The following is a 111,779-nucleotide window of genomic DNA, read 5'->3' as shown; positions in this document are numbered from 1 at the left end:
GCCTTCGGCCGGGCACAGGTGCGCTGGACCCGTCTCGGCTACGGGCGCACGTCGCGCACCAGTGCCCAGCAGCAGACCCCGCGCAACCTCTTCGGCTTCAAGGACGGCACCGCCAACATCCTCTCCGACGACGCAGAGGCGCTCGATCGGTGGGTGTGGGCCGACGACGGCTGGATGGCGGGCGGCAGCTACCTCGTGGCGCGCACGATCCAGATGACGATCGAGAGCTGGGACCGGACCCGCCTGGAGGAGCAGGAGCTCGTGGTCGGACGCTCGAAGGGCGAGGGCGCTCCCCTCTCGGGCGGCACCGAGATGACCGAGCCCGACTTCGAGATGCAGTCCTCGACCGGCGACTTCGCCCTGCCCGCGACGTCGCACGTCCGGCTGGCCCACCCCGACCAGAACGACGGCGTGCAGCTCCTGCGGCGCGGGTACAACTACGTCGACGGCAACAACGACCTGGGCCAGATCACGGCCGGACTGTTCTTCCTGTCCTTCCAGCGTGATCCGGCCCAGTTCGTGCAGGTGCAGAGCTCGCTCAAGACCGATGCGCTCAACGAGTACATCCGTCACGTCGGGTCGGCCCTCTACGCGGTGCCACCCGGGGTCCGTCCCGGTGAGCACATCGCCCAGGGCCTGTTCGACGCGTGAGCGCCCTCAGACGAGGGTGATGTCGACCGGCACGGCCGAGCGCAGCGTGTGGCCGACGGGTGAGGAGTCGAGCACCCGAGCGTGCAGCTGCTCGACCTGCTCGCGCGGGGCGGACGACTCGAGGGTGACCTTGGCGCGGATCGTGTCGAACCCGGCGTGCCCCTCCTTCAGCCCGAGGAAGACGTGCAGGTCCAGGTCGCCCTGGAGGTCGATCGAGAGCGCGTCGATCGGCACGCCGGCGACGCTCGCGTTCGCCGCGTAGCCCACCGCGAGGCAGTTGCCGAGCGCGCCGAGCAGCTGCTCGACCGGGTTGGGGGCCGTGTCGCCTCCACCGAGGGCGGGCGGCTCGTCGGAGCGGATGCCGTCGAACTGGCGGACGCGGGCGTGCGACGCAAAGCCGCCGTCCCAGGTGACGTGCGCGGCCCACGTGGTCGCCGCCTTCGCGGGATCGCCCTGGATGCCCTCGACGAGGGAGCCGACGGCCGCGAGGTCGACGTCGTTGAGCTGGGTGGTGGTCTGCTGGGTCATGGCGGGTCCTCCGGGATCGTGGGTGATGCCCTCGAGCGTCCTCCGTCGCGGGCCGTGATCGGCCGCCTCTTGCGATGCAAGACGTCCGGGAGGAGGGAGGGAATCGTGGTACCGGCGGAGGGGCAGCCGTCCGCCACGCCGGGTCGTCCGTGCAACTGTCAGTGGCCCGTCGCAGACTGGCTGCATGGCTGAGTTCACCCATGACGACGTGACCTTCTGGTTCGACGAGCACGGCTCCGGCCCGTCGATGGTCTACCTCCACGGCGGCTTCAGTGACGCGAACGAGGTCGATCCGGTGCTGGAGCGGTACGCCGCAGTCCGCCACGTGTACCGCCCGGAGCGCCGGGGCCACGGCCGCACGGCCGACACCTCCGGCCCACTCGGCTTCGAGCAGAACGCGAGCGACACCATCGCGTTCCTCGAGCAGGTCGTCGGCGGCCCGGCCGATCTCGTCGGCTACAGCGACGGCGCCACGACCGCTCTGATCGTCGCGCTCCGCCGGCCCGACCTCGTCGATCGCCTCGTGCTGATGAGTGGCCAGTTCCACCACGACGGCCTGCTGCCCGACATGTTCGGCGACGACCCCGCCGCTGCCGCCGCCGGCATGGTGCAGTCGCCGCTCGCCGGGCGGTACGCCGAGGTCTCGCCCGACCCGGCCGACCACTTCGTCGTGGTCGTCGAGAAGGTCCTGCGCATGGCCATGACCCAGCCCACGCTCACGACCGACGACCTCGCCGCCGTGCGGTCACGCACGCTCGTGCTCGCCGGCGACGACGACGTCGTCGCTCCGGAGCACTCGCTCGACCTCTACCGCTCCGTCCCGGACGCCGAGCTGGCGATCGTGCCCGGCACGTCACACGTGCACATCATGGACAAGCCCGAGCTCGTCGCCGACCTCGTGCTCGCGTTCCTCACGCAGGACCCGGTCGCGACCCGAGCGCCGATCCGGCGAGCCGGGTGACTCAGGCCGAGCCGTAGCGGCGGTTGCGGCTCGCGTACTCCTCGACCGCGGTGAACAGTGCTCGGCGGTCGACGTCGGGCCAGGCGATGTCGCTGAACACCATCTCGGCGTAGGCCGACTGCCAGAGCAGGAAGTTGCTGGTGCGCTGCTCGCCCGAGGTGCGCCAGAAGAGGTCGACGTCGGGCATCCACGGCTCGTCCAGGTAGCGGGCGAAGGTGCGTTCGTCGATGCGATCGGGATTGACCGTGCCGGCCGCCACGTCGCGCGCCAGGGCCGTGGCCGCGTCGACGATCTCGGCCCGACCGCCGTAGTTGACGCACATCGTCAGGGTGCAGACCGTGTTGTGACGCGTCAGCTCCTCGGCCGCCTCGAGCTCCTTGATGACGCTGCGCCAGAGCCGCGGGCGGCGACCGGCCCACCGGACGCGCACGCCCATCTCGTGCATCTCGTCGCGGCGACGACGGATGACGTCGCGGTTGAAGCCCATGAGGAAGCGCACCTCCTCCGGCGACCGCTTCCAGTTCTCGGTCGAGAACGCGTACGCGGAGACGGCCTCGATGCCGAGCTCGACCGCGCCCTCGACGACGTCGAACAGCGCCGCCTCGCCCATCTCGTGGCCCGCCGTGCGGGGCAGCCCGCGCCCCTTGGCCCAGCGGCCGTTGCCGTCCATCACGATCCCGACGTGCCGCGGCACGAGCTCGGGGGGCAGGTCGGGTGCACGCACCCCGGACGGATGCGGCCGCGGCGGGCGGGGCTCTCTGCGACGAGGGGGCGGCGGGACGGACGGGCTCATCGCGACGAACCTACCGATCGACGTGCGCGAGCGATCGCAGGGAGCGCTCCAGGTGCCAGGCGACGTAGGCGTTGACGATGCCGGTGGCCTCGCGCCGCGACCGGTCGTCGGAGGTGGTGACCGCCTCCCAGTCCCCCGCGAGCAGAGCGCCCAGCAGGCTCACGGTGGGCGCGCTGGGCGCGGCCGATCCCGGCACACGGCAGGTGTCGCACAGGATGCCGCCCGAGGCGGCGTTGAAGTTGCGGTGCGGACCAGGAGCACCGCACCGGGCACACCGACCGAAGCTCGGCGCGTAGCCCGCGATCGACAGCGCCCGCAGCTGGTAGGAGTCGAGCAGCTGCCCGGGGGGCTGACGCTGCTCGGTCAGGGCTCGCAGCGCTCCGACGAGCAGCTGGTACTGCGGGAGGGAGGCCTCGGAGTCCTCCGGCACGACGCGCTCGGCGGTCTCCAGCATCACGGTGCCGGCCGTGTAGGCGCGGTAGTCGCCGCCGAGCCGGCGCGAGAACGGGTCGATCGTCTGGGCCTGCGTCACGATGTCGAGCGTGCGGCCCACCGCGAACTGCAGGTCGACGTGCATGAACGGCTCGAGGCGCCCACCGAGCCGGCTGGAGGTCTTGCGCACGCCCTTCGCGACGGCGCGAACCTGGCCGTGGTGGCGGGTCAGCATCGTGATGATGCGGTCGGCCTCGCCGAGCTTGTGGGTGCGCAGCACGACCGCGGTGTCGCGGTACAGAGTCATGCCGCACCTCCCTGCTCGTCGTGTCGACCATTGTGCCGCCTGATCCGTAGGCTGGCCGCATGACTCGCGCGATCGTGATCCGAGCCCATGGCGGACCCGAGGAGATGCGTCTGGAGGAGATCGTGGTGCCGGATCCCGGCCCCGACGAGCTCCTGGTCGAGGTCGCCGCCGCCGGCGTCAACTACATCGACACCTACCAGCGTTCCGGCCAGTACTCGACTCCCCTGCCCTTCACGCTCGGCAAGGAGGCCTCCGGTCGGGTGCTCGCCGTCGGCGCGGGCGTCACGGGCTTCGCCGAGGGCGACACCGTGGCGTGGGGACACGGTGAGGCCGCCTACGCGGAGCACGCCATCGTCCCGACCTCCCAGGCCGTCATCGTGCCCGACGGCGTGGAGCCGCAGGTCGCCGCTGCGCTGATGCTGCAGGGCATGACGGCGCACTACCTCGTGAACTCGATCGTGCCGTTCGCCGAGGGCGACACGGTGCTGGTGCACGCCGGCGCCGGGGGCGTGGGGCTGCTGCTCACGCAGCTGCTCAAGCGCCACGGCGTCCGCGTGCTGACCACGGCCGGATCGCCCGAGAAGGCCGAGCTGTCGCGCGGTGCCGGTGCCGACGAGGTGCTGGAGTACGACGGCTTCGGATCCGCTGTGCGCGACCTCACCGAAGGACGCGGCGTGCGCGCCGTGCTCGACGGCGTGGGGGCGACGACCTTCGACGAGGGTCTCGACGCCCTGCAGCCGCGGGGCACCTTCGTGCTGTTCGGCGCCGCCAGCGGCAACGTGCCCCCGGTCGATCCGCGCGCCCTGAACACCAAGGGCTCGCTGGTGCTGACCCGGCCGTCGCTGGCGCACTTCATCGCCGATCGCGCCGAGCTCGAGTGGCGTGCGGCCGACGTGTTCGCGGCCGTGGCCGACGGCGGGCTCGACGTGCGGATCGGGGGGACGTACCCGCTCGCCGACGCCGTCACCGCGCACGAGGACCTCGAGGGACGTCGCACGACCGGCAAGCTCCTGCTGCTGCCCTGACCGGGGCGGGCTCAGTCGAGGCAGAACTCGTTGCCCTCGGGGTCGGCCATCGTGATGAACCCGTGCTCCATGCGCCCGTCGGGCTCGACCCGGTAGAGGCGCGTGGCGCCCAGCGCGGTGAGGCGGTCGCTCTCGGCCTCGAGCGCGGACATGCGCTCGTCGCCCGTGAGCCCGGGCGCGACGCGGATGTCGAGGTGCAGGCGGTTCTTGCCGGCCTTGGCCTCCGGCACCTGCTGGATGAACAGGCGGGGGCCCGTGCCCTCCGGGTCGACGACCGCCGACCTCGAGTTGTGCAGCTCCGGTGGCACGCCGAAGGCCGTGAGCGCCTCGGGCCAGCTGTCGAAGCCCGGCGGCGGGGCCTGCACCTCGTAGCCGAGGGCCGCGGCCCAGAAGTCGGCCACCGCGGCGGGGTCGGCGGCGTCGAACGTGATCTGCACGGTGCGTCCCATGGCCTCAGGCTGCCACCGTGCACCGACAGAAGCACTCCCACCCGGCTGGGCGGTGAGATTGGGACGTGTCCCCCGCGTCAGCGGTGAGTCGGGGACGTGTCGAACCCTCGGACAGGTCCCTAACTCACCGCCCGCTGCGGGGACAGGTCTCTAGCTCACCGCCCGGTGGCCTGCACGGCGTCCAGGCGGTCGAGGAGCTCACCGATCACTCCCGAGTCGTAGCGTCCGGCCGAGCGCAGGTCGAGCAGCGCCTCGCGCTGGTCCTCGATCACGCGCAGGTGCAGCTCGCGGAAGTCCTGCAGGAGCTGGTCGCGCTCGGGACCCTCGGCACCGGCCCAGTCCCAGTCCGCCGCCGGCGTCGACCGACGGCGCACGTGCTGCACGACCATCGGGTCGACCGGACGGCCGTCGAGCCCCTCGGCCTGCGCCTCGTCGCACCGCGCCTGGGAGACGTCGGCCAGAGCAGTGACGAGCAGACCGAGCTGCTCGCGCCGCGCGCCGTCCCGGTCGTCGAGCACCCCGAGCCGGCGGACGACCCACCCGAGAGTCCCGCCCTGGACCAGCAGGGAGGTGCCCGCGACGATGAAGGCCACCAGCACCAGCAGGTCACGCTGCGCCAGCTCGGGCGGGATGGTCTGGGCCGCGGCGACCGTGATGCAGCCGCGCATCCCGGCCCACGTGAGGACGAGGCCGTCCCGCGCACCGAGTCGCTGCTCGCCGTAGAACGTGATGTCGTGCTCGCGCCGCTCGATCGCGCGAAGGGCCCGTTCGCGGCGCGCCTCGGAGTGGCGCTGGGCCTCGGGCGAGGCGAGGTAGTCCCGCAGCGCAGCCATGCGCGGCCGGGCCGCCTCGTGCTGCTGGCGGTCTCCGCGCAGGCCCAGGAGCAGGCCGGCGGTGAACAGCACGCGCGCGACCATCACCACGCCCAGCACGATCGCCGCGACGGCGACCACCAGACCGACGGACTGGTCCGTCGCGCGGAAGTCGTCCCACAGGGGCCGCAGCTGCAGACCCATCACGAGGAACACCGCACCCTCCAGCAGGAACGCGATCGTGCGCCAGTTGACGCGCTCGGCCACGCGGTCCTCGGGGCGCAGCTCGACGTAGCCGCGCGACCCGATGCCCAGACCCGCCACGACCACCGCGACGAGGCCGGAGCCGCCGAGGTGCTCGGCGGGCGCGTAGGCCACGAACGGCACGACGAAGGAGATCGCGGTCGCGACCGTCGCGTCCTTGACCAGGGAGCGGACCAGCAGGCTGACGGCGGCCACCACCACGCCGATCAGGCAGGCGACGACGACGGCCCGCAGGAGGTGCAGACCCACGTCGAGGACCGACACCGTCACGCCCGTCGCCGCGATCGCGCTGCGCAGCAGCACCAGGGCCGTCGCGTCGTTCAGCATGCTCTCGCCGTCCAGCACCGTCAGCAGCCGCGGCGGCGCACCGGTCCGGCGGGCGATCGACGTGGCGACGGCGTCGGTCGGGCTCACGATGGCACCCAGCGCGAACGCCTCGGCGAAGCCGATCCCCGGCACCAGGACCGGCAGCACCAGGCCGATCACGGCGGACGTCACGACGACCAGCACGACCGAGAGACCGCTGATCGCCTTGAGGTCACGGCGGAAGTCGGTGATGGGCATCGTCACCGCCGACGCGTAGAGCAACGGCGGCAGGACGCCGGCGAGGATGATCTCGGGATCCAGCTCGGCGTCGGGCACGCCCGGCACGAACGACAGGCCCACCCCGACCGCCACGAGCGACAGCGGGGCCGCGACCCCCAGCTTCGGCGACACGACGCACACGGCCACGACCACGATGACGCCGAGCACGGCGAGCTCCATCGGTTCCATGCCCTCGATGGTGGCACCCCGCAACCACTGGAGCGGTGCAGGACTCAGCGCGGAGCGGCGGCCCGCTCGGCGTCGTACAGCGCGTAGGGGTCGTGGAGCTCCCGCCCGAGGGCCGCCTGCAGCCACGTGGCGTCGCGAGCCGCGGCGCGCTGGGTCGCGTCGGCGCGACCGTCGCTCGTCAGGTTCGACGCGAAGATGCCGGCTGCCGACCTCGGCAGGAAGTCCTCGTAGACGATCGGCCGCAGCGCGCCGTCCGCGTCCTCGACGTAGTACGCCAGGTCGAGCTCGTGCAGCTCCGCGTCGGTCCTCGGGAACGCCTCCAGACCCTGCTCGTCGTACAGCGCACGCCCGTGCGGCGTCAGGGCGACGGCCCGCGCCTCGACCTCGCCGAACCGGACGCTCAGCTCGCCGGTGACGACCGTGCCGTCGGCCTCGCGGAACCGGCGCGGCTCGGCGAGGGCTCGGAACGACGTCTGACGCAGCAGCACGTCGGGACGTCCGGTGTCGCCGGGCGGACCCTGGATGCGGTCGATCATCGCGATGCCCTGGGCCTCCATGCGCCGGTAGAGCTCGTCGATGTCGAGCACGCGGGGCGTGAGGTGGTTGATGTGCGTGGAGGCGACGCCGCCGATGTCGGCCGCGACGCTGCTGATCGACTCCAGGTGGTCGTACCAGGCGCGGTCGACGGGCTCCGGCGACAGCGCGAACGACGCGGTGGCGAGCTCGAGGAACCGAGCCGCATCGGGCTCGTCGAGACCACCGGCCGCCTCGGCGGTGTCGGCGAGCGTCAGCAGCTCGTCGGGGAACAGGCTCCTCCGCGCGAGGAAGTCCTCGAGCCGTGCCTGCGTCTCCGCGTCGAAGAACCGGCGGTCGTCGACCACCAGCATCGAGGTGAAGACGCGGAACGGGTTGGCCGCGAGCTCGGTGCGGTCGATCGGGCGGAACGCCGTCGACACGACCGGGATCGGCGGGGTGGCCTCGCGCAGGTCGTAGAAGCCGACCGGGTGCATGCCGCACGCGCCGAAGATGCGCGCCACCTGGGCGATCTCGACCGCCGTGCCGACCCGGATCGCCCCGTGCCGTTCCGCGGTGACCCGTCCGATCGAGCCGAATCGCTCCGCCTCGGGTCCGAGGCGCTCGAGCACCTCGGCATTGATCTCCTCGCAGGTGCGCACGAGGGTCGTGTAGGCGGGCACCTCCGTGCCGTAGAGGTCAGAGAGCGCACGGGCGAACCGTGCTCGCAGCTCGGTGGAGGAGACCGCCCTGCTGTCGGACCCGAGGGTCACAGGAACTCGACCCCCTGCGCCAGCGGCAGCTCGGTCGAGTAGTTCACGGTGTTGGTCGTGCGCCGCATGTAGGCGCGCCAGGCGTCGGAGCCCGACTCGCGACCGCCGCCGGTGTCCTTCTCGCCACCGAACGCACCGCCGATCTCGGCGCCGGAGGGTCCGATGTTGACGTTGGCGATCCCGCAGTCCGACCCCACCGCCGAGACGAACAGCTCGGCCTCGCGCACGTCGAGCGTGAAGATCGACGAGCTGAGCCCCTGGCTCACCGCGTTGTGCAGCGCGATCGCCTCGTCGAGCTCGTCGTACGTCAGCACGTACAGGATGGGCGCGAAGGTCTCGGTCTCGACGATCGCCGTCTGCCCCGGCATGTCGATGATCGTGGGCCGCACGTAGGTGCCACCCGCGACGCCCTCGTCGCGCGAGCCGCCGACCACGACCTCGCCGCCCTCGACCTGGGCCTGCGCGACGGCGGCGTCGAAGCCCTCGCCCGCCGCCGCGTCGATGAGGGGCCCGACCAGGGTGGACGACTCCAGCGGCGACCCGATCGGCAACGAGGCGTACGCGGTCGACAGACGCCGCACGAGCTCGTCCTTGACCGAGCGGTGGGCGATGACGCGGCGCAGCGACGTGCACCGCTGGCCGGCCGTGCCTGCCGCGGAGAACACGAGGCCGCGCACCGTGAGGTCCAGGTCGGCCGAGGGGGCGACGATCGCGGCGTTGTTGCCGCCCAGCTCCAGCAGCGTGCGCCCGAGGCGAGCAGCGACGCGCGGCGCGACGGCCCGGCCCATGCGGGTCGAGCCGGTGGCCGAGACGAGCGGCACGCGCGGGTCGTCGACCAGCGCCTCGCCCACGTCCGCGGCACCGACGACGACCTGGCTCAGGTGCTCGGGCGCTCCGGTGCGGCGCGCTGCCTCGGCGGCGAGCGACTGGCACGCGAGCGCGGTCAGCACCGTCTTCTCCGACGGCTTCCACACCACGGCGTCACCGCACACGAACGCCAGGGCCGCGTTCCACGACCACACCGCGACCGGGAAGTTGAACGCGCTGATGACGCCCACCACCCCGAGGGGGTGCCACTGCTCCATCATCCGGTGGCCCGGCCGCTCGGTGGCGATCGTCAGCCCGTGGAGCTGGCGGGAGAGACCGACCGCGAGGTCGCAGATGTCGATCATCTCCTGCACCTCGCCGAGGCCCTCGCTGAGGATCTTGCCGGCCTCGATGCTGACGAGTCGGCCAAGGTCGTCCTTGTGCTCCCGCAGCAGCTCGCCGAGCTCGCGGACGAACGCACCCCGCACGGGGGCCGGCACCGTGCGCCACTGGAGGAAGGCCTCGTGCGCCCGCGCCACGGCGTCACTGACGTCGCCCGGCGTGTGGGCCGCGACGCGGACGATCTCGGCGCCGTCGATCGGCGAGCGCGTCGCGAGGTCGCCCTCGCCGCTCAGCTCGACGCCGAGTCGGGCCAGCACCTCGCGGGCATCGCTGCCGACGGACGACGGATCGGTCGGGGTGGTGGTCATCGGGGTTCTCCTGCCTCGGCGAACAGTCGGCCGGCGTTGGTGCTCTTGAGGTCGGTCAGGGCGATGTCCTCCTGGCGGACGAAGCCCGTACCGGGAAGTCTGCCCTCCGCCACCAGCTCGACCACGGCGACCGCCGAGGCCGCGGTGGTCCAGGAGATCGCCCGCCAGCGCCGCCCGCCGACGTCGGTCGGCAGGTAACCGCGCACGTAGTTCTCGCGGAACGCCAGGCCCTCCTTGACGCCCTCGACCGCCGCGTGGAGGTAGACGATGTCGTCGCTGACCGGCGGCTTGGCGTCCTGCAGCACCCGCCCGACCAGCTCCCGCTCGTCGCGCAGGCCGAGCTCGTCGAACAAGAAGTGCATCTGCTTGAAGTGACCGGGATACCGCAAGGTCTTGTAGTCGAGCCGGTTCACGCGGCCCTCGTAGGTCTGGCACATCGTGCCCAGGCCGCCGGAGGTCAGCGCCGCCTCGAGCTCGATGCCGCCGATCACGACGCGTTCCTTCTCGGTCATCGCGGGCACCATCTGACGGTGTCCCGAGCGCAGCACCTCGCAGTCGTTGAGGTACTCGTTCACGACCCCCTCGGCCGACCAGTTGAAGGCGTACCCGAGCAGCCCGGTCGGGTTCTGCGGCAGGGCTCCCACCTTGAGCTCGATCGACTTGATCGAGTCGAAGGTCACCGCGATGGAGGCGCCGACGATGCCGATCAGACCCGGCGCGAGCCCGCACTGCGGCACGAAGGCCGAGTCGCCGTCGAGCTGCGAGAGCTCCATGACGCGCTGCGTGGTCGGGACGTCCTCGGTCAGGTCGAAGTAGTGCGTGCCGGTCGCGTGCGCGGCCTCGGCCACCGCGATGTTGGCGTGGTACGGCAGGCACGACACGACGGCGTCGACCTGGTCCAGCGCCTGCCGGATGCCGGCCGTGTCACTGACGTCGAGCTGGAAACGGTCGAAGCCTGCGCGGGCGCCGACCGGGTCTTGGCGCGCTGCGGCGTCGTAGCCCTTCACCGTGAAGCCGGACTCCACCAGCATCAGGGCGACCAGCTCGCCCACCTTGCCCAACCCGAAGACCGCGACGGTCTCGATCATGCGTCCCATGCCTGTGGCTCCCCTCGTCGGTGCGTCGATCGTAGGAGCGCCGGAGCGCGCTGGCTATACCGTCCGGACGGTTCAGCGGTTGCGATTCGGTTACCGCCCTCCCCGAGACGCACGACGGCGCCGGCGCTCCCGCGAGGGAGCACCGGCGCCGTGGTGACGGACCTACTTGTTGAGGCGGTACGCGTACACGTCGACGAATCGCGCGTCGCGCTGCGCCTGCTGCTCGCGACGCTCACGCGCCTGGTTCAGCAGGACCTCGCGATCCGCTTCCGACAGCTCGTCCCAGGCGCGCTTGACGCGGGCCTGGCGACCGAATCGGGCCATGTCCGACACCTCCTCCCCCGTGAGTCGACCGGCATTCCGGCCGGGGGTGGTCGGATGGGTGTGTGCGGGCATGGGATCGGTCGTGCGTGATGGATTGATGGTCATGGCGCGCCTCCTTTCGAGATGAGTGGACAAAGAAAAACCGCCCCGGATCGACGATCCGGAGCGGCAGATGGACGTGCCGTGATGGTGACTACGGCAGGTGCATGACTCCGGAGGGCGAACCGTCGAGGAACCGGTCGGCGACGACGCGGAACGCGTCGGTCGACTTCATGGGGTTCGTCATGGGGTTCACCTCTTCCTTCGTCGTGCGGGTGACAGCAGGCTAGCGCGAGCGGTGTCCGCCTGTCGAGACCGACACGCAGGTTCTTCGCGATCGGGTCAGTCGAAGGCGAGCAGGTCGCCCAGCTGGTCGCGCGAGACGCCACTGGCCGAGAGCAGGTCGGCGGCGAGCGATCGCACCTGCGCCCCGATCGCGGCGGCGTTGATCGTCATCTCGCCCGAGAGGCACGTGATGGCGATGCGGGCCGCGGCGACGAGCTCGTCGCGGGCCTCGGCGAAGCTGTCGTGGGTCGCCAGGTCGTCGGCGTAGATCCGCACGGCGCGGCCCATCCGCTCGATCGCGTCCTGCATGTCCGCCGGCGCCGTCTCGCCGTGACGCAGCATCGCCGAGACGCGTCGGGCCAGCACGCGGACGTCGCGCAGCGCGTTGTCGAGGTCGCGGACCGAGCCGACGAAGCGCTGCAGCTCGTCGCGCTGGCGCCAGCGCACGGGTGACATGCGGGCGATCTCCGCGACGTTGACCCCGGTCGAGGACACCGAGTCCATGAGCGCCTGCGCGGAGCGAGCCTGCCCGAGCGCGATGTCGGCCAGGGCGGCGTCGCCCGTGCGCAACGACTGGGCGACGCGGTCGAGCACCTCGGCGATGTCCTCCAGCAGGCGTTGGACCTGCTGGTTCATGTCACGCACGGGGTTGCGCGGCAGGAGCAGCACCATCGCGAGACCGCACGCGCCACCGACCAGGGAGTCGAGGAACCGCGTGACGGCCGGGTTGCCCGCACCGGTCGCCGGAAGCACCGCGGCGAGCAGCACGGCCGAGTTGGCGGCCTGCGTCAGCGCCAGGCCCTTGATGCCCACGAGGGTCGCCACGACGACCGTCAGCGCGACCACGAGGGCGATCTGCCAGGCTCCGCGGCCGATCGTGAGGATCAGCAGCTCGCCCACGAAGACGCCGATCGCGACTCCGACGACCAGCTCGATCGTCGTGCGCCCGCGCTGGCCGGCACCGGCGATGATGACGATGACGGCGGCGATGGGGGCGAAGAACGCCTGTTGGTGACCCAGCAGGTGGGTCGCGATGCCGAAGGCCGCCGCGGTCGAGACGCTGAGTCGCAGGATCAGCCGCCAGCGGCGACGCAGGGTCGCCCACCGGTCGGCGAACGACTCCCGGGGCCGCGGCACCCGTCGCAGCGCCAGGAGCGGGTGCGGTCTCATGCCCCCATCATCGCCGGGTCGTCAGCGGGTCAGGCGACGGACCACGATCGCAGCGGCGACGACCCCGGCCACGCCGGCGACCACGGGGACGATCGTCTCGAACCGGGGCGAGCCGTTGGCGTCGATGAACTTCGCCTTCACCGAGGCGACGGTGCGGCGGGCGATGGACTTGGGGCTCGTGCGGTCGATCAGGGTGTCGATCGTGGTGGCGAGGTGATCACGCACCTCGTCGATCTCGGCCACCAGCTGGTCGGTCTCTCGCGCCACGTCTCGCTCCTGTCCCCTCGGCCGAGCCTGTTGCTCGACTGGGCCAGGATAGGCCTCATGACGACGCGACTGCAGCCCGGTGACACCGCACCCGACTTCACCCTCCCGAGCGACACCGGCGAGACCGTGACGCTGTCCGACCTGCGCGGCACCTCGGTGATCGTGTACTTCTACCCCGCGGCGATGACGCCCGGCTGCACGAAGCAGGCCTGCGACTTCAGCGACTCCCTCGACCGCCTGCAGTCCGAGGGCTACACGGTCGTCGGCATCTCCCCCGACAAGCCGGAGAAGCTGGCGACGTTCCGCGAGAACGACGGCCTGTCCATCACCCTGCTCTCCGACCCCGAGAAGGAGGTCCTGACCGCATGGGGCGCCTTCGGCGAGAAGAAGCTCTACGGCAAGGTCGTGCAGGGCGTGATCCGCTCGACGTTCGTGGTCGACCCCGAGGGCGCGATCACGTACGCGGCCTACAACGTCAAGGCCACGGGCCACGTCGCCAAGCTCCGCCGCGACCTCGCCCTCGACTGAGTCGGCCCACAAGATGTGCGCCGGCCGGTGCCGGTGACAGGACTCGAACCTGCACGCCCCGAAGGGCTCCAGGACCTAAACCTGGCGCGTCTACCCAGTTTCGCCACACCGGCGGGTGTGGTCCAAGGCTAGGACGTCAGGGCGTCAGCTTGGGGAGGCCCTTGCTGATCGCGGCCGTCAGGATCTTGCCGACCACGGCGGCGAGGCCGGGCACGGGCGCGTCGAAGCCGATCGTGTAGTCCAGGCGCGTGCCGCCGTCGGCGGTCGGGGTCAGGGACTGGCGGCCCCAGTGGCCCTTGAGCGGCGAGCCCTTCGTGATCTTGTACTCGATCAGCGTGGGGCGGTCGGCGACCGTCGTGGTCTCCTCGAAACCGGGGAGCGGCCCGATCTTGAGCGACCGCGTCGAGCCGACCCCGTTGCGCTCGGTGTCGCCGTCCTTGACCCGGCGCACCTTCGCGCCGAGGACCGGGCCGAGGTTCTCGTGCTCGGCGAGCTTGTCGAAGACGACTTCGGGGCTCGAGGTGAAGACGTGGGAGATGCGCACGCGCGTGGGGGCTGCCATGAGCGATGAGTGTAGGGGCGCGGAGCCCCGAGCGGGACCCGTAGGCTGCAGCGCGTGTTCCAGATCTGCTTCGTCGAGCCGCGCATCGCCGGCAACACGGGGAGCGCGATCCGTCTCGCGGCCGCCACGGGGGCCCACCTCCACCTCGTCGACCCCTTGTTCGACCTCGAGGACAGCAAGCTCCGACGGGCGGGGCTCGACTACCACGACCTCGCCGTCGTGACGGTGCACGACGACCTGGAGAGCGCGTACGCGGCCTTCGACGGCGCCCGCGTCTTCGCCTTCACGACGTCGGCCACCCGCCGGTACACCGACGTCGCGTACGAGGCCGGCGACGTGCTGATGTTCGGCGCGGAACCCACTGGCCTGCCCGAGGACGTGCAGCACGATCCCCGCGTCAGCGACCGGCTCCGCCTGCCGATGCAGCCGTCGCGCCGCTCGATGAACCTCGCGAGCTGCGCGTCCATCGCGGTGTACGAGGCCTGGCGGCAGCAAGGCTTCCCCGGCGCCGTCTGACCGTCCTACGCTGCGGACATGGCCGACGACGCGAAGACCCGCCCCACCGAGGTCGAGGTGGACGACTTCGTCGCGTCGCTCGGTGACCCGGCGACCCGCGACGACTGCGCGGCCCTGGTCGAGCTCATGTCGCGGGCCAGCGGCGCGCCACCCGTCATGTGGGGGCCGAGCATCATCGGCTTCGACCGCTACCACTACCGGTACGCGAGCGGCCGTGAGGGCGACGCCGCCCTGGTCGGCTTCTCGCCCCGCGTCGGCAAGCTCTCGATCTACCTGAACGACGGCACCGACCAGCACACCGAGGCGCTGTCGCGTCTCGGCCGGCACTCGGTCACGAAGGCGTGCCTGCACGTGAAGCGGCTCGGGGACGTCGACCTCGCCGTGCTCGAGGAGATCGTGCGGGCCTCGGCCACCCGCACCCGGGCCGCCCACGCCTGAGGGGCCGGCCGCACGACCGGCCCCGCGGGGTCAGGAGGACGAGTCGGTGTCGGGCGCCCGGTCCGCGCCGGGACCACCGCCGGGCATCTGTCCCTCCTGTCCGGACGGCGGCTGGCCGGGCTGGAGCTGGCCCGGCTGGGGCTGGCCCGGCTGGAACTGGCCGGAGGCGGCGCCGTCACCGTCGAGCGCGAAGCCCAGGCCGGTACCGGCACCGACGCCGGCCAGGAGCGTGCCGGCGGCCACGGCCGCTGCCACGCGGACGGAGATGCGCCGTCGCTCCGCCGTGGCGGGCTCCTTCACGGGCTGGGCCTCGGGCGGCGGGACGGGGGTGTCGAGAGTGCTGGTGTCAGTCATGCCACCACCGTGCGAGCCGAGCCTGTCGTGGACCTGTGGCCGACCGAGGCATCCGCTGGGACAGCAGGCGCAGGGGCCGGACAGGGCCGACCCACCGCACCATCGCGCCATACTCACAGGTCCAGCACAGTCTTCTGCCAGGCAAAGTGGAGGACGCAGGAGGAGACTCCCCTTCATGACCACGGCCCTCTCCCGCCCGGACGGCTCCCCCGTCCGGGTCCTCGTCGTCGACGACGAGCCCAACATCGCCGAGCTGCTCCAGATGGCCCTGCGCTACGAGGGGTGGGACATCACGACCGCCGCCACGGGACGCGCCGCCGTGCAGGCCGCGCGTGACGTGGGGCCCGACGCGATCGTGCTCGACATGATGCTGCCCGACTTCGACGGACTCGAGGTCCTGCGTCGCATCCGCGCCTTCGCCCCCGACGTCCCCGTCGTCTTCCTCACGGCGCGCGACGCGGTGGAGGACCGCGTGCACGGTCTCACGGCCGGCGGCGACGACTACGTCACCAAGCCGTTCAGCCTTGAGGAGGTCGTCGCACGGCTGCGCGGCCACCTGCGCCGCTCGGGTGCGCTCGAGCACCGCGAGAGCCACGTGCTCACGGTCGGCGACCTCACGCTCGACGAGGACAGCCACGACGTCAGCCGGGCCGGCGAGGAGATCGCCCTGACCGCGACCGAGTTCGAGCTGCTGCGCTACCTCATGCGCAATCCCAAGCGCGTGCTGAGCAAGGCCCAGATCCTCGACCGCGTCTGGAACTACGACTTCGGCGGTCAGGCCAACGTGGTCGAGCTCTACATCTCGTACCTGCGCAAGAAGATCGACGCCGGCCACCCGCCGATGATCCACACCAAGCGCGGAGCCGGGTACGTGCTCAAGCCCGCCCCGTGACCCGACTCCTGCCGGCGACCCTCACCGGGCGCCTGATCGTCACGATCGTCGCCCTCGTCGCGCTCGTGGGCGTCGGTGCCTCGGCCCTCACGGCGATGACGATGCAGTCGCACCTGACCGACCGCCTCGACTCCCAGCTGCACGACAGCCTCGACCGGTCGACGCGCGAGTTCGACCTGCTGCCCGACGGCCCCCGGCCGCCGTCCGGCGAGCCGCTGCCCGTCGCGGTCGGCCAGGGCGAGGGCACGCTGACGGCCGTGTTCCTCGGCTCCACCCGCCGCGGCGACGTGATCGGCGACGGCGAGCAGACGACGCTCCCGAGCGCCGTGCTCGACACGCTCGCCGACGTCCCGACCGACGACACCGTCCGCACCGTCGACCTGGGCCGGCTCGGCAGCTACCGCGTCCTCGCGGTGCAGAACGCCGACGGCTTGATCGTCGTCGGCGGACTGCCGACCGACGAGGTCGACGAGACCATCCAGAACCTCCTGATCTGGGAGGTCGTGCTCACCCTCGCGGGTGTCGTCGTCGCAGCCGCCACGGGACGCGTCCTCGTCCGGCGTCAGCTCCGCCCGCTGCGCGACGTGGCGGCGACGGCCCACGAGGTCGCCTCGATGCCCCTGTCGAGCGGGGCCGTCGAGCACACTCCTCGGGTGCCCGTCGAGCTGACCGACCGGGCCACCGAGGTCGGCCGCGTCGGCGACGCCCTCAACGTCATGCTCGACCACGTCGAGAGCTCGCTCGAGGCGCGGCACGAGAGCGAGCAGCAGGTCCGCCAGTTCGTGGCCGACGCCTCGCACGAGCTCCGCACCCCGCTGTCGACCATCGCGGGGTACACCGAGCTGGTCCACCGCTCCGGCGAGGACCCCGAGGTCGTGCGGCAGGCCCTGGCCAAGATCGAGACGGAGTCGTCGCGCATGTCGGCCCTCGTCAACGACCTCCTGCTGCTGGCGCGGCTCGACTCCGGCCGGCCGCTCGAGAAGTCGACGGTCGACCTGACGCAGATCCTGCTCGAGGCCGTGTCCGACCGGCAGGTCGTCGATCCCGAGCGACGCTGGAACCTCCAGCTGCCCGACGACGCCGTCGAGATCCCCGGTGACGCCGGCCGTCTGCACCAGGCCGTCACGAACCTCCTCACGAACGCCTCGCGCCACACCCCCGAGGGCACGACCGTCTCGGCCTCGCTGCGGACCACCGCGGTCGGCGCGACCGTCACGGTGCGCGACGACGGACCCGGGCTCGAGCCGGAGCTCGTCCCGCACGTCTTCGACCGGTTCACCCGCGGCGACTCCTCCCGCACGCGGGCCTCCGGTGGGGCCGGGCTCGGCACGTCGCTCGTCAAGGCCATCGTGGAGGCCCACGGGGGTCAGGTCGCCGTGCGCAGCCGTCCCGGCGACACCGCGTTCACCCTGTCGTTCCCGGCTTGAACCACCCGTGCGGGTCACTCGGAATAGCCCGTCGGGACTAGGCCACGAGGGGCCCGAGGGCCTCTTTCGGACAGGGTCCTCACAACCTTGTCATTCCGGTCACACGGAGGCCTGATCCGTGGTCCGATGCGGGAGACCACCCCGGCCGCTCGCGGCCGGATCCTCCTCCCTCACGAGGTTCACACCATGAAGAGAACAGCCCTCCGGCTGGGCATCGCGGCAGCAGTCGCCGCGATCGCCCTGGCACCGGCGGCCGCGAACGCGGACGTCGTCATCGGCAACGGCAGCGACCAGACCATCGACGGCAGCGGAGGTCCCGACCTCCTGACCGGCGACCCCGCCTTCACCGGCGCGGGCAGCGACGACACCATCAACGGCAACGGTGGCAACGACACGATCTACGGCGACGGTGCCTTGACCAACAACGGCGGCGACGACGTCATCGACGGCGGCAACGGCGGCGACACGATCCACGGCGACGGCCCCGTGACCAACAACGGCGGCGACGACGTCATCGACGGCGGCAACGGTGCCGACACGGTCTACGGCGACGGCGCCGTCACCAACAACGGCGGCGACGACGCGATCAGCGGTGGCAACGGCGCTGACGACCTGTTCGGCGACGGCAACATCGTCGTCGGCATCGGCGGCAGCGACTTCATCGACGGCGGCAACGGCGCCGACACGATCTACGGCGACGGCAACACCGTCATCGGGATCGGCGGCAACGACACGATCCTCGGCGGCGAAGGCGCCGACACGATCTTCGGCGACGGGGTCAACTTCGGTCCGGGCGCGGTCGGCGGCGACGACTTCGTCGACGGCGGTGACGGAGCCGACTCGATCTTCGGCAACGGCGGCAACGACCTCCTGTACGGCGGCAACGGCGCGGACACCATCGACGGCGGAACCGGCAACGACGAGCTCTGCGGCGAGGCGGGCAACGACACCCTCCTCGGCGGCGCCGACCTGGACCTCGCGTGCACGGTCGCCGACCTGGCGTCGGGCGTCTCCGGCGTCCCGATCACGATCAACGTGGCCGCCAACGACGAGCAGCTCGACGACGAGACCGCCGCCGAGGGTCTGGGCACGCCCGGATCGCTGCGTCAGTACTTCATCGACACGGCACTGACCGACCCGGCGAACTTCACCAACATCTCGTTCAACAGCATCACCGGTGAGCTCACCTTCACGGCACTCGCGTCGGGCAGCATCTACTACTACCTGGCCCTGTGCGCGATCCCCGGTGACGCCACGAGCTGTGTCATCTCGGGCCAGTCCACCGAGATCGTCGTGACCGTGGCCCCGGCCCCGGTCGTCCCGACGACCCCGCCGCCGGCCACGGTGGCTCCGGTCGTCCCGACCGCCGCTCCCGCGGCGGCCGTCACGCGGGCGGGCGTCCTGCCGTCGACGGGCCTCGAGGCCACCGCCGGCATGCTCGGCGTGGGCGTCCTCGTGACCCTGCTCGGTGGCGCGGTCCTGATGGGTGCGCGCACCGCGCGTCGCCAGCAGGCCTGACCTCCGCAGCGAGCCAGGGCCCGCACTCGACCTCGCGGTTGAGTGCGGGCCCTTCGTGCGCTTGGATCGAGGCACACACCCGCTCTCGGACGAAGGACCCACCATGGCCCAGAAGCAGTCCATCCTCGGTCGCATCAGCCAGCTGACCCGCGCGAACATCAACTCGCTGCTGGACAAGGCCGAGGACCCGCAGAAGATGCTCGACCAGCTCGTCCGCGACTACACGAGCTCGATCGCCGAGGCCGAGGACGCGGTGGCGCAGACGATCGGCAACCTGCGCCTGGCCGAGGCCGACCACGCCGAGGACGTCGCCGCCGCCAAGGAGTGGGGCGGCAAGGCGCTGGCCGCGTCGCAGCGCGCCGACGTGCTCCGCTCGAGCGGGCAGACCGGCGAGGCCGACCGCTTCGACCAGCTGGCCAAGCTCGCGCTCACCAAGCAGATCTCCTTCGAGGGCGAGGCCAAGCAGGCCGCCCCGATGATCGCCTCGCAGGGCGAGACGGTCGAGAAGCTCAAGGTCGGCCTGGTGCAGATGCGGGTCAAGCTCGACGAGCTCAAGGTCAAGCGCGACCAGCTCGTCGCGCGGGCCAAGACCGCCGAGGCGCAGGCCAAGGTCGCCGACGCGGTCAAGTCGATCGACGTGCTCGACCCCACGAGCGAGCTGTCGCGCTTCGAGGAGAAGGTCCGCCGCGACGAGGCCCTGGTTGCCGGGCACGCCGAGCTGGCCTCCGCGAGCCTCGACTCGCAGTTCGCCGAGCTCGAGGCCGACGGTGACACCCTCGAGGTCGAGGCGCGCCTGGCCGAGCTCAAGGCCCTCCAGACGGGCGCCCAGCAAGCCGTCGAGGGCGAGGGCAGCGCCCGCTGAGCAGAGCGCTGACAACGGGGGAAACGCCTGACAGGATGACCCCATGAAGCTCTCCGAGACATTCACCTACAGCGCCACCGTCGACGAGGTGTACGGCCTCATCACGTCCGAGGAGTTCCGCACCGAGACGTGCGAGGACCAGGGTGCGATCGAGTACGACGTCGCGGTCGACGACGGCGTCGTCACGATCGTGCGCTCGATGCCGGCCGAGCTGCCCGACTTCGTCAAGAAGCTCACCGGCCCCACGGTCAAGGTCAAGCAGACCGAGAAGTGGAGCCAGAAGAGCGACGGCTCGCGGGTCGCCGACGTGAAGGTCTCGATCGTCGGTCAGCCGGCCGAGATGCTGGGCACGGCTGCGCTCGAGGACGACGGCAAGGGCGGCACCGTGTTCACCGTCAAGGGCGACGTGAAGGTCTCGATCCCCCTCATCGGTCGCAAGATCGAGCCCGAGATCCACAAGCAGATCGTCCGGTCGATCAACGCCGAGGTCGAGCTGGGCAAGACCCGCATCTGACTCAGCCGAGGAGCGCGCGCACCTCGTCGAGCTCGTCGGCGCCGAACCACTGCAGGTGACCGCTGTCGTCGAGCGCGAGGTGGAACGCGGCGACGTGCCGCAGCAGCACCGGGTCGTCGGCGGCCCCGACCTCGGCGGCCACGGCGACCGGACCGGTCTCGGCCGCCTCCTCGAGCGCGGCGAGCTCGTCCTCCTCGTCCTCCGAGGCGGGCAGCAGCTGTTCGTTCTCGAGCGCCTCGCCCGCCGCGAGACGCGCGAGGTCGTCGGCGTCGGCCGCGAGGTAGACCCTCACGCGTCGCTCCGCGTCGGCCGCTGCCGACCCCGGGGCGCGCGGCGGCCCGACGACGTCGCGGTCTCGACCAGCTCGTCCATCGACTCCGAGATGCACTGCCCCAGCACGTCGAGGTCCGGCACGGCGTCGCGATCGCCCACCAGGCCGAAGAACACGTGGCCGTTGTACGACGTGACGGCGATCGAGACGGCCCGGCTGCCGTGCAGCGGGATCGCCGAGTACACCTCGCGGACCTGCTGCCCGGCGAGGTAGACCGGGTCGAACGAGCCGGGCACGTTGGTGATCGTGATGTGGTGGTCGCGGCGTGCCTCCGCCATCGCGACGCGGGCGCCGACGGCGTGGAAGGTCGAGGTCGCGAAACCGGGGAGGTTGGCGAGCTCGTTCGCGGCCACGGCCAGGCCGGTCTCGCGGTGGTCCTTCAGCGCGTAGGAGACCTGGTGGAGCCGCACGACCGGGTTGGACTCCCCCACCGGCAGCGACAGCAGGTGACCGCGGACGCGCGAGCCGAGCGAGGTCGGCAGGCCCTCGGAGACGACCGACATCGGCACGAGGGCGCGGAAGCTGGTCTTCGGCGTGACCGGCTCCGCACGGGTCAGCATCCAGCCGCGCAGGCCACCGGCGATCGAGGCCAGGACGGCGTCGTTGACGGTGCCGCCGTGCAGCTCTCGGACGCGACGGAGGTCGTCGAACGAGACGGCGACGCTGGCGAACCGGCGATGCCGCGACAGGGTCGTGTGCAGGACGCCGCTGGCCGGCGGGGTGGGCGTCCCGAAGCCCGGCAGGTGGCGCACGAAGCGGCCCGCGACGCGCTCGACGGTGTGCAGCGCCTCCGCCGGATGGGTCACCGTGCGGTTGATCGCGGACGCGGCGAGGTTGACGGCACCAGGATCCGGCCGCGGCGTCCACTCCTCGTGCGGGATGTCGCGCGCGTGTGCGACCTCCTCGAGCAGCACCTGGGCCAGGTCGACGGTCTCGGAGCCGTCGACGAGTGCCTGGTGGGACTTGAACAGCAGGGCGACGGCGCCGTCCTCCAGGCCCTCGACGAGGTAGAGCTCCCACAGCGGGCGCTCCAGGTCGAGCCGGCGGGCGATCAGGCGACCGACGAGCTCGTTCAGGGAGTCGCGCGTGCCGGGTGAGGGCAACGCCGAGCGGCGCACGTGCATCGTGATGTCGAAGTTCTCGTCGTCGGTCCACACCGGCGGTCCGATGCGGCCGGGGACGTGGCGCGGCACCTGTCGGTAGCGAGGCACAAGGTCGATGCGCTCGTCGATGATGCGCAGCAACCGGTCGTGGTCGAGGGGTTCGTCACCACCCTCGAGGATCGCCAGGGTCGCGATCTGACGGGGGACGGTGGTGCTGTCGCTCTGCAGGAACAACGCGTCCAACGGGCTCAGTCGCTGCATGGCCCTCCTCACTCCGGTGCAGGCGACGCTATCACCGCACGCCCGCCCATGACGGACGTGGCGAGGACCTCGAGACGACGCACGAACGTCGAGCTCGGCGCCGATGCGCGAGGTGACCTGCCGAGCATCGCCGCGGTGTCGAGCACAGCGTGGTCGAGGGGCAGGAACACGTCGGGCACGAGCCCGGTCAGACGCCGCACGGTCTCGGCGATCTCTCCCTCCTTCCAGCCCAGCCCCGGGCGGACGTGGTTGAGGACGAGGGCCGCCGGGGGCCCCGGCACCACCTCGCGCAGCTCCAGGAGCCCGTGCACCAGGCGGGTCAGCCCGACCGGGTCGGCTCGACCCACGACGACGACCGCGTCGGCGGTCTCGACCAGGTGCCGGGTCAGGGCGTGCCGAGAGCGTCCGACGGCGCCGTCGAGGTCCAGCCCGGAGCCGACGTCCACGACGACGTCGTGGTCGATCCTGAGGCGGTCGACGACCGTGCCGAAGGCGCCGACCCGCAGGTGCGGCCACAGGTCGGCCCGCGGCAGGCCGGTCATCAGGTCGAGGCCCGGTTCGACCTCGACGAGGTGGTCGACGACCTCGTGCGCGCGGCCGTTGCCGGCGGCGCGACACGCGCCGAGGACGCCGCTGAGGTCGTCGAGCACGCCGAGCTGCTGGGCGAGGCTGCCACCGGCCACGTCGGCGTCGACCAGGGCCACCCGACGGTCCGTGGTCGCCGCGGCCGAGGCGAGACCGACGGCGAGGGTCGACCGCCCCGGAGCGCCGGTCGGACCCCAGACGACCACGGTGCGGGTGCGCCCTCCCTCGACGGGCGCGGGCGGAGGAGGCGGCACGGGAGCCGGCTCGCCCCAGTCGACGTCTCCGAGGCGGTCCGGAGCGGGCCGGCGGACGATGCCGAGCGCAACGGCCCCCGCAGGGTCGCCGCAGGCGGCCACCGCGACGCCGCACGCGATCAGCTCACGCACGACGTCGAGGTCGAGCCCGGACAACGACGGATCGACCACGGCCACCGCGGCCACGCCGGTGCGCGCGACCGCCAGCAGCTCGGCGACGTCGACGCAGCGCCGCGCGAGGCGCAGGTGCGGCGCGCGCTCGATCGCCGCGATGGCGGCCGGCTCCCAGGCCGCGCCGGCCGCGGCGATCGCGACGTCGGTCACGGCACGCGGACCAGGGTCACGTGGCCGGCGGCCGTCGCTGCGACCTGCTCGCCGTCCAGCGCGTCGTCACCGAGGTCGAGCACGACCGTGCGGGTGACGCTGGCCCCCAACGTCTCGGACTCCCCGGCGTCGAGCACGCGCAACGCGACGGCGACGCGCGTCGCCGGGACGTCCGCGGGCTCGCCCGGCCCCGGACCGACCCAGACGTCGACCAGGTCGCCCGGCGCCAGGTCGCCCGGAAGGTACCCGGTCTGCACCGAGACCGGCAGGTGACCGCGAGACGGCTCCCCCGCCCGCCAGGCCTCCTGCCCCACGAGTGAGCCCGGCGCGAGGTCGGTGCTCCAGCGCAGGTCCGCGATCTCGCCGGGCAGCTCGTCGTCGACCCGCACGTACGCCCCGGCGACCTCGTCGCCGAGGCGGACGCTGGCGGCCACGAGGTCGGCGCGCTGCACGGGATCGCCCGCCTGCACCGACGACGACACGGTCCAGTACTCGACCGTGTCGTCGGCCTGGGCCATGACCCGCGCACCCAGGGTCGTCGCGCCCAGCACCAGCACCACCCCCGCGAGAAGACGCGGGTCGCGCCATCGGTGCACCCTGACCCGTCGTGCCGGACGTGCTCCCGCCCCACCTCGCGTCATCGCTCATCCCCCCGGATCGACGGCGCCCGAGAGACGCCTGCTCCGGAGTTCTACTGGAGCACCCGACGACTCCGCCACCCCCTGCGGGCCTCGTCCACAGGCCCCGGCGGCGCGCCCTGCACTGACACTCCGCCGTGCCACACTGGCGTCATGGTTTCGGAGACGCCGCGATTCCTCACGCTGGCCGATGTCGCCGAGGTCCTCAACGTGACGGTCCGCCAGGTCTACGCACTGGTCCGCAACGGAGACCTCCGGGGCATCCAGATCGGTGGACGCGGACAGTGGCGGGTCGAGCACGTCGAGCTCGAGGACTACATCCAGCGTCAGTACGCGCGCGCCGGTGTCCACCCGCCCGAGACCGATGTCGAGCTGGCCGACGAGTCGGTCGACTCCCACCCGACCACCGACTGACACCGCCCGGCGGCCTCAGCCTGACCGCACCGTCGCGATCGCCGACCACGGCAGCCAGGTGCGCCCTGACGGGCCCTCCAGCAGGACTGCGTCCGCGATGACGGCGCCGACCTGACCGACGACGTGCGCTCCGTCGACGCGCGCGACCCGCGCCTCGGAGCCCTCGTCGCGCAGCGCCCTCCAGACGTGCGCCCACCCGAGCCTGCCCGTGACCGGTGTCAGCGCCGGGGCGCGTCCGCGTCCGCCGCGCCACCCCACGACGGCCGCCCGTGACACGACGACGTCCTCGCACCCTGCCGACTCGACGACGAGGAGGTCGGCCAGCGACTGCGTGACGACACCGTCGATCCGCCCCGCCCCCAGGACCTCGATCACCACCTCGCCCCACAGGACGTCGCGGCTGCCGACCGAGGCCCACTCCTCGTCGACGAGCTCCTCGACGAGGGCATCGCGCTCGAGGGCGGCGTCGTCGAGAGCCTGGGCCTCCAGGTCGGCGAACAGCCGCTCCCACCGCATGCGCGGAGCCTAGTGACCGCTTCGCGACCCTTCCTTGTCCTGGGGACGGGTCGTTGACAGGTGCGGTCAAACGGTCTTGTCTGTGTTCAAACGGTATCAAACGTCATCAAACGGGGGAAATCATGCACGATTCGAGGCCAGGCAGACGCGGCTGGACCGCCATCGGCGCCACCGGCGGGCTCGCGCTCGCTGCGCCGGAGGTGCCCGCCGCGCCGCAACGCATCGCTCACGGCGACCTGGCCGAGGCCCTGACGGCGGTCACCTCGCTGCTCCTGTCCGGCGTGGCGCTGTGGCTCCTGGCCGTGCTGGCCCTGGTGGCACTCGCCTCCCACACCGGCGTCGGCACCGCTGCCGCACGCCGCCTGGCCCCGCGGTGGCTCGCCGCCGGACTCACGACGGGCGCCCTGGCGCTCGGCGGCGCGGCTCAGGCTGCTCCGAGCGACCTCGACGGACTCCCGCTGCCCGACCGGGCCACCGTGGCGGTCGCGGCAGCGGCACCCACGTCCGCGCCCCCACCCGCGACCGGCGGGGCTGCTGGCACGGTCGTGGTGCAACCCGGCGACTGCCTCTGGGACATCGCCCGGCGACACGCTCCGCCGGGCAGCCCCGACTCCACGGTCGCGGCACTGACCTCCGCCTGGCACCGGGCCAACGTCCCCGTCATCGGCCCGGACCCCGATCTGCTCGTGCCCGGCCAGGTCCTCACGGCGCCGACCGGCTTCCTCGCCGCGACGCCGGTGACGCCATGAGGTCCGCCACGGCCCTCGCCGTCGAGATCCCGTTCGGCATCGACGCCCAGGTGGACCACCAGATCCCGCTGCCGATCCCCGGCGTGCGCCCGGTGCTGCCCGTGCCGGTCGAGCGCGGCCCGAGGCCCGGGGCTCCCCTGCGGGAACGGACGTCCCGGTTCCTGCAGGCCGTCGTCGAGGTGCTCGTGGGTGAGCGTCCCGCCCGCCAGCTCGCCGGCTGGCTCGCCCCGGACGTCTACCGGCAGCTCGAGCGGCGGGCGACCCTCGGTGCGCGCCTCACGTCGGGACGCCGCAGCAGCGCGCGGATCGTCTCCGTGCACGTCTCGATGATCGAGCCGACCATCGCCGAGGTCTCGGGCCGGTTCGTGCACCACCGGCGCTCCCGTGCCGTGGCCGTCCGCCTCGAGCTCGCCCCCGACCACCGGGGCCAGCCGGGCTGGCGGTGCACCGCGCTCGAGTGGGCGTGACGACGGCCCCCCGGACCAGGTCCGAGGGGCCGTGCGTGTCGCTGAGGGTCAGCGGTTGTTCTTGCGGCTCTTGCGCTGCTGCTTGGCCTTCTGGCGAGCCTTGTCCTTCGCGTTCTGCTGGCGGCGGGCCTCGGTGTCCGCGCCGTCGGCCTCCTCGGTGCGCACCTCGGGCTCACCGTCCTCCGACGGGGCGGAGTAGGCCAGCTTCTGCTCGCCCTGCGTCTCGACACCCTTGGCCGAGACCTGCGGGGCCTCGCCCTCGGCAGCCGCGCCGTCGGCCGGAGCCTGCACGTTGACCTCGACGTTGAAGAGGTAGCCGACGGCTTCCTCCTGGGTCGCCTCCATCATCGCCGTGAACAGGTCGAAGCCCTCGCGCTGGTACTCGATCAGCGGGTCGCGCTGGCTGTACGCCCGCAGGCCGATGCCCTCGCGGAGATAGTCCATCTCGTAGAGGTGCTCGCGCCACTTGCGGTCGAGCACGCTCAGCACCACCAGGCGCTCGGCCTCGCGGGCCACGGGCTCGGTGAGCTCCTCCTCGCGGCGCGAGTACGCCGCCTGGGCGTCCTCGACGAGCGTGGCGGTGAGCTCCTCGCGGGTGAGCTTGTCGCGACCGCCGGCCTCCTCCTCGACCTCGGCGACCGTGCGCGAGACCGGGTAGAGGGTGCCGATGGCCAACCAGAGGGCGTCGAGGTCCCACTCCTCCGAGAAGCCCTCGGTGGCGCCGGCGACGTAGGCCGTGACGACCTGCTCGATCATGTCGTGGACCCACTCGCGCAGGTCCTCGCCCTCGAGCACCTTGCGGCGCTCGGCGTAGACGACCTCGCGCTGGCGGCTCATGACGTCGTCGTACTTGAGGATGTTCTTGCGGGTCTCGAAGTTCTGCGACTCCACCTGGCTCTGGGCCGAGGCGATCGCGCCCGTGACGCGCTTGTTCTCGATCGGCACGTCGTCGGGGATGTTCATGCGCTGCAGGACCCAGTTGACCCAGTCGGCCTTGAACAGCCGCATCAGGTCGTCCTCGAGGGACAGGTAGAACTGCGAGATGCCCGGGTCGCCCTGTCGACCGGAACGGCCGCGCAGCTGGTTGTCGATGCGGCGCGACTCGTGGCGCTCGGTGCCGATGACCGCCAGGCCACCCAGCTCGACGACCTCGTCGTGCTCGGCCTTGACCTGCGCCTCGGCGGTGGAGACCGCGTCGGCCCAGGCGGCCTCGTAGCCGCTCTCGGGATCGGCCGGGTCCATGCCCTGCTTGCGCAGCGCCTGGTCGGCGATGAACTCGACGTTGCCGCCGAGCATGATGTCGGTGCCGCGGCCGGCCATGTTGGTGGCGACCGTGACGGCGCCGCGGTGACCGGCGAGGGCGACGATCGCGGCCTCGCGCTCATGCTGCTTCGCGTTGAGGACCTCGTGCACGACACCGCGCTTGCGCAGCATCTTCGAGAGCCGCTCGCTCTTCTCGACGCTCGTGGTGCCCACCAGGATCGGCTGGCCCTTCGCGTGGCGCTCGACGATGTCCTCGGTCACGGCGTCGAACTTGGCGTCCTCGGTGCGGTAGACGAGGTCGGCCAGGTCCTCACGCGCCACGGGTCGGTTCGTGCGGATCGGGACGACGCCGAGGCCGTAGATCTTGTCGAACTCGCTGGCCTCGGTCATGGCCGTTCCGGTCATGCCGGAGAGCTTCTCGTAGAGACGGAAGTAGTTCTGCAGCGTGATCGTGGCGAGGGTCTGGTACTCCTCGCGGATGCGCACGCCCTCCTTGGCCTCGATCGCCTGGTGCAGGCCCTCGTTGTAGCGACGACCGTCCAGGATGCGACCGGTGTGCTCGTCGACGATCAGGACGTTGCCGTCCATCACGACGTAGTCCTTGTCGCGCTTGAACAGCTCGCGCGCCTTGACGGCGTTGTTCAGGAAGCTGATGAGCGGGGTGTTGACCGAGTCGTACAGGTTGTCGATGCCGAGGGCGTTCTCGACGGCGTCGATGCCCTCCTCGGTCACGCTGATCGTGCGCTTCTTCTCGTCGACCTCGTAGTGCTCGTCCGGGTTCATCTTCGCGATGATCGTGGCGAACTCCGCGTACCACTGGACCTGCTCCTGCGTGGGTCCGGAGATGATCAGCGGGGTGCGGGCCTCGTCGATGAGGATCGAGTCGACCTCGTCGACGACGGCGAAGAAGTGGCCCCGCTGCACGCACGCGGCGAGCTCGGTCGCCATGTTGTCGCGCAGGTAGTCGAAGCCCATCTCGTTGTTGGTGCCGTAGGTGATGTCGCACGCGTACGCCTCGCGGCGCTGAGCGGCCGACATGCCCGGCAGGATCGCGCCGACCGAGAGGCCGAGGAAGCGGTGGACGCGGCCCATCCACTCGGCGTGGTAGCGCGCCAGGTAGTCGTTGACCGTGACGACGTGAACGCCCTTGCCGGCCAGGGCGTTGAGGTAGGCCGGCAGGGTCGAGACGAGGGTCTTGCCCTCACCGGTCTTCATCTCGGCGATGTTGCCGAGGTGCAGCGCGGCGCCGCCGAGGATCTGCACGTCGAAGTGGCGCTGGCCGAGCACGCGGTCGGCGGCCTCGCGCACGACGGCGAAGGCCTCGGGCAGGAGGTCGTCGAGCGTCGCGCCGTCCTCGAGCCGCTCGCGGAACTCCACCGTCATGCCGCGCAGGTCGTCGTCGCTCATGTCGGTGAAGTCGTCGGCGAGAGCGTTCACCTGGTCGGCGATGGCCTCGAGCTGACGCAGGATCTTGCCCTCGCCGGCGCGGAGGATCTTGTCGATGATCTTGGGCACGCGGATGCACTTCCTCGAAGACTGGCCGCTGGAGTGGCCTGAACAGGGCGAGTCTAGGCGGTCTCGCCAGCATTCCCGTGAACGGGACGGTCGTGAACCGCCTGCGCCAGCGCGGGGGCCAGGTCACCACGCTCCCCGACGGTCACCTCGCCGGCCCCGAGCCAGGTGGCCAGGAGCTCGAGCTCGGCCGCCAGCTCGACCGCGGTGTGCCCCGGAGCATGACTCTCGGAGTACGCCCCGAGCACCTGCACCGTGCCCGTGCGACGGTCGTGCTTGAGGTCGACACGACCCACCAGACGGTCACCCAGCAGGAAGGGCAGCACGTAGTACCCGAAGAGCCGCTTCTCCGCCGGGACGTAGATCTCGATGCGGTAGTCGAAGTCGAAGAGCTGCTTGAGCCGGGTCCGCTCGAAGACCAGCGGGTCGAACGGGCTGACCAAGGACCGCGCGCGGACCTTGCGGGGCGTGACGGCGTCACGGTGACGCCAGGCCGGCCGCGCCCACCCGTCGATCGTGGCCGGGACGAGGACTCCGTCCTCCTGCAGCTCGGCGATCGCCTGGACCGTGGGCGCCGGTTGCAGCCGGAAGTAGTCGCGCAGGCACTGAGCGGTCCCGATGCCGAGGGCCCGGGCGGCGTGCTCCACGAGCTCACGGTGCGCCGCGTCCGACGGCAGGTCGGGACGCTCGGCCACGTGCGGGGGCAGCACGCGCTCGGCCACGTCGTACAGGCGCTCGAACTGCGCGTTGCGGCCCGCCACCATGACCTCACCGACGTAGAAGAGGTACTCCAGCGCCTGCTTCGCCTCGGACCAGTTCCAGCCCCAGCTCGACCGGTCGCGCGGGACGTCGTCCTCGACCTGGCGCGCCGTCAGCGGGCCCCGCTGCGCGACCTCCTCACGCACCTGCTCCACGAGCTGCGGCTTCTCCCGAGCGATCTCGCGGGGCCCGCCCCACATCCGCGACTCGTCCTGGCGCTTGAACGCGAACGCGGGCCAGAGCTCGACGTCGAGGAAGGCGGCCTCGTGGGCCCAGTACTCGACGAGGCGGCGCGGTGAGCGCTCCGCCGCCCGGTGCAGCATCGAGGTGTCGTACGGCCCCAGCCGGGAGTACAGCGGCAGGTAGTGCGCGCGCTGCAGCACGTTGACGGAGTCGATCTGGAAGAAGCCGAGCCGGTCGATCGTCGCCCGCAGGTGTCGGGCCGAGACGGACCCGGCGGGACGGCCGCGGGCGAAGCCCAGCGCACCCAGGGCGAGCCGGCGCGCCTGGAGCACCGTGAAGCGCTCCGGTGCCGGGGTCACGACGGGATCACTCCTCAGAGGTCGTCGACGAGCTTGCTGCGCACGGCGTACATCGCCGCTTCCATGCGCGACTTCATCTGCAGCTTCTCGAGGATGTTGCGGATGTGGTTCTTGACCGTGTTCTCGCTGATGAACAGCTCCCCGGCGATCTCGCGGTTCGACTGCCCTCGGGCGACGAGGCGCAGGACCTGCAGCTCGCGCGCGGTCAGGCTGGCCGACGGCGCGGGGCCCTTGGAGATCTGCACGAACTCCTCGAGCAGCTTGGTCGCCATCGTGGGGCTGATCAACGACTGGCCCGAGGCCACGAGCCGCACGGCCTCGGCGACCTGGTCGTACGTGGATCCGTCCTTGAGCAGGTAGCCGGAGGCACCGCTCTTGATGGACTCGTAGAGGTCGGACTCGTCGTCGCTGGCGGTCAGCATGATGATGCCCGTCGTGGGCGACGTGGCCTTGATCGCGCCGCAGATCTCCACCCCGCTGCGCCCCGGCATGCGCACGTCCAGCAGCACGACGTCCGGAGGGTTCTCGGCGACCTGGGTCAACGCCTCGTCGCCGCCCGTCACCTCGACCAGGTCGAGGGACGGGTCGGCGCTGAGGACCATGCTGACCCCGCGACGAAAGAGCTCCTGGTCGTCGACGAGCAGGACCCGGATGCGCTCATTGGCCTCTGACACGGTCTGAACTATGCCACGCAGGCCGGGGATTGCACGCGAGGACGGCAATTGAGACGAAACCGTTTCACTCCGTGGTCGGATCGAGGTGGATCACGCCGTAGTCATAGCCTCGCCGCCGGTACACGACGCTCGGCTGCATCGAGTCCTTCTCGACGAACAGGTAGAAGTCGTGACCGACCAGCTCCATCTCGTAGAGCGCCTGGTCGAGCGTGATGGCGGGTGCCCGGTGGGTCTTCTCGCGGACGACCATCGGCCCGTCACCCTCGATCTGCACCGGCGAGGGACTCTCGGGCGCAGCGTCGTCGACCTCGGTCAGCAGGCCGTCCGGGACGTCGGAGGTGGCCTCCGCGAGCGAGACGGGGGTGTGCTGCCCGTGGTGGATGCGCTGCCGGTCGGCCGCGCGGCGCAGCTGCGAGTGCAGCTTGTCGACGGCCGCGTCGAGCGCCGACGCCTGGTCGGTCGAGCAGGCCTCGGCCCGCACGACGGGTCCGCGCGAGCGGACCGTGAGCTCCACGCGCGCGCCGCGATCGTGCTGGCGGGGGTTCTTCTCGTGCGTCACCTCGACGTCGACCCGGCTGATCCGCTGGCGGCTGTCGAACTTGTCGATCCGCTGGAGCTTCTCATGAACCCGCTCACGGAATCTCTCCGAGATCTCGCTGTTGCGGCCCGTGACGACGATTTCCATGAGTGACCTCCCGCGTTGTGGATGAGCGTTCATGCCATGTTCATGACCGTAGTCGGGTCGGAGCGACGAAGGGAAGGCCCCTGTGTGAAGTTCTGTCACTTCTCAGTCGGGCGCGCCCGGGGCGACGGGGTGTGCGCCACCACCACGACCCCCGCAGGTCGTACACCGGCCGCGCGGAGCGCCCGCACGGCCTCGCGGACCGAGGCTCCGGTGGTCAGCACGTCGTCGACGACCACGACCTCGCGCACCCCGGCCCGCACGCAGGCGGCGAGCGCGTCGGGCGCTGCAGCGAACGCGCCGGCGACGTTGCCGTGGCGCTCGGCGACGGCCAGTCCCACCTGGTCGCGCGTGCGTCGGACCCGGCGCAGCGCGGGGTGCGCGACGGCGTCGACCCCGACCGCACGCAGGCTCTGAGCCGCACGGGCCGCGAGCATCAGCACCGGGTCGCCGCCACGGCGGCGCACCTGGGCCGCCGCCGTCGGCACCGGCACCAGTCCGAGGCCGCCGTCGGTCGGCAGCAGCGCACACCCCACGGCGAGGAGGTCGCCCAGTGGTGCGGTCAGTCGCTGCCGTCCGCGGTCCTTCCAGGCGACGACGATGCGCGCGGTGGAGCCCGCGTTGTCGAGCAGGGCCACCGTGGGAGCTCCGAGGTCGCTCGGCACGAGGCGCGGCCGCGGGCGGCAGGCAGACGCGCAGGCCGGGCACCAGTCGAGCCCGGGGGCACCGCACCCCGCGCAGTCGGCCCCGACCGCCAGGTCGGCCGCCGCCGACCACCACCGCTGCGAGGAACCCACTCCGTGAGGGTCTCGGGTCCGGACCGCGAGCACGACCACCGCCGGGTCGCTGGTGGACGACCGTGCCCTGTGGACTCAGCGACCGCCGGTCAGCCCCCGAGCCGCGACGCCGAGCAGCCGCCACGAACCGCCGGACGGGAGGTACCACAGGCGGCTGCGGTCATCGGTCACGTACAGGTCGGGGACGTCTCCCGATCCCGCCGCGACCGCCGTGATCGCGACGTTGGGCAGTCGAGGCGCCGTGCCGGCCGAGGCGTCCGACGGCGAGCCGTCGATCGAGGCGCGGTAGACCTGCCGCCCGGTCTCGCCGTCGCCGACCACGGCGATCCTGGAGACACCGAGCCAGACGACCCCGGCCGGGGAGACGACGTCGGGTGCGATCGGCGTCGCAGCCTGGAGCGCGGGCGCGTCGCCGTCGACCACGACCCCGGCGAGCACGTCGCCGGCCTCGCGGGTCACGGCGTACCGCGTGCCGCTCGGGTCCAGCGAGAAGGACGTGACACCGGCGAGCCCACCGGTCACCGGCACCTGCACGGTGCCCGCCTCGGACACGAGACGCACCCGCAGGAGTCCGCCGGGACGATCGGACACCCAGAGCCGGTCGAGGGTGTCCCACGCCAGCCCGACGACCTGGTCGGAGACCTGGACCTGCTCGAGGGGCTCGCCCACCACCCTCACGACGCCGTCGGCGCCCAGCACCGCCACCGCGCCCGGGCGCGTCGCGACGAGCTGGGCGGTCGACGCCAGCTCCTCCGGCAGGTCGGGGACCTGCGAGGGCGTCCCGCTCGTGAGGGTCACGACACCGTTCTCGGTGACCGCGGAGACCTGGCCGACGGCCGGCGCGGCGTCGAACCGCGCCCACGCCGTGACCGGCTGGTCGGCCGTGCCCCCCGCGACGAGAGGACCGTCGCTGCCCACGATGCGCACCACCTCGACGTCCGGCACCTGACCGAGCGTGCGGACGACCTGGGCCGACAACCGACGGCGGACCTCGACGTCGAGCGTCGTCAGCGACACGTCGAACTGCACGGTGGCCCGGCCCCCGGACACCGTGACCGCGGGGTTCCACACGTCCGGTCCGGGAACGTAGGTCCGGGTCTCGCCGGCCACGCGGGGCGGCCCTCCCGTCACGAGGGCCGCCATCAGCGACGTCGCCAGGCGCTCGCCGACCTGCAGGTGCACCGGGTCGGCCACGAGCTCCTCGCCACCGACGTCGAACTGCTGCACGTCGAAGGACTGGTAGTACGTCTCGAAGTACCCGCGGGAGATCGCGAGGCCCGGCGGCGGGTTGTCGATGCGCCACTCCCCCTCGTCGCGCACGAGCTCGAGCGTCGTCGTGACCTCCCCCGCGGCCTGCTGGAAGTGGCCCGTGCGGTCGAGCGTGCCGGTCTGCTGGACCGTGAGGTCGATCAGCGTGAGGTCCTCGTCGACCTCGCGCACCCGCATCGTGGGGGCGCGGTAGATGCGCACGCCGTCGCCCGCGGCCCACCCGTCGGCGGCCTCCCGGGAGAGATAGGCGCTGGCCGTCGCGCTGGAGACCGGGTAGGCGAGCATCGCGTCGAGGTAGCCGGCGGCGATCTCCAGCGGTTCCGCGCCCGGCGCGGGCGGTGCCGGCTGATAGGTGATCAGGTCGCCGTCGTCGGCCGCCTCGCTGGCGCGCTGCACCTCGGTCTCGGTCGGCAGCCCGGCGCACCCCGAGAGCAGGGCCACGGCCATCGCGATCACGGTGATCCGCCGCCTCATGCGTCGCCCGCCTCTCGCATGGGCTCGAGCGCCGGTCGCTTCACGTCGCCCCCGGGCTTCGGCAGCGTCAGGACGAAGTCGGTGCCTCGCCCGGCGATGCTGCCGACCCGCAGGTCACCGCCGTGCAGGCGCGCGTCACCGCGGGCGATCGACAGCCCCAGCCCCGTGCCGCCGGCCGCGCGCGCCGGGTCGGCCCGCCAGAAGCGGTCGAAGACGCGCAGCGACTCCTCCGACGTCAGTCCGACGCCGTGGTCGCGCACCGAGAGCGAGACGGACCCGGCGTTCTCGCCGACCGTCACGACGACGTCCTCGGAGCGGCTGTACGCCGCGGCGTTGGCGACGAGGTTGCGCACGACACGGTCGACGCGGCGCAGGTCGGCCTCGGTCACGACGGGTTCGTCGGCGCCGACCAGACGCACGTCGATGTGCTTGCGGGTCAGCACCGGGTCGCCCACGATGCGGCGGGCCACCTCGGCCAGGTCGACCGACTCGAGCTCGAGCTGGGCCGCCCCCGCGTCGAACCGCGACAGGTCCATGAGGTCGGCCAGCAGCTCCTCGAAGCGCTGCAGCTCGCGGTGCAGGAGCTCGGCCGCGCGCGCGGTCGAGGGGTCCCAGCCCGACCGCGCCTCGTGCAGGACGTCGCCGGCCATCTTGATCGTGGTCAAGGGGGTGCGCAGCTCGTGCGAGACGTCGGACACGAACCGCTGCTGGAGCTTCGAGAGGTTCTCGAGCCGGGCGATCTGGCTCTGCAGGCTCGCCGCCATCTGGTTGAACGACTCCGACAGGCGGGCCAGGTCGTCCTCGCCGCGCACGTGCATGCGCTGCTCGAGGTGCCCTGCGGCGAACCGCTCGGCCGTGCGGCGGGCGAGCCGCACCGGCTCGAGGACCTGCCTCGACATCACGAGCGCGACGGCCGCGACCATCACGATCATGGCCACACCCGCCAGCGCGAGCGCGTTGCGCACCAGGTTCAGGGTCTCCTGCTGGTCGGCCGTGCTGAAGACGTAGTAGATCCCGTAGTCGTCGCCCGTCGACGGCACGTCGAGCCTGCTGCCGACCACGACCACCGGACGGGTCTCGCCCTCGGCGACCGGCACCTCCGCGAAGCGCCAGTAGACCCCGTCGGAGTCGGCGACCGTCTCGACCAGGTCGTCGGGGATCGCGGAGGCGGAGACGTTCCCGCTCGAGCGCACGGGGGCCGGCTCGCCCGGCTCGCCCAGCGGGCCGGCCACGACGACGTCGTAGCGCCCCTCCCCCTGGCCGCTCTGCGTCAGCGAGTCGACGATCTGCGACACGGCCTCGCTGGCCGCCGCTGCGTCGGCGACCGCGGTGGTCTCGAGCTGGGCGCGGACCCGGTCGAAGCCGGCCCGGGCCTCGGCCACCGCACTCGTGCTGCGCGCCTCGCCCAGGCCGTCGGCCACCTGCGCGAGCAGGGCCCAGCCGGTGAGCCCGATCGCGAGGCTCGTGAGCGCGACGGTGCTGCCGACGACCCGGAGGCGCAGCGACCGACGCCAGAAGCCGGCCACCGAGGAGGCGCCCCGACGGACGCCACCCCACAACCCCTCCCGGGGCTCACTCATGAAGGGGCGATGGCCTGGTAGCCCACGCCGCGCACGGTACGGATGATCGTGGGGTTCTCGGCGTCGTCCTCGATCTTGGAGCGCAGCCGGGTCATGTGGACGTTGACGAGCTTGGTGTCGCCCGGGTGGTGGTAGCCCCACACCTTCTGCAGCAGGACCTCACGTGTGAAGACCTGCTCCGGCGTGCCGAGCAGGCAGGCGAGCAGGTCGAACTCGAGCGGCGTGAGCTCGAGCGGCTGCCCGCCACGGTGGACCGTGTGACCGGCGGGATCGAGCACGATGTCGCCGAACTCCAGCGTCTCGAGGATCTGGTCGGTGCGCCGCAGGCGAGCCCGGATGCGGGCGACGAGCTCGGAGTTCTTGAACGGCTTGACGATGTAGTCGTCGGCGCCGGCAGCCAGACCGGCCACGACGTCGTCGGTGTCGGTGCGGGCCGTGAGCATCACGATCGGGACGTTGGACGACTCCCGGATGCGGCGGCACACCTCCATGCCGTCGACGCCCGGCAGCATGAGGTCCAGCAGCACGACGTCCGGGCGGAAGGAGCCCATCGCCGCGGGCACCTTGTCGCCCGAACGACACACCGCCGTCGTCAGCCCCTCCCCCTCGAGCACGATCGACAGCATCTCGGCCAGCGAGGCGTCGTCATCGACGATGAGGACGCGGTCGTGATGGGTGCGGCGATGGCTCATGCGGGGTGGGACCGCCGACGGCGGTGCGTCAGGACTTCCGGCTCAGTACCGGTAGTGGTCGGACTTGTACGGACCGGCGATGTCGACGCCGAGGTACGCGGCCTGCTCCTTGGTGAGCTCCGTCAGCTCGACACCGAGGGCGTCGAGGTGCAGGCGGGCCACCTCCTCGTCGAGGTGCTTCGGCAGCACGTGGACGCCGAGCTCGTACTCGTCGGCCTTCGTGTAGAGCTCGATCTGCGCCAGCACCTGGTTCGTGAACGAGTTCGACATGACGAACGACGGGTGGCCCGTCGCGTTGCCGAGGTTGAGCAGACGACCCTCGGACAGGACGATGATCTTCTTGCCGTCCTCGAAGATCCACTGGTGGACCTGGGGCTTGATCTCGTCCTTGACGATGTTCGGGATCTTGGCCAGACCGGCCATGTTGATCTCGTTGTCGAAGTGGCCGATGTTGCCCACGATCGCCTGGTGCTTCATCTTCTGGAAGTGCTCGACCGTGATGATGTCGAAGTTTCCGGTGGTCGTGATGAAGATGTCGGCGGTCTCGACGACCGACTCGAGGCGCTTGACCTCGTAGCCGTCCATCGCGGCCTGCAGCGCGCAGATCGGGTCGATCTCGGTGACGATGACGCGCGCGCCCTGGCCACGGAGCGACTCGGCCGAGCCCTTGCCCACGTCGCCGTAGCCGCACACGACGGCGACCTTGCCGCCGATCATGACGTCGGTGGCGCGGTTCAGGCCGTCGATCAGCGAGTGGCGGCAGCCGTACTTGTTGTCGAACTTGCTCTTGGTGACCGAGTCGTTGACGTTGATCGCCGGGAAGAGCAGCGTGCCCTCGCGGAACCGGTCGTACAGACGCAGGACGCCGGTGGTGGTCTCCTCGGAGACGCCCTTGATGTCCTTGGAGATGTTCGTCCAGTGCTGCGGCTTGTTCGCGACCGAGCGGGCGAGCACGCGCAGCACCTCCTTGAACTCCTCGTTGTCGGTGCTGTCCTGCGACGGCACGACACCGGTCTTCTCGTACTCGACACCGAGGTGCAGCAGCATCGTGATGTCGCCACCGTCGTCGAGCAGCACGTTCGGTCCGCCCTCGGCGAAGTCGAAGACCTTCTCGGCCTCGTCCCAGTACTCGCCCAGCGTCTCGCCCTTCCAGGCGAAGACGGGGATGCCCTGGGGGTCCTCCGGGGTGCCGTTCGGACCCACGACGACCGCGGCGGCCGCGTGGTCCTGGGTCGAGAAGATGTTGCAGGTGGCCCAGCGGACGTCGGCACCGAGAGCGGCGAGCGTCTCGATCAGCACGGCGGTCTGGATGGTCATGTGAAGCGAGCCGGCGATGCGGGCTCCGGCGAGGGGCTGGCTGGCGCCGAACCGCTCACGCATGGCGACCAGGCCGGGCATCTCGTGCTCGGCGAGGTCGATCTCCTTGCGGCCGTACTCGGCCAGCGAAAGGTCAGCGACGTTGTAATCCATGCGCCCATCGTAACCGTGAGAGACACGGTCGCGTCAGGGGCTCCGCACGATCGGCGGGGTGATCTGGGCCGCTCAGATCGAGCGCGCCTCGTGCACCAGCATCGTGGGGATCCCGTCGGCGACCGGATAGGCGAGCTGGCACGCCTGGCACACGAGCTCGGAGGCCTCCTCGTCGACGAAGAGACGGTCCCGGCACTGGGGGCAGACGAGGATCTCGAGCAGGCCCGGGTCGAGGAACATGGGTCCAGCCTAGCGCTCAGGTCAGCGCGCAGAACGCCTCGACCTTCGGTGTCTGCCCGGAGACGATCAGCTCGTCGCCCGGGGTCACGTAGGTCTCCGGGCGCGCGTAGGTGAAGTCCTCGCCGCGCGTCTTCACGCCCACGATGGTGACGCCGTACCGCTGACGCAGGTTCGCCTCCGTGAGGGTCTTGCGCTCGGAGCACTCCGGAGCGCGGGTGCGGGCGATCGCGAAGCCGTCGTCGAACTCGATGAAGTCGGTCATGGTGCCGGTCACGAGGTGGGCCACGCGCTTGCCCATCTGGGACTCCGGCCGGATCACGTGGGTCGCGCCGACGCGCTCCAGGATCGCCGCGTGCTTGCCGCTGATCGCCTTGGCCCAGACCTCGTTGACGCCGAGGTCGAGCAGGCCCAGCACCGTGAGCACGCTGGCCTCGATGTCGGTGCCGATGCCGACGACCGCGATCTCGAACTGCTCCGCGCCGATCTGGCGCAGCGCCTCGGTGTCGGTCGTGTCGGCGGCGACGACGTGCGTGAAGTCGCTGGCATACTTCTGCACGATCTCGGCGCGCTCGTCGACGGCCAGGACGTCGTGCCCGAGCTGGACGAGCGAGCGCGCGACGGCAAGACCGAACCGACCGAGTCCCAGCACGATGACCGGGGCGGTCGGCGAGGTGTCCTTGCTCCTGGCCATGGCGATTCCTTCTCTATCCGATGATCGGCTGTTCCTCGGGCACGGTGTACCGCGGTGCCCGACGTCGCAGGACGAAGGCCGAGGCAGCCGTAATGGTGCCGACTCGGCCGATGAACATCAACCCGATGATGACCACCTGCGAGGGAACGTTGAGGTCGTAGGTGAGGCCCGTGGTCAGTCCGACCGTCGCGAACGCCGACGTGCACTCGAACAACGCGTCCTCGAAGCTCACGTCCGAGACGAGCATCAGGATCCAGGTGGAGCCTCCGACGAGCATCACCGAGATGAGCGCGATCGTGATGGCGGTGCGCACGACGGCCGAGCTGATGGCCCGGGCGCCGATCGTGACCTGCGGGTCGCCGCGCAGCTCGGCGAGGATCACGTAGGCCAGCAGCAGGAAGGTCGTCACCTTGATGCCGCCCGCCGTGCTGGCGCTGCCGCCACCGATGAACATCAGGACGGTCGCGAAGCTCTGCGTCTCGGGGCGCACCGAGCCCCAGTCGAAGCTGTTCAGGCCGCCGGATCGCGGCATGATGCCGCCCTCCAGGCCCGAGACGAGCTTGTGGTCCCACGGCAGGCCGCCGAGGGTCGTGTCGTTGCCCCACTCGAGCGCGAGGAACACCACGGCACCGAGGACGAGCAGGAAGATCGAGCCCCACACCGTGAGCCGCGTGTGGATCGTCCACTTGCTGGGCTTGCGCCAGCCGCTGAAGAGCTCGGCCAGCACCGGGAAGCCCACGGCACCGAAGAACACGCCGATGCAGATGGGCACGATGATGAGCCAGTCGCCGGCGTACCGCGTGAGGCTGTCGGGGTGCAGGGAGAAGCCTGCGTTGTTGAAGGCCATGACGGCGTCGAAGACCCCGTGCCACAGCGAGGTCGCCCAGCTGTCGAAGTACGTCGCCCGGTAGCGGATCGACAGCACGATCGCGATCACGACCTGGAAGCTCAGCATCACGACCGCGACGCGGCGGAACAGCGGCTTCACCTCGCCGAGGCTCACGACGTGCATGTCGGTCTGCGCCACGAGGCGGGTACGCAGCCCGAGCCGGCCGCCGATGAACAGGCCGAGCACCGTGGCGAGCGCGACGATGCCGAGCCCGCCGATCTCGACCAGCACGAGGATGATCGTCTGCCCCGCCGGCGACCAGTAGCTCGAGGTGTCGACCGACGCCAGGCCCGTGACGGTCACCGCGGACGTCGACGTGAAGAACGCCGCCATGAAGTCGGGCGAGTTCACCCCGGCGCGGGCGAACGGCAGGAGCAGGAGCCCGGTCCCGAGCAGGATCAGCGCGAGGAAGCTCAACGGCAGCAGGCGGACCGGGTGAGCGATCGCCGCAGGCAGCACCGGGCGGGACACGAGGCGACGCTACACCGGCGTCGGGGCGTTGGCTTGCTTTCGGCGGCGCGGCCGCGGGCGGGCCCACGGCACCGGGTCGTTAGGGTGGCGACCGTGCCCGAGCAGACCTCCCGCCTCGCGATCGTGATCGTCACGTACAACCGGCCGGAGTTCCTGTCCGAGCTGCTGCGCAGCGCGACGCGGCTCGAGACGCCTCCGTGGCGCATCGTCGTGATCGACAACGCCAGCGACGAGCCGACCACCGACGTGCTCGACGAGGCGGCCGCGTGGTTCGACGAGGGCGTGCTCGTCGCCCGTCGACTCGCCACGAACACCGGCGGCGCCGGCGGCTTCTGCGAGGGCACCAAGGTCGCCCTCGAGCTCGGCGCCGAGTGGGTGTGGCTGATGGACGACGACGTCGAGATCCTCCCCGAGGCGCTCGACCGGTTCGCCCCGTGGCAGGAGCGCTTCCGGGTCATCCACGGACGCCGCTACGACTTCGACGGCTCGCCGTTCTACTGGCAGGCCAAGTTCAACGAGTTCCTCGGCGTGCCCCTCCCCTACGGCGTCAAGCGCACGTTCAACGACGAGGGCTTCGCGATCACGAACTCGGGCACCTTCGAGGGCATGCTGATCCACGCCGACGTCGTGCGGACGATCGGACTCCCCGACCCCCGCTTCTTCATCACGTGGGACGACGCCGCCTACGCGTGGCTCGCCGCCCAGCACACCGACGTCGTCTACGTCGACGAGTACGTGCTGCAGCGCAAGCGCGAGCAGCGGCAGGTCAACCTCGGCCTGCGCCACCTCAACGACGGCAGCCCGCTCTTCCGCTTCCACGTCATGCGCAACCGCGCGTACGTCGGCAAGTACTTCGCCCTCCACGGGCGCCTCAACCGCCTCGGGTTCGGACTCGGCACCGCCCTGACCTTCGCCAAGGAGGTCTTCCGGCTCGTCGTCGTGCAGCACACGCTCAGCGGTGTCGGCGACCTGGTGCGCGGCTTCCGCGAGAACCGCCGCATCTGGCGCGACCGCTCCTGGCGCCCCATGGACCCCTCCGACGTCCCCCCGGCCCTGCCGCAGCCCTGAGGGGCCGGCTCAGCCCTCGGTCAGCCATCTCCGGGCGAGGTCGAGGTCCGCGGGGGTGGTGATCTTGAGGTTGCGCTCGTCGCCCGCCACGACCGCGACGCTGGCGCCGGGGACGTGGGCGAGGACCACGCCGCAGTCGTCGGTGGGCTCGGCGGGCTCGCGGGCGGCCGCCGCGTGGGCGTCGCGGAGCACGCCGGCGCGGAACGCCTGAGGGGTCTGCACCCGACGGACGACCTTCCGGTCGACCGTGCCCACGACCACGCCGTCGGCATCGACCTCGACGAGGGTGTCGACGACGTCGATCGCCGGGGTCACCGCGTCGTGCAGCACGACCCCCGCGAGGCACGCGTCGACGATCGCGTCGGTCACCAGCGGTCGGGCGGCGTCGTGCACCAGGACGACGTCGTCGTCGGACAACCCGGGCACGGCGGCCAGCCCCAACCGGGTGCTGTCAGCCCGCGTGGCCCCACCCTCGACCACGGCCACGACCTTGGCCTCGGCCACGGCGATGCGGTGCGCCTCACGGGCCGACTCGGCGTGCGTCACGAGCACGATGCAGTCGACGCCCGGGTGGGCCGCCAGCCGACGCACCGAGTGCGACAGCACCGTGCTGCCCTCGAGGTCGAGCAGCTGCTTGGGGGTGGTCGCCCCGAAGCGCGTACCCGTGCCCCCGGCCAGGACGAGGGCGTGGACCGTCATCAGCGCGGCAGCCCGGGCTGGATCATCGGCTCCTCGCCACGCGCCCGCTCCGAGGCCTTCCAGGCACGGAAGCCCTCCTCGGTCTCGCCGCGGCGCCAGTACGCCGAGACGGAGACGTCGCGGCGCTCGACGCCACGCTCCTTCACCAGGTACGGGCGAACCGTCTTGAGCAGCCCCGACTCGCCGTGGACGAAGATCTGCACCCGGCCGCCCGGCCAGGGCCACGCCCGCACGGCGTCGTCGAGCAGGTTCGTGGTGCCTGCGTGCGCCGGCGCACGGTGGAGCCAGTGCACCTCGACGTCGCCCGCGGTGACCACGGGCTGCTCGTCGGCCGGACCGTCGACCTCGATGAAGGCCGTGGCCTTCTGGCCGGGCAGGAGCGCCTCGATGCTCGCCAGGATCGCCGGGATCGCCGACTCGTCACCCACGAGGAGCTGGTGGTCGGCCTCCGGATCGGGGCGGTACGCGCTGCCGGGGCCACCGAAGTGGACGACCTCGCCGACCTGCGCCCGGGTGGCCCAGGGGCCGGCCAGGCCCTCGTCGCCGTGCACCACGAAGTCGACCCACAGCTCGCCGGCCTCGGCGTCGAGACGGCGGATCGTGTAGGTGCGCATCACGGGCCAGTGCTCCGACGGCATGGTCTCGCGCAGCTCGCGGACGTCGATGCGCTCGGGGTAGGTGACGCCGGGCGCGAAGAACGCGATCTTGATGTAGGCGTCGGTGTCGCCGTCCCAGTCCTCGACGATGCCGGCGAGCTCGGGTCCACCGAGCACGATGCGACGCATCGACGGGGCGACGTCCTCGACCCGCAGCACGGACAGACGGGTCAGGTAGGTGCTCGACACGGCTGTAGCCTAACGAGGTGACCCAGGGCATCGACAGCACGCAGCTGGACCCCGCAGTTCGCGTCCAGGACGACCTCTTCCGCCACGTCAACGGCCGCTGGCTGCGCGACGCGCCGATCGCGCCGGACCGCGCCACCGCCGGCTCCTTCGTGACGCTCGTCGACGAGGCCGAGGCCAAGGTGCGCCAGATCATCGAGGGCGCGACCGCGGCCGAGGCCCCCGAGGGCACCGACGAGCGCAAGATCGGCGACCTCTACGCGTCCTTCATGGACACCGACCGCATCGAGGCGCTCGGCGTCGAGCCGCTGCAGCCCGACCTCGCGCGCATCGCCGACGTCGCCGACTACGCGGGCTTCGCGACGCTCCTCGGCGACCTCGAGCGCACCGGGACCCACGGGGTGCTCGGCATCTACATCGCCCCCGACCGCGGCCAGCCGGACCGCTACGTGACGCACGCGTTCCAGGGCGGCACGGGCCTGCCCGACGAGTCGTACTACCGCGAGGACGACACCGCCGAGATCCGCGAGGCGTACGTCGGCCACATCACCCGGATGCTCGAGCTGGCCGGGCTCGACGACGCCGCCGGCCGTGCCGGTCGCGTCATGGACCTCGAGACCCGGATCGCCTCCCACCACTGGGACCGCGTGGCCTGCCGCGACGCGCAGAAGACCTACAACCTGCTGTCGATCGACGACCTGCAGGCGCTCGTCCCCAGCTTCGACCTGACCGCCTGGGCCGCCGCGGGCCACATCGACCCGCAGGTCGTCGCCGAGGTCGTCATGGCGCAGCCGTCCTACCTCGAGGGACTCGAGACGCTCCTGACCGACGAGCTGCTGCCGTCCTGGCTCGACTGGCTGCGGTGGCAGGTCGTGCACGCCGCCGCGCCGTACCTCTCGAGCGCGCTCGTCGACGAGAACTTCGACTTCTACGGCCGCACGCTGTCGGGCACCGACGAGCTGCGGCCGCGCTGGAAGCGTGGCGTCTCCTTCGTGGAGGGCGCGATGGGCGAGGTCGTCGGCGCCATCTACGTGCGCACCGAGTACCCGGACGCCGCCCGCGAGCGCATGGGTGAGCTCATCGAGCACCTCATCGAGGCGTACCGGCTCTCCATCCGCGAGCTGTCGTGGATGAGCGACGAGACCAAGGACCGTGCCCTCGAGAAGCTCGAGGCGTTCACGCCGAAGATCGGCCACCCGCCCACGTTCAAGGACTACTCGGCGCTCACGACCGATCCCACCGACCTCCTGGGCAACGCCCGGCGCTCGATGGCGGTCGAGACGGCCCGCGAGCTCGCCAAGATCGGCGCGCCGATCGACCGCGACGAGTGGTACATGACGCCGCAGACGGTCAACGCGTACTACAACCCCACGATGAACGAGATCGTGTTCCCCGCCGCGATCCTGCAGCCGCCGTTCTTCCACGCCGACGCCGACGACGCGGTCAACTACGGCGCCATCGGCGCGGTGATCGGTCACGAGATCGGCCACGGCTTCGACGACCAGGGCTCGCAGTACGACGGCACCGGCGCCCTGCGCAACTGGTGGACCGACGCCGACCGCGAGGCCTTCGAGGCCCTCACGAAGACCCTGGTGGCGCAGTACGACGAGCTCGTGCCCGAGGGTGCCGACGGCCAGACGGTCAACGGCGCCCTGACGATCGGCGAGAACATCGGCGACCTCGGCGGGCTCAGCATCGCGTACCGCGCCTTCCGCCTCGCGCAGCCCGAGGGCGACCGCGAGCCGATCGAGGGCCTGACCCCCGAGCAGCGCTTCTTCATCTCCTGGGCGCAGGCGTGGCAGGCGAAGGTGCGCCCCGCCGAGACCGTCCGCCGTCTCACGGTCGACCCGCACTCGCCGCCGGAGTTCCGGTGCAACCAGGTCGTGCGCAACATCGACGCCTTCTACGAGGCCTTCGACGTCACCCCGGACGACGCCCTCTGGCTGGAGCCGGAGGACCGCGTCACCATCTGGTCGGCATGACCTATCCCCAGGGTCGCCTCGTCGGGTCCCTGGCGGCAGTGCAGGTGGTGGGTGGCGTCGGCAACGGCGCGGGTCTGGCGATCGGCGCGCTGCTCGTCAAGGACGTCAGCGGGTCGTCCGGATGGGCCGGGATGGCCACCGTGATGCTCACGATCGGTGCAGCGCTGGCCACCGTGCCGCTCGCCCGGTGGGCCGTGCGGTCCGGTCGACGCCCTGCCCTGACGACGGGGTGGGCGATCGGTGCTGCGGGTGCGGTGGTCTCGATCGTGGGGGCCGATCTCGACTCGCTGCCCGTGGTGCTGCTCGGCCTCGTGATGTTCGGCGCGAGCACCGCCGCGAACCTGCAGTCGCGGTTCGCGGCGACTGACCGCGCCGAGCCGCGTCGCGTCGGGCGGTCGCTCTCGATCGTCGTCTGGGCGACCACGATCGGTGCGGTCGCCGGACCGAACCTGACCAAGCCAGGTGCCGACGTGGCGCAGGCGCTCAGCATCCCCGACCTCGCCGGCCCCCTCGTGTTCTCGGCGGCAGGCTTCGCGCTCGCGGGCCTGCTGACCTTCCTCCTCGTCCGACCCGACCCGCTCGCCCCGGAGGCGGGCGCGGAACGCAGGCCGCGCGTCTCGCCCTGGCCCCACCTGCGCGGCACGGCGCTCACGGCCGTCGTGGCGATCGCCGCGTCGCACGCCGTCATGGTCTCGGTCATGTCGCTGACGCCCGTGCACATGCAGGACCACGGCGCGGACCTGGAGCTGATCGGCCTGACGATCAGCCTCCACATCGCCGGCATGTTCGCGCTGTCCCCGCTGTTCGGCTGGCTCGCCGACACGCTCGGCCCGGCGGTGATGGTCGTCCTGGGTCAGTCGGTGCTGGTGCTGGCCACGCTCGTCGCGGGCACCTCGGGGCACTCCGAGCCGCGCATCATCATCGGGCTCGTGCTGCTGGGACTCGGCTGGTCGATGTCGGTCATCGCGGGTGCCGCGATGCTGACCACGGCGGTACCGACCACGGCCCGCCCTGCCGTGCAGGGCATCGCCGACCTCTCGATGAACGTCGCCGGCGCCAGCGGCGGCCTCCTGGCGGGCCTCGTCGTGGCGTGGCGCGACTTCGGCACGCTCAACGCCGCGGCCGCCGTGCTCACGATCCCCGTGATCGGCCTGGTGGTCGCCGGCTCCCGCGCGGCCCGCGTCGTCGCGAACGACTGACGCGGCTCCTCAGTCGGCGTCGTCGCCGCGGCCGACCTTGGCGCGCGCCTTTGCCTCCCGGGCCGCGGTCTTGCGCTCGGTGCGGGCCTCGCGGCGCTCCTGCACCGCGTCGATGACGGCGACGAAGGGGTCGGTCAGCCGGAACCAGACGTCCTCGACCCTCCGGCGCGCCGGCTCGGTCACCTCCGCCAGCCAGTCGACCCGCTCCTCGAGCAGGTCGTTCGGGAACACCACGAGGGTGACCGCGACGATCGCGAGCGCCGCGGGCACCGCGCCGAACACCACGGCGAAGAAGACGTTCGCCACGATCGCGACCGTGACGGCCACGATCCGCGAGACGCGGTTGAGCATGAGCGGCGCGAAGAACAGCTGGGTCAGCAGCACCATATAGGTGAGGAAGGCGAGGAAGACCGGACTCGCCGAGACGAGGTCCGACAGCCACGGGAACGGGCGGAACTCCGGCAGCTGCGTCGTGTAGTACAGCGCCTCGCCCGAGCGCCACGCGTCGCGCGCGATCTTGTCGAGGCCCGCGGTCACGTAGAGCAGGACGGTCTGCACCCCGAGCCCGAGCAGGCCGATGTTGTGCAGGCTCACCCCGAGCCACGGCGGCAGCACCTCGTCGGAGTCGAAGCCTCGTTGCTCGGCGTCGAGGCCTGCTGCGCGGGCGTCGCGCCGTCGTTGGTCGATCGAGCACCGGTCGCCCGAGCTCGTGAGCACGAGCCACAGGAGCGCCAGACGGACCGCGTTGTCGCTCGCGCTGCCGACCATGGGGTTCTGGCCCACGACCGCGATGAAGCCGATCAGGGTGACGACGTTCGCCGCACGCGTGTACCAGCCGAGCGTCAGGGCCAACGACGCCAGCATCGTGACGAGGTACACCACCGTGACGACGGTGTCGGTCGCGTTGCGCACGAGCCAGAGCTCGGGGAAGTCCACCGCGTCGCGGGCCGGCTCGGCCCACACCGACGCGTTGCCGACCCAGAGCGTGCGGTCGGAGAAGTTCACGACGAGGGTCAGCAGCACCGACAGCCCGAGCAGGATGCGGCACAGCGCCAGCCCGACGAGCGCGTTGCGTCCGCCGAACAGCCAGCGCTCGGCCGACTCCCGCACCCGGACGACCGCGTCCAGGACCACCCACCAGGCGTCACGCACCCTCGTCACCCCCCACGTAGTCGTCGAAGGCCCGCTGGGCCTCCTCGTTGCCGGCGATGGCGTCGCGCCACCCCAAGGTCGTCCACTCGTACGGCTCGTCCGCCAGACTCTCCCCGGCGCGGTCGTCGTAGGACGGTACCCGCCTCAGTCCGATGCGCACCTGGATCTCCTCGACCGTGCCGTCGGTGCGGGCCGTCGTGAACAGCGTGCCGAACTGGGTCGCCATGGCCCAGTTGGCGAAGAACGTCTGCGCCAGGAAGGGCGACGCACCCTCGGCCTCGATCTCGACCTGCCGGACGGCGCGGTCGTCCTCCGTCAGGTCCTGCTCGACGAGTGGCCGGGCGGATGCCGGGAAGGAGGCGATCGCGACGTTGAGGTTCGTGGCGAGCGACCGTGCGGCACGATCGATGCGAGGACGCAGCAGTCCACCGCGCTCGAGCTGCTGCGTGACGTCGACCCACTCGGTCTCGACGACCGTGCCGTCCGTCGCCAGCAGCCGCGCCCGAACGAGGAGCGCCTCGTCGGCCCGCTGGAGGCCCGGGTCGATCGTCGCGGGCGACTGCCGGAAGTACGGGTTCACGTACGAGGCGAGCGTCGAGCTGCCGACGCTGTCGCGGATCGGACTGACGGGGCTGAGCCACAGTCCGACGACCGCGGAGTGCACGATCACGACGAGCGCAATCGTCAGCATGAGTCCGCTCTGCCACCGTGTCACGGAGACCTCGGCGGTGGTGGCGGACATGGACCTCATCCTAGGTCGAGTGCGGGCGGACCCCGGACATGACGGATGCCGGTGACGCGTGCGTCACCGGCATCCGTTCAGTCGTCGCTGATCAGGCGAGCAGTGCCGACTCGCGGCGCTTCTCGTTGATCATCGCCGCGGCACCCAGGGCCACCAGGAGCAGACCCAGCAGCCAGAAGGGCCACAGGTTCGACGCACCGGTGCTCGGCAGGGTGTCGACCGACTTGTCGGCCAGACCGCCGTTGCCGTTCAGGTTGGCGTTGGCGTTCGCCGGAGCGTTCGCGTTGGCCGGGGCGTTCGCCGGAGCGTTCGCGTTGGTGTTGGTCTGGTCGTCGGTCGTGACGGCCGAGTTCGGACCCACCAGCGTGTTGGCGAGGTTGATCGCCAGCGCCGGCGCGGAACCGACGGCCGAGAGGACCGTGACCCGCAGCGCGGTCGTCGAGAACACGCCCTGCGTGCCCGTGCGAGCCGCGACGGCCTCGCGGTAGCTGCCCGGATCGGTCTCCCACACGTTGGTGCGGATGTCGACCAGCGGCTCCAGCGCCGAGAACAGCGGCTGGATGAGCGCGGTGCTCAGCGAGGCACCGAGACCCTGGATGGCGGTGCCTGCGGCGTCGAGCACCGGGGCGATGATGCCGCCGACGACCGGAACGGCCAGGAGCTGTCCGAGCGGCACACCGAGCACGGTCAGGTTCTGCAGACCGGCGTTGAGATTGGTGCCGAGACCGGCGACGAGTGCGCCGAGCTGCTGCACGACACCGTCCACCACGATCGGGAGGATCTGGATGTTGTGCGCCTTGTTGCCCGTGCGGGTGAAGTCGTAGCCGAGCGACTGGAGCACGTCCGGCTGGTCCTCGAGCTGGTCGAGGTCGTAACCCGTGGCGAGCTTGACGACGGCGTTGAGGTCGACCGTGATGTCACCGGTCTGCAGGTTGATCGTCAGGCCGTTGCCGGTCAGGGTGCTGACGGCGGTGAGGAGCTCCGGGACACCCGTGATGAGTCCGCCGACGACGGGGTTGTTGCCGAGGTCGATGACCGGCTGCAGGAGCGCCGTGATCGGCGCGAGCAGCGTCTGACCGACGTTGATGTTGAGGCTGCCACCCGCGACGGTGACGTCACGCAGCGGCGCGTTCGGAGCGCCCGCGGCGAGCTCGGTGCTGGACGCGAGGGCGCCCAGGCTCAGCTCGGCGTTGACGATGCCGTTCAGCGCGGCGAGCGGGCTGCCCGGACCGGTGAGGTTCAGGGTCGCGTTCGAGGGCGGGGCGTTACCGCCACCGGCCTGCACGATGCCGTCGCTCGTGACCGCACCCGAGGCGGCCTTCGAGGCGTCCTGGTTCGCGAAGGCGTAGGTGCCGACGGCGCCGATCCGCGAGCCCAGCAGCTGGTTGCCCAGGCCGTTCGTCAGCGTCTTCAGCGGGTCGAGGACACCGTTGGAGTAGTCGGGACCGTCGGTCGCGGGCGTGCCGGCCTTCGTGTCGACCTTGGCCTGGGCGGCGGCGAGCTCCTGCTCGGTGCCCTGGCGCTCCAGGAGGCGAGCCAGAGGATCGACCAGCGCGCTGCCGAGCAGCACCCCCGAGGCGGAGATGTAGGTCGCCTCGGCGGAGGACTTGTAGTCAGTCTTGAGGGCGGCGCCTGCGTTCAGGCTGGCCACGGAGGTGACGAGCAGCGTCGCGACGCCGACTCCGATCACCTTCTTGCCGATGTGCTTCATTCGAGAGAGCTCCTCGTAAGTTCTTACGGGCGGTCGGGGGGAGGCAGGGAGTTCCCGCCCGGTTGGCAGCACTAGTCCGTTCGGACTGGCGATGTCCGATCGACAGTTAACCACATTCTCAGGAGGACTTAATACCCGTCCGGAACGCGGTCCTGTGGGCTAGGTCACAGACTCAAGTCCCTCTCCCGCCTGAGGCGCGCGCCTCACCCACCTGTTCCTGCGGTCGCGGAAATTCCTGGCGGCGCTGCGCCAGGTGTCGTCGCTGATCAGCACCGCGTCGGCCGCGATCATCGCGAGCGAGAAGTACATGAGTCCCATCAGGACCCCGATTCCGAGGTGGGTGCCGGTGATCAGGACGAAGCCGATGATGCGGGTCCGCCGGGTCAGCAGGAGCAGCGGGAACCCGAGCTGGATGATCATCGCGCTCCACGTCGCGCCCATCACGAACGGCGACCAGGTGTAGAGCCAGTCGAGCTCGGCGAGCCACGGCGAGTACTGGTTGACCTGCAGCGGGTAGTAGACCGCGGTGCCGTCGAGCCAGGCGGGGCCGTCGAACTTCCACAGGGCCGAACCGACGTAGATCATGACGATCTGGTGGGCGATCAGCACGACCGCCACGTTGTTGAGCAGGATCGCGAGCCAGTCGTGTCGAGGCTCCCCCCGGTCCTTGCGCCGTCTCCGGCGGGCGTCCAGGGAGGCCACCACACCGCTGTCGCTGAAGCAGAGGTAGAAGAGCACCAGCCGGACGACGTCCTCCGCCCCCGACCGCAGGATCGGCGACGCGTCGATCATCAGGGCCCAGAGCAGGAACGTCGCGATGCAGGCGGTGCGGGTGTGCCATCCGACGAGGAGCGCGACGCCGGCCACCACGGACGCGAGCAGCGCCACGTCCGTCGCCCACGCGGGGGCTGCCGGCAGCCACGGGATCCACGTGACGACGGCCTGGCGCTCGTGGAACGGCTCGGCCCACCGGTGGCCCACGCCCCAGATGTACTGACGGTCGGCGAACCCGACGGCCAGCTGCACCAGGATCGTGAACGCGATCGTCATGCGCGTCGCCGCCAGCCCGAACGTCGACCACCGCGAGGTCGTGAGCCAGTCGACGAGGCGGTCGACGCTCGTGGCGACCGTCGCGGCCGGCGACGTCACGAGTTCCGCTCCAGGTAGTCGGCGATGCTCCGGCGTCGGTCCGGGTCGTCCTCGACCGGGGTCCGCCAGGGACCCTCGGTCACCGCACCCACCGACTTCTCGGCATCGTGCCGCAGCTCCCAGGTCGGCGCCGTCGACAGTCGCGTGCCGTACCGGACGGCCACGAGCTCGCGGTCAGGCTCCAGCGAGCGGAAGACGTCGGTCAGGTAGGTGGTCGCTCCGAGGTCCCGCTCGGCGATGAGGTCACGCGCGAGCCCCGTCACGTCCTCCTCCCCCAGCAGGTCGCGGACGTCGGCGTCCGTGAGGGGGGCGGTCTCGCTCGAGGCGTCGGCCACCGCGGTGCGGATCTCGCCGGTGACGTTCGACCACACCGCGTCGAGCCCGCCGGCCAGTCGCGACGTGAGGTAGGCCGAACGCGGTGCCCCGACCGCGTGCTGCACGACGGAGTCGTCGATCGCCGTGAGGTTGATCCACTCCCCCACCTCGACCGTCTCGCCCTCGCGCCACGCGGCCTGCACCATCAGGTCGCGGTCGGCGTTGACCGGGCTGGGGGCGAAGAGCTTCCACTCCTCCTCGAAGTAGGAGTGGAGCACCACCTCGGCAGCGGACCGGGTGCCCGGCGGGGCGGACTGGGGCGGGATCGAGATGAAGGTGACGCCGAACAGCTGCACGCAGGCCGCGAGCGCCACGAGGACGACCACCACGGTGCGCACGCGCGAGCGGCGCTGCGGCGCGGAGGGCTCGGTCGACACCGGGCCACTCTAGGTCCCCTCCTCGGGAGCCCTGCCGATTTGGTGACAAGTTGCTTACGTCACCCTTTTGCAACCTGCAGCACCTCCCCAGGACACCTCGCCGCTGGCTACGGTTCCGGAGACTCGGGTCCGAGGGGCGGGCCTGTTCTCGTGAGGAGTTCGCATGACGTTGCGCCGAGGCGCTGCCATCGCGTTGACCACGGCTGTCTCAGCTGCCGCACTCGTCGCCTGCGGTTCGGGCGAGGAGACGACCGGCCTGATCGTCGGCACGACCGACAAGGTCGTCTCGATCGACCCGGCCGGGTCGTACGACAACGGCTCGACGACCGTGCAGACGCAGGTGTACCAGTACCTGCTCAACTTCCAGCCCGGTTCGACGGACCTCAGCCCCGACGCGGCGGAGTCCTGTGACTTCACCGAGCCGACCGTCTACACGTGCACCCTGAAGCCGGGGCTGACCTTCGCCAACGGCAACGAGCTCACGGCGTCCGACGTCGCGTTCTCGTTCCAGCGCATCGTCGACATCAACGACCCGAACGGTCCGGCCTCGCTGCTCGGCAACATGGCCTCGGTCGAGGCCGTCGACGACACCACCGTGACGTTCACGCTCAACTCGCCGAACGACCAGACGTTCCCGCAGATCCTCGTGACCTCGGCCGGCCCGATCGTCGACGAGGAGACCTACCCCGCCGACGAGGTGCTCGCCGACGACGACGCCGTCGAGGCGAACGGCTTCTCGGGCCCGTACACGATCTCGTCCTACGACAAGAACGAGCTCGCCGAGTTCACGGCCAACCCCGACTACGACGGCGCCTACGACGCCCCGGCCGAGGACGTCGTGACGCTGAAGTACTACGCGAAGGCCGAGAACCTCAAGCTCGACATCGAGAACAAGTCGATCGACGTCGCGTACCGCTCGCTGACGCCGACCGACATCGCCGACCTCGAGAAGACCGACGGCGTCACGGTGCACACCGGCGCCGGCGGCGAGCTGCGGTACATGGTCTTCAACCTCGACACGATGCCCGGCGGCACGCCGGAGCAGAAGCTGGCCGTGCGCCAGGCGGTCGCCTCGTCGGTCGACCGGGCCGAGCTGTCCGAGGACGTCTACCAGGGCACCTACACGCCTGCGTGGTCGATGGTTCCCGAGGGTCAGACCGGCGCGACCGAGGCCTTCAAGGAGCTCTACGGCGCCGAGCCCGACCTCGACGCGGCCACGAAGTACCTGACGGACGCGGGCGTCACGACGCCGGTCGAGGTCCAGCTGCAGTACAACCCGGACCACTACGGGTCGAACTCCGACCAGGAGTACAACGCGGTCAAGCGGCAGCTCGAGGACACGGGCCTCTTCACGGTCAACCTGCAGTCGACCGAGTGGGTCACCTACTCCGAGGAGTTCCCGGCCGACGCGTACCCGGTCTTCCAGCTCGGCTGGTTCCCGGACTTCCCCGACGCCGACAACTACCTGTCGCCGTTCCTCGCGCCGTACTCCGAGGACAAGGCCGGCAACTTCACCAACTCGCACTACAACGAGGACGGCACCCCGTACGCCGACCCCGAGATGACGAGCCTGCTGGAGTCCGAGCGCACCGACGGCGACCCGACCACGCGGGCGGCGACCCTGGGCCAGATCCAGACGCGCCTCGCCGAGCAGGTGCCGTTCCTGCCGCTGCTGACCGGCACGTCGGTCGCGATCGCGGTCGACGGCGTGAAGGGGGTCGAGGACACGCTCGACGCGTCCTTCAAGTTCCGGTTCACGTCGCTGTCCCAGTAGTCGAACCCGCCGGTCCCTGAGGTGCGACCTTCGAGGCTCCTCGTGCCTCGTCGCACCTCAGGGACCGGTCGGCCGCGCCACGACCACCCGTAGAAGGGACGACCTCCATGTCCTCCGCCGAAGTGCTCGGCCAGGCCGATCTTCCCTCCTCCGGGCCACCCACCAGCGACTCGACGCCGCGGCGCGGACGCCTGAACCCGCTGGCCCGCTACCTCCTGGTGCGGCTGGCGCTGATCATCCCGATGATGTGGGTGCTCGTGACCCTCGTCTTCGTCCTGATGCGCGTCATCGGCGACCCGATCCAGGCCGCGCAGGGCGGGCGGCTGCAGCCCGACCAGATCGCGGAGCGCAAGGCCGAGGCCGGGCTCGACCGCCCCCTGCTGACCCAGTACTTCGAGTACCTCGGCGGCATCCTGCGGGGCGACTTCGGCACGACCCTGACCGACAACCGCGAGGTCTCCGACATCCTCGTGCAGAACGGCGCAGCCACGCTGGAGCTGACGGTCTACGCGCTGATCGTCGCCTTCGCGGTGGGCGTGCCGCTCGGCCGCCTCGCGGCCCGTCACCGCGACCGCTTCCCGGACGTCGTCCTCCGGCTGGGCGCGATCCTCGTCTACGCCGCACCCGTCTTCTTCGTAGGCCTGCTGCTCAAGCTGGCCTTCACGCCCTTCGGCTGGCCGTCGTCCGGCCGGGCCAGCACCTCCACCGAGCTCGCGCTCTCCCGCGCCGAGGGCGAGACCCACATCATGCTGCTCGACGCGATCCTCCACGGCTCCCCGGCCATGGTCCTGGACGTGCTGCAGCACGCGGTGCTGCCGGCCGTGGCCCTCGGCCTGCTGACGGGTGGCGTGTTCCTGCGCCTCGTCCGGGTCAACCTGCTGCAGACGCTGCGCGCCGACTACGTCACCGCAGCGCGCGCTCGGGGCGTGTCGGAGAAGCGCGTCGTGCGCAAGCACGCCTTCCGCACGGCCCTGGTGCCCGTCGTGACCGTGATGGGCATGCAGATCGCGATGCTCCTGGCCGGCGCGATCCTCACCGAGACGACCTTCGAGTGGAAAGGCATCGGCTACGAGCTGTCCGAGTACCTCGTCGCCCGCGACTTCCTCGCGGTGCAGGGCATCGTCACGCTGATCGCCCTGATCGTGGGCGTCACGAGCTTCCTGATCGACGTCATCGTCGCGCTCGTCGACCCGAGGGTGAGGTTCTGATGAGCATCACGGCTCTGCGGGTGCCTGCCGTCGTGCGCCAGTCGCACGGCCTCCAGCGGTTCATGCTGCTGTTCGGCTTCGCCCTCATGGCGATGTTCATCGTCGTGGCGGTCTTCGCCCCGTGGATCGCCCCCTACGACTTCGACGCGGTCCGCGACGCGGAGGGTGTCCGGTTCGGCACGCAGCAGGCGCCGTCCGCGGCGCACTGGTTCGGCACGACGGTGGGTGGCCACGACGTGCTCTCGCGGGTCGTGTTCGGGGCCCGCACGGCCGTCGAGGTCATCCTGCTGGCGGTCGTGCTCTCGAGCCTCGTCGGCGTCCCCCTCGGCCTGGTCTCGGGCTACCTCGGCGGCTGGCTCGACCGGACCCTCGTGCTCGTCATGGACGCGCTCTACTCGTTCCCGTCGCTCCTGCTGGCGATCGTCGTCTCGATCGTGCTCACCGGCGGCCAGAGCAGCGCGTTCGGCGGCATCCTGGCCGCAGCGGTGTCGATCACCGTGGTCTTCGTGCCGCAGTACTACCGCGTCGTGCGCAACGCGACCCTCGCGGTGAAGTCCGAGCCGTACGTCGACGCCGCCCGGGTCGCGGGCGTCCGCACGCCTCGCATCCTGGGCCGCCACGTCTTCTCGAACGTCTCGCAGTCGCTGCCCGTCATCGCGACGCTCAACGCCTCGGAGGCGATCCTGACGCTGGCCGGACTGGGCTTCCTGGGCTTCGGCATCGAGCCGTCGGCCGCCGCCGAGTGGGGCTACGACCTCAACAAGGCCCTGCCCGACGCCGCCTCCGGCATCTGGTGGACCGGCACGTTCCCCGGTCTCGCGATCGTCCTGATCGTGCTGGGCGTGACGCTGGTCGGCGAGAGCCTCAACGACATCCTCAACCCGCTGCTCCGCACGCGCGGCGGCGACGAGAACGACGCCGACGAGGTGGCCGAGCTCGTCGCCGACGACGTCCCCGTGCAGGAGGCACGCGCCACGGCCGACGGCGAGCGCGTGGCGGTGCTGTCGCTGCGCGACCTGTCGGTCTCGTTCCGCACCGACGGCGCACCCGTGCGCGCCGTCCGCGAGATCGGTTTCGACGTCGCCCCGGGCGAGGTCGTCGCCGTCGTGGGCGAGTCCGGCTCCGGCAAGTCGGTCAGCTCGCGGGCCGTGATGGGCCTGCTCCCCGACACCGCGACCGTCGAGGGGTCGGCCGTGCTGACCACGCCGGGCGACGAGCCGCGCGAGCTGATCGGCGCCCGCGCGTCCGACCTCCGCTCGGTGCGGGGCGACGAGGTCTCGATGGTCTTCCAGGAGCCGTCGACCGCCCTCAACCCCGTCCGCACGATCGGCTGGCAGATCGTCGAGGGCATCCGCGCCCACCGCGACGTCTCCGTGGCCGAGGCCCGCAAGCGCGCGGTCGAGCTGCTCGAGATGGTCGGCATGCCCGACCCGGCCGAGCGGGTCGACCACTACCCCCACCAGCTCTCGGGCGGGCAGAAGCAGCGGGTCGTCATCGCGATGGCGATCGCCTGCGACCCCGACGTGATCATCGCCGACGAGCCGACCACGGCCCTCGACGTGACGGTGCAGGCCTCGATCCTCGAGCTCCTGCTGTCGCTGCGCGACCGCCTCGGCACCGCGATCGTGCTGATCACGCACAACATGGGCGTCGTCGCCGACGTCGCCGACCGGGTCGTGGTGATGTACCGGGGCTCGATCGTCGAGCAGGCACCCGTCGACCGCCTCTTCGCGGCGCCGGCCCATGCGTACACGCGCGCCCTGCTGGACGCCGTGCCCCACCTGGGACGCGAGAACGGCCCCTCCCCCGTCGTCGACTCGGAGGTCGTGCTCGACGTCGACCGGCTCGTCGTCGACTTCCCGGGTGGCTTCGGACGCCCCACCTTCCGCGCCGTCGACGACGTCTCGCTGCAGGTGCGCCGCGGCGAGGTGCTCGGCCTGGTCGGCGAGTCCGGCTCGGGCAAGTCCACGATCGGCCGCACGACGGTCGGTCTGCAGCAGCCGACCAGTGGCTCCGTCTCGGTCTCCGGCCAGCAGGTCTCGGGCGTGAGCGACGCGAAGCTCCGGCCGCAGCGCAGGAAGTTCGGCTTCGTGTTCCAGGACCCGGCAGCCTCGCTCAACCCCCGCATGTCGGTCGGCGACTGCCTCGCCGAGCCGTTGCGCACGCAGACCGACCTCGCCGAGCGCGAGGTCCGGGCCAAGGTGCGTCAGCTGCTCGACGACGTCCAGCTGCCCGGCGACTACGAGGGCCGGTTCCCGCACGAGCTGTCCGGCGGGCAGCGTCAGCGCGTGTCGCTGGCGCGGGCGCTGGCCCTCGATCCGGACCTGCTGATCGCCGACGAGCCGACCTCGGCGCTCGACGTCTCGGTGCAGGCGCGGGTGCTCGAGGTGTTCCGCGAGCTCCAGGAACGGCTGCAGTTCGCCTGCCTGTTCATCAGCCACGACCTCGCCGTCGTCGACTCCCTCGCGAACCGCGTCGCGGTGCTGCAGCACGGCCGCCTCGTCGAGGTCGGCCCCCGCGCCGACGTCCTCGGCTCGCCGCAGGAGGAGTACACGCAGCGCCTCATCGGCGCCGTGCCCGTGCCCGACCCCGTCGAGCAGCGCCGTCGCCGCGCCGAGCGGTCTGCCAGCCTCTGACCGCTCCGGTTCCCGCCGGCCCTTCGAGGCTCCTCGCAGAGCTCGTCGCACCTCAGGGAACGGCAGACGTCACCTCCGCAAGCCGAACAGGCCTCCGGTCAACGTGTTGATCAGCGAGGTCAGCACGCCCTGGATGCCGGCGAGCGGGGCGGGCGCCGCCGGTGCTGGCGCGGGGGTGGTGGGCGCCGGCGTCGGGTTGGTGACGACGCCCGGCACGACGACCGGCGTCGTGCCCACGCCTGGCGGGCGCTGCACGAGCAGCTCGACGTTGCGGGAGGCGACGTCGCCCCGGTACTTGTCGCGGTCGGCCTGCGGGTCGTTGGCCGAGAGCTCGCGCGAGAGCGCCGCGAGCGACAGCGGGTCGTCCAGGTTGCCGTCGAAGGCGGCCGGCGCCGCGTGGTCGAGGAGCGTGCCGAAGATCGACCAGGTCCCGTCGCGGTTGTCGGCGATCTCGATGACCCGCGCCTGCTGCGGGAAGTCGATGTGCGCCGCCGTGTTGATCTCCCAGAACCCGCCCGAGCCGTCCGCACACGGGTGCTGGATGACGCGGTTGGTGTGCGTGTGGCCGTTGACCCAGGCGATGACCTGCGGCTTGGAGAGCAGGTAGGTCACGAGGTCCGCGCCGAGCACCCGCGGCCCGAGGTCGCCCCCGAGCCCGATCAGCGGGTTGCCCATCGTGTCGGAGGTGTGATGGCTGAACAGCACGACGGCCTTGTCGGTCGTGGCGTCGATGACCTGCTTGATCCAGGCGAGCTGGGCCTGGTCGAGCGAGCCGTCGGAGTACCCGTTCGGGTTGACGGTGTCCATCACGACCATGCGGACGTCGCCGCTGTCGAAGGTGTAGTACGCCGTGCCGGACGTCCGGTTCTGGGCCGTGAACCCGTGCCCCACGGGCGCTCCGCTCGTCGCGAAGTGCTCCTCCACGACCTGCTTGCGGGTCAGCAGCCGGCGCCGCTGGTCGGCCGTGACGACGCGGGCCCCGAGCCCCAGCGTCAGGCTCTCCAGCAGCACGCCCAGGTCAGCGCGCGTCACCGCATCCAGCAGGTTCGCCTGCGAGACGCCGAGCGGGGGCGAGATGACCTTGAGGTTGCCCGTGGAGATGAGCCCGAACGGCACGGTGCCCGACGGGAACAGGCCCTGGACGAGTCCGTCGTGGTTGCCGAACACCGAGTACCACGGGATCGACAGTCCCTCGGCGTCGAACTTCTTGCGCGCCGCGTCGAGCAGGCCGGGCACGGTCGGGTAGCCGAAGTCGCCGCGGTAGTCGTCGTCCGCGCGGCCCGGAGGCGGCCCGTCCGGGTGCCAGTAGTGCGTGTCGTAGGTGAGCGGGTCCTGGTCGGCCACGCCCTCGTACCGGTTCGGGTCGCCGCTGTCGGGCGTGATCGCCCCTCCGTCGAGGATGTCGATGTTCCAGCGGATCTCGTTCTGCTGGCTGTTGTCGGAGTTGTCGCCGGTCTGGATCGCGAACTGCAGCGGGGTGCCGAGCACGGGGCCGGAGCCGAGCGAGTTGATGGCTCGCACCATCGAGTCGGCGACCTGGGCCGACAGGATCTCCTGCGGCCGGTAGGCCGAGCTGAACAGGCCGATCGTGGGGGCGCCCGCCGTGCCGGGGTCGTCGAAGCGGTCGAACCACTCGAGTCGCGCCGGGGACTGGTGGTCGACCACGTGCACGTCGCTGAGCTGCACGAAGGTCGCCTTGTGCACCCGCGTGGCGGCGCGGCCCGAACCGGCGGCGACGCCGAGCTCGGTGCGCACGAGGTGCGGGTCGGGTGCCGCGATCGCGACGTTGCGGTATCCCCGGGCGTTCGGCGGGGTCACGGTGAAGGTCGACTGGAGCGTGCTCCGCGCGAGCTTCGCGTTCACCCGGGCGGGCGAGACGGCCTGGGCGGCCAGCGGCCCCAGCACCTGGCTCCCCACCAGCACGACGGCGCCGAGGGCGCCTCCTTGGATCACGGAACGACGGGAGATGTCCACGACCACTCAACGGCCCAACGTGACGCAGGTCACGGGTGCGCCCCGACCGGATCTGTGTCGCCCCTGTGCCGTGGCGTACAGTGGAGCGCGTCCCACTGTCGATGATGCGAGGTTCCCGGTGAAGATCGCCGACCGTCACCCCACGCGTTCCACGCGCTGACGTCGCCGAGCTCCCGCACCTCCACTCGCAGGACGGGCTCCACGGTCAGCGCTCGACTGACCACCCGGGAGCCTCATGTCCTCGACCCTCCATCCTGCCGTCGTGCTCGACGGCCTCACCTTCACCTGGCCTGACGGCACGACCGTGCTCGACGGCGTCTCCGGCACGTTCGGCCGCGGTACCACCGGTCTTGTCGGCGCGAACGGCGTCGGCAAGTCGACCCTGCTGCGACTCGTCCTCGGCGAGCTGACCCCGACCGCGGGCAGCGTCACCGTCGACGGCGAGGTGGCCCACCTGGACCAGTTCGTCCACCGTCTGCACGACGCGACGGTCGCCGACCTCCTCGGGGTACGAGCCGTCGCCGAGGCGTTGGCGGCGATCGAGGCCGGGAGCACCGACCCGTCGCACTTCGACGCGGTCGGCGACGCGTGGGACGTCCACGAGCGCAGCGAGGCCGACCTCGCCGCGATCGGCCTCGACTCCCTGACCCTGGACCGGCCCCTGACGACGCTCAGCGGCGGCGAGATCGTCCTGACCGCGCTGGTCGGACTGCGGCGCGATCCCGCGGCCGTCACGGTGCTCGACGAGCCGACCAACAACCTGGATCGGGCGACCCGCGCCCGGGTGCACGACCTCGTGGGGTCGTGGCCGGGAGCGCTCGTGGTCGTGAGCCATGACGTCGCCCTCCTCGACCGCATGGACGCCACCGCCGAGCTCCACCGGGCCCCCGGATCCGGCGGGACGCTGACGACCTTCGGCGGCGGGTACTCCGCGTGGCGCGAGCACCTCCTGGCGGAGCAGGAGGCGGCCGAGCAGACCCTGCGCACCGCGGAGCAGAAGCTGCGGGCGGAGAAGCGGCAGCGGCAGGAGGTCGAAACCCGGTTGGCGCACCGCAGCAAGCAGGGTGCGAAGGCCGCGCGGGAGAAGCGCGTGCCGAAGATCCTGCTCAACACCCGCAAGTTCAAGTCCGAGAACTCGATGGCCAAGGTCCGCGGGACACAGGAGGCGCGGATCGACGAGGCACGGCAGGCGGTCGACACCGCGGCCGAGGCCGTGCGCGACGACCGGACGATCCGGATCGACCTGCCGGACCCGCACCTCTCCCCTCGTCGGCGGCTCGTGGAGCTGACGAGTGGCGAGCACGTCGTCGAGATGCGCGGATCCGAGCGCGTCGCGCTGGTGGGACGCAACGGCATCGGGAAGACCCGCCTGTTGCGACAGCTCGTCCACGGTGGTCCGGGTGGCGCCGAGGACCAGCCCTGGGCGCAGGCGTTCACCGATCGCATCGGCCACCTGGACCAGCGGCTCGACGACTTCGACGAGACGGCGAGCGTCCTCGACACCGTCCGGGCGGCGTGCCCCCAGGCGCCTCCGGAGCAGGTGCGGGGTCAGCTGGCCCGGTTCCTCCTGCGGGGCGACCAGACGTCGCGGCCGATGAGCACGCTCTCCGGCGGCGAACGCTTCCGCGTCGCCCTCGCCAGGCTGCTGCTCGCCGAGCCCGCTCACGAGCTGCTGGTGCTCGACGAGCCGACCAACAATCTCGACCTGGACTCGATCGATGCCCTCGTCTCCGCCCTCGCCTCGAGCAGGTCGGGGCTGCTCGTGGTGAGCCACGACGACGCCTTCCTGGAGCGTCTCGGCGTCGACCGCTGGCTCGAGCTCACGGCGTCGGGCCTGCGGGAGGCAGCCGGACCGGACGACCTCGGAATACCCGAGGACACCGAGGAGGTTGACTGAGCACGTGGATACGAGCCTCTTCTCCCCCGTGACCCTCGGAGCCGTCGAGCTCCCCAACCGCGTGCTGATGGCACCGCTGACCCGCATGCGCGCGACGCCGCCCGGTGACGTGCCCAACGACCTGATGCGCGAGTACTACGTGCAGCGGGCCGGAGCGGGCCTGATCGTCTCCGAGGGCACGCAGGTCTCCACGTGGGGCAAGGGCTACATGGACACGCCGGGGATCTACTCCGACGAGCAGGTCGCCGGCTGGCGGCGCATCACCGACGCAGTGCACGAGGCGGGTGGCCTGATCGCCGCGCAGCTGTGGCACGTCGGCCGGGTCTCGCACGAGTCGTTCCACGACGGCGAGCTCCCGGTGTCGGCGTCGGCAGGTCCGTACCGCAACCGCACCACGGTGCGTGGCGCCGACGGCGGTCCGGAGCGGGTCAGCTGCCCCACGCCGCAGGCCCTGACGGCCGAGGGCATCGAGCGGACCGTTGAGGAGTTCCGCCAGGCGTCCGCGAACGCCCGTGAGGCCGGCTTCGACGCGGTCGAGATCCACGGCGCCCACGGCTACCTCCTGCACCAGTTCCTGAGCCCGGTCAGCAACCTCCGCGACGACGAGTACGGCGGATCGGTCGAGAACCGCGCCCGCCTGCCGCTCGCCGTCGTCGACGCCGTCGTCGAGGCCTGGTCGGCCGACCGCGTGGGCATCCGCATCTCCCCCATCGGCTCGTTCAACGGCCTGGAGGACCTCGAGGGCGGCGACACGGGCCTGTACTTCGCCGCCGAGCTGGCGAAGCGCGACCTCGCGTTCCTCCACCTGTCCGAGCCCGACTGGGCCGGTGGCCCCGAGCTCGACGACGCCTTCCGCGCCTCGCTGCGTGAGGCGTTCCCGGGCCCGATCGTCGGTGCCGGCGCATACACGACGGAGAAGGCCGAGCGCCTGCTCGCGGCGGGCTTCATCGACGCGGTCGCCTTCGGACGCAGCTACATCGCCAACCCGGACCTGGCCGAGCGCCTCGCGGCCGGGGCCGAGCTGAACGACCCGAACCCGAAGACCTTCTACGGCGGCGACGCCGAGGGCTACACCGACTACCCCGCCCTCGCCTGATCCACCAGCGCGCAGAACCGCCCCGCACCTGCTGTCGCAGGGCGGGGCGGTTCTCGTCCGGCTGAGGGTCAGCGAACGTCGTAGCGGTCGGCGTCCATGACCTTGACCCAGGCGTCGACGAACTCACGGGTGAAGCGCTCGGCGCCGTCGTCGCTCGCGTAGACCTCGGCCAGCGCCCGCAGCTCGGAGTTCGAGCCGAAGACCAGATCGGCCCGCGAGCCGGTCCAGCGCACCGAGCCCGAGGCGTCGCGCGCCTCGAACACCGTCTGCGTGTCGTCGGTGGCCTTCCACTCCAGGCCGAACGCGAGCAGGTTGACGAAGAAGTCGTTCGTCAGCGTGCCCGGGGCGTCGGTCAGGACACCCAGGTCGGAGCGGTCGTACGTGGCCCCGAGGACGCGCAGGCCGCCCACGAGCACCGTCATCTCCGGAGCGCTCAGGTTGAGCAGGTTGGCCTTGTCGACCAGCAGGTACTCCGCGGGCAGTCGCGCGCCCTTGGCCTGGTAGTTGCGGAAGCCGTCGGCCGCGGGCTCGAGCCACGCGAACGACTCGACGTCGGTCTGCTCCTGCGAGGCGTCGACCCGGCCCGGCGTGAACGGCACCGTCAGGTCGTGACCGGCGGCCTTCGCCGCCTTCTCGACACCCACGTTGCCGGCCAGGACGATGACGTCCGCCAACGAGACGTGGGCACCGCCGGCGCTGTTGAAGTCACCCTGCACGCCCTCGAGCACCCGCAGCACGCGCGCGAGCTCGTCGGGGTTGTTCGACTCCCAGGCCGCCTGCGGCTGCAGACGCACTCGCGCACCGTTGGCGCCACCGCGCATGTCGCTGATGCGGAACGACGAGGCCGAGGCCCACGCCGTCGTGACCAGGTCGGCCACCGACAGGTCGGTCGCGGCGATCGCGTCCTTCAGCGTGGCCACGTCGGCGTCGCCGATCGGCGTGCCCTCGGCAGCCGGCAGCGGGTCCTGCCAGAGCAGCTCCTCGCTCGGGACCTCGGGGCCGAGGTAACGGACGACCGGACCCATGTCGCGGTGCGTCAGCTTGAACCAGGCGCGCGCGAAGGCGTCGGCGAGCTCCTCAGGGTTGTCCTTGAAGCGGCGCGAGATCTTCTCGTAGACCGGGTCGAAGCGCAGCGCCAAGTCGGAGGTGAGCATGCGCGGCTCACGCTTGCCGTCGCCGAACGCCTCGGGGACGAGGCCCTCACCGGCGTTGTTCTTCGGACGCCACTGGTGCGCACCGGCCGGCGAGGAGAACAGCTCCCACTCGTAGGCGAACAGGATGTGGAAGAACTCGTTGTCCCACCGGGTCGGGTGGTAGGTCCAGGTGACCTCCAGGCCCGACGTGATCGCGTCGGCGCCCACGCCCGTGCCGTGGGTCGACTTCCAGCCCAGACCCTGCTGCTCGATCGTGCCGCCCTCGGGCTCGGCGCCCACGAGGTCGGCCGGACCGGCACCGTGGGTCTTGCCGAAGGTGTGGCCTCCGGCGATCAGCGCGACGGTCTCCTCGTCGTTCATCGCCATGCGGGCGAACGTGTCGCGGATGTCGCGCGCCGATGCGAGCGGGTCCGGGTTGCCCTCGGGGCCCTCCGGGTTGACGTAGATCAGGCCCATCTGCACGGCCGCGAGCGGGTTCTCGAGCTCACGGTCGCCGGAGTAGCGCTGCTGGCCACCCTGCTCGCCGCCGAGCCACTCGGTCTCAGGGCCCCAGTACACGTCCTGCTCGGCCTCCCAGACGTCCTCGCGTCCGCCGGCGAAGCCGAAGGTCTGGAAGCCCATCTCCTCGAGCGCGACGTTGCCCGTGAGGACCATGAGGTCGGCCCACGAGATCGACTGGCCGTACTTCTTCTTGACGGGCCACAGCAGGCGGCGCGCCTTGTCGAGGTTGCCGTTGTCGGGCCAGCTGTTCAGCGGGGCGAACCGCTGCTGGCCGGCGCCCGCGCCACCCCGGCCGTCGTACACGCGGTACGTGCCGGCGCTGTGCCACGCCATGCGGATCATGAACGGCGCGTAGGTGCCGAAGTCGGCCGGCCACCAGTCCTGCGAGTCGGTGAGGATCGCGGCGATGTCGGCCTTGACCGCGGCCAGGTCGAGCGCGTTGAACGCGGCCGCGTAGTCGAAGTCCTCACCCAGCGGGTTGCCGACGGCCGGGTTCTTGGCCAGCAGGCGCAGGTTGAGGCGCTTCGGCCACCAGCCCTCGTTGACGCTACCGCTCTCGGCGGGGAAGTCGGTCTTGCCGTGGGCCACGGGGCAGCGGCCCTCGTTGCTCGGGTCGTTGAGGTCGCCGACCTCGGCGTTGTGCTCGGCCATGTCGATCCTTTCGTCGGGTTACGTGGGTGTCGGTTGACGTGCGGATGAATCGGGGTGGTCAGGAGGGTGCGCAGGTGGCGCACAGGCCCCAGTAGATGACCTCGGCCTCGTCGATGACGTAGCCGTGGTCGTGCGAGGGGGTCAGGCAGGGAGCGGGTCCGACGGCGCAGTCGACGTCGGTGATCGAGCCACACGTGCGGCACACGAGGTGGTGGTGGTTGTCGCCGACGCGCGACTCGTAGCGCGCCACCGAGCCGTTGGGCTGGATGCGACGCAGCAGTCCGGCATCGGTCAGGGTGTGCAGCGAGTCGTAGACCGCCTGGTGCGAGACGTCGGGCAGGTCGGCGCGCGCGGCGGCGATGAGCGACTCGGTGTCAGCGTGGGGGTGGGCGTGCACGGCCGCGAGGACCGCGACCCGCGGACGCGTGACCCGCAGGCTGGCGTCGCGCAGCAGCTGCTCCGCGTCCGCCATCGAGGTCATGCTCCGACCGTACCGCTTTTCTTGAACGGATCAAGAAAGGTCTGCCTTCGTGTCGCCCGAGGTGCCGTGACGTCCGTTCTCCACAGGGTCCTGGTGGGCCGGGGCCGCTGTCGGTGGGGGCGGGTTGGCTGGTCTCATGTTCGAGGACCTGGCACCCGAGGGCGTGCTCGCTGCTGTGGCGGGCGCGGACTACCGCGTGGTGGACCCGATCGACGTGATGGGCGCCAAGCATGTCGATGCGATCGTGGCGTTGGAGCGGCTGATCCGGGTCGCGCAGGCACGTCTGGTCGAGCAGGTCGCCGACTTCTACGAGCTGCGTCTGGCCACGCATGCGGGTGATCGTGACCTGGCGCTGACCGTGGCGGCCGAGACCGCGATGGCCCGGGGTCAGTCACCGACCGCGGGCCGCAACCTGTTGGAGCTGGCGATGGGCCTGCGGCCGATGCCGATCCTGCGCACCGCGTTCGGCGACGGGGTGGTGTCCGAGCCGGTGGTGCGGGCGGTCGTGCGGGTCGTGCGCACCCTCGACCCCGGCACCATCACCCTCATCGACGCCGCCCTCGCCGGAGCCCTCGCCGGTTTGACGCCGGCCCAGGCGGCCGACCTGGTGCGCGAGCTGGTCGTCAGTCACGACGTCGAGGCCGCCGCCGAACGCGAGCGCAAGGCCCGCGCCGACCAGTTCGTCTCGTACTGGGCCGAGCCCGACGGGGTCGGCACCCTCATCGTCCACGGGCCCGCCGAGCAGCTCGTCGGCATCCGTCAGAGCCTGCAGGTTCACGCCGACCGACTCCGCGCCCGCGGCGACGACCGCGATCGTGGGCAGATCATGGTCAACACCCTGTTCGAGCGGGTCACCGGCGTCGAGACCGTCGCCGGACCCGACATCGACCTGTCCATCGTGCTGCCCATCGAAGCCCTCACCGGCGTCCCTTGCGCTGCCGACCTCGCCGGCCACGGGCCCATCACCCCGCACCTGGCTGCTGAGCTCGTCGACAGCGCAGGGCAGGCCTGGTTCCGCCGCCTGTTCACCGAACCCACCGGCTCCCTCGCGGGCCTGGACACCCGCCGACGCTGCTTCACCGGCACGCTGGCCTCCTGGATCCGCACCCGCGACCACCACAAGTGCCGCCAACCCGGATGTTCTTGCCGGATCCGCGAGATCGACCACATCCGACCCCACCGCAACGGCGGACCGACCACGCAGGCCAACGGCCAAGGCCTCTGCCGACTCTCCAACCTCGTCAAAGAACTACCCGGCTGGCACGTCCATGCCGGACCCACCGGCGAGATCACCTGGACCACCCCCACCGGCCACGCCTACACATCCCCACTCCCTGGCGCGCGCCGGGGTTCCGCGCGAGACTCGGGACCATGACCTGGAGCGAGGTTCGGTTTGTCACGAGCGACGACGTCGCGATCGCGGTCGAGGAGATCGGCGATCCGCACCTGCCCGTGCTCGTGCTGGTCAACGGCGCCGCCTCCGCCAAGGAGTGGTGGGACGACGAGCTCTGCGAGCTGCTGGCCGACGCTGGTCGTCGGGTGGTGCGGTACGACCTGCGCGACGTCGGCCAGTCGACCACCGTGCCGCTGGGCGCGGCGACCTACACGGGCGAGGACCTCCTGCGCGACCTGGTCGCGGTGATCCGCGACGTCAGCGACGCTCCCGTGCACCTCTGGGGCGTGTCGCTCGGTGGCGGCCTCGTGCAGACCGTGGCGGTCCGGCACCCCGAGCTCGTCGCCACGACCATCCTGCAGTCCACCACGGCAGGTGGACCAGGGGCCGAGGACGCCGACCTCCCCGGGCCGACGCCGGCGATCCTGGAGTCCTTCGAGCACCCGCCTCCGGAACCGGACTGGGACGACCCGGACGCCGTGGTCGCGGCCGAGCTGGCGGGGCTGCGCGCCTACGCCGGCACGCTCGGGCTCGACGAGGTGCGGGCGGGCCAGACGATCCGCAGGATCCTGGACCGAGACGGTCCGCAGCGATCTGGGGCGAACCACTTCATGATCGAGGGCGGCGACCCGGTCGACCTGGCCGACCTCCGCGTGCCGACGCTCGTCATCCACGGCGACGCCGACCCGCTGTTTCCCCTCGAGCACGGGCGCCACCTGGCCTGGCTGGTGCCCGGAGCCGAGCTGCTCGTCGTGCCCGGGATGGGTCACGAGCACCCACCGGCCGCGGCCTGGGACCTCGTGGTGCCCGCCGTCCTGGCCCACACCTCCACCGCTAGCTGAGACCCGCGGCCTTGGCCTCGAGCACGGCGCGCTCGCGCTCGTTGCGCGCCAGCGACGCCGCCGTCAGCAGCTCACCGCGCGCCTCCTGGGTGCGCTCCATCCGGGCGAGCAGCTCACCCCGCACGCTCGGCACCAGGTGGGAGCCGGCGAGCTCTCCCCGCGCCACCAGCCCGTCGACGATCTCGAGCGCCTCGGCCGCGCTGCGCGCCATCGACACCGCGACCGCGCGGTTGAGATCGACCACCGGGTTCGGCGCCAGCCGCCCGAGCGCCTCGTACAGCACCACGATCTGCTCCCAGTCGGTCTCGTCGACCGACGGCGCGATCGCGTGGCACTCGGCGATCGCCGCCTGCAGGGCGTACGGCCCTCGGCCGCGGCCGAGGCGGTCGACCTCCGCCAGCGCTGCCCGACCCCGGGCGACCGCGTTGCGGTCCCAGCGCCGTCGGTCCTGGTCGCCGAGGAGCACAGGGTTGCCGGCGGCGTCGACCCGCGCGGCGAAGCGGGACGACTGGATCTCCATCAACGCCACGAGGGCTCGCGCCTCGGGCTCATGGGGCACCAGGGCACTGACGAGCCGCCCGAGGCGCAGCGCCTCGTCGGCCAGCTCGCGACGCACCCACTGCTCACCGCTGGTCGCGGAGTAGCCCTCCGTGAAGACCAGGTAGACGACCTTGAGGACCGACTGCAGGCGCGCCGCCCACTCGGTGTGGTCGGGCACCTCGAACGGCACCCGGGCCTCGGTCAACGTGCGCTTGGCCCGCACGATCCGCTGCTGCATCGTGGAGGTCGGCACCAGGAACAGCCGGGCGATCTCGTCGCTGGACAGGCCCGCCACGACCCGGAGCGTCAGCGCGACCTGCGCCTCGCGCGACAGCACCGGATGGCACGCCGTGAAGAGCAGCCGCAGGCCGTCGTCGGCGATCGGCTCCCACACGTCCTCGGCGCTCTCGTCCAGGTCGCGGGCGATGGCCTCGTGCCGGGCGTCGAGACGCTCGCGGCGGCGGAAGGCGTCGATCGCGCGGCGCTTGGCCACGGCCGTGAGCCACGCGGCGGCGTTGCGGGGCACGCCCGTCGTGGGCCACTGCTCCAACGCCTCGGCGACGGCCTCTTGCGCCAGGTCCTCAGCCAGGGCCAGGTCGCCCGTCATGCGAGCCACCGTCGCGACGACCTTGGCCCCCTCGATGCGCCAGACGGCGTCGACGGTCCGGGCGATCCCGGCCGTCGACGCCGTGTCCTGGTGCGTCATGGCTCAGTCGTTGTCGAGCTCGAGGTCGGACGCGTCGCCGAAGCGGCGCACCTCGAGCTTCGAGCCGGGGCCGAGCGGGCAGCGCTTGCCCCACGCGACGGCCTCCTCCTTCGTGGCGGTCTCGATGACCCAGAAGCCGTTGAACAGCTCGTGGACCTCGCCGTACGGCCCGTCGGTCGCGACCGGGTCCGCGGAGGAGAAGTCGATCACGACGGTCTCGGACGGGTCCGAGAGGCCCTCGCTCGCGACGAGCACGCCAGCGGCCTCCAGCGCCTCGTTGTAGGCGCCCATCGCGGCGATGATCTCGGTGAAGTCGACCTGCTGCGACGCCTCGTAGGCCTCGGCGGAGTCCCGCATGACCAGCATGTACCTGCTCATGGCGATCCCTTCGATCCCGGGCCCGCGCTCAGTCCGTGCCCAGCTGCTCGCGCCAGCCGGCTTCCTTCTGCACGTACTCGTTGTCGGCGAAGTCCTCGAAGTCGGTCTCGTCGGTGATCCGGCGGACCTCCAGCTTCGAGCCCGGGCCGAGCGGAGCGCGCTTGGCCCACTCGACGGCCTCCTCCTTCGACGACACCTGGATGATCCAGAAGCCGTTGAAGAGCTCGTGCACCTCGCCGTAGGGCCCGTCGGTGACGATGCGGTCCTCCGTGGAGAAGTCGACGACGACGCCCTCGGCAGCGTCGGTGAGACCGTCGCCGCCGGCCATCACCCCGGCGTTGATCATGGACTCGTTGTAGGCGCCCATCTGGTTGATGATCTCCTCGAAGTCGACGTCCTTGGACGCCTCGAGGGCCTCGGCCGTGCTCCGCATGATCAGCATGTACTTGCTCATGGTGTTCCCCTTCGATGTGGGGCGATCTCTTCGCCCTTCACCCACACGTCGAACGGCACGGCGCCGGATCGACACGGACACCGAAACTTTTTCACGGATCGGTGATCAAGGGCCATCACCCGGGGGAAATTCCCGCTCAGGAGCCGCCGCCACCGCCGCGCGTCCAGGACGTGCGGCCGATGGCGCGGCGGGCCGCCTCGTCGGGGCTGACGTCGTCGGACCGGCCGGCCCGGCGGTCCTGGCCGTGGGTCGGCTCGTCGGGCCCCGTGAGCCACCACGCCCCGAGAGCGCCCACGACGAGCACCCCGAGGAACACTCCGACGATGACGAACTCCATGGCGCCACGGTACGCCGGACCGCCCTCCCCGTCACGACTCCGACATGGCAGGGTGTGACCGGGGTCGCACGACGAGACGTCCCGCGCCCGGACACTCAGGGGGAAGTCACGATGGAAGTCCTGCACACCGCGATCGCGATCGTCCTCGCGATCGCGCTGATCATCGCCGTCAAGGTCGACCCGGTCATCTCCCTGCTCGTCGCCTCGCTCTACCTGGGCCTCGCCTCGGGGGTCGGATTCGCCGACACCGTCGAGGCCATCACGACCGGATTCGGCTCGATCATGGCGGAGGTCGGCCTCCTCATCGGGTTCGGCGTCGCGATCGGGGCGCTCCTGCACTCCCTGGGGGCGTTCCGCAAGCTCGTGCACGCCCTCCTGCGCGCCGTGGGCCCTCGGAAGCTCCCGTACGCGCTCGCTGCCGCGCTCTCGACGGTCTTCCCGTCGATCTACGTCGACGTGCAGGTCGTGCTCGCCGCGCCCATCGCCCGCACCTCCGCGCCGCACGTCGGCCGGCGCGGGCTGGCGCTCCTGTCAGGCGCCATCGGCACCGGCATCTTCGCGGGCTACGTGTTCGTGGTCCCGGGCCTGGCCGCGGTCTCGATCGCGAGCCTCCTGGACGTCCAGCTGGGCCAGTACCTGATCTTCGGCATCTTCCTCGGCCCGCTCACCGCGATCGCCACGACCCTTCTGTTCGCGCTGCTGCTGCGCACCCGCTACTGGAACCCCGAGACCGACGAGGAGCCGGAGGCCCGCGAGGCGGAGTCGGAGACCGTGTCGGAGGACGCTCCCGAGGCGGTCGACGCCGGCCTCCCGCTGGGCGTGCTCCTGCTGCCGATCCTCGTGCCACTCGTGCTCATCGCCTTCGGCGCCTTCGCCGAGGTCTACGACTTCTCGACGCCGATCATCGCCTTCCTCGGCAACGCCACGATCGCGCTGTTCATCGGCCTGCTCGGGGCCTACGGCCTCTCCCGTTGGCGGTCGGGCTCGCACCTGACCGACGAGGCGCTGTCGAACGGTTTCAAGACCACCGGCGAGATCCTGCTCATCACCGGCATCGGCGGGTCGCTCGGTGAGGTCATCTCGGCGACCGGCATGGACCAGACCCTGGCCAACCTGTTCTCGGCCGATGCCGGAGCACCCGTCGTCGTGACCATCCTCCTGGCGTGGTTCATCGCCGCGGTGCTGCACCTGGCGATCGGCTCGGTGTCCGTGGCCGCCATCGCGGCGGCGGGCATCGTCGGCCCCATCGTCGGGACGACCGGCGTCGCCCCGGTCGCCGTGGGCCTGGCGATCGCTTCCGGCGCGATGTTCGCCCTGCAGGTCAACAGCAACTTCTTCTGGATGTTCAAGTCGCTGCTGAACCTGACCACGCAGGGCGCGCTCAAGACGATGACGATGGTCACGAGCATCGCGTCACTCGTCTCGCTGCCTCCGGTGATCGTGCTCGCGCTGGTGCTGTAGCGGCTTCCTCGCCGCGCACACCTGACGTGCGGAACGACTACTCGAGGACCGCGATCGCCTCGACCTCGACCAGGAGGTCGGGCTCTCCCAGCGCCGAGACGCCGAGAACGGTGATCGGGCGCATCAGGTCGAGCCCTCGCTCGGCCGCCGCGCGCATCGCGCCCTCGACGAGCGCTCCCATCTTCGACGGCTCCCAGTCGACGACGTAGACCGTGAGCTTCGCGACGTCGGCGAAGGTGCCACCGGCAGCAACGACAGCAGCATCGACGTTGGCGTACGCCTGGGCCGTCTGGGCGGCCAGGTCACCGGCCCCGACGGGTGAGCCGACCGCGTCGCGAGCAACCTGCCCCGCGAGGAAGACCCACCGGGAGCCCTGGGCCACGGAGGCCTGGGCGTAGAACTCCGAACGCGGAAGCGTCTCGGGATGCAGCATCTGGACCGACATGACGGTTCCTCCTGGTGGGCGGCGTGCGATGGAGCCACCGTGGCGGAGGGGTCGGACAGAATCGTGTCGGGCGCGCAGTTGCACTGCGAGACAGCAGTACCTAGCGTTCCCGGGTGAGACGTCCCCACTTCCCCGCCTCCGGCCCCGGCCCCGGCCCCGGCCCCGGCCGAGCACGCGCCGGCGTCTCGCTGATGTTCTTCACCAACGGCGTGCTGTTCGCCGCGCTCCTGCCCCGCTACCCGGAGATCAAGTCGGCGTTCGACCTGAGCAACAGCCAGTTCGGACTCGCCGTCGTCGCGTTCCCCGCCGGTGCCCTCGTCGCGGCAGGGCTGGCAGGCCGGGTCATCCGCCGCTTCGGCACGCTGCGGACCAATGCCGTCGGCTCCGTGGCCCTGGCCGGGACGATGGCGCTCGCCGGCGTCAGTGCCGACGCGGGCCTCGGGGTGTGGCTGTTCGTCGCCGCGATGGTGCTGGCCGGCGTGAACGACGCCGTCGTCGACGCCGCCCAGAACGTGCAGGGCGTGCTCGTCGAGCAGTGGTCCGGCCGCTCGGTCGTGAACTCCTTCCACGCCCTGTGGTCCATCGGAGCCGCGACCGGCGGCATCATCGGCGCCGCGTCCGTCGCCGCAGACCTCGCCATCCCCGCCCAGATGATCGTCAACAGCTCCGTGTGGGCCGTGGCCGCCGTGGTGGCCTGTCGACTCGCCGTCGTGCCCGACGACGTCCGCGGATCGCTCCAGGCCGACGAGGCGGCGGACGAGCGGCACGACACCCCTCGTCACCGCCCCTGGCGGCTGCTCCTCCCCCTGGTGCTCCTGGCGATCGCCGGCACCACGATCGAGGAGGTCGCCAACAGCTGGTCGGTCCTCTACCTCGGGCGCGACGCGGGCGCACCTGCGTGGGCGGCCGGCCTGGGCCTCACGGTGGCGATCGGCGCCCAGTTCGTCGGCCGCATCCTCGGCGATCCCATGACCGACCGCTGGGGCCGCGCCGCCGTGGCTCGGGCGGGCGGCGTGCTCATCACGATCGGCGGCGTCCTCGTGGTCGCCGCTCCGGCCTATCCCGTCGTGTTCGCCGGATTCGCCCTGGCCGGCTTCGGGTGCGCGACCCTCGTGCCCGCCGCGTTCGCCGCAGCCGGCCGCGCTCCGGGGCTCCCGGAGGCCACCGGCATCGCGATGCTGGGCTGGCTCATGCGCGTCGGCTTCCTCGTAACCTCACCCGCGATCGGGGCGATCTCCGACCTCGTCAGCCTCCAGGCCGCGCTGGGCGTCCTCGTGCTCGCGGGCCTCGCCGCCACCCTGCTCGCCCACCTCCTGGGGCAGGCCCGTCCGGAGCCACCTCTCGCCCGAGAGGGCCCCTGACTCCTAGACTCGCGTCGACCAGGCCCGCACCACCACCAGGCGGCGGGACCCGAGGGAGGGGGCACCGATGTTCGGATCGAAGAAGTCACGCAGGACGACCACGCTGGACGATCTGGTGGGCCGGCTGCGGCCGGACCTGACCCGTGAGGCACTGGGCGTGGGGCCCGACTTCCCCGGCGTCGCGCCGAATCCGTTGCTGAGCCGTCAGGCGCGGCGACGGAACGCGGACCTGCGCTCGGGAGTCCTCGCCCTCGGCACCCTGGTCGACTGGCGGGAGGTCAGCAGCGACGGCAGTCCCCGCGTGGTGCTGATGCTGGACGTCAACACCGCCGAGGGCACCTCGTTCCGCGGGATCGCCGACGAGACCCTCACCATCACCGAGCTCACCCGGCTCGCTGCGGGGCAAGAGCTGCCCGTGCGCTACCGCCCGGCGGTCATGGACCACTACGTCGCCCTCGCCCCCGACGCCGATCAGGCCGAGGTGCAGCGCTTGACGGACGTCGTCGCGCAGCACGGAGCCTGAGGCAGCTCAAACAGCAAGGGCCCCACGACAGTGTCGTGGGGCCCTTGCGCTTCGAGTGGAGCATAGGAGATTCGAACTCCTGACCTCTTCCATGCCATGGAAGCGCGCTACCAACTGCGCCAATGCCCCGTACCGGGTGACCCGAAGGCCGATCACCGATCTTAGTAGATGCCCCCGGCGAGGTCCAAACCGGGTCAGGCGTCGTCGGTCATGACCGGTTCGGGCAGGGTGCCCGCGTTCCACTCGGTCAGGCGCCAGTACCGGTGGCTCGGGGGGCCGGACTCGGTCAGCACCGACCACGAGCAGTTGCTGAGAGCGCCGAAGGTGCGCCACGTCGACTGCGGGAACCCCAGGAACGAGCACACCCCGGTGCGGATCACGGCGCCGTGGGCGACCACGACCAGGGTCTCGTCGGCCGGCAGCTCCTCGAGCGCGTCGTGCAGGGCCGCCGCGAAACGCTCCCCCGCCTGCAGGTGGGTCTCGGTGTCGGGGATCTGCGTCTCGTCACCCGCGATCCAGGCCCGCATGCCGTCCGGGAACTGCTCGAACGACTCCTCCCACGTCAGACCCTCGCGTGCACCGAAGTTCATCTCACGGAACCGCTCGTCGGGCTCCACCGTCACTCCGGCGACCCGGCCCAGCGCCTCCGCAGTGTGCTGCGCACGCTCCAGGTCGGAGCAGATGATGCGGTGCGGCTGGAGCGCGGCGAGCCGGAGCGCGGCCGACTCAGCCTGCTCACGACCGACGTCGTCGAGCGGCGTGTCAGTCTGACCCTGGACCCGCCCCGCCACGTTCCACGCGGTGCGCCCGTGCCGCCAGACGATGACCTGCCGGCTCACGCGACGGGGACTTCCGGGCAGTCACGCCACAGACGCTCCAGCGAGTAGAACTCGCGCTCCTCGACGTGCTGCACGTGCACCACGATGTCGGTGAAGTCGAGCAGGATCCAGCGACCCTCACGGGCGCCCTCACGCCGCACGGCCTTGGCACCGTGCTCGCGCAGGGCGTCCTCCACCGCGTCCTGCACGGCGCGGGCCTGCGTCGAGCTCGTGACGGAGCAGATGAGGAAGACGTCGGTGATGTACAGCTGCTCGGACACGTCGAAGGCCCGCACGTTCGTGGCGGACTTGTCGGTCGCGGCCGACGCGGCGAGCCGGGTCAGGTCGAGGGCGAGCTCGGTGGCAGTCATGCGGTGGGGATTCCTTCGGTGGAGGCGTAGAGCTCGTGCTTGGCGACGTACTGGACGACGCCGTCGGGCACGAGGTACCAGACGGGTTGACCGCTGCGCACTCGTTCGCGGCAGTCGGTCGAGGAGATGGCGAGGGCGGGGATCTCGAGCACCGTGACCCGCCCCTGAGGGAGGTCGGCGAGCATCGACTCGTCGAGGTCGTGGCCCGGGCGGGTGCACGCCACGAACTGGGCGAGCTCGAAGATCTCGTCGTGGTCGCGCCACGTGAGGATCTGGGCCATCGCGTCGGCGCCGGTGATGAAGAACAGGTCGGCGTCGGGCCGCTGCCGGGAGATGTCGCCGAGCGTGTCGACGGTGTAGGTCGGACCACTGCGGTCGATGTCGACCCGGCTGACCTCGAACCGCGGGTTGGCTGCGGTCGCGATGACGGTCATGAGGTAGCGGTGCTCGGCCGGCGAGACCTCACGATCGGCCTTCTGCCACGGTTGACCCGTCGGCACGAAGACGACCTCGTCGAGGTCGAACGTCGCCTGGACCTCGCTGGCCGCCACGAGGTGGCCGTGGTGGATGGGGTCGAACGTGCCGCCCATGACTCCGACCCGCCTCCGCCGCGGTGCGGAGGACGAGGGTCGGTCGAGGGCGTGGTTCTCGCTCAGGTGTGCTCGCGGCCCTTGCCGAAGGCGAGCATGACCAGCAGCAGCGTGAAGAGGATGCCCAGGGCGATGCCACCGATGATGTACGGATTGATGGCTTCGGCTTCCTCGGCGTGCTCGGTCGCGGCAACCAGGATCGTGGAAAGCATGGCGACAATCTACCAGCGCCGCTCCCGTGGCGTGACACCCTCAGCGCACGTGACCGTCGCCCTCCACGACGTAGGTCGTGGTCGTCATCTCCGGGAGACCCATCGGGCCGCGGGCGTGGAGCTTCTGGGTGGAGATGCCGATCTCGGCACCGAAGCCGAACTCGCCACCGTCGGTGAACCGGGTCGAGGCGTTGACCATGACCGCCGCCGAGTCGACCCCGAGCGTGAAGCGGCGGGCCGTCTGCGCCGAGGCCGTGACGATCGCCTCGGTGTGCCCCGAGGAGAAGCGACGGACGTGGGTGATGGCGTCGTCGACCGACTCGACGACCTTGGCTGAGATCTCGAGATCCAGGTACTCGGTGGCGTAGTCGTCGTCGGTCGCCGCGGTGACGGCCGGGTCGACGGCGCGGAACGCGTCGTCGCCGTGGATCACGACGTCGTGCTCGTGCAGGGCCGCGACCACCCGCGGCAGGAACGCCTCCGCGACGTCGCGGTGCACCAGCAGCGACTCGGCCGCGTTGCACACGCTGGTGCGGTGGGTCTTGGCGTTCAGGACGATCGCGAGCGCCATGTCGAGGTCGGCGTCGGCGTCGACGTACACGTGACAGTTGCCCGTGCCGGTCTCGATGACGGGCACGGTCGACTCCTCGACGACCGTACGGATCAGACCCGCACCCCCGCGCGGGATCACCAGGTCGACCAGGCCCCGGGCACGCATGAGCTCGGTGGCCGAGGCGCGGTCGTCGCTGCGCAGGAGCGAGATCAGGTCGGCCGGCAGGCCTGCCTTCTCGATCGCCGCGCGCATGACCTCGACGATGACCTCGTTCGAGCGGTACGCCGAGGCCGATCCCCGCAGCACGACTGCGCTGCCGGCCTTGAGGCAGATCGCGGCGGCATCGGCCGTGACGTTGGGTCGCCCCTCGTAGATCATGCCGATGACGCCCATCGGCACCCGCACCTGCGTGAGCCGCAGCCCGTTCGGCAGCACGGAGCCGCGCACGACCTCGCCGATCGGATCGGGCAGGACCGCGACGTCGCGAACCCCCTGGGCGAAGGCGGCGACCCGAGCGGGATCGAGCCGGAGCCGGTCGAGCACGTGCTCACCGGTGCCGGCGGCGCGGGCCGCCTCGACGTCGAGCTCGTTGGCCTCCACGATGCGGTCGGTGTCGGCCACCAGCGCATCGGCGGCGGCCAGCAGCGCAGCGTCCTTCACCTGGCGCGTGGCCGTGGCGAGGCTGAGGGACGCCTCGCGGGCACGGCGCGCGGTCGCGTGGACCTCGTCGGCGATCTGGCTGGTGCTCATGCGCCGAATTCTAGGACCTCAGCTCGAGCGGCGACCGCCCACGCCGGGCACCGCGGCGAGACCCATGTTCTGGCGGATCTTCTGCACCGCTCGCGCCGTCAGGCCCACGCGGGCGCCGATGATCGAGTCGGTCGCGCCCTGCGCGTTCATGCGGCGGATGACCTCGGCCCGCTCGGCCAGCGACAGCTGCTCCGGCGGCTCCCCGCCCACGGCCCGCTCGACCGCCAGGTCGTCGATGTCGATGTCGGGCATGCCGGCCGAGGTGGAGACCAGCTCGATCTCGGACTCGCGCCGGTGCACCCAGGCGTACGGACGCGGGAAGCCCCGCACGTAGGGACGCCCACCGGCGATGCCGGTGTAGTGGTCGAGCTCGGCCCACGTGGCGCAGGCGGCGATGACCGGGCACCCCTCGCAGATGTCGACCAGTGGTGCGGCAGCCGCGAGCGCCGTGGAGGCCGATCGCGCGGAGGTCCAGCTGCGTTCGCCGTCGGCCCACTCGATCTCACGACCCGCGCAGCTCGCGCCGGCGAGCTGCGCCGTCGCACTGGCCGCGAGGAGGTCGCGGGTCGAGGGGCGAAGACTGGGACCCTGGCGCTGGCCGGCCGCCGTCACCGGGACCCCTCGTGCGTCCAGATCCGGCGCGACCCCCGAGGCTCGTCCATGATGTTGCTCCCTTCGTCCCTAGGTAAACGGGATTCGCCCCTCCGACATGACGCGATATGCCGAAGAATCGGGAACGGAATCTTTTCCGCCTGCTACAGGCCCTGGAACGCCGCCCGGTGGGTCAGACGGGCTGGTCGCGCATCAGGGCCGCGACGGCCGTGCGGGAGTCGACCCCGAGGCGGTCGAAGATCGCCGAGACGTGCTTCTCGACGGACTTGACCGTGAGTCCGAGCGAGTCCGCGATCTCGACGTTCGTCAGGCCGAGCGAGATGCGCTCCGCCACCTCGCTCTGGCGCTGGGTCAGGGCGAGGAGCGCCCCGGGTGCGACCGGTTCTGCGGCCGGGACGACCCGCACCAGGTCGACCCGGCGGGTCGCCGACATGAGCCGCAGGATCTCCGAGACGTCACGCTCGACGGTCTTGACCGAGACTCGCATGAGCTCGGCGATCTCACGGTTGCGCCGACCCTGGGCCGCGAGCCGGGCGACGAGCTGGCGCCGTTCGTCGAGCTGGTCCCAGCCGATGCCGGGCACGGGACGCGACTCGGCGCCCAGGCCGGCGAGCTCTCGCTCGGCCCAGAGGCGCACGTCGTCCGGCCCGACCTCGCTCGCGATGCGCGCCGCCTCGGCAGCCGCGACCGGGTCCCCGGACTCCCGCTCTGCGACGGCCCGCAGCAGTCGGGCCCGCACGACGTAGAGCGCTCCCCCGACGTCCTCCGCCCGGCGTCCCGACTGCTCCGCACGCTCGGCCGCCACGGCCGCGTCACCGACGACGACCGCGAGCCGGGCGCGCGCCCGGTCGAGCGCGGCGGCCGCCATCGGCTGGCCCGTGACGTCGAGCCCGTCGGCGAGCCGCACGTACTCCGCGGCCACCGCGACCTGCGCGGTCGCCACGGCCCCCTCGACCATGACGTCCACCGCGTAGGCCCGGGCGAACAACGGCAGGTCCGGGACCCCACGCCCGCCGCACGACCCGAAGAGCAGCTCCGCTGCGGCCGTCGGACGCCCCGCGCCGCTCAACGCGAGGGCGCCCAGGAGGTAGGCCATCTGCTCGCCGTAGGACGTCGCGGACGGGATCCTCAGCCGGAGTCCCTCGGTCCAGGCCTCCACGGCCGGGACGTCGCCGAGGTGGGCCGCGACGAAGGTGAGCACGGAGTCGGCGATGAGCGCCGGCGGGGTCCACCCCTGGTCCCGCGCCTGGCGACCGGCCGCCTCCGCCTCGGCCCGCGACTCCGGGAGGCGACCCAGGAAGGCCAAGGACCGCGCCCGCACGAGGCGCGACATGACGTGCCACGGCCGGTCGGCCGGGACCGCGGCGAGGGCGAGCGTGGCCAGGCGCTCGGCCTCGGCGACGAGTCCGGCGGTCATCGCCGTCTCGGCGCGGAGGTACCGCACGAGCGCCGCCGAGTCCCGGTCGTCGGGCAGGCGGTCGGCCAGATGTCGGGGCGGCTGCGCCAGGCACGCGGCCACGACGAGGTCGCGCACGGCATCGGCGACCGGGTCTCCGGGGACCAGGGCGTCGAGCTGGGCGACCGCCTCGCGGTACCGCCGGGCGAGGAACAACGCATAGGGCCACTCGGCCCCGGGATCACCGGCGAGAGCGGCCCTCCCGGTCAGGAGTGCGTGCTCCGCCACCTGCGTCATGGCCAGAGCGTAGGGCAGAACCGCCGCCCGCGGTCAGCGTCCGAGCAGGACGGTCAGGTCGTCGCGGTGCACGACCTCGCGGTCGTAGTCGGGACCCAGCTCGGCGACGATGTCGACCGTCGACCGCCCGAGAAGCGCCGGCAGCTCGGCACTGTCGAAGTTGACCAGTCCGCGGGCGATCACCGTGCCGACGGGCGAGACCAGGTCGATCGGGTCCCCGGCGCTGAAGGTGCCCTCCACGCCGGTGACCCCGGCGGCGAGCAGCGACGCCCCCCGCTCGGTGAGAGCACGGACGGCGCCGTCGTCGAGCAGCACGGCCCCCTTGGTCTGGCTGGCGTGCGCGAGCCAGAGGAGTCGCGACGACCGGCGCTTGCCCGTCGACTCGAAACGCGTGCCCACGCCCTGGTGCTCGAGCGCGCCGGCCGCGTTGGCGGCGCTCGTCAGCACGACGGGGATGCCGGCAGCGGTCGCGATGCGGGCGGCCTCGACCTTGGTGACCATGCCGCCCGTGCCGACGGCCGAGCCGACGCGGGCGATGTCGATGCCGTCCAGGTCGGCGTCACCCGCGACTGTCGCGATGAGTCGCGAGCCCGGCTCGGAGGGGTGGGCCGTGTACAGGCCGTCGACGTCCGAGAGCAGCACGAGCAGGTCGGCGTGCACGAGGTGCGCCACGAGAGCGGCCAGACGGTCGTTGTCGCCGAAGCGGATCTCGCTCGTCGCCACGGTGTCGTTCTCGTTGACGATCGGCACGATGCCCAGCTCGAGCAGCTTGGCGAAGGTCTGGTGGGCGTTGCGGTAGTGGCCGCGGCGCGTCACGTCGTCGACCGTCAGCAGGACCTGGCCGACCGTGAGGCCCAGCCGGGCGAAGCGGTCGGAGTACTGCGCCATCAGGGCTCCCTGGCCCACGCTGGCAGCCGCCTGCTGGGTGGCCAGGTCGCTGGGACGCTCGGGCAGGCCGAGCGGTCCGAGTCCGGCAGCGATCGCGCCCGAGCTCACGAGCACGACGTCGTCGCCCCGGTGCCGGGCGGCGGCCACCGCGTCGACGAGCCGGCTGAGCCGCTCGGGATCGATGTGGCCGTCGTCCGTCGTCAGCGACGACGAGCCGACCTTGACGACGATGCGGCTCATCGGGAGTCGGACTCCTGCGACACCTCGTCGACGGTCTCGTCGGAGGCGGGGGCGTCGGAGATGGGGTCGTCGGAGATGGGGGCGTCCGGGTCCTCGTCGAGGTCGTACATCTCGAAGTAGTCCTGGTCGGGCTGTGCCTCCCGCACCTCGCGGGCCGCGGCCTCGGCCGCACGACGAGCCGCGAGGTCGTCGCGGCGCTCGCGGTTGGTGCGGCGGTCGTTGTCGTCGAACCGGAGGTCGCCACCGCGGGGACCGAGGACCTCGGCACCGGCCGGGGTCTGCGGGTCGAAGTCGAAGACCACGGCGCCGTCGTCCTCGCTGCCCGTGCCACCGATGATGACGTCGTCGCCGGCCTGCGCGCCGAGCTTGAGGAGCGTGTCCTCGACCCCGAGGCGGTTGAGACGGTCGGCGAGGAAGCCGACGGCCTCGTCGTTGGTGAAGTCGGTCTGCCGCACCCAGCGCTTCGTCTTCTCACCGCGCACGACCCACTGCGGGGCGTCGTCGGGACCGCGGCGGTGGACCGTGAACTCCGCGTCGACGCCGGCATCCGCGCGCGGACGGAGGACGATGCGGGTGGGCGGGGCGTCGGGCGCGGCCGCGCGTCGCTCACCGACGATGTCGGCCATCGCGAAGCCCAGCTCACGCAGACCGGCATGGCTCGCCGCGGAGACGTCGAAGACGCGGAGCCCGCGGGCGACCAGGTCGGCGCGCACGAACTCGGCGATCTCGGCGGCGTCGGGGACGTCGGTCTTGTTCAGCGCGATGAGGCGAGGGCGGTCGAGGAGGTCGGTCTCGGTGGCCTCCGCGTACCGAGCGAGCTCGTTCTCGATGACGTCGAGATCGGTCAGCGGGTCGCGGCCCGGCTCGACCGTGGCGCAGTCGATCACGTGCACGAGCGCGGCGCAGCGCTCGATGTGGCGCAGGAAGTCGTGGCCGAGGCCCTTGCCCTCGCTGGCGCCCTCGATCAGTCCGGGGACGTCGGCGACCGTGAAGGTCACCTCGCCCGCCGTGACGACGCCGAGGTTGGGCACCAGGGTCGTGAACGGGTAGTCCGCGATCTTCGGGCGCGCCCGGGAGAGGGCGGCGATGAGGCTGGACTTCCCGGCACTGGGGAAGCCGACCAGACCGATGTCGGCGACGACCTTCAGCTCGAGCGTGACGACGAGCTCGTCACCCGGCTCACCCTTCAGCGCGAAGCCAGGGGCCTTGCGCTTGGACGAGGCGAGGGCCGCGTTGCCCAGGCCGCCGCGGCCACCGGCCGCGATGACGACCTCGGTGCCGACGCCCACCAGGTCGGCGAGCTGTTCGCCGGAGTCGGCGTCCTTGACGACCGTGCCGTCGGGCACCGTGAGCACCAGGTCGGCGCCGTTGGCGCCGCTGCGGTTGGAGCCTGCGCCCGGCATGCCCTTGCCGCCGGCCCGACGGGGCTCGTGGTGGTAGTCGATCAGGGTCGTGACGTCGGCCGCGACGCGGAGGATGACGTCACCGCCGTGTCCGCCGTTGCCGCCGTCCGGACCGCCCAGGGGCTTGAACTTCTCGCGGTGGACCGAGGCGACGCCGTGGCCGCCGGAACCGCCGGCGACGTGGAGCGTCACCCGGTCGATGAAGCTGGGGATCGCCATGACGTCACCTCCTGGGTGATCGGGTGCTGCAGGGACCTACGGACGAAAAACAGCAGGAGGACGGCCGCACCTGGCGGTCCGTCCTCCTGCTGGAAGAGCTGTCAGCGCCGGTTCAGGCCGACGGGACGATGTTGACGACCTTGCGGCCGCGCTTGGTGCCGAACTCCACGGCACCGGCCGAGAGTGCGAACAGCGTGTCGTCGCCACCACGGCCGACGTTGCTGCCGGGGTGGAAGTGGGTGCCACGCTGGCGGACGATGATCTCGCCGGCGTTCACCTCCTGACCACCGAAGCGCTTGACGCCGAGTCGCTGGGCATTGGAGTCGCGGCCGTTCTTGGTGGACGCCGCGCCCTTCTTGTGAGCCATGTGTCAGGTCCTCTACTTGATTCCGGTGATCTTGACCTGGGTGTACTTCTGACGGTGCCCCTGGCGCTTCTTGTAACCGGTCTTGTTCTTGTACTTCTGGATGATGATCTTCTTGCCCTTGGTGCCACCGAGGACCTCGGCCGTCACGCTGACCTTGGCCAGCTTGGCGGAGTCGGTCGTGACGGCGTCGCCGTCGACCAGGAGCACGGCGGGAAGCGAGACGGACTCGCCGGCGGCCGAAGCCACCTGGTCGATCTCGATGACGTCGCCGACGGCCACCTTCTGCTGGCCGGCGCCACTGCGCACGATTGCGTACACCACGGGAAAATCCTTCGTCGAGAGCCTTGCGGGAGCGATGCGCGGGTGGCGCATCCGATTACTGCTTCAGTCTGCTGGGGGCGCCTCACGACCAGGCCGTGCGCGCACCGACGATCCAGTCTACGGAGCCTGACCCTCGTCGGTCAAAACGGGGGCCTCGTCCGTGCCGCTCGCGGCGTCGGGCGACGGCTCCTCGGGAGCCGGATCGGCCTCCGCGGGCGTCTCGTCGGCTGCGGGAGGCGGCGGGACCTCGCCCGCCACGGCCGGCTCGCCGGTCGGGTCGGGCGCGGGCGTCTCGTGCTGCGCGGGGTCGTGCTCGGCCGGCTGGTGCTGCTCCTGCGGAGCGGCTGCGGTCTCCTCCGGTGCGTCCGGGGTCGTGTCGGGCTGCTCGTCGGTCGGCGCGTCCTTGGCGTTGCCGCCACGGCCACGACCGCGGCCGTTGCCACCGCCGTTGCCGTTGCCGTTGCCGCTGGATCCGTTGTTGCCGTTGCCGTTCGAACCGCCGTTGCCGCCGTTCTTCGACTGCTGACCGTTGCCGCCCTGCTGGCCGTTCCCGTTGCCGTTGCCGCCGGCCTGACCGCCGCGCCCACCACGGGCGCCGCGACCGCGTCGGCCGTCGTCCTTCTTCGGCTCGATGGGCTCGGCGTGCAGCTGCACGCCACGACCCTTGCAGTGCTCGCACTCGGTGCTGAACGACTCGAGCAGACCCGTGCCGATGCGCTTGCGCGTCATCTGCACCAGGCCGAGCGAGGTGACCTCGGCGACCTGGTGACGCGTGCGGTCGCGGCCGAGGCACTCGACGAGGCGTCGCAGCACGAGGTCGCGGTTGGACTCCAGGACCATGTCGATGAAGTCGATGACGATGATGCCGCCGATGTCGCGGAGCCGGAGCTGCCGCACGATCTCCTCGGCGGCCTCCAGGTTGTTCTTGGTGACCGTCTCCTCGAGGTTGCCGCCGGTGCCGGTGAACTTGCCGGTGTTGACGTCGACGACCGTCATGGCCTCGGTGCGGTCGATCACGAGCGAACCACCCGACGGCAGCCAGACCTTGCGGTCGAGCGCCTTGTGGATCTGCTCGTCGACGCGGTACTCGGCGAAGACGTCGGACGCGGTGTCGTCGCTCGGCTCCCAGAGCGTCAGGCGCTCGGCGAGGTCGGAGGCGACGTGGCCCACGTAGGAGGAGATGTTGTCCCAGGCGTCGCGGCCCTCGACGACCAGCGTGCTGAAGTCCTCGTTGAAGAGGTCGCGCACGACCTTGATGACGAGGTCGGGCTCGGCGTAGAGCAGCTCGGGCGCGCGACCCGCGGCGACCTTGCGCTCGATGTCGTCCCAGCGGGCCTTGAGCGACGTGACGTCGCGCGTGAGCTGGTCCTCGGACGCACCCTCGGCCGCGGTGCGCACGATGACGCCGGCGTCCTCGGGCAGCACCTCCTTGAGGAGGTGCTTGAGCCGGGAGCGCTCGGTGTCGGGGAGCTTGCGCGAGATGCCGTTGTTCTGGCCGCCCGGCACGTACACCAGGAACCGGCCCGGGAGGCTGATCTGGCTCGTGAGACGAGCGCCCTTCTGGCCGATCGGGTCCTTCGAGACCTGCACCAGGACCGTCTGGCCGGGCGTGAGCGCGTCCTCGATCTTGCGGGCCTTGCTGTTGCCGAGGGTCGACCAGTCGACCTCGCCGGCGTACAGCACGGCGTTGCGGCCCGCGCCGATGTCGACGAAGGCGGCCTCCATGCTCGGGAGCACGTTCTGGACCTTGCCCAGGTAGACGTTGCCGATGAGCGAGGTCTGCGACTCGCGAGCGACGTAGTGCTCGACCAGGACCTTGTCCTCGAGCACCGCGATCTGCGTGTAGGTGTCGCCGTCGCTCGAGCCGGTGTGCTGGCGCACGATCATCTGCCGGTCGACCGCCTCGCGGCGGGCCAGGAACTCGGCCTCGCTGACGATCGGGGCGCGGCGGCGGCCGGCCTCGCGGCCCTCGCGGCGGCGCTGCTTCTTCGCCTCCAGACGCGTGGAGCCGGTGACGCCGGTGATCTCGTCCTCGGCCGTGCGACCCTCGCGGACGCGCACGACGGTGTTCTCGGGGTCGTCACCCGTGGTGCCCGAGCTGTCGCCGGCGCGGCGGCGACTGCGGCGACGGCGGGTGGTGCCCCCGTTGCCGGACTCCTCACCAGAGTCGTCGGCATCGTCATCTGCCTCGTCGGACTCGTCGGAGCCCGACTCGTCGTCGTTGCCCTGCTGACCGCCACCGGACTTGCGGCGACGGCGTCCGCCGCGGCTGCGACGGCGGCGCTTGTTGGCGTTGCCGTCCTCGTCGGTGTCGTCGTCGGAGTCGTCGCTGTCGTCGGCGTCGGTGTCCTGGTCGGCGTCGTCGCGGTCGTCCGCGTCGCGGGCACCGCGGCCGCGGTTGCCGCCGCCCCGGTTGCCGCCGGAACGGGCGGGGGTCTCGTCGTCGTCCTCGTCGTCGTCGTCGGACTCGACCGCGTCGCGCTGGGCGCGTCGCAGGGCCGGGGCCGGGGTGCTCGGGGGCGCCTGGAAGAGGAGTCCACCGATACCGGGCACGGAGACCTCGGCGGAGTCGTCGTCGGCCTCCTCGGCGTCGGTCTCGTCGGTGCCACTGACCTCGTCGGTCAGGTCGTCCTCGACCTCGACCTCGGGCTGCTCGACCTCGACCGTGTCGTCGACCGGCGCCGGATCAGGAGCGGGTGCCGGGTCAGGAGTGGGTGCGGCGGCGGGCTCGTCCTTCGCGGCCGCGGCCGGCTTGTCCGCCTCACGGCTGCCGGGCACGGCGAAGATGTCGTCGCTCACGGGCGCCGGCGGGCCGGCCGGGCGACCGGCGGCACGACGACGAGGGCGGGAGCCCCCTCGCACGGCGCCGCCCTGCTCGGCGGCGTTCTGGGTGGGGGTCGAGTCCTCGTCGAGCATGTGCTCTCCTTCACCTCGCGGCGCCCGGGGGCGTTTTGAGGAGTGTCACGGCCCGTCTGGCGGGCTCGAAGTCTGGTGCGCGTCGGCCGGATGGCCGGGGCGGCGACCGATTCCGTCACGATGCTGGGTCCGCCGCCGCGGTCGACACCTGGAGGGTGCGTCGCGGTCGGAGCGGGACCCACCACGATGGTGGTCCGGCGTGCCGTCCGGTCGAACAGCGTCGGGGACGCAGGAACGACTGTGGCAAGTATCGCACAGACACCCGCACGACACCTGCAGGTCACCCGCGCCGAGCGGGCACCGCGTCAGGCGAGGGGGTCCTGGACCGTCCCGTCGACCAGCGGTCCCTGCTCCACACGGGTCGACACCGGAGCGCCGGGGACGTCGGCCCCGAGCTGCCGCAGCGCCTGGATCACGTCGTCCGGCCGGACCGTCGGGATGGTGCTGAGCACGACCGCGTCGACGGTCTGGGCGTCGACCACGAGGGACACGACCGCGGCTCGGACGTCGATGTCGCGCATCCCGCGCTTGGTCATCCGCTCGACCGAGATGTCGTCGGCGGCCAGGAACGCCGCAGCGGCGGCGTCGAGCCCGGTCGCGCCGTCCACCCGGATGCTCCACAGCGAGGCGGCGAGGCGGTCGGCGAAGGTTCCCTCCGGCGCCTGGACCACGGCGACGATGTCGAGACCCGGCGGCAGCGCGGCGTCGAGGCTCGCCCGCACCTGGTCGGGGTCGCAGACCTGCGTCAGACCGATCTCGAGGAACTCGGCCTCGCTCGCGGCGCCCGTCGGCGCCGCGTTGGCGTAGGAGATCTTCGGGTGCGGGGTGAAGCCCGAGGAGTAGCCGATCGGCACGCGCGCTCGGCGCACCGCGCGCTCGAAGGCACGCCCGAAGTCGCGGTGGCTCGTGAAGCGCAGGCGGCCGCGCTTGGCGTAGCGCACGCGCAGCTTCTGCACGATCGGCAGCTGGGGGTTGGGCGCCTCGGGGTTCGGGGTGCCTTCCAGGGTGGTGCTCACCCACCCGAGGCTACGCGAGCCGGACCCCGGGACCAGACTGGTGCGGTGACCCCCGATCCGCTGCCGCAGGCCGTGCCCGCCACGCCGTCCATGTCCACCGGCGCCGCACGATCGGGACCTGCCTGGCTCATCGGAGCGGCAATCGTCCTGCTCGCGCTGAACCTGCGCTCCGCGGTGGGCAGCGTCGGTGTCGTCCTCGACCCGATCCGTGCCGACCTGGGCATGAGCGCGACCGTCGCCGGCGTCCTCACGACGCTGCCGGTGCTGTGCTTCGCGCTGTTCGGCGCCACGACGGCGCGGGTGGTCCGGGCACTGGGCCTCGACCGCACGGCGGCGGCTCTGCTGGTGGTCGCCGGGGTCGGCCTGGGGCTGCGGCCGGTGTTCGACTCGTCGATCGCGTTCCTCGCCCTGACCGTCGTGGCCCTCGCCGGGTGCGCCGTCGGCAACGTGGTCCTCCCGGCCCTCGCGAAGGAGCACTTCCCCGACCGGCTCCCCCTCATCAGCTCGCTCTACGGCGCGGCGCTCATGGGCGGCGCGATGCTCGGGTCGGTGCTGACCGTGCCGATCGCCGATGCCTTCGGCGGCTGGCGCATCGGCCTCGGCGCCTGGGCGGTGCTCGCCGCGGCGGCCCTGCTGCCCTGGCTGCCCAGTGCGGCGCGCGACGGTCGCGCGGGCCGGCTCGACCGTCCGCGAGGGCCGACGCTGCTGCGACTCGCCCGCAGCCCCCTCGCCTGGGCCTGCGCCGTGTTCTTCGGCCTGCAGTCCGCGCAGGCGTACGCCCAGTTCGGCTGGTTCCCGGCGATCCTCGTCGACGCCGGGCTGGAGTCGGGTCACGCCGGACTCATGCAGGGGCTCATCCCGGCCGTCGGGATCCCGGTGACCCTGCTGCTCCCCGGCCTGATCCGCCGCACGGGCGACCGACCGGTCCTGCCATGGGTCTTCGCGATCGTGACGTCAGCCGGGTGGCTCGGCGTGCTGCTCGCGCCCGCAGCGGCCCCGTGGCTCTGGGCCGTCATGCTCGGCATCGGCGGATGCGCGTTCACCTGGGTGCTGACGATGTTCGGACGGCGCACGGCCACGGCCGCGGGCACCGCAGGACTCTCGGCCTTCGCCCAGTCAGTCGGCTACCTCGTCGCCGGTCTCGGCCCGTTCGGCACCGGCGTGCTGCACGACCTCACGGGCTCGTGGGACGTCCCGGTCGTCGTGCTGATGTGCGCTGCGCTGCTGCTCGGACCGGTCGGCACGCTCGTGGCGCGCGACCGCACGCTCGAGGACGAGCTCGACTAGCGCCCCCTCCGCTCCTCGGCGGTGGATCCTCCACCGAAAGCCCCGCTCAGCCGGGTGGGCGGTGGATCCTCCACCGAAAGCGCGCTCATTCGGTGGAGGATCCACCGACCCCCTGGGGCACCACCGTCATTCGGTGGCGGATCCACCGACCCCGTCGCGTCGGGCCGCAGGACGGTCGCCGAAACGGCCGTCGACGCGGTCGGCGAGGAACGACATCACGGCCGCGGCGACGCCGATGAGGAGGCGGGGACGGGTGACACCCCTCTTCACGAGGGCGGCCTCCATGCGGCGGTCCACGGCGAACGAGGAGGCCATGACGCCGGCAGCGACGGCGGCAGCCGCTCCGGCCGTGGCGGCCGGTGCGGCCAGCTCACGCGGCGAGAGCCGTGGCGGCGCGTCGGCCTCCTGCAGGAGGTCGCGCACGGCCACCGCCGCGGCGAGCGCCGTGCCTCCGGCCGCGAGCCCGGCGACCAGCCGACGGGTTCGGCGCGAAGCCCGACCGATCGGGACGGCGGAGACAGCACCGGCGAGGACCGAGAACGCGAGCGAGGCGCGGAGGTCCCGCGGGGCCTCGGGCGTGAGAAACTCGCTCACACGACGCTCAGCGGGATGAGCTTCTGACCGGTCGGGCCCATCTGGATGTCGGTGTCCATCGAGGGACAGACTCCGCAGTCGAAGCAGGGGGTCCAACGGCAGTCCTCGACCTCGATCGGGTCGGGGTCGAGCGCGTCCTGCCAGTCCTCCCAGAGCCAGTCCTTGTCGAGGCCCGAGTCCAGGTGGTCCCAGGGCAGGATCTCCTCCGCACCGCGCTCGCGGGTGGTGTACCAGGCGAGGTCGACCGGGGTGTCGGCCAGCGCCTCGCCGGCCATGCGCTCCCAGCGCTCGTAGGAGAAGTGCTCGCTCCAGCCGTCGAAACGGCCGCCGTCTCGCCACACGGCCTCGATGATGCGGCCGACGCGACGGTCGCCGCGGGACAGGAGTCCCTCGACGATCCCGGGCTTGCCGTCGTGATAGCGGAAGCCGATGGCCTTGCCGTACTTCTTGTCGGACTGCACTGACGCGCGCAGCTTGCGCAGACGCTCGTCGGTGGTCTCGTGGTCGAGCTGCGCGGCCCACTGGAACGGCGTGTGGGGCTTCGGCACGAAGCCGCCGATCGAGACCGTGCACCGGATGTCGCGGCGGCCGGACGCCTCGCGCCCCGTGTCGATGACCCGCTTGGCGAGCTCACCGATCTGCAGGACGTCCTCGTCGGTCTCCGTGGGCAGGCCGCACATGAAGTAGAGCTTCACCTGGCGCCAGCCGTGCGAGTACGCGGCGGCGACGGTGCGGATCAGGTCGTCCTCGCTGACCATCTTGTTGATCACCCGGCGCAGACGCTCGCTGCCACCCTCCGGGGCGAACGTCAGGCCCGAGCGGCGACCGCCTCGGCTGAACTCGTTGGCCAGCGTGATGTTGAAGGCATCGACTCGGGTCGACGGGAGCGAGAGCGAGGTGTTCGTGCCCTCGTAGCGGTCGGCCAGCTGGGTGGCGAGCTCGCCGATCTCGGAGTGGTCGGCGCTCGAGAGGCTGAGCAGACCGACCTCGTCGAGGCCCGACTGCTCGAGACCGTTGGCCACCATCTCGCCGATGCCCTGCAGCGACCGCTCGCGCACGGGGCGCGTGATCATGCCGGCCTGGCAGAACCGGCAGCCGCGCGTGCAGCCACGGAAGATCTCGACGCTGTAGCGCTCGTGCACCGTCTCGGCCAGCGGCACGAGCGGCGTCTTCGGGTACGGCCAGGCGTCGAGGTCCATCAGCGTGTGCTTGGCGACGCGCTCCGGAGCGGAGGCCTCGTTCACGACGATGGCCTCGATGAAGCCGTCGGCGTCGTAGTCGACCTCGTAGAACTGGGGCACGTAGATGCCACCCGTCGCGGCGAGGCGACGCAGGATCTCGTGGCGACCGCCGGGAGATCCCTCCTCGCGGAACTCGCGCACGATGTCGCTGATCTTGAGCACGATCTCCTCGCCGTCGCCAAGCACCGCGGCGTCGATGAAGTCGGCGACGGGCTCGGGGTTGAACGAGGCGTGGCCGCCGACCAGGACGATCGGGTCGTCGTCACCGCGGTCGGTCGCGTGCAGCGGCACGCCGGCGAGGTCGAGCGCGGTGAGCAGGTTCGTGTAACCGAGCTCGGTCGAGAACGAGACGCCCAGCAGGTCGAAGGCCTTGATCGGCCGGTGGCCGTCGACCGTGAACTGCGGGATGTCGTTCTCGCGCATGATCTTCTCCATGTCGGGGAAGACCGCGTACGTGCGCTCGGCGAGGATCCAGTCGCGCTCGTTGAGGATCTCGTAGAGGATCTGGACGCCCTGGTTCGGCAGTCCGACCTCGTAGGCGTCGGGATACATCAACGCCCAGCGGACCGTGACGGAGTCCCAGTCCTTCAGGGTCGCGTTGAGCTCGCCGCCGACGTACTGGATCGGCTTGCTGACCTGCGGCAGCAACGGCTCCAGGCGGGGGAAGACAGACTCGACGGACATGTGTTCCAGCCTAACGCCGTGCGCGAGCCCGCCCGACACTGTCTAGAGTCGGGCACATGGGTCTGTTCACGAAGAAGCCCCGGCCGCTCGCGGTGCGGTACGAGGCGAAGGCCACAGACGGCGGCCTCGACCAGGTCCTGACGATGACCAACAGCACCGACCACGACCTGGTGCCGGTGCTGCGGTTCCGGCCGTTGGACTTCTACGGTCGCGAGCTGCCGCTGGTCAACGTGACGTCGCTGCAGGGGCTCACTCGCGGGCAGGTCGTCGTGCCGTCGAACTCCGCGACCCGCGACGTGCTGCGCTTCGACGGGCCCGGCTGCCGGTCGGTGCGCTTCGTCGACACCGAGGTGCTCGACCTCGTCGAGATCGAGGTGCTGGGCCTGGAGTCGCAGCCCACGACCGTGATGGTCGACCTCGACAAGAAGGCGACGGCGAACCCGAAGGACTTCTGGGGTGTGGGCGTCGCCAACGCCAACGAGGCCGAGATGCAGGTCCGCGTCACGCTGATCGAGCTCGAGCCCGAGCACACCGACCCCAAGCTGCGCGACGCCCCGCGCCAGGCGCTTGACTGGGTCAGTCTCGAGGGCGACGTCACGCTCGCCGCGAAGGACCACGACGTGGTCTGGCTGCCCGAGGACGTCCGCGGGAAGTACCACGGCGTGCTCGGCTCCGTCGCCGCTCCCCCGCTCGACTGACTCCCGCCTCCCGGTCACCGCGTCGGACTCACCTCTGCGGAAGTGGCTCCGTCACGTCGGCGACGCGAGCGTCGAGCGCGCGGATGACGTCAGCAGCGTCCACCGTGGCGGCCACCCCGTGCGCGCCACCGCCCAGCGAGATCGTGCCGACGACCCGGGAGTCGGCCACGACCGGCCAGGCCGTGGTCGATCCGAACGGCGTGATCGTGCCGCGCTCGTAGCCGGTCGCCTCCAGCGCGACCTCGGCCGGAGGCATCGACAGCCGCGAGACGTCGAGCAGCTCGCGCAGCTTCGGCCACGAGATCTGGCGGTCCCCCGGCACCAGCACGAGCAGGTAGTCGTCGTCAGCCCGTCGCACGACGAGGGTCTTGACGATCTGCGACGCGTTGACGCCTCGCACCTCGGCCGCCTCCGCAAGCGAGCGCACCGGCCCGTGGCGCGTGATCTCGTGGGCGATCCCGGCAGCCTCCAGGGCGGCCCGCGCCCGCTCCTCGCTCATACGCCGAATCGTAGGCCGAGCGATTGCCAAGAAGTCTTTGCAAAGATACCTTTGCGATCATGCGCACGCAGACCGTCGAGGGGATCGACACGCTCAAGGCCCTGGCCCACCCCATCCGGATCACGGCGCTCGGCGAGCTGCGCCGCAACGGCCCGGCCACCGCGAGCGAGCTCGCCCGCACGCTGGACGAGTCGAGCGGCTCGATGTCGTACCACTTGCGACAGCTCGAGCGCTTCGGGTTCGTGACCGACGACGTCGCCCGTGACGGGCGCGAGCGACGCTGGCGCGCGTCGGCCCAGCTGACCGAGCTGCCGGCGGCGCTGACCCGGACCGACGAGGGGCGCTCCGCCCTGGCCGTCGTCCGCGGGGTGCAGCAGGAGCACCTCGCGCGCCAGCTCGCCGCCCTGGACGCTGCTGGTGCTGCCGCCCGACCCGATCTGGGCCACTCCGACTACCTCCTGCGTCTGGACGACGCCGACCTGGCCGAGCTCGTCCAGCGCCTGAGCGACGTCGTGCACGAGTACCTGGACCACGAGGGCGAGCACGCCGTCGCGCTCCACGTGCTCGCGCTCCCGGGTGACCGATGAGCCTGGCCGGCCGCTTCCTCACGCTGCTGGGCCTGCGGTGGTTCGCGACGGGGCTGATCATCCCCGTCGCGACGCTGCTGCCCCTGGAGCGCGGACTCAGCCTGGCCGAGCTGGGCGTCGCGATGGCGGCCCAGGGCGTCGTGGTGCTGCTGCTCGAGGTGCCGAGCGGCGCCCTCACCGACTCCTGGGGGCGCAGACCCGTGTTCCTGCTGTCCGCCCTGGTCGCCGCAGCGGGGTACACGCTGACCCTGACGGCGGGCTCCACCCTCGCCTTCGCCCTGGCCTGGGCCGTCAGCGGCGCCTTCCGCGCCCTCGACAGCGGGGCGCTCGAGGCCTGGTTCGTCGATGCCGAGAACGCCCGGGGCGCCGCGCACGAGGTGCCGTCGGGACTGGCCAGGGCGGGCAGCGTCATCAGTGGCGCCATCGCGACCGGCGCCCTGCTCACGGCCGGTCTGCTCGCCGTGGCGCCGTGGTCGACCGGCACGACGCTCGCGGTGCCCTTCGTGCTGGCGATCGTGGTGGTGCTCGTGCAGGGCGTGGTCGCGGCGGTGCTGATGGAGGCCGCTCCCCCGCGTGCGGGATCGACCGGTGCCGTCTGGGCGTCGGCGTTGCGCGGCGGCGTGTCGCTCGTGACTCGGCCCGGTCTCCGGGGCCTCGCGGCGGCGATGGTGGTCGCCGCGGTCGGCGTGGTCGCGCTGGAGACGTTCATGCCCGTGCGGCTCGCCGAGCTGAGCGGCGACCGGGCCGAGGCCGCGGCCCGCATGGGTGTCGTCGCTGCGGCGGCCTGGGGCCTGGCCGCCCTCGGCTCCGCGATCGCCGCCCGGGTGCTCCGCCGCTGCGCACCGCGGCCGGTGGCGGTCGTGCTCGTCACGATCGAGGGACTCGGCCTGCTCGCGATGTCACTCGCCGCAGGCCCGGAGCTCCTGGTCGCCGGTTACTGGCTCGGCTACCTCGTGCACACGGGTTTCGGCTCGACGTACAACGCGCTCGTGCACGCCCGCGTCGACGACGCCCACCGCGGCACGGCCCTGTCGATCACCTCGATGGCCTTCCTCGGGTCCGCCTCGCTCGGGGGCGTCCTGCTGGGCCTGCTCGCCGAGCACACCTCGCCCTCGAGCGGCCTCCTCGCCGGTGCCGTGGCCATGGCCCTCGCCGCCGTGATGATCGCCGCCTCCACCCGCTCCTCACGAGACGTGGTCGCTCCGACCCCGAGATCCGCCTGATCCCGGGGTCGGAGCGACCACGTCGTGCGGGAGGTGGGGTCAGCGGCGAGGCTCCCAGCGGAAGTACTGAGCGGCGAGCGCGACGGCCACGACGACCCAGGCCGCGGTGGGCGCGAGCAGCAGCAGCGAGTCACCCACCGCCGTGCCGCCGTTCCAGGCGTCGGTCATGAGCTCGGTCGCGGAGCCGCCCGGCAGCAGACGCTTCAGCAACGTCAGCTCCTCGGTCCCGCTGATGCCGACCCAGCTCGCCACGGCGATCGTGCCGAGGCTGACCGGAAGGGTCGTGACCTGGGCGTGCTCCGGCGAGTTCGTGAACCCGGCGGTCGCCAGGCCGAGTCCCAGCATCATCGCGAGCGTCCCGACCACGCCGGCCGCGAGCAGCCCCAGGTTCGCGGGGGTCTCGGCCACGTACGAGAAGACGCCGAGGATCCCGACGATCTGCACGGCGGCGATCACGGCCGCCGGGACGACCAGGCCGGTCAGGATGCTCCCGTCGCCCGCTGCGGTCGAGCGCAGTCGCTTCAGGAACAGGTTCTGCCGACGCGAGGCGAGCGTCGTGACCGTCGTCGTGTAGAGGCCGAACGCCCCCACGGTGAACACGATGATCGCCGCGATGTAGCCGAGGCTCGCGAGGTCGGCGAAGGTCTCGTGCTGGTAGACGAAGTAGGCGCTGACCGCGATCGGCATCACGAAGCTCGTGATGAGCACGGAGCGGTTGCGGAAGATCTGGATCAGCTCGGAGCGGGCGATGGAGAGCATGGCGGAGGGTCCTTTCGGGGACGGGTGGGAGAGGGCGACGGCCGCGGTCACGCGGGATCGGCGCCGATGGCGCGGAAGACATCGTCGAGGCTGGTGGGTCCGGCGTGGAGCTCGGCGAGATCCAGACCATGGCCGTGCGCCCAGTCGAGCAGCACGCGCAGGTCGGACTGCAGCTGGAAGGTCTCGACCGTGAAGGCCCCGCCGGCCTGCGACGCCGTCGGGATCGGGGGCGCAGGCGCGCCCTCCGGCAGGCGGAAGCCGATCACGGCCGGCAGCGTCTGCGTCAGCTCGGCGACGGTGCCCTCGCGGTGGAACGAGCCGCGGTGCATCAGGCCGATCCGGTCGGCCCGCTGCTGCGCCTCCTCCAGGTAGTGCGTCGTCAGCACGATCGTGGAACCGTCCTCGCGGAGGCGGTCGACCGCGGTCCAGAGGTCGTCGCGCGACTGGATGTCGAGGCCCGTCGTGGGCTCGTCGAGGAAGATCAGCTCCGGGCCGCCGTAGACCGCGGTCGCGAAGTCGAGCCGCCGCTTCTCGCCGCCGGAGAGCTGGGAGACGCGGGTGTCGGCCTTGCGCTTGAGGTCGACCATGTCGATCACGCGGCCGACATCGTCGCTGCGGCGGGTGAGCCGACCGATCAGGCCGACCGTCTCGGTGACGGTGAGGTCGGGCGAGAACCCGCTCTCCTGGAGCATGATCCCCATCCGCGAGCGGACGGCGCGGCGGTCGTCGGGGCTGTGGCCCAGCACCGAGACGGTGCCGGAGGTGGCCCTGCGGTGGCCCTCGATGATCTCGAGCGTGGAGGTCTTGCCCGCGCCGTTGGTGCCGAGCAGGGCGTAGAGCTCGCCGCGACCGACCTGGAAGGACAGATCCTTGACGGCGTGGAAGTCGCGGTACGCGAGGTTGAGCTGGTGGACGTCGATGACGGGTGTGGTGGACATGACTCCATCCCACCGAGATCGAGCCGCCGCCGTCAGTGGGACGACGTCACGACCTGACCATGACGCAGCGTCACTGGTGGCCGGCGGCACGGCCCCGAATACTGGACGGGTCCGCACCGCCCCCACCAGGGAGACACCGATGACCGATCCGCTCCGCCGCGACCCGCTCGTGGTGCGGACGCCGGGTCCGGTCGACGACGTGCGGGCCCAGGCCCGACTGCGCTCCCTGAACCTGACGATGCTCCTGCCGTTCATCGCGGCCGCGGGGGTGCTCTCGATCGGGCTCGACGCCCGGGGACCGCTCGACGTCGTGGTGCTCGGGGCCGGGGTCCTCGCCGGGCTCGCCGCCTTCGTCCGCTGGATCAGCAACCGCCTCACGAGCCGTCTGGCCGTACCGCTGGTGGTCGTGGCGGCGGGCGTCTGGGCCTACGGCGCTCTGGTCGCCGACGCCGGCAGCGCGATCTTCGGCTTCACGCTCGTGGCGTCGCACGTCATCCCGCGCCTGCCTCGCCACCACCTCGCGGTCGCGGTCGCGGCGGTCTCCTACGTGCTCGGGATCGGTGTGCTGCGTCTCCTGCTCGAGGACGAGATCCTGCGCGCCGACCTCCTGACCTTCGTGCTGTTCCCGGCCGGCATCACGGCCGGTGTCATCGGACTCATGTTCCCCAACCAGCGGTTCTACGACGTGGTCGCCGACCTCGAGTGGGCGCTGGACCGTGAGGCCGAGCTGGCCGTGGCCCGCGAGCGCGTCCGCTTCGCCAGCGACCTGCACGACATCCAGGGCCACACGCTCCACGTCGTGAAGCTCAAGATCGCCCTCGCCCAGCGGCTCCTCCACACCGATCCCGCCCAGGTCGAGCAGGAGCTCCGCGAGACGTACGAGCTCGTCGGCGACACGATCACGCAGACCAAGGAGCTCGCCCACGCGCAGCGCCGCCTCAACCTCACGGCCGAGCTGGAGAATGCGAAGAACCTGTTCGAGGCCGCCGGCATCCGGGTGCGCGTCGAGCGCGCCGAGGACGCCGATCCCCGGGTCAGCGAGCTCCTCGCCCAGGTGCTGCGCGAGACCACGACCAACGTGCTGCGTCACGCACGCGCCGACCTCGTGCAGATCACGCTGTCGGCCGAGGGCATCGCGATCGTGAACGACGGGACGGACCTGACGTCGGTGCCCGAGCTCAGCGGCCTCGGCACGTTGCAGCACCGCGTGGCCGACGCCGGCGGCGAGCTGCGCGTCGACGTCGAGCACGGTCGGTTCTCGACCGTCGCCCGGTTCCCCACGGCGTCAGGGGCGGCGCGATGACGAGCGTCGTGCTCGCCGACGACGAGGTCCTGCTGCGGAAGGCGCTCGCCGCCCTCCTGCCGATCGACGGCGACGTGACGGTGCTCGCCGAGGCGGTCGACGGCACCGATGCGGTGCGCGCGACGCTCGAGCACCGCCCCGACGTGCTCGTGATCGACCTCGAGATGCCGGGCCTGGACGGCCTCGGCGCGGTCGAGCAGGTGCGCCGCGAGCTGCCGGAGCAGGTCGTCCTGATGCTCACCCGTCACGCGCGGCCGGGCGTGCTGCGCCGCGCACTCGCCCTGGGCATCCAGGGATTCGTCAGCAAGTCGGCCGAGCCGGCACACATCGCCTCGGTCGTCGGGATGCTGCACGCGGGCAAGCGCTGGATCGACCCGGAGGTCTCGGCGATGGCGGTCATGGACGACTGCCCCTTGACCGACCGCGAGCTCGACGTGCTGCGCGTGACCCGCGACGGCTACTCGGTCGCGGAGATCGCGGCGCAGCTGCACCTCGCGGAGGGGACCGTGCGGAACTACCTGTCGAACGCGATGCAGAAGACGCAGACGAGCACCCGGCACGCAGCGGCGCGCTACGCCCGCGAGCACGACTGGCTCTAGGAGAGGAACTCCGATGCAGGACGAGACACTGATCGTCGAGGACGTCATGCTGTTGCTGCTCGACGACAGCTCCGGGGCGATCGCCGGCGCCGGCACGCTGCACTACGTGCTCGGCGGGGCCGTGCTGGTCGACCTCGCCCTGCGGGGCCGCGTCGAGATCGACGAGCAGGAGAAGGGCTGGCGCAGTGCTCTGAACGGGCCGCTCGTGCGTGCCCTCGACGGGGACCCGATCAGCGATCCCGTCCTCCGAGAGGCCCTCGAGACCGTCGACGAGAAGCCGCAGCGGGTCATGCCGCTGCTGATCGGCATCGGGGCGAACCTGCGCGAACCGGTCATCGACCGCCTGGTCGAACGGGGACTCATTCGGCGCGAGTCGGGCCGCTTCCTGCGCCTGTTCCCCACCACGCGACTGCCGGTGGCCGACGGCCGCCACGAGAGCGTGATGCGGCGGCGGGTCGCGGACCTGCTGGAGGGCGGGCCCGTGCAGGACGCGAGGACGGCGGCGATCGCGGCGCTGGTGTCGGCCAGCGGCGTCCACCGTCGCGGTCGTGACGAGCACGACGACCTGAGGTCAGGCGTCTCTGCTCAGAGGGAGGGGAACCAGAGCGCGATCTCGCGCGCGGAAGACTCCTCGGAGTCCGAGGCGTGCACCAGGTTCTCGCGGTTCGAGAGCGACAGGTCGCCGCGGATCGTGCCCGGGTCGGCCACGCGGCCGTCGGTCTTGCCGTTGAGCAGGCGCACGACGGCGATCGCCTCGTCGCCCTCGAGCACGAGCGAGACCAGCGGACCGGACACCGCGAACTCGCGCAGCGGCGGGTACCAGGGCTGCTCGACGTGCTCGGCGTAGTGCGCGTCGGCCATCTCGGCGTCGATGGCCCGGTGCTCGAGAGCCACGATCGTGAGCCCCTTGGCCTCGTAGCGGCCGAGGATCTCCCCGACCAGGCCACGGCGGACGGCGTCGGGCTTGATGAGGACGAGGGTGCGCTGGCTCATGACGGTTAACGTAGCGGGCATGTCCGGAGGCCCCAGCAGCAGCCAGACGCCCTGGTGGCGTAACGCCGTGATCTACCAGGTCTACCCGCGGTCGTGGGCCGACGCGGACGGCGACGGGATCGGCGACCTGCCGGGCATCACGGCCCGCCTCGACCACCTGGCCGCGCTGGGCGTCGACGCCGTGTGGCTCTCGCCGTTCTACACCTCGCCCCAGCACGACGCGGGCTACGACGTGGCGGACTTCCGCGACGTCGACCCGATCTTCGGCACCCTCGAGGACGCCGACGCCCTGGTCGCCCGCGCCCACGACCTCGGGCTGCGGATCGTCGTCGACATCGTGCCGAACCACACCTCGAACGCACACGTGTGGTTCCAGGCGGCGCTCGCCTCGCCGCCCGGCAGCCCCGAGCGCGCCCGATACCTCTTCCGCGAGGGCCGTGGCGAGCACGGCGACCAGCCGCCGAACAACTGGCAGAGCATGTTCGGCGGTCCCGCCTGGACCCGCATCGCCGAGTCCGACGGCACCCCCGGGCAGTGGTACCTGCACCTGTTCGACACGTCCCAGCCCGACCTCGACTGGACCAACCCGGAGGTGCACGACGAGCTCGACGACGTGCTGCGGTTCTGGCTCGACCGTGGCGTCGACGGGTTCCGGATCGACGTGGCCCACGGACTGGTCAAGGCCGAGGGGCTGCCCGACGGTCCCGCGGAGTTCGACAGCGCGAACGAGCCGACGGCCCTGCAGCCCATGTTCGACCAGCCGGGCGTGCACGACGTCTACCGCCGCTGGCGACGCCTCGTCGAGGAGTACGGCGTTCCGGGCGAGGACCGTGACCGGATCCTGTGCGCCGAGGCCTGGGTGCTGCCCCTGGAGTCGCTGGCGAAGTACGTGCGCCCCGACGAGCTGCACCAGTCGTTCAACTTCGCCTTCCTCATGACGCCGTGGCTCCCCGACGACCTCCGCGCCTCGATCGACGAGGGCCTGGCGGCCGTGGCCGAGGTCGGTGCGCCGCAGACGTGGGTGCTCTCGAACCACGACGTCGTGCGCCACGCGACCCGCCTGGGCTACCCCCAGCAGCCCGGACACCTGCGCATCGAGGGCATCGGGGCCGACGATCCGCAGCCCGACACCGCCCTCGGCCTGCGTCGGGCCCGCGCGGCGACCGCGCTGATGCTGGCGCTGCCCGGGTCGGCGTACCTGTACCAGGGCGAGGAGCTCGGACTGCCCGAGGCCACGCAGCTGCCGGACGAGGCGCGTCAGGACCCCACGTGGGAGCGCTCCGGCCACACCTCCCGCGGCCGTGACGGCTGCCGGGTGCCGATTCCCTGGGAGGCCGACCTGCCGTCGTACGGATTCGGCCCGAGCGGTGCGTCGTGGCTGCCGCAGCCCGAGGCCTACCGCGAGCTCGCGGCCGACCGGCAGGACGGCGTGGACGGATCGACGCTCGAGCTCTACCGCGCCCTGCTCCGGCTCCGGCGTGAGCGGGGGCTCGGTCGCGGCACGCTCACCTGGACCGACGGTTACGGTCCGGACGTGCTGGCCCTCGAGATCGCGAGCGACGTGGGCCCGACCCTCGTGCTGACCAACCTCGGGCCCGAACCGGTCCCCGTTCCGGACCACCTGGAGGTCGCGGTCGTCTCGGGCCCCCTCACTGCGGACGGCGCCGTCCCGACCGACACGACGGCGTGGTTGCTGAGCGGTACCTGATTCCGTTCGTGGCCCCGACCAGTCGCTGACCTGCACCGATGACCGCGCTGTTGCGGGTGTCTTCAGGCGGCGTTAACGTGCGATGACCGTGACGGGGAGCACACCCGGTCGCGGAATCGGGGAGGGAACCATGGACGCTCGTCATCCACGACGACGCCGGGGACTGGCCGTCGCGGCCTGCCTCGTGCTGACCGGCACGTTGCTCACGGCCTGCGGTGGAGGCGGCGGCAAGCCGACGCTGAACTGGTACATCAACCCCGACGGCCAGGACACGCTGAACCAGCTCGCCGAGGACTGCAGCACCGACGAGTACGACATCGAGATCCAGCTGCTCCCCTCCAGCGCCACCGACCAGCGCACGCAGCTCGCTCGCCGCCTCGCGGCCGGCGACAGCTCGACCGACCTGATGAGCCTCGATCCCGTGTTCGTGCCGGAGTTCGCCAGCGCCGGTTGGCTCGAGCCCTTTACGGGCGACCTCGCCGACCAGGTGCTCGACGACGACGTGCTCGAGGGCGCGGCCCAGACCGTGCAGTGGGAGGACGAGGTCGTCGCCGCTCCGCAGTGGTCGAACACGCAGCTCCTTTGGTACCGCAAGTCGCTGGCCGAGGCCGCCGGGCTCGACATGACCAAGCCCGTCACGTGGGACCAGGTCATCGACGCCGCCGCGTCGCAGGACGCCACGGTCGGCGTGCAGGCCAACAAGTACGAGGCCTACGTCGTCTGGATCAACGCCCTCATCCAGGGCGCCGGCGGCGACATCCTCGATCCCGACACGGTCGAGGACGGCCGTGACGCGAAGGTCACGATCGACTCCGACGCCGGCAAGGCGGCCGCGGCCGTCATCCAGAAGCTCGCCGACTCCGGGGCGGCGCAGGCCGACTTCACGACCTCCAACGAGGGCACGAGCCTCGGCCAGATGTACCCCGAGGACGGCCCCGGCGAGTTCATGACGAACTGGACCTTCGTCTACCAGAACTACGCCGGCCAGGTCGGCGACCCGGGCGGTCCGGCCGACGAGAGCCAGCTCGAGGACCTCGGCTACACGCGGTACCCGCAGACCGAGGCCGGCGAGGAGTCGCGGCCCCCCATCGGCGGCATCACGATCGGCGTCGGCGCCTACTCCGACAACCTGGAGTTCGCCCAGGAGGCAGCCGCCTGCGTGACGAGCCCGGAGGCCCAGACGGCGCTCGCGGTCAACGAGGGCCTCATGCCCTCGCGCCAGTCGGTCTACGACTCCCCCGAGCTCGCGGAGGCCTACCCGGCCGACCTGCTCGACCTCTTCAGCCAGAGCGTCGACACCGGCGGTCCGCGTCCGCAGAGCGCGTACTACAGCCAGATCTCGAGCGCGATCCAGTCGCGCTGGCACTCGCCGACCTCGGTCGACCCGGACACCACCCCCCAGCGGTCGGCCGAGTTCCTCCAGGCCGTCCTGAGCGGAGAGGCGCTGCTGTGAGCGTGATGACGAAGCCCACCAAGGACAAGGGCAGGGCGAAGGCGGCCAAGCCCGTCGAGTCCGAGCGGTCGCGGGCCGAGACCAACCTGGCGCGCAAGCTCGTCGCCCCTGCGCTCGTGCTGATGCTGCTGGTCACCGCCTTCCCGATGCTGCGCGCGCTGTACCTCTCGCTGTTCAGCTACTCGCTCTCGGCGCCGGACGACCGCGAGTTCGTCGGGCTCTCGAACTACGGCACCGCGCTGAGCGACCCGTTGTTCTGGCAGGACACCGGCAACACCGTGCTGATCATGGTCGTGACGGTCTTCTTCGAGCTCGTGATCGGCTTCGCCTTCGCGCTCGTGATGCACCGCCTGATCTTCGCCCGCGGCGTGGTGCGCACCTCGATCCTGATCCCCTACGGCGTCATCACCGTCGTGTCGGGCTTCGCCTGGCAGTTCGCCTTCTCCAACAACAACGGCTTCGTCAACGGCTGGCTGCCGTTCATCGGCGATGACTTCAACTGGTTCGCCCAGTACGACTCCTCGATGATCGCGATCATGGCGTCGGAGATCTGGAAGACGACGCCATTCATGTCGCTGCTGCTGCTGGCCGGCCTCGCGCAGGTCTCGGAAGACATGATCGAGGCCGCCAAGGTCGACGGCGCCACGTGGTTCCAGCGGCTGTTCAAGGTGATCCTGCCGAACATGCGCGGCGCGATCATGGTGGCCGTGCTGTTCCGCGCCCTCGACGCCTACCGCATCTTCGACAACATCTTCGTGATGACCGCCGGCGCCAACGGCACCGAGTCCATCTCGTTCCTGACGTATCGGCAGGTGGTCGAGCAGTTCCAGCTGGGCATCGGCTCAGCCCTGTCGGTGCTGCTGTTCCTCTCGGTGCTCGTGGTGGCGTTCGTCATCGTGAAGCTGTTCCGGGTCAATCTCGCCGACGCCAGGCAGGAGAGCTGACATGGCACTGACAGGGAAGAACAAGGAGCGCGCCCAGCGCGTGGGCATGGGCGTCGGCGTGGCGCTCGTGCTCGGGTGGTGCCTGCTGCCGGTCGTCTGGATCGTCTCGCTGTCGTTCAAGTCGCAGCAGGCCGTCACGAACGGCAGCCCGGGCTTCCTGCCGGCCGACGGCGGCGGAGCCGGGTTCGACAACTACCGCCAGGTGCTGCAGGACGGCGACTTCCTGCTCGCCATCCGCAACTCCGCGGTCGTCTCGCTCAGCGCGACGATCCTGTCGGTCGCGATCGCTACGCTCGCGGCGTACGCGATCGCGCGCCTGGAGTTCAAGGGCAAGAAGTTCGTCCTGACCACCGCGCTCGTGATCGCGATGTTCCCGGTGGTCTCGCTCGTGGGCCCGCTGTTCGACATGTGGCGCACGATCGGCCTCTACGACACCTGGTACGGCCTGATCATCCCGTACATCTCGTTCACGCTGCCGCTCGCGATCTGGACGCTCTCGGCGTTCTTCCGCGAGATCCCGTGGGAGATGGAGCAGGCGGCGCAGGTCGACGGCGCGACGTCGTGGCAGGCGTTCCGCAAGGTCATCGTGCCGCTGGCCGCACCGGGCGTCTTCACCGCCGCGATCCTGACGTTCTTCTTCGCGTGGAACGACTTCGTCTTCGGCATCTCGCTGACCTCCACCGAGAACGCCCGCCCCATCCCCGCTGCACTGTCGTTCTTCGTCGGTGCCGATCCGTTCAACCGGCCGGCGTCGCTGCTGGCCGCGGGTGCGGTGGTCGCCACCGTCCCCATCGTCGTCCTCGTCCTGTTCTTCCAGCGCAAGATCGTCGCCGGCCTGACCGCCGGCGCAGTGAAGGGTTGATCCATGGCCACCATCGAGATGAAGAACATCGTCAAGAAGTACGGCGACGGCTTCCCGGCCGTGAACGACGTCAGCATCGACGTCGCCGACGGGGAGTTCCTGATCCTGGTCGGCCCGTCGGGCTGCGGGAAGTCGACCCTGCTGCGCATGATCGTCGGCCTGGAGGACATCTCCGGCGGCGACATGGTGATCGGCGGCAAGCGGGTCAACGACCTGGCTCCGCGCGACCGCAACCTGTCGATGGTGTTCCAGAACTACGCCCTCTACCCCCACCTGTCGGTGTACGAGAACATCGCGTTCCCGCTGCGCCTGCAGAAGCGGCCGGAGAAGGAGATCGACGAGAAGGTGCGTGAGGCGAGCAAGACGCTCGACCTCGACGAGCACCTGGAGCGCAAGCCGGCCAACCTCTCGGGCGGTCAGCGTCAGCGCGTCGCGATGGGTCGTGCGATCGTGCGCGAGGCCGACGCGTTCCTGTTCGACGAGCCGCTGTCGAACCTCGACGCGAAGCTGCGTGGCCAGATGCGCACCGAGATCGCGCGCCTGCAGAAGAAGCTCGGCATCACCACGGTCTACGTGACGCACGACCAGACCGAGGCCATGACCCTGGGCGACCGCGTGGCTGTCATGAAGCGCGGCATCCTCCAGCAGCTCGCCACCCCGCGCGAGCTCTACGAGCAGCCCGTCAACCTGTTCGTCGCCGGGTTCATCGGCTCACCGCCCATGAACTTCCTGCCCGCGACGGTCGAGAACGGCCAGGTCACCCTGCCGTTCGGCACCTTCCCGCTGCCGGCGGCCAAGGCCGAGCGCACCGAGGGCAAGGGCCTGCTGATGGCGGGCATCCGGCCCGAGCACTTCGAGGACGTCTCGGTCATCGGCGCCGACTCGGTCGACCAGGCCCGCACCTTCAAGGCCACGATCGACGTCCGCGAGTGGCTGGGCGACCAGCAGTACGCCTACGTGCCGTACGAGGCCGAGCCCCAGGTGCAGGACCAGCTGCGCGAGCTGGCCCGCGAGTCCGACGGCGAGTCCCTGCGCACCCAGCTCGTCGTGTCGCTCGACGCGGCCAGCAAGGGCGAGGACGGCGAGCACACCACGCTGTTCATCGACACCGACCAGATGCACCTGTTCGACCCGTCCTCCGGCGAGAACCTCACCGTCAACGCCTGACCCCGTCTCGGTCAGGTGTTGACGCTCAGGGCTTGGGCTTGCGGGCCTTCTTGCCCTTGCTGACCTGGGCCATGATCTCGGTGCTCCACTCGTGGTCGCGGATCAGCGTGTACCGCTCGCACGCGACGCGGAGGTACGCCTCGGCGGGCCGCTCGTGGGCGCCGCGCACGCCGGCCTCCTCGATGAGCTCGACGACGGGGCAGAACTCCTCCTCGTACCACCGGCGCGCCATCGTGGCCTTGTCCATGTAGGCGCCCTCGGCGTGCATCTGCCGGGCCGCCCAGGCCTCCACGTTCTCGGCGATCTCGCCGTACTGCACCGGGTGGTCGACGGCCACGGCAGCGCGGGCCTCCCCCGTGAACGGCACGCGCTCCAGCATCAGGCGACGCCAGTGCTTGAGCTCCAGCTCGTCGCGGGCCCCGACGCCCACCGGGGTCAGCAGCGTGTCGACGGCCGTGACCCGCGCCTCGATGAGGTTCACGCCCAGGCTGCGCGCGACCGAGACGCGGTGGTGCCCGTCCTGCACGAAGTAGTAGTCGCCGACCTGGTAGACGTCGATCGGCGGGATCTCCTCGCCCTTGCGGCTCGCGCGGGCGAGTCGTTCCCACCGCTCCCGGCTGCGGGTCGACGTGGGCCGGAACCGGCGGTCGAAGTCCTTGACCTTGTCGACCGAGCCCACGATCGCGTCGAGTGGGATGACCTTGGTGCCGACGTAGTGCTCGCCGCGACGCCCCAGCGCCGCGACCACCTCGTCGAACGACATCGACTGCACGACGTCCTCGGTCTCGCCCCGCAGGCGGGCCGCGAGGCCCGAGAGCACCTGATGCCGGCGCGCTCGCAGGAAGTCGCTCTCCGCGTCGACGCGCGGGGATCCGCTCTCACGGGGCATCTCACACCTCCAGGAGTCGCCAGGGCACCACGTTGGTGATGGTCGTCGGCCCGACGTGGCGGTCGGGCCGGGGAAAGCCGTACGGGTGGATGTGCCCGTGCACGTGCCAGCGCGGCTCGAGGGTCGACAGCAGGCCGTGCATCGCGTCGACCCCCACGTGGGTCGGGTCGTCCTCGTCGCCGAGCCCACGGGGCGGGGCATGCGTCAGCAGGACGTCGACGGGGCCCGACCGGCGGGCCCGACGCGTGAGCCGTCGCGCACGGCGTGCGTACTCGCGCTGCGTGTACTGGTTGGGCCCTCGGTTGTACCGGACGCTCCCACCCAGCCCCGCGATGCGCAGACCGGCCGCCTCGACGACGCGTCCGTCCGCGTTGACGCCTCCGTGCGGACGCACCCCGTCGATCGGGTCGCCGCCCCACGCGGTGCGACCGGCGACCGCCGGGTCGTGGTTGCCCGGCACGAACACGACCGGGACGTCGAGGCAGGACGAGAGGAACTCCAGGTAGTCCCACGGCAGGTCCCCCGCCGCGAGCACCAGGTCGGGTCGCAGGGACCGCACCCCGACGTCGTCCACACGGGGTGCCACCTCGTCGGCGACGGCCAGGACCCGGACCATGCCGTCGACACTAGACCCGCGAGGCACGAATTCGGTATTTGTCCCGAACCCGTCAGGGCCGAGCTCGTCGCCCGCGGGTCAACGGCGCGAGCTCCCAGTGCTCGGGCGACCGTAGTTCCAGACGAGGAACAGAACGAGGGTGCCGAGGAGCACGATCGAGCCCGCCTGCTCCCAGTCGGGTCGGTCGTCGACACCGACGAGGTGTCGCACGTAGACGTAGGCGTAGGTCAGGATCGTCATCTCGATCCAGTGGACGATGATCCCCGGGACCGTGGTCCAGCTGCGGGTCGGGTAGTGCATGGGCCCTCCTCGTGCTCAGGAGCGATCGTCGGGGAGCGGGCGTCGGTAGATCACGCCGAGCAAGCAGGCCAGTGTCGTGAAGAGCAACAGCTGACCGCAGAGGGACCAGTTCATGGCGTCGTCGATCCCGATCGCCAACCGCGCACCGATGAAGGCGAGCGCGAGGACGGCGAGGACGAACCACTGGAAGGCGTAGCTGCGTACGACGCGAGAGCTGGAGTTCATCGTTGATCTCCTGGCGCCACGGTCTCAGGGCGATCCCCGAGAACCTGATGCAGCGGACGGTAACGGCAGGTTGGCCCCGCGGGTCACACCTCGCCGGCGAGCGGACCCTCGTCCGGAGTGTCCTGCTCGGCCTCGGCCGTCCAGCGGGCGCGGTCGTCGTCGATCGTGCGGCCCAGGAAGTAGGCGCCGAACCAGAGAGCGGCGAACAGCGCCCCGACGAAGAACATGGCGGGCGTCAGGAACCCCAGGGCGATCGCCGCGACCTGCAGGGCGTGACCGAGCACCAGCCCGCCGGGCCGGCGCAGCATGCCCGCGACGAGCAGGCACGCGACGCAAAGGCCGAGCCCGAGCCACAGCGCGAGCGACCGGTCGACGTCGTCGACCGTGATCATGACCGGCACCGACAACCCCAGCAGGATCGCCTCGAAGCACAGCATCGCGGCGCACAGCCGGGCCCTCATCGGTCGCCGTCCACCGGTCCGTCGAGCGTGTGGCCCAGCAGGGTGCGAGCCTCGCCGACGGTCACGACCGAGCCCGTGACGATCACGCCACCGCTGCCGATCGCGTCCTCGAAGCCCTCGAGCGCCTCGGCGAGCGACATCGCCCGCACCAGCGCGTCGTCGAGCTGGGGCAGCACCGTGACGCGGTCGTCACCCAGGACGTCGCGCGCGATCTCGCCCAGCTCGGCGGCCGGGAGGCAGCGAGGCGACGAGTTCTGCGTGCAGACCAGGTGGGCCACCGCCCCGTCGAGCACGCGGACGATCTCGTCGACGTCCTTCTCGGCCATCACGGCCGCGACTCCGATCAACGGGCTGAAGGTGAACTCCTCCGAGACGGCCGCGAGCGCCGCCTCGAGCCCATGCGGGTTGTGCGCGGCGTCGAGCAGCACCGTGGGGCTCCGGCGCACGACCTCGAGCCGGCCGGGCGACGTGACCGAGGCGAACGCCGTGCGGACGATCTCGGCGTCGAGCTCGCGAGCACCCAGCAGCGACTCGACGGCGGCGAGCGCCACAGCGGCGTTGCGGGCCTGGTGTGCGCCGTGGAGCGGCAGGAAGATGTCCTCGTACAGGCCTGAGAGGCCCTGCAGGTCGATCTGCTGACCGCCCAGGGCGGCGAGGCGGGCCGCGACCCCGAAGTCGACGCCCTCACGCACGAGCGTGGCACCCACCTCGGCCGCTCGGTGCCCGATGATGTCGAGCACCGCGTCCTCCTGCTCGGCGACGACCACTCGGGAGCCCGGCTTGATGATGCCGACCTTCTCCTGCGCGATGTCCTCGGGTGTGTCGCCCAGGTACGACGCGTGGTCGACCGCGATCGGCAGCACGACCGCGACGTCGGCGTCGGCGACGTTCGTGGCGTCCCACGCCCCGCCCATGCCGACCTCCACGATCGCGACGTCGACGGGCGCGTCGGCGAAGGCCGCGTAGGCCATGCCGACCGTCATCTCGAAGAACGACAGGGGGTGCGGCTGGGAGTCGTCGACGATCTGGGCGTAGGCGGCGACGTCGGAGAAGGCATCGACGAACTGCTCCTCCGTCAACGGCTCGCCGTCGAGGCTGATGCGCTCGGTCATCGACTGCAGGTGCGGGCTCGTGAACCGTCCCGTGCGCAGCTCGAGCGCCTGCAGCAGCGCGTCGATCATGCGGCTCGTGGAGGTCTTGCCGTTGGTGCCGGTCAGGTGGACGATCCGGTAGGACTGCTGGGGGTCGCCGACCAGGCGGCACAGCGCGGCGATGCGGTCGAGGGACGGCTCGAGGCGCGTCTCGGGCCAGCGCCCGAGGAGGGCGTACTCGACTTCGGCGAAAGTAGGTCTCATCGCCCTCAGTATCGCAGCCGGGGCCAGGGTGTCCGGCCCTCAGGGACGCCTCAGGGAAAACACCCATCGCCAACGGTCGGTCCGGACCGCCATGATGATTCCGACCTGCACCGCCGTGGGCGTGCAGCGTGCCGACAAGGATCCTCCATGACCAGCTCCCCCACCACCTCCGACAGCCCGACGACCTCGCGGCGCCGCACCTGGATCGCCGTCGTGGTGAGCCTCGTCCTGGCGTTCGCCGTGCTCGGCAGCTTCGCCTCGCTCGCCGGCAAGCTGGGCGGCGTCCAGGACAACGACATCGCGAGCTGGCTGCCCGGCGACGCCGAGTCGACGCAGGTCATCGAGCGCACCGCCGGGTTCTCCAACGACGACGAGTCCCCCGCGATCGTGGCGTTCGTGCGCGACAGCGGCATCACGGCCGACGACGTCGTGGCCGTGCGCGACGCCCAGGCCGAGCTGCAGGACTTCGACGAGAACGTCGTGGGCGACATCGTCTCGCCGGCCTTCGCCAACCTCACGCCGGCGGACTTCCAGACGCTCACCACCGCCCCCGCCAGCGGGATCTCCGACGACCTCCTGCAACGCCTGACGTCCGACGACGGCAAGGCCCTCCAGCTCATCGTGACCTACCGCATCGACGACACCGCCGGTTTCGAGGAGCTGCCCGACGCGATCGACGAGATGCGCGAGATCGTCGAGTCGCACGCGACCGGCGGCCTCGAGGGCTACGTGGGCGGGCCGCTGGCCTTCGGGGCCGACCAGGCCACGGCGTTCGCCGGCATCGACGGCATCCTGCTGCTGGCCGCCCTGGGCGTGGTCGTCGTGATGCTCCTGCTCACCTACCGCAGTCCGTTCCTGTGGCTGATCCCGTTGCTCTGCGGCGTCCTGAGCGTCGGCGCCGCCGAGGGGGTCGTGTACCTGCTGGCGCGGTACGCCGACCTCACGGTGAACGGCCAGAGCGCCGGCATCCTTGCGGTGCTCGTGCTGGGCGCCGGCATCGACTACGCCCTGCTGCTCGTTGCCCGCTACCGCGAGGAGCTGCGCAACTTCGAGCACCGCCTCGACGCGATGAGCCACGCCCTGCGTCGTGCGGCGCCCGCGATCGTCGCGAGCGGCCTCACCGTCGTGATCGGACTGCTCTGCCTGAGCTTCGCGCAGATGAACTCCACCGCCGGCCTCGGGCCCGTCACGGCGGCCGGCATCGTCGTCGCGCTGCTCGTGATGCTGATCGTCCTGCCCCTCCTGCTCGTGATCTTCGGTCGCTGGGTGTTCTGGCCGTTCATCCCGCGCTTCGGTGACACCCGGGAGGAGGGCTCCGGCCTGTGGGGCCGGGTCGGCACGAAGGTCGCCAAGCGTCCCCGTGCCGTGTGGGTGACCACCTCGGCTCTGCTCGGCCTGGCCTGCTTCGGCATGTTCCAGCTGAACTCCGGGGTGCTCGCGAACGCCGACACCTTCACGACCGAGCAGCCCTCGATCGTCGCCGACGAGGTCATCGCCGAGCACTTCCCGGCCGGCGAGGGCTCGCCCCTGCAGGTCGTGGCGAGCTCCGCCGACGCGGCTGAGGTCGCCGAGGCCCTCGACGGCGTCGACGGGATCGAGCCGATCTCCGACGCCGCTCCTGCGGGTGCGCCGGAGAGCGCCTCCGGCCTCGTCGACGGCGACGTCGTGTACTTCGAGCGCACGCTCGCCTCGGCGTCCGACACCGATGCCGCCTACGAGACGGTCGACCGGGCCCGCGACGCGGTGCACGCCGTCGACGGTGCCGACGCGCAGGTCGGGGGCATCTCGGCGATCAGCCTCGACATCCGCGAGGCCTCGGCCGCCGACAACCGGCTGATCATCCCTCTGATCCTGGTCGTCGTGCTGCTGGTGCTGGGCGTCCTGCTGCGCTCGATCATGGCGCCGCTGATCCTGCTGGCCACCGTGGTGCTCTCCTTCGGGGCCGCACTCGGCATCAGCGCCCTGGTGTTCCAGCACGTCCTCGACTTCGCCGGCACCGACACGTCGTTCCCGCTGTTCGCCTTCGTGTTCCTCGTGGCCCTGGGCATCGACTACAACATCTTCCTCATGACCCGGGTCCGGGAGGAGTCGATCAAGGTCGGCACGCGCCGCGGGGCGCTGATCGGGCTCGCGGCCACGGGTGGCGTCATCACGTCAGCCGGGCTGGTGCTCGCCGGCACGTTCTCGGCGCTCGCCACCCTGCCGATCGTGTTCCTCGCCCAGCTCGGCTTCGTCGTGGCCCTCGGCGTCCTGCTCGACACGATCATCGTGCGGTCCGTGCTCGTGACGGCGCTGACGCTCGACGTCGGACGCTGGATGTGGTGGCCCAGCCACCTGTGGCGCACCGACGGCTCGAACCACGTGGCCGACCCGGCCCACCCCGCCGATCCCGTCGACGCCGAGCACGCCGAGGCCGCCCCCGAGCACAAGGCCTGACCCGCCCGCGGTTTCCCACGAGACCGCTCGAATCCCGCATCGAGCGCACAAAGCTTCGTGTGCTCGATGCGGGATTTCTGGGTTCACCCAGGAAGTTTTCGACGGTCTCGTGGGAATCCGGGGGAGGTCAGGCGGGAGGGAGCGCGGCGGCGATCCGGCTCGCCTGCCAGAGGGCGAGCGAGTGCATCTCCGCGAGCGTGTAGCTCGAGTGGGGGTCGACCGAGGCGCCCGGCCGGAAGGCGCAGACGACGTCGTCCTGGTGACACAAGGAGATGGTCCGCGAGGCCGCCCACGACGGGAGCGGGGTGTCGATCTCGGGCGAGAAGTCCCGCCAGATGCCGTCGACGTCCGCCACCCCGGGCCCGGCAGGCTGGTCCGAGGTCTCCCACAGGGTCCCGGGCGCGCCGACCGTGCGTCCGGGGTTCGCCAGCAGGACCACCCCGGCGATGCGGTCCTGCTGCTCGACCCGGGTCAACGAGTCCAGCACCAGGTCGATGACGAGCGCACCTTGCGAGGTCCCGAGCAGGACGAACGAGGAGTCCGGGCACCGAGCGGACTCGGTCGCGAAAAGCTGGCCCAGCTTGTCGACGCCGTCGTAGACGCTCGCCAGGTAGGCCTCGTAGCCCACGCGCGGGTCGTACGACGGGGCCCGCAGGGCCAGGTACTGCACGGCGAGGTAGCTCACCGTCGTCGACGGACGTGAGACGGCCAGCTCCTCGGCGATCTTCGTCGCGGCGACGTAGTTGTAGGGGCCGAATCCGCTGGCATCGGAGTCGAACAGCGGGGGCACGGTCGGGTCCGGGCTGTCCGGCAGCTCTCCCGACCCCCGCGCTCCCAGGAAGACGACGTCGGCGCACGTCGTGGCCGCCGGGGTGGCCTGGGGAGCGGCGAGCGCGGGCCGTGCCGGCGCCGTGTACCCCGACCACGGGATCACGCGCACGCTCAGACCTTCGACCGCGATGCCGGTGCCGTACGGAGCGGGCCCGCTGGTCGAGCCCCAGTCGACGCCGCGGGCGTCGAAGGCGAAGTCGGACGAGATGCCGACCTGGCAGTCCCTCACCGACCCCGAGAACGAGCCGTCGACCGGTCCGACGGCTCGGATGCACTGTGTCGACCCGGAGATCGCCGTCGTCGTGAGGTCGAGGACCGGGAGGGCGCCCGTGGTGCCCGTTGCGGTGATCGCGGTGTCGGCGAAGGCCACCCGCGTGTGCTGCAGCGCCAGGGCGCCGGTCGACCGCACGCTCAGACCGAGATGGTCACCTGCTCCCGCTGCCGTGGCGGTGCCGTCGCCGTTGGTGTCGCCGGCCGCGCCGTCATCACGGTCGGAGGTGATCGCCACGGGTGAGGCAGCGGTCCCTGGGGCGGCGAGGGTGCCGTCGACGACGATCGTGCGTCCCGATCCCAGCTTCACCACGGTGCCGGGCAGCAGCGTGAGCGTCGCGCCGGCAGCCACGGTGACGTCCCCCGTGACCCGGTAGACCTTCGCTCGGTCAGGACCCCACGTCGTGTCGGCGGCGATCGTGCCGCTGACGTCCTGCACCGAGGGAACCGCAGGCGCGACGGCGGTGTAGGTGAAGGTCGAGGTGCTCACCACGGCGCTGGTGCCGGCCGAGGTCGTGACCCGCACCGCCACCGGCCCCGC

Annotated in this window: 110 protein-coding genes, 2 tRNA genes and 1 pseudogene (1 of these 113 running past the window's edge); 40 read left to right on the top strand and 73 right to left on the bottom strand. The window is 71.4% G+C overall.

The window, feature by feature from the left end; all coding sequences use genetic code 11:
* A protein-coding gene (gene efeB, locus LO931_RS09390) for an iron uptake transporter deferrochelatase/peroxidase subunit (RefSeq protein ID WP_229053335.1) crosses the window boundary here: on the top strand, window positions 1-651 show its 3' portion. 615 nt of this gene lie to the left of the window's left edge; 651 of the gene's 1,266 nt are visible here — the last part of the coding sequence; the start codon falls outside the window, past its left edge; it ends in the stop codon at window positions 649-651.
* A 6-nt stretch (window positions 652-657) separates the two neighbouring features.
* Here the strand turns inward: efeB and LO931_RS09385 are convergent, their stop codons facing one another.
* Window positions 658-1,179: an OsmC family protein gene (locus tag LO931_RS09385; protein ID WP_229053334.1), complete on the bottom strand. Its 522-nt coding sequence runs from the start codon at window positions 1,177-1,179 to the stop codon at window positions 658-660.
* A 184-nt stretch (window positions 1,180-1,363) separates the two neighbouring features.
* Between LO931_RS09385 and LO931_RS09380 the strand changes: the two genes are divergently transcribed.
* The gene (locus tag LO931_RS09380; RefSeq protein ID WP_229053333.1) at window positions 1,364-2,140 is read left to right on the top strand and encodes an alpha/beta fold hydrolase; all 777 of its coding nucleotides are present in this window, start codon (window positions 1,364-1,366) and stop codon (window positions 2,138-2,140) included.
* A gap of 1 nt (window position 2,141) precedes the next feature.
* On the opposite strand, the gene LO931_RS09375 is transcribed toward LO931_RS09380, so the two are convergent.
* Window positions 2,142-2,933, bottom strand: coding sequence for an isoprenyl transferase (locus tag LO931_RS09375; protein ID WP_229053332.1), 792 nt, complete (start codon window positions 2,931-2,933; stop codon window positions 2,142-2,144).
* 10 nt (window positions 2,934-2,943) lie between these two features.
* Window positions 2,944-3,672 (bottom strand): DNA repair protein RecO, encoded by a 729-nt coding sequence (recO, locus tag LO931_RS09370; protein ID WP_229053331.1) that lies wholly within the window; start codon window positions 3,670-3,672, stop codon window positions 2,944-2,946.
* A gap of 59 nt (window positions 3,673-3,731) precedes the next feature.
* On the opposite strand from recO, the gene LO931_RS09365 reads away from it, so the two are divergent.
* A complete protein-coding gene (locus LO931_RS09365) occupies window positions 3,732-4,697 on the top strand; it encodes a quinone oxidoreductase (protein ID WP_229053330.1) in 966 nt (321 codons plus the stop codon).
* Between the two features lie 11 nt (window positions 4,698-4,708).
* On the opposite strand, the gene LO931_RS09360 is transcribed toward LO931_RS09365, so the two are convergent.
* From LO931_RS09360 to LO931_RS09325, 8 genes are all read right to left on the bottom strand, one after another.
* Window positions 4,709-5,146 carry a VOC family protein gene (locus tag LO931_RS09360; protein ID WP_229053328.1) on the bottom strand — a complete coding sequence of 146 codons (438 nt, stop codon included), beginning with the start codon at window positions 5,144-5,146 and terminating at the stop codon, window positions 4,709-4,711.
* A 155-nt stretch (window positions 5,147-5,301) separates the two neighbouring features.
* Window positions 5,302-6,996, bottom strand: coding sequence for a sodium:proton antiporter (locus LO931_RS09355; RefSeq protein WP_229053325.1), 1,695 nt, complete (start codon window positions 6,994-6,996; stop codon window positions 5,302-5,304).
* Between the two features lie 44 nt (window positions 6,997-7,040).
* A complete protein-coding gene (locus LO931_RS09350) occupies window positions 7,041-8,282 on the bottom strand; it encodes a VOC family protein (RefSeq protein ID WP_229053324.1) in 1,242 nt (413 codons plus the stop codon).
* Window positions 8,279-9,799 (bottom strand): aldehyde dehydrogenase family protein, encoded by a 1,521-nt coding sequence (locus LO931_RS09345; RefSeq protein ID WP_229053323.1) that lies wholly within the window; start codon window positions 9,797-9,799, stop codon window positions 8,279-8,281. The genes LO931_RS09350 and LO931_RS09345 overlap by 4 nt, the downstream gene beginning before the upstream one ends.
* Complete coding sequence (locus tag LO931_RS09340; RefSeq protein WP_229053322.1) at window positions 9,796-10,896, bottom strand: saccharopine dehydrogenase family protein; 1,101 nt, start codon at window positions 10,894-10,896, stop codon at window positions 9,796-9,798. The genes LO931_RS09345 and LO931_RS09340 overlap by 4 nt, the downstream gene beginning before the upstream one ends.
* Before the next feature lie 162 nt (window positions 10,897-11,058).
* A complete protein-coding gene (locus tag LO931_RS09335) occupies window positions 11,059-11,220 on the bottom strand; it encodes a hypothetical protein (RefSeq protein WP_229053321.1) in 162 nt (53 codons plus the stop codon).
* 381 nt (window positions 11,221-11,601) lie between these two features.
* Window positions 11,602-12,714: an aromatic acid exporter family protein gene (locus LO931_RS09330; RefSeq protein ID WP_229053320.1), complete on the bottom strand. Its 1,113-nt coding sequence runs from the start codon at window positions 12,712-12,714 to the stop codon at window positions 11,602-11,604.
* A gap of 21 nt (window positions 12,715-12,735) precedes the next feature.
* Window positions 12,736-12,981 carry a DUF3618 domain-containing protein gene (locus LO931_RS09325; RefSeq protein ID WP_229053318.1) on the bottom strand — a complete coding sequence of 82 codons (246 nt, stop codon included), beginning with the start codon at window positions 12,979-12,981 and terminating at the stop codon, window positions 12,736-12,738.
* Window positions 12,982-13,038: 57 nt separating this feature from the next.
* On the opposite strand from LO931_RS09325, the gene bcp reads away from it, so the two are divergent.
* On the top strand, window positions 13,039-13,509 hold the full coding sequence (gene bcp, locus LO931_RS09320; RefSeq protein WP_229053316.1) for a thioredoxin-dependent thiol peroxidase: 471 nt from the start codon (window positions 13,039-13,041) through the stop codon (window positions 13,507-13,509).
* A gap of 28 nt (window positions 13,510-13,537) precedes the next feature.
* Here the strand turns inward: bcp and LO931_RS09315 are convergent.
* Window positions 13,538-13,622 (bottom strand) — tRNA-Leu (locus tag LO931_RS09315).
* 23 nt (window positions 13,623-13,645) lie between these two features.
* Complete coding sequence (locus LO931_RS09310; RefSeq protein ID WP_229053314.1) at window positions 13,646-14,071, bottom strand: SRPBCC family protein; 426 nt, start codon at window positions 14,069-14,071, stop codon at window positions 13,646-13,648.
* Between the two features lie 54 nt (window positions 14,072-14,125).
* On the opposite strand from LO931_RS09310, the gene LO931_RS09305 reads away from it, so the two are divergent.
* Window positions 14,126-14,587, top strand: coding sequence for a tRNA (cytidine(34)-2'-O)-methyltransferase (locus LO931_RS09305; protein ID WP_229053312.1), 462 nt, complete (start codon window positions 14,126-14,128; stop codon window positions 14,585-14,587).
* 18 nt (window positions 14,588-14,605) lie between these two features.
* Window positions 14,606-15,025 (top strand): DUF1801 domain-containing protein, encoded by a 420-nt coding sequence (locus LO931_RS09300; RefSeq protein WP_229053310.1) that lies wholly within the window; start codon window positions 14,606-14,608, stop codon window positions 15,023-15,025.
* Between the two features lie 30 nt (window positions 15,026-15,055).
* On the opposite strand, the gene LO931_RS09295 is transcribed toward LO931_RS09300, so the two are convergent.
* Entirely contained in the window at window positions 15,056-15,379 is a 324-nt protein-coding gene (locus LO931_RS09295; protein WP_229053308.1) for a hypothetical protein, read from the bottom strand.
* Between the two features lie 175 nt (window positions 15,380-15,554).
* On the opposite strand from LO931_RS09295, the gene LO931_RS09290 reads away from it, so the two are divergent.
* From LO931_RS09290 to LO931_RS09270, 5 genes are all read left to right on the top strand, one after another.
* Entirely contained in the window at window positions 15,555-16,271 is a 717-nt protein-coding gene (locus LO931_RS09290) for a response regulator transcription factor (protein ID WP_229053306.1), read from the top strand.
* Window positions 16,268-17,698 carry a cell wall metabolism sensor histidine kinase WalK gene (locus tag LO931_RS09285; RefSeq protein WP_229053304.1) on the top strand — a complete coding sequence of 477 codons (1,431 nt, stop codon included), beginning with the start codon at window positions 16,268-16,270 and terminating at the stop codon, window positions 17,696-17,698. Before LO931_RS09290 ends, LO931_RS09285 begins: the two co-directional genes overlap by 4 nt.
* Before the next feature lie 186 nt (window positions 17,699-17,884).
* Window positions 17,885-19,216, top strand: coding sequence for a calcium-binding protein (locus LO931_RS09280; protein WP_229053302.1), 1,332 nt, complete (start codon window positions 17,885-17,887; stop codon window positions 19,214-19,216).
* A gap of 103 nt (window positions 19,217-19,319) precedes the next feature.
* A complete protein-coding gene (locus LO931_RS09275; protein ID WP_229053300.1) occupies window positions 19,320-20,078 on the top strand; it encodes a PspA/IM30 family protein in 759 nt (252 codons plus the stop codon).
* A gap of 43 nt (window positions 20,079-20,121) precedes the next feature.
* Window positions 20,122-20,592, top strand: a complete 471-nt coding sequence (locus LO931_RS09270; RefSeq protein WP_229053298.1) for a DUF2505 domain-containing protein — start codon at window positions 20,122-20,124, stop codon at window positions 20,590-20,592.
* 1 nt (window position 20,593) lies between these two features.
* Here LO931_RS09270 and LO931_RS09265 read toward each other — a convergent pair whose 3' ends face one another.
* The 4 genes from LO931_RS09265 to LO931_RS09250 are packed head-to-tail and all read right to left on the bottom strand — an operon-like array spanning window position 20,594 to window position 24,046.
* Window positions 20,594-20,884 carry a hypothetical protein gene (locus tag LO931_RS09265; protein ID WP_229053296.1) on the bottom strand — a complete coding sequence of 97 codons (291 nt, stop codon included), beginning with the start codon at window positions 20,882-20,884 and terminating at the stop codon, window positions 20,594-20,596.
* Window positions 20,881-22,287, bottom strand: coding sequence for a wax ester/triacylglycerol synthase family O-acyltransferase (locus LO931_RS09260; protein WP_229053294.1), 1,407 nt, complete (start codon window positions 22,285-22,287; stop codon window positions 20,881-20,883). The genes LO931_RS09265 and LO931_RS09260 overlap by 4 nt, the downstream gene beginning before the upstream one ends.
* Window positions 22,288-22,295: 8 nt before the next feature.
* Window positions 22,296-23,450, bottom strand: a complete 1,155-nt coding sequence (locus LO931_RS09255; RefSeq protein WP_229053292.1) for a hypothetical protein — start codon at window positions 23,448-23,450, stop codon at window positions 22,296-22,298.
* Entirely contained in the window at window positions 23,447-24,046 is a 600-nt protein-coding gene (locus LO931_RS09250; protein ID WP_229053291.1) for a hypothetical protein, read from the bottom strand. The genes LO931_RS09255 and LO931_RS09250 overlap by 4 nt, the downstream gene beginning before the upstream one ends.
* Before the next feature lie 195 nt (window positions 24,047-24,241).
* Between LO931_RS09250 and LO931_RS09245 the strand changes: the two genes are divergently transcribed.
* On the top strand, window positions 24,242-24,502 hold the full coding sequence (locus LO931_RS09245; protein ID WP_229053289.1) for a helix-turn-helix domain-containing protein: 261 nt from the start codon (window positions 24,242-24,244) through the stop codon (window positions 24,500-24,502).
* Window positions 24,503-24,517: 15 nt separating this feature from the next.
* Here the strand turns inward: LO931_RS09245 and LO931_RS09240 are convergent, their stop codons facing one another.
* Complete coding sequence (locus tag LO931_RS09240; RefSeq protein WP_229053284.1) at window positions 24,518-25,018, bottom strand: hypothetical protein; 501 nt, start codon at window positions 25,016-25,018, stop codon at window positions 24,518-24,520.
* 122 nt (window positions 25,019-25,140) lie between these two features.
* Here LO931_RS09240 and LO931_RS09235 point away from each other — a divergent pair, with 122 nt between their 5' ends.
* Both LO931_RS09235 and LO931_RS09230 read left to right on the top strand, forming a co-directional pair.
* The gene (locus LO931_RS09235; RefSeq protein ID WP_229053282.1) at window positions 25,141-25,767 is read left to right on the top strand and encodes a LysM peptidoglycan-binding domain-containing protein; all 627 of its coding nucleotides are present in this window, start codon (window positions 25,141-25,143) and stop codon (window positions 25,765-25,767) included.
* Complete coding sequence (locus tag LO931_RS09230; RefSeq protein WP_229053280.1) at window positions 25,764-26,234, top strand: Rv3235 family protein; 471 nt, start codon at window positions 25,764-25,766, stop codon at window positions 26,232-26,234. Before LO931_RS09235 ends, LO931_RS09230 begins: the two co-directional genes overlap by 4 nt.
* Before the next feature lie 48 nt (window positions 26,235-26,282).
* Here LO931_RS09230 and secA read toward each other — a convergent pair whose 3' ends face one another.
* From secA to LO931_RS09170, 12 genes are all read right to left on the bottom strand, one after another.
* Window positions 26,283-29,000, bottom strand: a complete 2,718-nt coding sequence (gene secA, locus LO931_RS09225) for a preprotein translocase subunit SecA (RefSeq protein ID WP_229054273.1) — start codon at window positions 28,998-29,000, stop codon at window positions 26,283-26,285.
* Window positions 29,001-29,065: 65 nt separating this feature from the next.
* Window positions 29,066-30,310: a winged helix-turn-helix domain-containing protein gene (locus tag LO931_RS09220; protein WP_229053278.1), complete on the bottom strand. Its 1,245-nt coding sequence runs from the start codon at window positions 30,308-30,310 to the stop codon at window positions 29,066-29,068.
* Between the two features lie 14 nt (window positions 30,311-30,324).
* Window positions 30,325-30,984, bottom strand: a complete 660-nt coding sequence (locus LO931_RS09215) for a response regulator transcription factor (protein ID WP_229053276.1) — start codon at window positions 30,982-30,984, stop codon at window positions 30,325-30,327.
* Between the two features lie 64 nt (window positions 30,985-31,048).
* Window positions 31,049-31,669 (bottom strand): ribosome hibernation-promoting factor, HPF/YfiA family, encoded by a 621-nt coding sequence (gene hpf / locus LO931_RS09210; RefSeq protein ID WP_229053274.1) that lies wholly within the window; start codon window positions 31,667-31,669, stop codon window positions 31,049-31,051.
* A 95-nt stretch (window positions 31,670-31,764) separates the two neighbouring features.
* Entirely contained in the window at window positions 31,765-32,463 is a 699-nt protein-coding gene (locus tag LO931_RS09205; protein WP_229053272.1) for a ComF family protein, read from the bottom strand.
* Window positions 32,464-32,538: 75 nt separating this feature from the next.
* Complete coding sequence (locus LO931_RS09200) at window positions 32,539-34,206, bottom strand: LpqB family beta-propeller domain-containing protein (protein ID WP_229053271.1); 1,668 nt, start codon at window positions 34,204-34,206, stop codon at window positions 32,539-32,541.
* Complete coding sequence (gene mtrB, locus LO931_RS09195; RefSeq protein WP_229053269.1) at window positions 34,203-35,786, bottom strand: MtrAB system histidine kinase MtrB; 1,584 nt, start codon at window positions 35,784-35,786, stop codon at window positions 34,203-34,205. Before mtrB ends, LO931_RS09200 begins: the two co-directional genes overlap by 4 nt.
* Window positions 35,783-36,478 (bottom strand): MtrAB system response regulator MtrA, encoded by a 696-nt coding sequence (gene mtrA / locus LO931_RS09190; RefSeq protein WP_229053267.1) that lies wholly within the window; start codon window positions 36,476-36,478, stop codon window positions 35,783-35,785. The genes mtrB and mtrA overlap by 4 nt, the downstream gene beginning before the upstream one ends.
* Window positions 36,479-36,520: 42 nt before the next feature.
* On the bottom strand, window positions 36,521-37,948 hold the full coding sequence (gene ahcY, locus LO931_RS09185; protein WP_229053265.1) for an adenosylhomocysteinase: 1,428 nt from the start codon (window positions 37,946-37,948) through the stop codon (window positions 36,521-36,523).
* A gap of 72 nt (window positions 37,949-38,020) precedes the next feature.
* On the bottom strand, window positions 38,021-38,188 hold the full coding sequence (locus tag LO931_RS09180; RefSeq protein WP_229053263.1) for a Trm112 family protein: 168 nt from the start codon (window positions 38,186-38,188) through the stop codon (window positions 38,021-38,023).
* Between the two features lie 16 nt (window positions 38,189-38,204).
* Complete coding sequence (locus tag LO931_RS09175; RefSeq protein ID WP_229053261.1) at window positions 38,205-38,879, bottom strand: TrkA family potassium uptake protein; 675 nt, start codon at window positions 38,877-38,879, stop codon at window positions 38,205-38,207.
* 13 nt (window positions 38,880-38,892) lie between these two features.
* Complete coding sequence (locus tag LO931_RS09170) at window positions 38,893-40,239, bottom strand: TrkH family potassium uptake protein (RefSeq protein ID WP_229053259.1); 1,347 nt, start codon at window positions 40,237-40,239, stop codon at window positions 38,893-38,895.
* A 93-nt stretch (window positions 40,240-40,332) separates the two neighbouring features.
* Between LO931_RS09170 and LO931_RS09165 the strand changes: the two genes are divergently transcribed.
* Window positions 40,333-41,307 carry a glycosyltransferase gene (locus LO931_RS09165; RefSeq protein ID WP_229053257.1) on the top strand — a complete coding sequence of 325 codons (975 nt, stop codon included), beginning with the start codon at window positions 40,333-40,335 and terminating at the stop codon, window positions 41,305-41,307.
* Window positions 41,308-41,316: 9 nt separating this feature from the next.
* Here LO931_RS09165 and ispD read toward each other — a convergent pair whose 3' ends face one another.
* Complete coding sequence (ispD, locus tag LO931_RS09160) at window positions 41,317-42,006, bottom strand: 2-C-methyl-D-erythritol 4-phosphate cytidylyltransferase (protein WP_229053255.1); 690 nt, start codon at window positions 42,004-42,006, stop codon at window positions 41,317-41,319.
* Window positions 42,006-42,851 (bottom strand): siderophore-interacting protein, encoded by an 846-nt coding sequence (locus LO931_RS09155; protein WP_229053254.1) that lies wholly within the window; start codon window positions 42,849-42,851, stop codon window positions 42,006-42,008. The genes ispD and LO931_RS09155 overlap by 1 nt, the downstream gene beginning before the upstream one ends.
* A 17-nt stretch (window positions 42,852-42,868) precedes the next feature.
* On the opposite strand from LO931_RS09155, the gene LO931_RS09150 reads away from it, so the two are divergent.
* Window positions 42,869-44,830 (top strand): M13 family metallopeptidase, encoded by a 1,962-nt coding sequence (locus LO931_RS09150; RefSeq protein ID WP_229053253.1) that lies wholly within the window; start codon window positions 42,869-42,871, stop codon window positions 44,828-44,830.
* Window positions 44,827-46,029, top strand: a complete 1,203-nt coding sequence (locus LO931_RS09145; protein ID WP_229053252.1) for an MFS transporter — start codon at window positions 44,827-44,829, stop codon at window positions 46,027-46,029. Before LO931_RS09150 ends, LO931_RS09145 begins: the two co-directional genes overlap by 4 nt.
* Before the next feature lie 9 nt (window positions 46,030-46,038).
* On the opposite strand, the gene LO931_RS09140 is transcribed toward LO931_RS09145, so the two are convergent.
* The 5 genes from LO931_RS09140 to LO931_RS09120 form a co-directional block, all read right to left on the bottom strand.
* A complete protein-coding gene (locus LO931_RS09140) occupies window positions 46,039-47,181 on the bottom strand; it encodes an HTTM domain-containing protein (RefSeq protein WP_229053251.1) in 1,143 nt (380 codons plus the stop codon).
* Complete coding sequence (locus tag LO931_RS09135; protein WP_229053250.1) at window positions 47,174-47,923, bottom strand: DUF5819 family protein; 750 nt, start codon at window positions 47,921-47,923, stop codon at window positions 47,174-47,176. Before LO931_RS09135 ends, LO931_RS09140 begins: the two co-directional genes overlap by 8 nt.
* Before the next feature lie 91 nt (window positions 47,924-48,014).
* Window positions 48,015-49,634 carry a choice-of-anchor G family protein gene (locus LO931_RS09130; protein ID WP_229053248.1) on the bottom strand — a complete coding sequence of 540 codons (1,620 nt, stop codon included), beginning with the start codon at window positions 49,632-49,634 and terminating at the stop codon, window positions 48,015-48,017.
* A gap of 159 nt (window positions 49,635-49,793) precedes the next feature.
* Window positions 49,794-50,783 (bottom strand): HTTM domain-containing protein, encoded by a 990-nt coding sequence (locus tag LO931_RS09125; protein ID WP_229053246.1) that lies wholly within the window; start codon window positions 50,781-50,783, stop codon window positions 49,794-49,796.
* Window positions 50,780-51,535 carry a DUF5819 family protein gene (locus tag LO931_RS09120; RefSeq protein WP_229053244.1) on the bottom strand — a complete coding sequence of 252 codons (756 nt, stop codon included), beginning with the start codon at window positions 51,533-51,535 and terminating at the stop codon, window positions 50,780-50,782. The genes LO931_RS09125 and LO931_RS09120 overlap by 4 nt, the downstream gene beginning before the upstream one ends.
* Before the next feature lie 163 nt (window positions 51,536-51,698).
* On the opposite strand from LO931_RS09120, the gene LO931_RS09115 reads away from it, so the two are divergent.
* The 3 genes from LO931_RS09115 (at window position 51,699) to LO931_RS09105 (ending at window position 57,153) form a co-directional block, all read left to right on the top strand.
* Complete coding sequence (locus LO931_RS09115) at window positions 51,699-53,309, top strand: ABC transporter substrate-binding protein (protein WP_229053243.1); 1,611 nt, start codon at window positions 51,699-51,701, stop codon at window positions 53,307-53,309.
* A 107-nt stretch (window positions 53,310-53,416) separates the two neighbouring features.
* Window positions 53,417-54,517: an ABC transporter permease gene (locus LO931_RS09110; protein WP_229053241.1), complete on the top strand. Its 1,101-nt coding sequence runs from the start codon at window positions 53,417-53,419 to the stop codon at window positions 54,515-54,517.
* A complete protein-coding gene (locus LO931_RS09105; RefSeq protein ID WP_229053234.1) occupies window positions 54,517-57,153 on the top strand; it encodes a dipeptide ABC transporter ATP-binding protein in 2,637 nt (878 codons plus the stop codon). The genes LO931_RS09110 and LO931_RS09105 overlap by 1 nt, the downstream gene beginning before the upstream one ends.
* 69 nt (window positions 57,154-57,222) lie before the next feature.
* On the opposite strand, the gene LO931_RS09100 is transcribed toward LO931_RS09105, so the two are convergent.
* Entirely contained in the window at window positions 57,223-59,106 is a 1,884-nt protein-coding gene (locus LO931_RS09100) for a TIGR03767 family metallophosphoesterase (RefSeq protein WP_229053232.1), read from the bottom strand.
* A gap of 256 nt (window positions 59,107-59,362) precedes the next feature.
* On the opposite strand from LO931_RS09100, the gene LO931_RS09095 reads away from it, so the two are divergent.
* Window positions 59,363-61,024, top strand: coding sequence for an ATP-binding cassette domain-containing protein (locus tag LO931_RS09095; protein WP_229053230.1), 1,662 nt, complete (start codon window positions 59,363-59,365; stop codon window positions 61,022-61,024).
* Window positions 61,025-61,028: 4 nt separating this feature from the next.
* Entirely contained in the window at window positions 61,029-62,120 is a 1,092-nt protein-coding gene (nemA, locus tag LO931_RS09090; RefSeq protein ID WP_255657850.1) for an N-ethylmaleimide reductase, read from the top strand.
* 68 nt (window positions 62,121-62,188) lie between these two features.
* On the opposite strand, the gene katG is transcribed toward nemA, so the two are convergent.
* Window positions 62,189-64,426: a catalase/peroxidase HPI gene (katG, locus tag LO931_RS09085; RefSeq protein ID WP_229053229.1), complete on the bottom strand. Its 2,238-nt coding sequence runs from the start codon at window positions 64,424-64,426 to the stop codon at window positions 62,189-62,191.
* 58 nt (window positions 64,427-64,484) lie between these two features.
* A complete protein-coding gene (locus tag LO931_RS09080; RefSeq protein WP_370636120.1) occupies window positions 64,485-64,898 on the bottom strand; it encodes a Fur family transcriptional regulator in 414 nt (137 codons plus the stop codon).
* Window positions 64,899-65,043: 145 nt separating this feature from the next.
* On the opposite strand from LO931_RS09080, the gene LO931_RS09075 reads away from it, so the two are divergent.
* Window positions 65,044-66,282, top strand: a complete 1,239-nt coding sequence (locus LO931_RS09075) for an HNH endonuclease (protein WP_229053225.1) — start codon at window positions 65,044-65,046, stop codon at window positions 66,280-66,282.
* Window positions 66,279-67,142, top strand: a complete 864-nt coding sequence (locus LO931_RS09070) for an alpha/beta fold hydrolase (protein WP_229053223.1) — start codon at window positions 66,279-66,281, stop codon at window positions 67,140-67,142. The genes LO931_RS09075 and LO931_RS09070 overlap by 4 nt, the downstream gene beginning before the upstream one ends.
* Here LO931_RS09070 and LO931_RS09065 read toward each other — a convergent pair.
* From LO931_RS09065 to LO931_RS09050, 4 genes are all read right to left on the bottom strand, one after another.
* Complete coding sequence (locus tag LO931_RS09065; protein WP_229053221.1) at window positions 67,135-68,388, bottom strand: RNA polymerase sigma factor; 1,254 nt, start codon at window positions 68,386-68,388, stop codon at window positions 67,135-67,137. The two genes, LO931_RS09070 and LO931_RS09065, sit on opposite strands and share 8 nt — an antisense overlap.
* 3 nt (window positions 68,389-68,391) lie before the next feature.
* Entirely contained in the window at window positions 68,392-68,766 is a 375-nt protein-coding gene (locus LO931_RS09060) for a YciI family protein (RefSeq protein WP_229053220.1), read from the bottom strand.
* Window positions 68,767-68,794: 28 nt separating this feature from the next.
* Window positions 68,795-69,220, bottom strand: coding sequence for a YciI family protein (locus tag LO931_RS09055; RefSeq protein ID WP_229053209.1), 426 nt, complete (start codon window positions 69,218-69,220; stop codon window positions 68,795-68,797).
* A gap of 136 nt (window positions 69,221-69,356) precedes the next feature.
* Window positions 69,357-69,557: a hypothetical protein gene (locus LO931_RS09050; RefSeq protein ID WP_229053207.1), complete on the bottom strand. Its 201-nt coding sequence runs from the start codon at window positions 69,555-69,557 to the stop codon at window positions 69,357-69,359.
* 111 nt (window positions 69,558-69,668) lie between these two features.
* Between LO931_RS09050 and LO931_RS09045 the strand changes: the two genes are divergently transcribed.
* Window positions 69,669-71,018, top strand: a complete 1,350-nt coding sequence (locus LO931_RS09045) for a GntP family permease (RefSeq protein WP_229053205.1) — start codon at window positions 69,669-69,671, stop codon at window positions 71,016-71,018.
* Between the two features lie 37 nt (window positions 71,019-71,055).
* On the opposite strand, the gene LO931_RS09040 is transcribed toward LO931_RS09045, so the two are convergent.
* Window positions 71,056-71,463: a RidA family protein gene (locus tag LO931_RS09040; protein ID WP_229053203.1), complete on the bottom strand. Its 408-nt coding sequence runs from the start codon at window positions 71,461-71,463 to the stop codon at window positions 71,056-71,058.
* 113 nt (window positions 71,464-71,576) lie between these two features.
* On the opposite strand from LO931_RS09040, the gene LO931_RS09035 reads away from it, so the two are divergent.
* Window positions 71,577-72,824 carry an MFS transporter gene (locus LO931_RS09035; protein WP_229053201.1) on the top strand — a complete coding sequence of 416 codons (1,248 nt, stop codon included), beginning with the start codon at window positions 71,577-71,579 and terminating at the stop codon, window positions 72,822-72,824.
* Window positions 72,825-72,891: 67 nt separating this feature from the next.
* Complete coding sequence (locus LO931_RS09030) at window positions 72,892-73,347, top strand: hypothetical protein (protein ID WP_229053199.1); 456 nt, start codon at window positions 72,892-72,894, stop codon at window positions 73,345-73,347.
* 56 nt (window positions 73,348-73,403) lie between these two features.
* Here the strand turns inward: LO931_RS09030 and LO931_RS09025 are convergent.
* The 14 genes from LO931_RS09025 to LO931_RS08960 form a co-directional block, all read right to left on the bottom strand.
* Window positions 73,404-73,476: transfer RNA gene (locus LO931_RS09025), tRNA-Ala, on the bottom strand.
* A 65-nt stretch (window positions 73,477-73,541) separates the two neighbouring features.
* Window positions 73,542-74,186, bottom strand: coding sequence for a histidine phosphatase family protein (locus LO931_RS09020; protein WP_229053197.1), 645 nt, complete (start codon window positions 74,184-74,186; stop codon window positions 73,542-73,544).
* Complete coding sequence (rsfS, locus tag LO931_RS09015; RefSeq protein WP_229053195.1) at window positions 74,183-74,536, bottom strand: ribosome silencing factor; 354 nt, start codon at window positions 74,534-74,536, stop codon at window positions 74,183-74,185. Before rsfS ends, LO931_RS09020 begins: the two co-directional genes overlap by 4 nt.
* A complete protein-coding gene (gene nadD / locus LO931_RS09010) occupies window positions 74,533-75,192 on the bottom strand; it encodes a nicotinate-nucleotide adenylyltransferase (protein WP_255657934.1) in 660 nt (219 codons plus the stop codon). Before nadD ends, rsfS begins: the two co-directional genes overlap by 4 nt.
* Window positions 75,189-75,338 (bottom strand): hypothetical protein, encoded by a 150-nt coding sequence (locus LO931_RS09005; RefSeq protein ID WP_229053191.1) that lies wholly within the window; start codon window positions 75,336-75,338, stop codon window positions 75,189-75,191. The genes nadD and LO931_RS09005 overlap by 4 nt, the downstream gene beginning before the upstream one ends.
* A gap of 40 nt (window positions 75,339-75,378) precedes the next feature.
* Window positions 75,379-76,641, bottom strand: coding sequence for a glutamate-5-semialdehyde dehydrogenase (locus LO931_RS09000; RefSeq protein ID WP_229053190.1), 1,263 nt, complete (start codon window positions 76,639-76,641; stop codon window positions 75,379-75,381).
* Window positions 76,642-76,659: 18 nt separating this feature from the next.
* Complete coding sequence (locus LO931_RS08995; protein ID WP_229053188.1) at window positions 76,660-77,253, bottom strand: hypothetical protein; 594 nt, start codon at window positions 77,251-77,253, stop codon at window positions 76,660-76,662.
* A 172-nt stretch (window positions 77,254-77,425) separates the two neighbouring features.
* A complete protein-coding gene (locus LO931_RS08990) occupies window positions 77,426-78,946 on the bottom strand; it encodes a LuxR C-terminal-related transcriptional regulator (RefSeq protein ID WP_229053187.1) in 1,521 nt (506 codons plus the stop codon).
* A 33-nt stretch (window positions 78,947-78,979) separates the two neighbouring features.
* Window positions 78,980-80,074: a glutamate 5-kinase gene (gene proB / locus LO931_RS08985; RefSeq protein WP_229053185.1), complete on the bottom strand. Its 1,095-nt coding sequence runs from the start codon at window positions 80,072-80,074 to the stop codon at window positions 78,980-78,982.
* Window positions 80,071-81,696, bottom strand: coding sequence for a GTPase ObgE (gene obgE / locus LO931_RS08980; protein ID WP_229053183.1), 1,626 nt, complete (start codon window positions 81,694-81,696; stop codon window positions 80,071-80,073). Before obgE ends, proB begins: the two co-directional genes overlap by 4 nt.
* Window positions 81,697-81,808: 112 nt before the next feature.
* Entirely contained in the window at window positions 81,809-82,063 is a 255-nt protein-coding gene (rpmA, locus tag LO931_RS08975) for a 50S ribosomal protein L27 (protein WP_229053180.1), read from the bottom strand.
* 12 nt (window positions 82,064-82,075) lie between these two features.
* Window positions 82,076-82,381, bottom strand: coding sequence for a 50S ribosomal protein L21 (gene rplU / locus LO931_RS08970; RefSeq protein ID WP_229054271.1), 306 nt, complete (start codon window positions 82,379-82,381; stop codon window positions 82,076-82,078).
* Between the two features lie 120 nt (window positions 82,382-82,501).
* Window positions 82,502-85,300 (bottom strand): Rne/Rng family ribonuclease, encoded by a 2,799-nt coding sequence (locus LO931_RS08965; RefSeq protein ID WP_229053178.1) that lies wholly within the window; start codon window positions 85,298-85,300, stop codon window positions 82,502-82,504.
* 305 nt (window positions 85,301-85,605) lie between these two features.
* Complete coding sequence (locus tag LO931_RS08960; protein WP_229053176.1) at window positions 85,606-86,316, bottom strand: TIGR03936 family radical SAM-associated protein; 711 nt, start codon at window positions 86,314-86,316, stop codon at window positions 85,606-85,608.
* 45 nt (window positions 86,317-86,361) lie between these two features.
* On the opposite strand from LO931_RS08960, the gene LO931_RS08955 reads away from it, so the two are divergent.
* Window positions 86,362-87,603, top strand: coding sequence for an MFS transporter (locus LO931_RS08955; RefSeq protein ID WP_229053174.1), 1,242 nt, complete (start codon window positions 86,362-86,364; stop codon window positions 87,601-87,603).
* A gap of 126 nt (window positions 87,604-87,729) precedes the next feature.
* Here the strand turns inward: LO931_RS08955 and LO931_RS08950 are convergent, their stop codons facing one another.
* Window positions 87,730-88,197, bottom strand: coding sequence for a hypothetical protein (locus tag LO931_RS08950; RefSeq protein ID WP_229053172.1), 468 nt, complete (start codon window positions 88,195-88,197; stop codon window positions 87,730-87,732).
* Window positions 88,194-90,122 (bottom strand): TIGR03960 family B12-binding radical SAM protein, encoded by a 1,929-nt coding sequence (locus tag LO931_RS08945; RefSeq protein ID WP_229053170.1) that lies wholly within the window; start codon window positions 90,120-90,122, stop codon window positions 88,194-88,196. Before LO931_RS08945 ends, LO931_RS08950 begins: the two co-directional genes overlap by 4 nt.
* A gap of 56 nt (window positions 90,123-90,178) precedes the next feature.
* Here LO931_RS08945 and LO931_RS08940 point away from each other — a divergent pair, with 56 nt between their 5' ends.
* Complete coding sequence (locus tag LO931_RS08940) at window positions 90,179-90,820, top strand: hypothetical protein (protein ID WP_229053164.1); 642 nt, start codon at window positions 90,179-90,181, stop codon at window positions 90,818-90,820.
* A gap of 28 nt (window positions 90,821-90,848) precedes the next feature.
* Here LO931_RS08940 and LO931_RS08935 read toward each other — a convergent pair whose 3' ends face one another.
* On the bottom strand, window positions 90,849-91,319 hold the full coding sequence (locus LO931_RS08935) for an aminoacyl-tRNA deacylase (RefSeq protein ID WP_229053163.1): 471 nt from the start codon (window positions 91,317-91,319) through the stop codon (window positions 90,849-90,851).
* A 59-nt stretch (window positions 91,320-91,378) separates the two neighbouring features.
* Between LO931_RS08935 and LO931_RS08930 the strand changes: the two genes are divergently transcribed.
* Complete coding sequence (locus LO931_RS08930; protein WP_229053161.1) at window positions 91,379-91,906, top strand: helix-turn-helix transcriptional regulator; 528 nt, start codon at window positions 91,379-91,381, stop codon at window positions 91,904-91,906.
* Window positions 91,903-93,129 carry an MFS transporter gene (locus LO931_RS08925; RefSeq protein ID WP_229053159.1) on the top strand — a complete coding sequence of 409 codons (1,227 nt, stop codon included), beginning with the start codon at window positions 91,903-91,905 and terminating at the stop codon, window positions 93,127-93,129. The genes LO931_RS08930 and LO931_RS08925 overlap by 4 nt, the downstream gene beginning before the upstream one ends.
* Window positions 93,130-93,168: 39 nt before the next feature.
* On the opposite strand, the gene LO931_RS08920 is transcribed toward LO931_RS08925, so the two are convergent.
* Both LO931_RS08920 and LO931_RS08915 read right to left on the bottom strand, forming a co-directional pair.
* Entirely contained in the window at window positions 93,169-93,888 is a 720-nt protein-coding gene (locus tag LO931_RS08920; protein WP_229053157.1) for an ABC transporter permease, read from the bottom strand.
* A 47-nt stretch (window positions 93,889-93,935) separates the two neighbouring features.
* Window positions 93,936-94,826, bottom strand: a complete 891-nt coding sequence (locus LO931_RS08915; protein WP_229053155.1) for an ABC transporter ATP-binding protein — start codon at window positions 94,824-94,826, stop codon at window positions 93,936-93,938.
* A 139-nt stretch (window positions 94,827-94,965) separates the two neighbouring features.
* Between LO931_RS08915 and LO931_RS08910 the strand changes: the two genes are divergently transcribed.
* The 3 genes and pseudogenes from LO931_RS08910 to LO931_RS17630 all read left to right on the top strand — a co-directional run.
* Entirely contained in the window at window positions 94,966-96,129 is a 1,164-nt protein-coding gene (locus LO931_RS08910; protein WP_229053153.1) for a sensor histidine kinase, read from the top strand.
* On the top strand, window positions 96,126-96,728 hold the full coding sequence (locus tag LO931_RS08905; RefSeq protein WP_229053151.1) for a DNA-binding response regulator: 603 nt from the start codon (window positions 96,126-96,128) through the stop codon (window positions 96,726-96,728). The genes LO931_RS08910 and LO931_RS08905 overlap by 4 nt, the downstream gene beginning before the upstream one ends.
* 13 nt (window positions 96,729-96,741) lie before the next feature.
* Window positions 96,742-97,263, top strand: a pseudogene (locus tag LO931_RS17630) (GPP34 family phosphoprotein); the annotation flags it as partial.
* A 50-nt stretch (window positions 97,264-97,313) separates the two neighbouring features.
* Here LO931_RS17630 and ndk read toward each other — a convergent pair.
* The gene (ndk, locus tag LO931_RS08900; RefSeq protein ID WP_229053149.1) at window positions 97,314-97,721 is read right to left on the bottom strand and encodes a nucleoside-diphosphate kinase; all 408 of its coding nucleotides are present in this window, start codon (window positions 97,719-97,721) and stop codon (window positions 97,314-97,316) included.
* 19 nt (window positions 97,722-97,740) lie between these two features.
* Between ndk and LO931_RS08895 the strand changes: the two genes are divergently transcribed.
* From LO931_RS08895 to LO931_RS08875, 5 genes are all read left to right on the top strand, one after another.
* Window positions 97,741-99,429 (top strand): glycoside hydrolase family 13 protein, encoded by a 1,689-nt coding sequence (locus LO931_RS08895; protein ID WP_229053148.1) that lies wholly within the window; start codon window positions 97,741-97,743, stop codon window positions 99,427-99,429.
* Between the two features lie 130 nt (window positions 99,430-99,559).
* Window positions 99,560-100,882, top strand: coding sequence for an extracellular solute-binding protein (locus LO931_RS08890; protein ID WP_229053146.1), 1,323 nt, complete (start codon window positions 99,560-99,562; stop codon window positions 100,880-100,882).
* A 5-nt stretch (window positions 100,883-100,887) separates the two neighbouring features.
* Window positions 100,888-101,826 (top strand): carbohydrate ABC transporter permease, encoded by a 939-nt coding sequence (locus LO931_RS08885; protein ID WP_229054270.1) that lies wholly within the window; start codon window positions 100,888-100,890, stop codon window positions 101,824-101,826.
* A 1-nt stretch (window position 101,827) separates the two neighbouring features.
* Complete coding sequence (locus tag LO931_RS08880; RefSeq protein WP_304523505.1) at window positions 101,828-102,688, top strand: carbohydrate ABC transporter permease; 861 nt, start codon at window positions 101,828-101,830, stop codon at window positions 102,686-102,688.
* Window positions 102,689-102,691: 3 nt separating this feature from the next.
* Window positions 102,692-103,855 carry an ABC transporter ATP-binding protein gene (locus LO931_RS08875; protein WP_229053144.1) on the top strand — a complete coding sequence of 388 codons (1,164 nt, stop codon included), beginning with the start codon at window positions 102,692-102,694 and terminating at the stop codon, window positions 103,853-103,855.
* A gap of 25 nt (window positions 103,856-103,880) precedes the next feature.
* On the opposite strand, the gene LO931_RS08870 is transcribed toward LO931_RS08875, so the two are convergent.
* The 6 genes from LO931_RS08870 to LO931_RS08845 all read right to left on the bottom strand — a co-directional run bounded on the left by LO931_RS08870 (window position 103,881) and on the right by LO931_RS08845 (window position 107,701).
* Window positions 103,881-104,744, bottom strand: coding sequence for a ParB N-terminal domain-containing protein (locus tag LO931_RS08870; RefSeq protein ID WP_229053142.1), 864 nt, complete (start codon window positions 104,742-104,744; stop codon window positions 103,881-103,883).
* A gap of 1 nt (window position 104,745) precedes the next feature.
* Window positions 104,746-105,360 carry a metallophosphoesterase gene (locus tag LO931_RS08865; protein WP_229053139.1) on the bottom strand — a complete coding sequence of 205 codons (615 nt, stop codon included), beginning with the start codon at window positions 105,358-105,360 and terminating at the stop codon, window positions 104,746-104,748.
* 78 nt (window positions 105,361-105,438) lie between these two features.
* Window positions 105,439-105,660 carry a hypothetical protein gene (locus LO931_RS08860; RefSeq protein ID WP_229053137.1) on the bottom strand — a complete coding sequence of 74 codons (222 nt, stop codon included), beginning with the start codon at window positions 105,658-105,660 and terminating at the stop codon, window positions 105,439-105,441.
* 15 nt (window positions 105,661-105,675) lie between these two features.
* Window positions 105,676-105,885, bottom strand: a complete 210-nt coding sequence (locus tag LO931_RS08855) for a hypothetical protein (RefSeq protein WP_229053135.1) — start codon at window positions 105,883-105,885, stop codon at window positions 105,676-105,678.
* A gap of 83 nt (window positions 105,886-105,968) precedes the next feature.
* Window positions 105,969-106,346, bottom strand: a complete 378-nt coding sequence (locus LO931_RS08850) for a DUF4233 domain-containing protein (RefSeq protein ID WP_229053133.1) — start codon at window positions 106,344-106,346, stop codon at window positions 105,969-105,971.
* Window positions 106,343-107,701, bottom strand: coding sequence for a folylpolyglutamate synthase/dihydrofolate synthase family protein (locus tag LO931_RS08845; RefSeq protein WP_229053131.1), 1,359 nt, complete (start codon window positions 107,699-107,701; stop codon window positions 106,343-106,345). The genes LO931_RS08850 and LO931_RS08845 overlap by 4 nt, the downstream gene beginning before the upstream one ends.
* A 147-nt stretch (window positions 107,702-107,848) precedes the next feature.
* Between LO931_RS08845 and LO931_RS08840 the strand changes: the two genes are divergently transcribed.
* On the top strand, window positions 107,849-110,137 hold the full coding sequence (locus LO931_RS08840; protein WP_229053125.1) for an MMPL family transporter: 2,289 nt from the start codon (window positions 107,849-107,851) through the stop codon (window positions 110,135-110,137).
* A 127-nt stretch (window positions 110,138-110,264) separates the two neighbouring features.
* On the opposite strand, the gene LO931_RS08835 is transcribed toward LO931_RS08840, so the two are convergent.
* On the bottom strand, window positions 110,265-111,779 hold a 1,515-nt coding region (locus LO931_RS08835; RefSeq protein WP_229053123.1), incomplete at its 5' end, for a cutinase family protein.

Source organism: Aeromicrobium sp. Leaf350 (assembly GCF_916858655.1).
Lineage (GTDB): Bacteria > Actinomycetota > Actinomycetes > Propionibacteriales > Nocardioidaceae > Aeromicrobium.
Note: the sequence above shows the minus strand (reverse complement) of the source record. Positions and strands in the feature narration are given on the sequence as shown.

Bases quoted from the DNA above. Each gene is read 5' to 3' on its own strand.
- recO (WP_229053331.1), bottom strand. From the start codon at position 3,672: ATGACTCTGTACCGCGACACCGCGGTCGTGCTGCGCACCCACAAGCTC.
- LO931_RS09310 (WP_229053314.1), bottom strand. From the start codon at position 14,071: ATGGCAGCCCCCACGCGCGTGCGCATCTCCCACGTCTTCACCTCGAGC.
- LO931_RS09375 (WP_229053332.1), bottom strand. From the start codon at position 2,933: ATGAGCCCGTCCGTCCCGCCGCCCCCTCGTCGCAGAGAGCCCCGCCCG.
- proB (WP_229053185.1), bottom strand. From the start codon at position 80,074: ATGAGCCGCATCGTCGTCAAGGTCGGCTCGTCGTCGCTGACGACGGAC.
- LO931_RS09075 (WP_229053225.1), top strand. From the start codon at position 65,044: ATGTTCGAGGACCTGGCACCCGAGGGCGTGCTCGCTGCTGTGGCGGGC.
- LO931_RS09335 (WP_229053321.1), bottom strand. From the start codon at position 11,220: ATGGCCCGATTCGGTCGCCAGGCCCGCGTCAAGCGCGCCTGGGACGAG.
- LO931_RS08905 (WP_229053151.1), top strand. From the start codon at position 96,126: ATGACGAGCGTCGTGCTCGCCGACGACGAGGTCCTGCTGCGGAAGGCG.
- LO931_RS09245 (WP_229053289.1), top strand. From the start codon at position 24,242: ATGGTTTCGGAGACGCCGCGATTCCTCACGCTGGCCGATGTCGCCGAG.
- LO931_RS09135 (WP_229053250.1), bottom strand. From the start codon at position 47,923: ATGTCCGCCACCACCGCCGAGGTCTCCGTGACACGGTGGCAGAGCGGA.
- LO931_RS08880 (WP_304523505.1), top strand. From the start codon at position 101,828: ATGGCACTGACAGGGAAGAACAAGGAGCGCGCCCAGCGCGTGGGCATG.
- LO931_RS08895 (WP_229053148.1), top strand. From the start codon at position 97,741: ATGTCCGGAGGCCCCAGCAGCAGCCAGACGCCCTGGTGGCGTAACGCC.
- LO931_RS08855 (WP_229053135.1), bottom strand. From the start codon at position 105,885: ATGAACTCCAGCTCTCGCGTCGTACGCAGCTACGCCTTCCAGTGGTTC.
- LO931_RS09065 (WP_229053221.1), bottom strand. From the start codon at position 68,388: ATGACGCACCAGGACACGGCGTCGACGGCCGGGATCGCCCGGACCGTC.
- LO931_RS09275 (WP_229053300.1), top strand. From the start codon at position 19,320: ATGGCCCAGAAGCAGTCCATCCTCGGTCGCATCAGCCAGCTGACCCGC.
- LO931_RS09365 (WP_229053330.1), top strand. From the start codon at position 3,732: ATGACTCGCGCGATCGTGATCCGAGCCCATGGCGGACCCGAGGAGATG.
- LO931_RS08845 (WP_229053131.1), bottom strand. From the start codon at position 107,701: ATGAGACCTACTTTCGCCGAAGTCGAGTACGCCCTCCTCGGGCGCTGG.
- LO931_RS09005 (WP_229053191.1), bottom strand. From the start codon at position 75,338: ATGCTTTCCACGATCCTGGTTGCCGCGACCGAGCACGCCGAGGAAGCC.
- LO931_RS09180 (WP_229053263.1), bottom strand. From the start codon at position 38,188: ATGTTCCTCGACCCGGGCCTGCTCGAGATCCTCGTCTGCCCCCAGTGC.
- LO931_RS09360 (WP_229053328.1), bottom strand. From the start codon at position 5,146: ATGGGACGCACCGTGCAGATCACGTTCGACGCCGCCGACCCCGCCGCG.
- LO931_RS08890 (WP_229053146.1), top strand. From the start codon at position 99,560: ATGGACGCTCGTCATCCACGACGACGCCGGGGACTGGCCGTCGCGGCC.
- LO931_RS09105 (WP_229053234.1), top strand. From the start codon at position 54,517: ATGAGCATCACGGCTCTGCGGGTGCCTGCCGTCGTGCGCCAGTCGCAC.
- LO931_RS08860 (WP_229053137.1), bottom strand. From the start codon at position 105,660: ATGCACTACCCGACCCGCAGCTGGACCACGGTCCCGGGGATCATCGTC.
- LO931_RS09240 (WP_229053284.1), bottom strand. From the start codon at position 25,018: ATGCGGTGGGAGCGGCTGTTCGCCGACCTGGAGGCCCAGGCTCTCGAC.
- LO931_RS09040 (WP_229053203.1), bottom strand. From the start codon at position 71,463: ATGTCGGTCCAGATGCTGCATCCCGAGACGCTTCCGCGTTCGGAGTTC.
- LO931_RS08935 (WP_229053163.1), bottom strand. From the start codon at position 91,319: ATGAGCGAGGAGCGGGCGCGGGCCGCCCTGGAGGCTGCCGGGATCGCC.
- ispD (WP_229053255.1), bottom strand. From the start codon at position 42,006: ATGACGGTCCACGCCCTCGTCCTGGCCGGGGGCACGGGTACGCGCTTC.
- LO931_RS09050 (WP_229053207.1), bottom strand. From the start codon at position 69,557: ATGGAGTTCGTCATCGTCGGAGTGTTCCTCGGGGTGCTCGTCGTGGGC.
- LO931_RS09110 (WP_229053241.1), top strand. From the start codon at position 53,417: ATGTCCTCCGCCGAAGTGCTCGGCCAGGCCGATCTTCCCTCCTCCGGG.
- LO931_RS09295 (WP_229053308.1), bottom strand. From the start codon at position 15,379: ATGACTGACACCAGCACTCTCGACACCCCCGTCCCGCCGCCCGAGGCC.
- LO931_RS08920 (WP_229053157.1), bottom strand. From the start codon at position 93,888: ATGCTCTCCATCGCCCGCTCCGAGCTGATCCAGATCTTCCGCAACCGC.
- LO931_RS08870 (WP_229053142.1), bottom strand. From the start codon at position 104,744: ATGCCCCGTGAGAGCGGATCCCCGCGCGTCGACGCGGAGAGCGACTTC.
- LO931_RS08840 (WP_229053125.1), top strand. From the start codon at position 107,849: ATGACCAGCTCCCCCACCACCTCCGACAGCCCGACGACCTCGCGGCGC.
- LO931_RS09280 (WP_229053302.1), top strand. From the start codon at position 17,885: ATGAAGAGAACAGCCCTCCGGCTGGGCATCGCGGCAGCAGTCGCCGCG.
- LO931_RS08885 (WP_229054270.1), top strand. From the start codon at position 100,888: ATGACGAAGCCCACCAAGGACAAGGGCAGGGCGAAGGCGGCCAAGCCC.
- LO931_RS09300 (WP_229053310.1), top strand. From the start codon at position 14,606: ATGGCCGACGACGCGAAGACCCGCCCCACCGAGGTCGAGGTGGACGAC.
- LO931_RS09115 (WP_229053243.1), top strand. From the start codon at position 51,699: ATGACGTTGCGCCGAGGCGCTGCCATCGCGTTGACCACGGCTGTCTCA.
- LO931_RS09270 (WP_229053298.1), top strand. From the start codon at position 20,122: ATGAAGCTCTCCGAGACATTCACCTACAGCGCCACCGTCGACGAGGTG.
- LO931_RS08850 (WP_229053133.1), bottom strand. From the start codon at position 106,346: ATGAGGGCCCGGCTGTGCGCCGCGATGCTGTGCTTCGAGGCGATCCTG.
- LO931_RS09055 (WP_229053209.1), bottom strand. From the start codon at position 69,220: ATGAGCAAGTACATGCTGATCATGCGGAGCACGGCCGAGGCCCTCGAG.
- LO931_RS09045 (WP_229053205.1), top strand. From the start codon at position 69,669: ATGGAAGTCCTGCACACCGCGATCGCGATCGTCCTCGCGATCGCGCTG.
- LO931_RS09380 (WP_229053333.1), top strand. From the start codon at position 1,364: ATGGCTGAGTTCACCCATGACGACGTGACCTTCTGGTTCGACGAGCAC.
- obgE (WP_229053183.1), bottom strand. From the start codon at position 81,696: ATGGCGATCCCCAGCTTCATCGACCGGGTGACGCTCCACGTCGCCGGC.
- LO931_RS09385 (WP_229053334.1), bottom strand. From the start codon at position 1,179: ATGACCCAGCAGACCACCACCCAGCTCAACGACGTCGACCTCGCGGCC.
- LO931_RS09200 (WP_229053271.1), bottom strand. From the start codon at position 34,206: ATGAGGCGGCGGATCACCGTGATCGCGATGGCCGTGGCCCTGCTCTCG.
- LO931_RS08865 (WP_229053139.1), bottom strand. From the start codon at position 105,360: ATGGTCCGGGTCCTGGCCGTCGCCGACGAGGTGGCACCCCGTGTGGAC.
- LO931_RS09260 (WP_229053294.1), bottom strand. From the start codon at position 22,287: ATGCAGCGACTGAGCCCGTTGGACGCGTTGTTCCTGCAGAGCGACAGC.
- katG (WP_229053229.1), bottom strand. From the start codon at position 64,426: ATGGCCGAGCACAACGCCGAGGTCGGCGACCTCAACGACCCGAGCAAC.
- LO931_RS08930 (WP_229053161.1), top strand. From the start codon at position 91,379: ATGCGCACGCAGACCGTCGAGGGGATCGACACGCTCAAGGCCCTGGCC.
- LO931_RS09175 (WP_229053261.1), bottom strand. From the start codon at position 38,879: ATGGCCAGGAGCAAGGACACCTCGCCGACCGCCCCGGTCATCGTGCTG.
- ndk (WP_229053149.1), bottom strand. From the start codon at position 97,721: ATGAGCCAGCGCACCCTCGTCCTCATCAAGCCCGACGCCGTCCGCCGT.
- mtrA (WP_229053267.1), bottom strand. From the start codon at position 36,478: ATGAGCCATCGCCGCACCCATCACGACCGCGTCCTCATCGTCGATGAC.
- LO931_RS09340 (WP_229053322.1), bottom strand. From the start codon at position 10,896: ATGGGACGCATGATCGAGACCGTCGCGGTCTTCGGGTTGGGCAAGGTG.
- LO931_RS08990 (WP_229053187.1), bottom strand. From the start codon at position 78,946: ATGACGCAGGTGGCGGAGCACGCACTCCTGACCGGGAGGGCCGCTCTC.
- LO931_RS08940 (WP_229053164.1), top strand. From the start codon at position 90,179: ATGGGTCTGTTCACGAAGAAGCCCCGGCCGCTCGCGGTGCGGTACGAG.
- LO931_RS09095 (WP_229053230.1), top strand. From the start codon at position 59,363: ATGTCCTCGACCCTCCATCCTGCCGTCGTGCTCGACGGCCTCACCTTC.
- LO931_RS09230 (WP_229053280.1), top strand. From the start codon at position 25,764: ATGAGGTCCGCCACGGCCCTCGCCGTCGAGATCCCGTTCGGCATCGAC.
- LO931_RS09290 (WP_229053306.1), top strand. From the start codon at position 15,555: ATGACCACGGCCCTCTCCCGCCCGGACGGCTCCCCCGTCCGGGTCCTC.
- hpf (WP_229053274.1), bottom strand. From the start codon at position 31,669: ATGGAAATCGTCGTCACGGGCCGCAACAGCGAGATCTCGGAGAGATTC.
- LO931_RS08925 (WP_229053159.1), top strand. From the start codon at position 91,903: ATGAGCCTGGCCGGCCGCTTCCTCACGCTGCTGGGCCTGCGGTGGTTC.
- LO931_RS08915 (WP_229053155.1), bottom strand. From the start codon at position 94,826: ATGTCCACCACACCCGTCATCGACGTCCACCAGCTCAACCTCGCGTAC.
- LO931_RS09330 (WP_229053320.1), bottom strand. From the start codon at position 12,714: ATGAGACCGCACCCGCTCCTGGCGCTGCGACGGGTGCCGCGGCCCCGG.
- LO931_RS09000 (WP_229053190.1), bottom strand. From the start codon at position 76,641: ATGAGCACCAGCCAGATCGCCGACGAGGTCCACGCGACCGCGCGCCGT.
- LO931_RS09145 (WP_229053252.1), top strand. From the start codon at position 44,827: ATGACCTATCCCCAGGGTCGCCTCGTCGGGTCCCTGGCGGCAGTGCAG.
- LO931_RS09345 (WP_229053323.1), bottom strand. From the start codon at position 9,799: ATGACCACCACCCCGACCGATCCGTCGTCCGTCGGCAGCGATGCCCGC.
- LO931_RS08875 (WP_229053144.1), top strand. From the start codon at position 102,692: ATGGCCACCATCGAGATGAAGAACATCGTCAAGAAGTACGGCGACGGC.
- rpmA (WP_229053180.1), bottom strand. From the start codon at position 82,063: ATGGCTCACAAGAAGGGCGCGGCGTCCACCAAGAACGGCCGCGACTCC.
- LO931_RS09070 (WP_229053223.1), top strand. From the start codon at position 66,279: ATGACCTGGAGCGAGGTTCGGTTTGTCACGAGCGACGACGTCGCGATC.
- ahcY (WP_229053265.1), bottom strand. From the start codon at position 37,948: ATGGATTACAACGTCGCTGACCTTTCGCTGGCCGAGTACGGCCGCAAG.
- LO931_RS09130 (WP_229053248.1), bottom strand. From the start codon at position 49,634: ATGAAGCACATCGGCAAGAAGGTGATCGGAGTCGGCGTCGCGACGCTG.
- LO931_RS09060 (WP_229053220.1), bottom strand. From the start codon at position 68,766: ATGAGCAGGTACATGCTGGTCATGCGGGACTCCGCCGAGGCCTACGAG.
- LO931_RS09080 (WP_370636120.1), bottom strand. From the start codon at position 64,898: ATGGCGGACGCGGAGCAGCTGCTGCGCGACGCCAGCCTGCGGGTCACG.
- LO931_RS09235 (WP_229053282.1), top strand. From the start codon at position 25,141: ATGCACGATTCGAGGCCAGGCAGACGCGGCTGGACCGCCATCGGCGCC.
- LO931_RS08965 (WP_229053178.1), bottom strand. From the start codon at position 85,300: ATGCTCGACGAGGACTCGACCCCCACCCAGAACGCCGCCGAGCAGGGC.
- LO931_RS09355 (WP_229053325.1), bottom strand. From the start codon at position 6,996: ATGGAACCGATGGAGCTCGCCGTGCTCGGCGTCATCGTGGTCGTGGCC.
- LO931_RS08910 (WP_229053153.1), top strand. From the start codon at position 94,966: ATGACCGATCCGCTCCGCCGCGACCCGCTCGTGGTGCGGACGCCGGGT.
- mtrB (WP_229053269.1), bottom strand. From the start codon at position 35,786: ATGAGTGAGCCCCGGGAGGGGTTGTGGGGTGGCGTCCGTCGGGGCGCC.
- rsfS (WP_229053195.1), bottom strand. From the start codon at position 74,536: ATGACTGCCACCGAGCTCGCCCTCGACCTGACCCGGCTCGCCGCGTCG.
- bcp (WP_229053316.1), top strand. From the start codon at position 13,039: ATGACGACGCGACTGCAGCCCGGTGACACCGCACCCGACTTCACCCTC.
- LO931_RS09030 (WP_229053199.1), top strand. From the start codon at position 72,892: ATGTTCGGATCGAAGAAGTCACGCAGGACGACCACGCTGGACGATCTG.
- LO931_RS08945 (WP_229053170.1), bottom strand. From the start codon at position 90,122: ATGTCCGTCGAGTCTGTCTTCCCCCGCCTGGAGCCGTTGCTGCCGCAG.